Origin of the sequence: Enterobacter cloacae complex sp. ECC445, assembly GCF_021892025.1 — a bacterium.
Taxonomy (GTDB): domain Bacteria; phylum Pseudomonadota; class Gammaproteobacteria; order Enterobacterales; family Enterobacteriaceae; genus Enterobacter; species Enterobacter chengduensis.
The window spans coordinates 1-113,641 of sequence record NZ_JAKLRZ010000020.1 but is presented as its reverse complement, the minus strand read 5'-3'; the positions used below and the strand labels follow the sequence as shown (position 1 = coordinate 113,641).

The 113,641-nt window shown below is 57.9% G+C and carries 106 protein-coding genes (1 of these 106 cut by a window edge); 69 read left to right on the top strand and 37 right to left on the bottom strand.

All coding sequences use genetic code 11. The features are described from left to right. Window positions 1-1,307: the 5' portion of an inorganic phosphate transporter PitA gene (gene pitA / locus L6R44_RS15870; protein WP_008503116.1), read on the bottom strand. 193 nt of this gene lie to the left of the window's left edge; only the first 1,307 of its 1,500 coding nucleotides appear in the window; its start codon is at window positions 1,305-1,307; its stop codon lies beyond the left edge, outside the window. 228 nt (window positions 1,308-1,535) lie between these two features. Here pitA and L6R44_RS15865 point away from each other — a divergent pair, with 228 nt between their 5' ends. From L6R44_RS15865 to L6R44_RS15855, 3 genes are all read left to right on the top strand, one after another. Beyond that, window positions 1,536-2,729 (top strand): NAD(P)/FAD-dependent oxidoreductase, encoded by a 1,194-nt coding sequence (locus L6R44_RS15865; RefSeq protein WP_237424736.1) that lies wholly within the window; start codon window positions 1,536-1,538, stop codon window positions 2,727-2,729. A 108-nt stretch (window positions 2,730-2,837) separates the two neighbouring features. After that, entirely contained in the window at window positions 2,838-3,236 is a 399-nt protein-coding gene (locus tag L6R44_RS15860; RefSeq protein WP_032644611.1) for a potassium channel family protein, read from the top strand. Window positions 3,237-3,402: 166 nt separating this feature from the next. Beyond that, the gene (locus L6R44_RS15855) at window positions 3,403-4,428 is read left to right on the top strand and encodes a TerC/Alx family metal homeostasis membrane protein (RefSeq protein WP_008503109.1); all 1,026 of its coding nucleotides are present in this window, start codon (window positions 3,403-3,405) and stop codon (window positions 4,426-4,428) included. Window positions 4,429-4,488: 60 nt separating this feature from the next. On the opposite strand, the gene L6R44_RS15850 is transcribed toward L6R44_RS15855, so the two are convergent. Beyond that, window positions 4,489-5,151, bottom strand: a complete 663-nt coding sequence (locus tag L6R44_RS15850) for an HAD family hydrolase (protein ID WP_237424735.1) — start codon at window positions 5,149-5,151, stop codon at window positions 4,489-4,491. 296 nt (window positions 5,152-5,447) lie between these two features. Here L6R44_RS15850 and L6R44_RS15845 point away from each other — a divergent pair, with 296 nt between their 5' ends. Next, complete coding sequence (locus L6R44_RS15845) at window positions 5,448-5,918, top strand: NlpC/P60 family protein (RefSeq protein WP_229267861.1); 471 nt, start codon at window positions 5,448-5,450, stop codon at window positions 5,916-5,918. Window positions 5,919-5,923: 5 nt separating this feature from the next. Here L6R44_RS15845 and L6R44_RS15840 read toward each other — a convergent pair whose 3' ends face one another. Together L6R44_RS15840 and L6R44_RS15835 are read right to left on the bottom strand one after the other, a co-directional pair. Then, on the bottom strand, window positions 5,924-6,718 hold the full coding sequence (locus L6R44_RS15840) for an SDR family NAD(P)-dependent oxidoreductase (protein WP_032644609.1): 795 nt from the start codon (window positions 6,716-6,718) through the stop codon (window positions 5,924-5,926). A 32-nt stretch (window positions 6,719-6,750) separates the two neighbouring features. Then, the gene (locus L6R44_RS15835) at window positions 6,751-7,632 is read right to left on the bottom strand and encodes a LysR family transcriptional regulator (RefSeq protein ID WP_237424734.1); all 882 of its coding nucleotides are present in this window, start codon (window positions 7,630-7,632) and stop codon (window positions 6,751-6,753) included. 99 nt (window positions 7,633-7,731) lie between these two features. Here L6R44_RS15835 and L6R44_RS15830 point away from each other — a divergent pair, with 99 nt between their 5' ends. The 8 genes from L6R44_RS15830 (at window position 7,732) to arnF (ending at window position 15,952) form a co-directional block, all read left to right on the top strand. Beyond that, complete coding sequence (locus tag L6R44_RS15830) at window positions 7,732-8,235, top strand: phenolic acid decarboxylase (protein ID WP_032644607.1); 504 nt, start codon at window positions 7,732-7,734, stop codon at window positions 8,233-8,235. 326 nt (window positions 8,236-8,561) lie between these two features. Further along, the gene (arnB, locus tag L6R44_RS15825) at window positions 8,562-9,701 is read left to right on the top strand and encodes a UDP-4-amino-4-deoxy-L-arabinose aminotransferase (RefSeq protein WP_237424733.1); all 1,140 of its coding nucleotides are present in this window, start codon (window positions 8,562-8,564) and stop codon (window positions 9,699-9,701) included. Window position 9,702: 1 nt separating this feature from the next. Beyond that, window positions 9,703-10,686 carry an undecaprenyl-phosphate 4-deoxy-4-formamido-L-arabinose transferase gene (gene arnC, locus L6R44_RS15820; protein ID WP_237424756.1) on the top strand — a complete coding sequence of 328 codons (984 nt, stop codon included), beginning with the start codon at window positions 9,703-9,705 and terminating at the stop codon, window positions 10,684-10,686. Continuing rightward, the gene (gene arnA / locus L6R44_RS15815) at window positions 10,683-12,665 is read left to right on the top strand and encodes a bifunctional UDP-4-amino-4-deoxy-L-arabinose formyltransferase/UDP-glucuronic acid oxidase ArnA (RefSeq protein ID WP_237424732.1); all 1,983 of its coding nucleotides are present in this window, start codon (window positions 10,683-10,685) and stop codon (window positions 12,663-12,665) included. Before arnC ends, arnA begins: the two co-directional genes overlap by 4 nt. Then, window positions 12,662-13,564 carry a 4-deoxy-4-formamido-L-arabinose-phosphoundecaprenol deformylase gene (gene arnD, locus L6R44_RS15810; protein WP_237424731.1) on the top strand — a complete coding sequence of 301 codons (903 nt, stop codon included), beginning with the start codon at window positions 12,662-12,664 and terminating at the stop codon, window positions 13,562-13,564. Before arnA ends, arnD begins: the two co-directional genes overlap by 4 nt. Continuing rightward, window positions 13,561-15,216 carry a lipid IV(A) 4-amino-4-deoxy-L-arabinosyltransferase gene (gene arnT / locus L6R44_RS15805; protein WP_237424730.1) on the top strand — a complete coding sequence of 552 codons (1,656 nt, stop codon included), beginning with the start codon at window positions 13,561-13,563 and terminating at the stop codon, window positions 15,214-15,216. Before arnD ends, arnT begins: the two co-directional genes overlap by 4 nt. Next, entirely contained in the window at window positions 15,213-15,551 is a 339-nt protein-coding gene (arnE, locus tag L6R44_RS15800; RefSeq protein ID WP_077064399.1) for a 4-amino-4-deoxy-L-arabinose-phosphoundecaprenol flippase subunit ArnE, read from the top strand. The genes arnT and arnE overlap by 4 nt, the downstream gene beginning before the upstream one ends. Beyond that, window positions 15,548-15,952, top strand: a complete 405-nt coding sequence (gene arnF / locus L6R44_RS15795) for a 4-amino-4-deoxy-L-arabinose-phosphoundecaprenol flippase subunit ArnF (RefSeq protein ID WP_237424729.1) — start codon at window positions 15,548-15,550, stop codon at window positions 15,950-15,952. The genes arnE and arnF overlap by 4 nt, the downstream gene beginning before the upstream one ends. Here the strand turns inward: arnF and acpT are convergent. Both acpT and L6R44_RS15785 read right to left on the bottom strand, forming a co-directional pair. Beyond that, complete coding sequence (gene acpT, locus L6R44_RS15790) at window positions 15,885-16,505, bottom strand: 4'-phosphopantetheinyl transferase AcpT (RefSeq protein ID WP_032644599.1); 621 nt, start codon at window positions 16,503-16,505, stop codon at window positions 15,885-15,887. The genes arnF and acpT overlap by 68 nt on opposite strands. Before the next feature lie 102 nt (window positions 16,506-16,607). Continuing rightward, complete coding sequence (locus tag L6R44_RS15785) at window positions 16,608-17,657, bottom strand: AI-2E family transporter (RefSeq protein WP_032644598.1); 1,050 nt, start codon at window positions 17,655-17,657, stop codon at window positions 16,608-16,610. Window positions 17,658-17,802: 145 nt separating this feature from the next. Here L6R44_RS15785 and L6R44_RS15780 point away from each other — a divergent pair, with 145 nt between their 5' ends. Beyond that, a complete protein-coding gene (locus L6R44_RS15780) occupies window positions 17,803-19,020 on the top strand; it encodes an MFS transporter (protein WP_237424728.1) in 1,218 nt (405 codons plus the stop codon). 3 nt (window positions 19,021-19,023) lie between these two features. Here the strand turns inward: L6R44_RS15780 and L6R44_RS15775 are convergent, their stop codons facing one another. Beyond that, window positions 19,024-19,581, bottom strand: a complete 558-nt coding sequence (locus tag L6R44_RS15775; protein ID WP_237424727.1) for a DcrB family lipoprotein — start codon at window positions 19,579-19,581, stop codon at window positions 19,024-19,026. 72 nt (window positions 19,582-19,653) lie between these two features. Further along, complete coding sequence (locus tag L6R44_RS15770; protein WP_237424726.1) at window positions 19,654-20,319, bottom strand: 7-cyano-7-deazaguanine/7-aminomethyl-7-deazaguanine transporter; 666 nt, start codon at window positions 20,317-20,319, stop codon at window positions 19,654-19,656. Window positions 20,320-20,486: 167 nt separating this feature from the next. Between L6R44_RS15770 and tusA the strand changes: the two genes are divergently transcribed. Continuing rightward, window positions 20,487-20,729 carry a sulfurtransferase TusA gene (tusA, locus tag L6R44_RS15765; RefSeq protein ID WP_023615786.1) on the top strand — a complete coding sequence of 81 codons (243 nt, stop codon included), beginning with the start codon at window positions 20,487-20,489 and terminating at the stop codon, window positions 20,727-20,729. Window positions 20,730-20,829: 100 nt separating this feature from the next. Here the strand turns inward: tusA and yhgN are convergent, their stop codons facing one another. Next, on the bottom strand, window positions 20,830-21,423 hold the full coding sequence (gene yhgN / locus L6R44_RS15760; protein ID WP_003861574.1) for an NAAT family transporter YhgN: 594 nt from the start codon (window positions 21,421-21,423) through the stop codon (window positions 20,830-20,832). Window positions 21,424-21,600: 177 nt separating this feature from the next. Here yhgN and asd point away from each other — a divergent pair, with 177 nt between their 5' ends. The 6 genes from asd to glgP all read left to right on the top strand — a co-directional run bounded on the left by asd (window position 21,601) and on the right by glgP (window position 32,322). Beyond that, window positions 21,601-22,704: an aspartate-semialdehyde dehydrogenase gene (gene asd / locus L6R44_RS15755; protein WP_237424725.1), complete on the top strand. Its 1,104-nt coding sequence runs from the start codon at window positions 21,601-21,603 to the stop codon at window positions 22,702-22,704. A gap of 249 nt (window positions 22,705-22,953) precedes the next feature. Further along, the gene (gene glgB / locus L6R44_RS15750) at window positions 22,954-25,140 is read left to right on the top strand and encodes a 1,4-alpha-glucan branching enzyme (RefSeq protein ID WP_237424724.1); all 2,187 of its coding nucleotides are present in this window, start codon (window positions 22,954-22,956) and stop codon (window positions 25,138-25,140) included. Then, window positions 25,137-27,110 (top strand): glycogen debranching protein GlgX, encoded by a 1,974-nt coding sequence (gene glgX, locus L6R44_RS15745; protein WP_237424723.1) that lies wholly within the window; start codon window positions 25,137-25,139, stop codon window positions 27,108-27,110. Before glgB ends, glgX begins: the two co-directional genes overlap by 4 nt. A 17-nt stretch (window positions 27,111-27,127) precedes the next feature. Continuing rightward, the gene (glgC, locus tag L6R44_RS15740; RefSeq protein ID WP_032644590.1) at window positions 27,128-28,423 is read left to right on the top strand and encodes a glucose-1-phosphate adenylyltransferase; all 1,296 of its coding nucleotides are present in this window, start codon (window positions 27,128-27,130) and stop codon (window positions 28,421-28,423) included. Further along, window positions 28,423-29,856 (top strand): glycogen synthase GlgA, encoded by a 1,434-nt coding sequence (glgA, locus tag L6R44_RS15735; protein WP_032644589.1) that lies wholly within the window; start codon window positions 28,423-28,425, stop codon window positions 29,854-29,856. The genes glgC and glgA overlap by 1 nt, the downstream gene beginning before the upstream one ends. An 18-nt stretch (window positions 29,857-29,874) precedes the next feature. After that, window positions 29,875-32,322: a glycogen phosphorylase gene (gene glgP, locus L6R44_RS15730; protein WP_237424722.1), complete on the top strand. Its 2,448-nt coding sequence runs from the start codon at window positions 29,875-29,877 to the stop codon at window positions 32,320-32,322. An 86-nt stretch (window positions 32,323-32,408) separates the two neighbouring features. Here the strand turns inward: glgP and glpD are convergent, their stop codons facing one another. After that, window positions 32,409-33,917: a glycerol-3-phosphate dehydrogenase gene (gene glpD, locus L6R44_RS15725; RefSeq protein ID WP_237424721.1), complete on the bottom strand. Its 1,509-nt coding sequence runs from the start codon at window positions 33,915-33,917 to the stop codon at window positions 32,409-32,411. A gap of 302 nt (window positions 33,918-34,219) precedes the next feature. On the opposite strand from glpD, the gene glpE reads away from it, so the two are divergent. From glpE to L6R44_RS15710, 3 genes are read left to right on the top strand one after another with little or no spacing between them, the layout of a single operon-like run. Next, on the top strand, window positions 34,220-34,552 hold the full coding sequence (gene glpE / locus L6R44_RS15720) for a thiosulfate sulfurtransferase GlpE (RefSeq protein ID WP_008503062.1): 333 nt from the start codon (window positions 34,220-34,222) through the stop codon (window positions 34,550-34,552). Window positions 34,553-34,599: 47 nt separating this feature from the next. After that, the gene (gene glpG, locus L6R44_RS15715; RefSeq protein WP_032644586.1) at window positions 34,600-35,430 is read left to right on the top strand and encodes a rhomboid family intramembrane serine protease GlpG; all 831 of its coding nucleotides are present in this window, start codon (window positions 34,600-34,602) and stop codon (window positions 35,428-35,430) included. A 16-nt stretch (window positions 35,431-35,446) separates the two neighbouring features. Further along, window positions 35,447-36,205 carry a DeoR/GlpR family transcriptional regulator gene (locus L6R44_RS15710; protein ID WP_008503060.1) on the top strand — a complete coding sequence of 253 codons (759 nt, stop codon included), beginning with the start codon at window positions 35,447-35,449 and terminating at the stop codon, window positions 36,203-36,205. 81 nt (window positions 36,206-36,286) lie between these two features. Here the strand turns inward: L6R44_RS15710 and malT are convergent, their stop codons facing one another. Continuing rightward, window positions 36,287-38,992 carry an HTH-type transcriptional regulator MalT gene (gene malT / locus L6R44_RS15705; RefSeq protein ID WP_032644585.1) on the bottom strand — a complete coding sequence of 902 codons (2,706 nt, stop codon included), beginning with the start codon at window positions 38,990-38,992 and terminating at the stop codon, window positions 36,287-36,289. Window positions 38,993-39,577: 585 nt separating this feature from the next. On the opposite strand from malT, the gene malP reads away from it, so the two are divergent. Beyond that, complete coding sequence (gene malP / locus L6R44_RS15700) at window positions 39,578-41,971, top strand: maltodextrin phosphorylase (RefSeq protein ID WP_237424720.1); 2,394 nt, start codon at window positions 39,578-39,580, stop codon at window positions 41,969-41,971. Window positions 41,972-41,980: 9 nt separating this feature from the next. Beyond that, window positions 41,981-44,062 carry a 4-alpha-glucanotransferase gene (malQ, locus tag L6R44_RS15695; RefSeq protein ID WP_237424719.1) on the top strand — a complete coding sequence of 694 codons (2,082 nt, stop codon included), beginning with the start codon at window positions 41,981-41,983 and terminating at the stop codon, window positions 44,060-44,062. A 93-nt stretch (window positions 44,063-44,155) separates the two neighbouring features. Here the strand turns inward: malQ and gntT are convergent, their stop codons facing one another. The 3 genes from gntT to gntX form a co-directional block, all read right to left on the bottom strand. Then, window positions 44,156-45,472, bottom strand: a complete 1,317-nt coding sequence (gene gntT / locus L6R44_RS15690) for a gluconate transporter (RefSeq protein WP_013099097.1) — start codon at window positions 45,470-45,472, stop codon at window positions 44,156-44,158. Window positions 45,473-45,857: 385 nt separating this feature from the next. Then, window positions 45,858-46,433: a Fe-S biogenesis protein NfuA gene (nfuA, locus tag L6R44_RS15685; protein ID WP_003861601.1), complete on the bottom strand. Its 576-nt coding sequence runs from the start codon at window positions 46,431-46,433 to the stop codon at window positions 45,858-45,860. 61 nt (window positions 46,434-46,494) lie between these two features. Continuing rightward, window positions 46,495-47,178, bottom strand: coding sequence for a DNA utilization protein GntX (gene gntX / locus L6R44_RS15680; RefSeq protein WP_237424718.1), 684 nt, complete (start codon window positions 47,176-47,178; stop codon window positions 46,495-46,497). Between the two features lie 36 nt (window positions 47,179-47,214). Between gntX and bioH the strand changes: the two genes are divergently transcribed. Both bioH and L6R44_RS15670 read left to right on the top strand, forming a co-directional pair. Beyond that, window positions 47,215-47,988 carry a pimeloyl-ACP methyl ester esterase BioH gene (gene bioH, locus L6R44_RS15675; RefSeq protein WP_237424717.1) on the top strand — a complete coding sequence of 258 codons (774 nt, stop codon included), beginning with the start codon at window positions 47,215-47,217 and terminating at the stop codon, window positions 47,986-47,988. A 111-nt stretch (window positions 47,989-48,099) separates the two neighbouring features. Continuing rightward, the gene (locus L6R44_RS15670; protein WP_023309499.1) at window positions 48,100-48,369 is read left to right on the top strand and encodes a YdgH/BhsA/McbA-like domain containing protein; all 270 of its coding nucleotides are present in this window, start codon (window positions 48,100-48,102) and stop codon (window positions 48,367-48,369) included. Window positions 48,370-48,402: 33 nt separating this feature from the next. On the opposite strand, the gene feoC is transcribed toward L6R44_RS15670, so the two are convergent. From feoC to greB, 5 genes are all read right to left on the bottom strand, one after another. After that, window positions 48,403-48,639: a [Fe-S]-dependent transcriptional repressor FeoC gene (gene feoC, locus L6R44_RS15665; RefSeq protein ID WP_136195946.1), complete on the bottom strand. Its 237-nt coding sequence runs from the start codon at window positions 48,637-48,639 to the stop codon at window positions 48,403-48,405. Between the two features lie 12 nt (window positions 48,640-48,651). Beyond that, entirely contained in the window at window positions 48,652-50,970 is a 2,319-nt protein-coding gene (gene feoB, locus L6R44_RS15660) for a Fe(2+) transporter permease subunit FeoB (RefSeq protein WP_237424716.1), read from the bottom strand. 30 nt (window positions 50,971-51,000) lie between these two features. Continuing rightward, window positions 51,001-51,228, bottom strand: coding sequence for a ferrous iron transporter A (gene feoA, locus L6R44_RS15655; protein WP_237424715.1), 228 nt, complete (start codon window positions 51,226-51,228; stop codon window positions 51,001-51,003). A gap of 292 nt (window positions 51,229-51,520) precedes the next feature. Further along, window positions 51,521-53,851, bottom strand: coding sequence for a Tex family protein (locus L6R44_RS15650; RefSeq protein ID WP_237424714.1), 2,331 nt, complete (start codon window positions 53,849-53,851; stop codon window positions 51,521-51,523). An 88-nt stretch (window positions 53,852-53,939) separates the two neighbouring features. Further along, entirely contained in the window at window positions 53,940-54,413 is a 474-nt protein-coding gene (gene greB, locus L6R44_RS15645; RefSeq protein WP_014885539.1) for a transcription elongation factor GreB, read from the bottom strand. 228 nt (window positions 54,414-54,641) lie between these two features. Between greB and ompR the strand changes: the two genes are divergently transcribed. Further along, window positions 54,642-55,361, top strand: a complete 720-nt coding sequence (ompR, locus tag L6R44_RS15640) for an osmolarity response regulator transcription factor OmpR (RefSeq protein WP_001157751.1) — start codon at window positions 54,642-54,644, stop codon at window positions 55,359-55,361. Next, on the top strand, window positions 55,358-56,704 hold the full coding sequence (envZ, locus tag L6R44_RS15635; RefSeq protein WP_120159446.1) for a two-component system sensor histidine kinase EnvZ: 1,347 nt from the start codon (window positions 55,358-55,360) through the stop codon (window positions 56,702-56,704). Before ompR ends, envZ begins: the two co-directional genes overlap by 4 nt. 66 nt (window positions 56,705-56,770) lie before the next feature. Here envZ and pckA read toward each other — a convergent pair whose 3' ends face one another. From pckA to L6R44_RS15610, 5 genes are all read right to left on the bottom strand, one after another. Continuing rightward, entirely contained in the window at window positions 56,771-58,390 is a 1,620-nt protein-coding gene (gene pckA, locus L6R44_RS15630; RefSeq protein ID WP_025758106.1) for a phosphoenolpyruvate carboxykinase (ATP), read from the bottom strand. Between the two features lie 389 nt (window positions 58,391-58,779). After that, entirely contained in the window at window positions 58,780-59,664 is an 885-nt protein-coding gene (gene hslO, locus L6R44_RS15625) for an Hsp33 family molecular chaperone HslO (RefSeq protein WP_167513856.1), read from the bottom strand. A 17-nt stretch (window positions 59,665-59,681) separates the two neighbouring features. Then, window positions 59,682-60,083: a ribosome-associated heat shock protein Hsp15 gene (hslR, locus tag L6R44_RS15620; protein WP_023333710.1), complete on the bottom strand. Its 402-nt coding sequence runs from the start codon at window positions 60,081-60,083 to the stop codon at window positions 59,682-59,684. After that, window positions 60,080-60,763: a GMP/IMP nucleotidase gene (yrfG, locus tag L6R44_RS15615; protein WP_032644576.1), complete on the bottom strand. Its 684-nt coding sequence runs from the start codon at window positions 60,761-60,763 to the stop codon at window positions 60,080-60,082. Before yrfG ends, hslR begins: the two co-directional genes overlap by 4 nt. Before the next feature lie 66 nt (window positions 60,764-60,829). Further along, complete coding sequence (locus L6R44_RS15610) at window positions 60,830-62,965, bottom strand: intracellular growth attenuator family protein (protein WP_237424713.1); 2,136 nt, start codon at window positions 62,963-62,965, stop codon at window positions 60,830-60,832. A 324-nt stretch (window positions 62,966-63,289) separates the two neighbouring features. Between L6R44_RS15610 and nudE the strand changes: the two genes are divergently transcribed. Further along, the gene (gene nudE / locus L6R44_RS15605) at window positions 63,290-63,850 is read left to right on the top strand and encodes an ADP compounds hydrolase NudE (RefSeq protein WP_237424712.1); all 561 of its coding nucleotides are present in this window, start codon (window positions 63,290-63,292) and stop codon (window positions 63,848-63,850) included. 79 nt (window positions 63,851-63,929) lie between these two features. Here the strand turns inward: nudE and mrcA are convergent, their stop codons facing one another. Continuing rightward, the gene (mrcA, locus tag L6R44_RS15600; protein ID WP_237424711.1) at window positions 63,930-66,482 is read right to left on the bottom strand and encodes a peptidoglycan glycosyltransferase/peptidoglycan DD-transpeptidase MrcA; all 2,553 of its coding nucleotides are present in this window, start codon (window positions 66,480-66,482) and stop codon (window positions 63,930-63,932) included. A 120-nt stretch (window positions 66,483-66,602) separates the two neighbouring features. On the opposite strand from mrcA, the gene pilM reads away from it, so the two are divergent. The 12 genes from pilM (at window position 66,603) to trpS (ending at window position 76,577) form a co-directional block, all read left to right on the top strand. After that, window positions 66,603-67,379, top strand: a complete 777-nt coding sequence (pilM, locus tag L6R44_RS15595) for a pilus assembly protein PilM (protein WP_237424710.1) — start codon at window positions 66,603-66,605, stop codon at window positions 67,377-67,379. Continuing rightward, on the top strand, window positions 67,376-67,870 hold the full coding sequence (locus tag L6R44_RS15590) for a PilN domain-containing protein (protein WP_237424709.1): 495 nt from the start codon (window positions 67,376-67,378) through the stop codon (window positions 67,868-67,870). The genes pilM and L6R44_RS15590 overlap by 4 nt, the downstream gene beginning before the upstream one ends. 3 nt (window positions 67,871-67,873) lie before the next feature. Further along, complete coding sequence (locus L6R44_RS15585; protein ID WP_237424708.1) at window positions 67,874-68,329, top strand: HofO family protein; 456 nt, start codon at window positions 67,874-67,876, stop codon at window positions 68,327-68,329. After that, complete coding sequence (locus tag L6R44_RS15580) at window positions 68,319-68,723, top strand: HofP DNA utilization family protein (RefSeq protein WP_032644569.1); 405 nt, start codon at window positions 68,319-68,321, stop codon at window positions 68,721-68,723. The genes L6R44_RS15585 and L6R44_RS15580 overlap by 11 nt, the downstream gene beginning before the upstream one ends. Beyond that, window positions 68,650-69,873 (top strand): DNA uptake porin HofQ, encoded by a 1,224-nt coding sequence (gene hofQ, locus L6R44_RS15575; protein ID WP_237424755.1) that lies wholly within the window; start codon window positions 68,650-68,652, stop codon window positions 69,871-69,873. The genes L6R44_RS15580 and hofQ overlap by 74 nt, the downstream gene beginning before the upstream one ends. A 286-nt stretch (window positions 69,874-70,159) precedes the next feature. Next, window positions 70,160-70,681 (top strand): shikimate kinase AroK, encoded by a 522-nt coding sequence (gene aroK / locus L6R44_RS15570; protein WP_003861630.1) that lies wholly within the window; start codon window positions 70,160-70,162, stop codon window positions 70,679-70,681. A gap of 57 nt (window positions 70,682-70,738) precedes the next feature. Beyond that, window positions 70,739-71,827, top strand: coding sequence for a 3-dehydroquinate synthase (gene aroB / locus L6R44_RS15565; protein WP_237424707.1), 1,089 nt, complete (start codon window positions 70,739-70,741; stop codon window positions 71,825-71,827). 92 nt (window positions 71,828-71,919) lie between these two features. Beyond that, window positions 71,920-73,227: a cell division protein DamX gene (gene damX, locus L6R44_RS15560; RefSeq protein WP_237424706.1), complete on the top strand. Its 1,308-nt coding sequence runs from the start codon at window positions 71,920-71,922 to the stop codon at window positions 73,225-73,227. 67 nt (window positions 73,228-73,294) lie between these two features. Further along, the gene (gene dam / locus L6R44_RS15555) at window positions 73,295-74,107 is read left to right on the top strand and encodes an adenine-specific DNA-methyltransferase (protein WP_237424705.1); all 813 of its coding nucleotides are present in this window, start codon (window positions 73,295-73,297) and stop codon (window positions 74,105-74,107) included. Window positions 74,108-74,148: 41 nt separating this feature from the next. Continuing rightward, window positions 74,149-74,826, top strand: a complete 678-nt coding sequence (rpe, locus tag L6R44_RS15550; RefSeq protein WP_032644564.1) for a ribulose-phosphate 3-epimerase — start codon at window positions 74,149-74,151, stop codon at window positions 74,824-74,826. Continuing rightward, a complete protein-coding gene (gph, locus tag L6R44_RS15545; protein ID WP_237424704.1) occupies window positions 74,819-75,580 on the top strand; it encodes a phosphoglycolate phosphatase in 762 nt (253 codons plus the stop codon). Before rpe ends, gph begins: the two co-directional genes overlap by 8 nt. Continuing rightward, the gene (gene trpS, locus L6R44_RS15540) at window positions 75,573-76,577 is read left to right on the top strand and encodes a tryptophan--tRNA ligase (RefSeq protein WP_237424703.1); all 1,005 of its coding nucleotides are present in this window, start codon (window positions 75,573-75,575) and stop codon (window positions 76,575-76,577) included. The genes gph and trpS overlap by 8 nt, the downstream gene beginning before the upstream one ends. Window positions 76,578-76,685: 108 nt before the next feature. Here the strand turns inward: trpS and cysG are convergent, their stop codons facing one another. From cysG to nirB, 3 genes are all read right to left on the bottom strand, one after another. Beyond that, the gene (gene cysG, locus L6R44_RS15535) at window positions 76,686-78,059 is read right to left on the bottom strand and encodes a siroheme synthase CysG (protein WP_237424702.1); all 1,374 of its coding nucleotides are present in this window, start codon (window positions 78,057-78,059) and stop codon (window positions 76,686-76,688) included. Between the two features lie 135 nt (window positions 78,060-78,194). Further along, window positions 78,195-78,521 (bottom strand): nitrite reductase small subunit NirD, encoded by a 327-nt coding sequence (gene nirD / locus L6R44_RS15530; protein ID WP_237424701.1) that lies wholly within the window; start codon window positions 78,519-78,521, stop codon window positions 78,195-78,197. Further along, window positions 78,518-81,061 carry a nitrite reductase large subunit NirB gene (gene nirB, locus L6R44_RS15525; protein WP_237424700.1) on the bottom strand — a complete coding sequence of 848 codons (2,544 nt, stop codon included), beginning with the start codon at window positions 81,059-81,061 and terminating at the stop codon, window positions 78,518-78,520. Before nirB ends, nirD begins: the two co-directional genes overlap by 4 nt. Before the next feature lie 236 nt (window positions 81,062-81,297). On the opposite strand from nirB, the gene L6R44_RS15520 reads away from it, so the two are divergent. Continuing rightward, a complete protein-coding gene (locus L6R44_RS15520) occupies window positions 81,298-82,614 on the top strand; it encodes a cytosine deaminase (protein ID WP_237424699.1) in 1,317 nt (438 codons plus the stop codon). A gap of 3 nt (window positions 82,615-82,617) precedes the next feature. On the opposite strand, the gene tsgA is transcribed toward L6R44_RS15520, so the two are convergent. Then, window positions 82,618-83,802, bottom strand: a complete 1,185-nt coding sequence (gene tsgA / locus L6R44_RS15515; protein ID WP_237424698.1) for an MFS transporter TsgA — start codon at window positions 83,800-83,802, stop codon at window positions 82,618-82,620. 278 nt (window positions 83,803-84,080) lie between these two features. Between tsgA and ppiA the strand changes: the two genes are divergently transcribed. From ppiA to argD, 4 genes are all read left to right on the top strand, one after another. Next, window positions 84,081-84,653 (top strand): peptidylprolyl isomerase A, encoded by a 573-nt coding sequence (gene ppiA / locus L6R44_RS15510; RefSeq protein ID WP_032644556.1) that lies wholly within the window; start codon window positions 84,081-84,083, stop codon window positions 84,651-84,653. Window positions 84,654-84,757: 104 nt separating this feature from the next. Beyond that, a complete protein-coding gene (locus tag L6R44_RS15505; protein WP_237424697.1) occupies window positions 84,758-85,342 on the top strand; it encodes a putative adenosine monophosphate-protein transferase Fic in 585 nt (194 codons plus the stop codon). Window positions 85,343-85,372: 30 nt separating this feature from the next. After that, window positions 85,373-85,936, top strand: a complete 564-nt coding sequence (gene pabA, locus L6R44_RS15500) for an aminodeoxychorismate synthase component 2 (RefSeq protein ID WP_237424696.1) — start codon at window positions 85,373-85,375, stop codon at window positions 85,934-85,936. Window positions 85,937-86,022: 86 nt separating this feature from the next. After that, the gene (gene argD, locus L6R44_RS15495) at window positions 86,023-87,243 is read left to right on the top strand and encodes a bifunctional acetylornithine/succinyldiaminopimelate transaminase (protein ID WP_237424695.1); all 1,221 of its coding nucleotides are present in this window, start codon (window positions 86,023-86,025) and stop codon (window positions 87,241-87,243) included. On the opposite strand, the gene L6R44_RS15490 is transcribed toward argD, so the two are convergent. Then, a complete protein-coding gene (locus tag L6R44_RS15490) occupies window positions 87,240-89,327 on the bottom strand; it encodes a YccS/YhfK family putative transporter (protein WP_237424754.1) in 2,088 nt (695 codons plus the stop codon). The two genes, argD and L6R44_RS15490, sit on opposite strands and share 4 nt — an antisense overlap. Before the next feature lie 57 nt (window positions 89,328-89,384). Next, on the bottom strand, window positions 89,385-90,017 hold the full coding sequence (crp, locus tag L6R44_RS15485) for a cAMP-activated global transcriptional regulator CRP (protein ID WP_000242758.1): 633 nt from the start codon (window positions 90,015-90,017) through the stop codon (window positions 89,385-89,387). Between the two features lie 311 nt (window positions 90,018-90,328). On the opposite strand from crp, the gene L6R44_RS15480 reads away from it, so the two are divergent. After that, entirely contained in the window at window positions 90,329-90,733 is a 405-nt protein-coding gene (locus tag L6R44_RS15480) for an OsmC family protein (protein ID WP_014885509.1), read from the top strand. Between the two features lie 87 nt (window positions 90,734-90,820). On the opposite strand, the gene L6R44_RS15475 is transcribed toward L6R44_RS15480, so the two are convergent. Genes L6R44_RS15475 through L6R44_RS15465 form a run of 3 tightly spaced genes read right to left on the bottom strand, consistent with a single transcriptional unit; the run spans window position 90,821 to window position 92,957 of the window. Continuing rightward, entirely contained in the window at window positions 90,821-91,690 is an 870-nt protein-coding gene (locus L6R44_RS15475) for a phosphoribulokinase (protein WP_032644550.1), read from the bottom strand. A gap of 29 nt (window positions 91,691-91,719) precedes the next feature. Next, window positions 91,720-91,938, bottom strand: coding sequence for a YheU family protein (locus L6R44_RS15470; protein ID WP_008503016.1), 219 nt, complete (start codon window positions 91,936-91,938; stop codon window positions 91,720-91,722). Beyond that, entirely contained in the window at window positions 91,935-92,957 is a 1,023-nt protein-coding gene (locus L6R44_RS15465) for a hydrolase (protein WP_237424694.1), read from the bottom strand. The genes L6R44_RS15470 and L6R44_RS15465 overlap by 4 nt, the downstream gene beginning before the upstream one ends. Before the next feature lie 228 nt (window positions 92,958-93,185). Between L6R44_RS15465 and mdcA the strand changes: the two genes are divergently transcribed. The 8 genes from mdcA (at window position 93,186) to mdcH (ending at window position 100,235) form a co-directional block, all read left to right on the top strand. Further along, window positions 93,186-94,841 (top strand): malonate decarboxylase subunit alpha, encoded by a 1,656-nt coding sequence (gene mdcA / locus L6R44_RS15460; RefSeq protein WP_237424693.1) that lies wholly within the window; start codon window positions 93,186-93,188, stop codon window positions 94,839-94,841. Further along, window positions 94,841-95,698, top strand: a complete 858-nt coding sequence (locus tag L6R44_RS15455; RefSeq protein WP_237424692.1) for a triphosphoribosyl-dephospho-CoA synthase — start codon at window positions 94,841-94,843, stop codon at window positions 95,696-95,698. Before mdcA ends, L6R44_RS15455 begins: the two co-directional genes overlap by 1 nt. A gap of 9 nt (window positions 95,699-95,707) precedes the next feature. Then, on the top strand, window positions 95,708-96,007 hold the full coding sequence (gene mdcC / locus L6R44_RS15450) for a malonate decarboxylase acyl carrier protein (protein ID WP_237424691.1): 300 nt from the start codon (window positions 95,708-95,710) through the stop codon (window positions 96,005-96,007). Beyond that, complete coding sequence (locus tag L6R44_RS15445; protein ID WP_237424690.1) at window positions 96,000-96,833, top strand: biotin-independent malonate decarboxylase subunit beta; 834 nt, start codon at window positions 96,000-96,002, stop codon at window positions 96,831-96,833. The genes mdcC and L6R44_RS15445 overlap by 8 nt, the downstream gene beginning before the upstream one ends. Further along, window positions 96,833-97,633, top strand: a complete 801-nt coding sequence (mdcE, locus tag L6R44_RS15440; RefSeq protein WP_237424753.1) for a biotin-independent malonate decarboxylase subunit gamma — start codon at window positions 96,833-96,835, stop codon at window positions 97,631-97,633. Before L6R44_RS15445 ends, mdcE begins: the two co-directional genes overlap by 1 nt. A 126-nt stretch (window positions 97,634-97,759) precedes the next feature. Next, window positions 97,760-98,719, top strand: coding sequence for an AEC family transporter (locus tag L6R44_RS15435; protein WP_237424689.1), 960 nt, complete (start codon window positions 97,760-97,762; stop codon window positions 98,717-98,719). Window positions 98,720-98,721: 2 nt separating this feature from the next. After that, window positions 98,722-99,339, top strand: a complete 618-nt coding sequence (locus L6R44_RS15430) for a malonate decarboxylase holo-ACP synthase (protein WP_237424688.1) — start codon at window positions 98,722-98,724, stop codon at window positions 99,337-99,339. Next, the gene (mdcH, locus tag L6R44_RS15425) at window positions 99,339-100,235 is read left to right on the top strand and encodes a malonate decarboxylase subunit epsilon (RefSeq protein WP_237424687.1); all 897 of its coding nucleotides are present in this window, start codon (window positions 99,339-99,341) and stop codon (window positions 100,233-100,235) included. Before L6R44_RS15430 ends, mdcH begins: the two co-directional genes overlap by 1 nt. A gap of 92 nt (window positions 100,236-100,327) precedes the next feature. Here the strand turns inward: mdcH and L6R44_RS15420 are convergent, their stop codons facing one another. Then, complete coding sequence (locus L6R44_RS15420) at window positions 100,328-101,260, bottom strand: LysR substrate-binding domain-containing protein (protein WP_237424686.1); 933 nt, start codon at window positions 101,258-101,260, stop codon at window positions 100,328-100,330. A 15-nt stretch (window positions 101,261-101,275) separates the two neighbouring features. After that, entirely contained in the window at window positions 101,276-103,180 is a 1,905-nt protein-coding gene (locus L6R44_RS15415; protein WP_237424685.1) for an ABC transporter ATP-binding protein, read from the bottom strand. Window positions 103,181-103,318: 138 nt separating this feature from the next. Here L6R44_RS15415 and kefG point away from each other — a divergent pair, with 138 nt between their 5' ends. The 4 genes from kefG (at window position 103,319) to slyD (ending at window position 106,568) form a co-directional block, all read left to right on the top strand. Then, window positions 103,319-103,870, top strand: coding sequence for a glutathione-regulated potassium-efflux system ancillary protein KefG (gene kefG / locus L6R44_RS15410; RefSeq protein WP_014885493.1), 552 nt, complete (start codon window positions 103,319-103,321; stop codon window positions 103,868-103,870). Further along, complete coding sequence (gene kefB, locus L6R44_RS15405; protein WP_237424684.1) at window positions 103,870-105,675, top strand: glutathione-regulated potassium-efflux system protein KefB; 1,806 nt, start codon at window positions 103,870-103,872, stop codon at window positions 105,673-105,675. Before kefG ends, kefB begins: the two co-directional genes overlap by 1 nt. Window positions 105,676-105,688: 13 nt before the next feature. Continuing rightward, complete coding sequence (locus L6R44_RS15400; protein ID WP_013099038.1) at window positions 105,689-105,889, top strand: YheV family putative zinc ribbon protein; 201 nt, start codon at window positions 105,689-105,691, stop codon at window positions 105,887-105,889. A gap of 94 nt (window positions 105,890-105,983) precedes the next feature. After that, window positions 105,984-106,568 (top strand): peptidylprolyl isomerase, encoded by a 585-nt coding sequence (gene slyD / locus L6R44_RS15395; RefSeq protein ID WP_023331458.1) that lies wholly within the window; start codon window positions 105,984-105,986, stop codon window positions 106,566-106,568. An 83-nt stretch (window positions 106,569-106,651) separates the two neighbouring features. On the opposite strand, the gene L6R44_RS15390 is transcribed toward slyD, so the two are convergent. After that, window positions 106,652-106,870, bottom strand: coding sequence for a protein SlyX (locus L6R44_RS15390; RefSeq protein WP_032644537.1), 219 nt, complete (start codon window positions 106,868-106,870; stop codon window positions 106,652-106,654). Between the two features lie 237 nt (window positions 106,871-107,107). Between L6R44_RS15390 and fkpA the strand changes: the two genes are divergently transcribed. The 9 genes from fkpA to L6R44_RS15345 form a co-directional block, all read left to right on the top strand. Further along, window positions 107,108-107,926, top strand: a complete 819-nt coding sequence (gene fkpA / locus L6R44_RS15385) for an FKBP-type peptidyl-prolyl cis-trans isomerase (RefSeq protein WP_032644536.1) — start codon at window positions 107,108-107,110, stop codon at window positions 107,924-107,926. A gap of 166 nt (window positions 107,927-108,092) precedes the next feature. After that, complete coding sequence (locus tag L6R44_RS15380) at window positions 108,093-108,815, top strand: helix-turn-helix transcriptional regulator (protein WP_003861697.1); 723 nt, start codon at window positions 108,093-108,095, stop codon at window positions 108,813-108,815. Beyond that, a complete protein-coding gene (tusD, locus tag L6R44_RS15375) occupies window positions 108,815-109,201 on the top strand; it encodes a sulfurtransferase complex subunit TusD (RefSeq protein ID WP_032644535.1) in 387 nt (128 codons plus the stop codon). The genes L6R44_RS15380 and tusD overlap by 1 nt, the downstream gene beginning before the upstream one ends. Beyond that, entirely contained in the window at window positions 109,201-109,560 is a 360-nt protein-coding gene (gene tusC / locus L6R44_RS15370) for a sulfurtransferase complex subunit TusC (protein WP_237424683.1), read from the top strand. Before tusD ends, tusC begins: the two co-directional genes overlap by 1 nt. 7 nt (window positions 109,561-109,567) lie before the next feature. Continuing rightward, on the top strand, window positions 109,568-109,855 hold the full coding sequence (gene tusB, locus L6R44_RS15365) for a sulfurtransferase complex subunit TusB (protein ID WP_032644533.1): 288 nt from the start codon (window positions 109,568-109,570) through the stop codon (window positions 109,853-109,855). 124 nt (window positions 109,856-109,979) lie between these two features. Continuing rightward, window positions 109,980-110,354, top strand: a complete 375-nt coding sequence (gene rpsL, locus L6R44_RS15360) for a 30S ribosomal protein S12 (RefSeq protein ID WP_000246815.1) — start codon at window positions 109,980-109,982, stop codon at window positions 110,352-110,354. A gap of 96 nt (window positions 110,355-110,450) precedes the next feature. Continuing rightward, window positions 110,451-110,921 carry a 30S ribosomal protein S7 gene (gene rpsG, locus L6R44_RS15355; RefSeq protein WP_004106370.1) on the top strand — a complete coding sequence of 157 codons (471 nt, stop codon included), beginning with the start codon at window positions 110,451-110,453 and terminating at the stop codon, window positions 110,919-110,921. A gap of 96 nt (window positions 110,922-111,017) precedes the next feature. Continuing rightward, window positions 111,018-113,132 carry an elongation factor G gene (gene fusA, locus L6R44_RS15350; protein ID WP_008503004.1) on the top strand — a complete coding sequence of 705 codons (2,115 nt, stop codon included), beginning with the start codon at window positions 111,018-111,020 and terminating at the stop codon, window positions 113,130-113,132. Between the two features lie 69 nt (window positions 113,133-113,201). Then, window positions 113,202-113,641 (top strand): GTP-binding protein (locus tag L6R44_RS15345; RefSeq protein WP_237424682.1); only part of this gene is annotated, 440 nt, incomplete at its 3' end.

Sequence of the window (113,641 nt, the reverse complement as noted above, 5' to 3'; positions counted from 1 at the left end):
AGACCGATAGAAACCGCCGCCGTCATCTGCGCGGACATTCCCTGCGCATAGGTCATGCCTTTCTTACCGATCTTCTCGCCGATGGTGGTGGCCACGCGGCGCCAGCCAATCATCGTACCGATACCGAGCGCCAGCGCGACCGCCATGATGATCCAGATTGGCGCGTACTCAATGGTGTTGAGCATATCGCCTTTCAGTTTCTTCAGGAGACGCTGGTCGTCAGCATTCACGTCAGGCAGCTTCGCCACTTTATCCGTTACATCAGAGATGCACAGCATAATGCGACGCAGCTGACCACGCTGCTCAACGGTCAGTTTGTCATAGCTTTCGATATTGCCCAGCATGCCTTTCGCACGTTCCAGCGCGTTGATCGCGTTTGCCGGATGGCAGTGGAATTCGCCCGGCGCGGTGGTAGCACCGGCTTCCGGAGACGGGATCAGCTGGTCAACGCCGGTCGCTTTTTTCAGCAGCTCAGGGTGCTGCTGGAAATAGGTTTCAACGTTGTTGACCGCATCGCGGGTACGGGTGATTTCGTAGCCGGAGGCGTTCATGTTAACCACGAAGCCTGCCGGAGCAACGCCGATCAGTACCAGCATCACCAGACCAATGCCTTTCTGGCCATCGTTTGCGCCGTGTGAGAACGCCACGCCGATAGCGGAAATGATCAGGGCAATACGTGTCCAGAATGGCGGCTTTTTCTTGCCGTCTTTCTTTTCACGCTCTGCTGGCGTCAGGTGAATACGGGAGCGTTTTTTGGTATTGCTCCAGTAACGACGCAGGATGAAGATCAGCCCGCCGGCCACCACCAGACCCACGATAGGGGAGACGATGAGAGAGGCAAAGATCCCCAGTACTTTCGGGATGTTTAACGCATCAACAACCGATGTACCGGTCATCAGGGCGTTGGTTAACCCGATACCGATAATCGCGCCGATGAGGGTGTGAGAACTGGATGCAGGCAGGCCGAAATACCAGGTACCGAGGTTCCAGATAATTGCAGCAAGCAGCATTGAGAACACCATAGCGAGGCCATGGCCAGAACTAACGTTAAGCAGCAGATCCGTTGGCAGCATATGCACAATGGCATACGCAACGCTCAGTCCGCCCAGGAGGACACCAAAAAAGTTAAATACCGCCGCCATAACAACCGCAAGCTGCGATCGCATTGCGCGAGTGTAGATAACCGTCGCTACTGCGTTTGCAGTGTCGTGGAAGCCGTTGATCGCTTCGTAAAACAGTACAAAAACCAGAGCAAGCAATAATAAAAGCCCGGTATGTAAATCCAGGCCGGCAAACAAATGTAGCATAGGACGTTACGCCATTTTGAGGACATGAACGCGGCGCATTATCCAGGACAAATGCACGGCGGGCAAAGTGAAATATAGACTTTTTTTGACATACCACCTGCTTTGGGAAAAGTGCCCGAAAGGATATTCTCTAAATTTCAATGAAATGGCTTTGTAATATCTTTTTACGCTGGTGTGACCACAGAGGAAACTTTACAATCCGCGGCAGTGAACAAAGAGGGTTTTGACGTGGAAAGGTTTGATGCCGTAGTAATTGGCGCCGGTGCGGCGGGTATGTTTTGTGCGGCGATGGCCGGACAGGCGGGTCGTCGCGTGTTGCTGCTGGATAACGGTAAAAAGCCAGGCCGTAAGATCCTGATGTCCGGCGGCGGGCGCTGCAACTTTACTAATCTGTATGTTGAGCCCGCGGCCTATTTGAGCCAGAACCGTCATTTTTGTAAATCTGCGCTGGCGCGTTACACCCAGTGGGACTTTATCGATCTGGTGGGCAAGCACGGCATCGCGTGGCATGAAAAGACGCTGGGACAGCTGTTCTGCGACGACTCCGCGCAGCAGATTGTCGACATGCTGGTGGCCGAGTGCGAGAAGGGCGGGGTAGTGATGCGCCTGCGCACGGAGGTGCTGGAGGTCGCCCGCGACGAACAGGGCTACACGCTGCAGCTGAATGGTGAAACCGTCAGCGCCGATAGCCTGGTGATCGCCAGCGGCGGCCTCTCTATGCCGGGTCTGGGCGCTTCTCCGCTCGGCTACAAGATTGCCGAGCAGTTTGGCCTGAAAGTCTTGCCTACGCGCGCGGGCCTGGTGCCGTTCACGCTGCATAAACCGCTTCTGGAACAGCTTCAGACGCTGTCTGGCGTCTCCGTTCCCTCCGTCATTACCGCCGAAGACGGCACGGTGTTTCGCGAAAACCTGCTCTTTACCCACCGCGGCCTCTCCGGCCCGGCGGTACTGCAAATTTCCAGCTACTGGCAGCCCGGGGAGTTTGTCACGGTCAACCTGCTTCCCGATTGCGATCTGGATGCTTTCCTCAACGAGCAGCGCGCGGCGCACCCGAATCAGAGCCTGAAAAACACGCTGGCGATGCAGCTGCCGAAGCGTCTGGTGGAGTGTTTGCAGGGGCTGGGGCAGATCCCGGACGTGTCGCTTAAGCAGCTTAACAGCCGCGAGCAGGAGACGTTAGTGGATACGCTAACGAACTGGCGCGTTCAGCCAAACGGTACCGAGGGGTATCGCACGGCGGAAGTGACGCTGGGCGGTGTCGACACGAATGAGCTCTCCTCTCGCACGATGGAAGCGCGCAACGTACCGGGGCTCTACTTTATTGGCGAAGTGATGGATGTGACCGGCTGGCTTGGCGGGTACAACTTCCAGTGGGCGTGGGCGAGCGCCTGGGCGTGCGCGCAGGCGCTGGCAGAGAAATAATCACGCAGCGCAATTATTGCACCAACTTTTCCTCTCCGTTCAACTAAGCTTCGACCTGGTGCCCCGCCGCGTTTGCGGGGCCTTATTCCTTTTGGTCGAGCACGCGCCATGCAGCTACTCAGTATTATTATTTTGCTTACCCTCACCGTGGTGATCCATTCGCTGTGGATGTTTGGCGTTTTAAAATTCATTAAATTAGAAGTCGATTCTGCGGTACGCATTGTTCTACGCAATGTCGGTATCGTGATCTCGATGATTTTCGCCCATATCCTTGAAGCCGGACTGTTTGCTGCGTTTTATTTTGTCATCGACGCGTTTAATGACTGGAACACCAGCTTCTACTTTTCACTGGTGAGCTATGCCACGGTAGGGTACGGCGACGTCACGTTACCCCACGACTGGCGGCTCATCGGCGGAGTGGAAGGGCTGGTGGGCGCGTTGATGGTGGGCTGGTCCGTGGCGGTTCTGGTGGCGGTGCTGCAGCGTTTGCGCGGTATGAGCGCCTAAACGGCAGATGCACGATCCCCTTCTGGTAAGGTAAAGTACCCCTCGTTGCGCGGCCAGAGGGCTGCGATTTTGAGGGCGAAGAGGCTGATTAACGGCCCGCCCTTTTCTGTTTCTGGTTTTCGCCAGTTTGCATGGTGTTGTGTTTAGTCTGCCAAAAGGGTTTTGTATGTCTGCTGCTCATCTCGGTTTCCCGACGGAAACCGTTGTTGTCTTTGTGGTGATGGCCGTTGGGGCGATGTTTATCGACCTCTTTATGCACCGTCACGACAAGCCCATCTCGCTGAAAAGCGCCGCCATGTGGTCCCTGTTCTGGGTCATGATGGCGATGGCGTTCGCCGGGTTCCTGTATGTTCACCACGGTGCCGAGATGGCGAGCCTGTTCCTCACCGGCTATGCGCTGGAAGAGGTGCTCTCCGTCGATAACCTGTTTGTGATGATGGCGATCTTCGCCTGGTTCGGCGTGCCGGATAAGTACCGCCACCGCGTGCTCTACTGGGGCGTGCTGGGGGCGATTGTCTTCCGCGGCATCTTTGTGGCTATCGGCACCAGCCTGTTAAGCCTGGGGCCGTACGTTGAGGTAATTTTCGCGTTGGTCGTTGGCTGGACGGCGGTGATGATGCTCAGGCGCAATGAAGAGAGCGACGAAGTGGAAGATTACTCCGGTCATCTCGCCTATCGCCTGGTGAAGCGCTTCTATCCGGTCTGGCCGAAAATCAGCAGCAACGCCTTTATTCTGACGCAGAAAGAGGTGGATGCGGAGCTTGAGAAGCCTGAAAACCAGGACGTGATGGTTGGCCGCGTGAAGAAGGCGAAGCGCTATGCGACGCCGCTGCTGCTTTGCGTGGCCGTAGTCGAGCTCTCTGACGTGATGTTCGCGTTTGACTCCGTGCCGGCCATAATTGCCGTGAGCCGCGAGCCGCTGATTATCTACAGCGCCATGATGTTCGCCATTCTCGGCCTGCGTACGCTCTACTTCGTGCTGGAAGCGCTGAAGCAGTATCTGGTCCACCTCGAGAAAGCCGTGGTGCTGCTGCTGTTCTTCGTGGCATTCAAGCTGGGGCTAAATGCGACCGATCACTTTTGGCATCACGGTTACAGCATTGGCGCGACGGCCAGCCTGTTTGTGGTGTTGGGCGTGCTGGCGCTGGGGATTATTGCGAGCGTGATGTTCCCTGGGAAACGTGAGGCCTGATGCTTTGCCTTTCTCCCTCTCCCTGTGGGAGAGGGCTGGGGTGAGGGCACCGGACCGCACCTAACGCTTAATCGGTGAATTCCGGCGCTTGCGCGGGTGATGGAAGTGCCGCCAGTGCGGATCCTGCGCCGCCGCCAGCAGCTCGTGGTCGCCGCGGGTATCCCCCCAGGCGCGCAGGTGATAGGCGTTCAGGTCGCCATACACTTTTTCCAGCCTTGCCACCTTCTGGGCGCAGCGGCAGTTATTGCCCGTGATGCGCCCCGTCAGCTTGCCGTCTTTCACTTCCAGCTGCGTGCCAATCAGCTTAATGCCCAGTTTGTCCGCCCACGGCTGGAGCACCAGCGCCGGGGAGGCGGAACAGATGGTCACCTCCGCACCAGAATTCACCTCAGCCGCCACCGCCAGAACCCCTTCAGGGCGCATCAGCTTGTTCCAGTATTTTTCGCAAAAGGCTTCCGCCTGCTGGCGCAGCCAGTGCTCGTCCACGCCCGTCAGGAACGTTTTGATCAGCACTTCCTTCAACTCGTCGCGCGTCAGCTTGCGACGCACGCAGTGGAGCGTGGGCAGCGCCATACGCAACAGGCGGCCCGCGAAGTAACGTTTCCCGAAGGCAAAGCGCAGGAAAGGGATAAAGCTGTCGTGGTGCGTTAACGTCCCATCAAAGTCAAAGACAGAGAGCACGCTGGATTTTGCCACCGTCTCGTCGGCAATCATATTGGTCATAAATACGTCTTAGCTGAAATACACATTCTGCGGATCAGTTTACCTGCTTTAACTGGACAGTCCTTATAACACCACCATTTTTTTCTCGATCTTGCGATCTCAAAGTGAGTCCAATTTTGGTCTCGATAAAAATTGGTGAAAAAACGAACTGTCTATATTATCGCCACATCGCACGATATTTAGGGGAACCATTGGGCCCCACAGGTAAGGAAAAACTCACTCACTACTTCTTTCTTGATATGACTCTTAGATCGCTTTTTTCAATCCTCACGTTAAGTTTTGCATCGTTTTCTGCAATGAGTTTTCAACTTCCAGCGTCGATGTTATCGATGAACAGCGAGCTGGCAGTATCGCCGGCGAAATCAGCGCTGGTGCATCAGGAATCCGGCCCGCTGCGCTCGCGTATCCTCGATCAATACCAGAAGTGGAAAGGCACCCAGTACCAGTGGGGCGGAACCACGCATCGCGGGGTCGATTGCTCCGCGCTCATGCAGCACCTGTTCACCGATGCGGCGCACCTTAATTTGCCGCGCACGACGAGTGAACAGATCCATCGCGGCGTGCAGGTGGCGCAGTACCGTCTGAAGGCCGGCGATCTGGTCTTCTTCCAGACGGGCCCAAACCGCAAGCACGTCGGCGTTTATATAGGCAATAGCCAGTTTATTCACGCCTCAAGCAGCCAGGGAGTCACGGTCTCAACCCTGACTGATGATTACTGGCAAGCGCATTACATTACCGCCCGTCGGGTCGCGGGCAGCGCGGCCTGACAGCATCAGATGATGTCATCCACTACGCCACCGTCGACGCGCAGCGCTGCGCCCGAGGTGGCGGAGGCCTGCGGCGAACAGACATAAATCACCATATTGGCGACCTCTTCCACCGTGGCCGCGCGCTGGATAACCGAGCTGGGGCGGTTGGCCATCACAAACTCTTTCGCCAGCTGCTCCAGCGATTTGCCGGTTTTTTCGACTTCATCTTTCATCATCTCTGCGAAACCGTCAGACATCGTCGGGCCCGGCAATACGCTGTTGACCGTTACGCCGCTGCCGGCCACGAATTTCGCCAGGCCGCGCGCCAGCGAGAGCTGCGCTGTTTTGGTCACGCCGTAGTGGATCATGTCCGCCGGAATATTGCAGGCCGACTCGGAGGAGATAAACACCACGCGCCCCCAGCCTTTCTGCACCATGCCCGGCAGCAGGGCGCGGGAAAGACGCACGCCGGACATCACGTTGGTCTGCCAGTATCGTTCCCAGGTCTCATCGTCGGTGGCATAAAAATCCTGAGGACCGTAAATCCCGGCATTGTTAACCAGGATATCGACGTTATTCGCGACCTTCAGAAGCGACTCAACCCCTTCAGGGGTGCTGAGATCGGCAATCGCGGCCCGCACCTGCACGCCCGGCACCACCTGCTGTAGCTGCTGGATCCCTTTATTCACCGATTCCGTGCTGCGGCCATTGACGATCACTTCCGCACCGCTTTCTGCCAGCCCTCTGGCAATGGCGAACCCGATCCCGCCGGTTGAGGCGGTGACCAGCGCCACTTTCCCCGCAAAGTCGATTTTCATCATCTGCTCCTTATCGTTTTAACGTTCGAACCTTAAAGCGTAGCAGGTGAAGATGGCGGCTCCTGGCTAAAAAGGCGCAGCAGCGTCTCAACCTGCTCATCAAGCGGGGCGAGGGTACGCTTCACAATCAGATGGAGCGGCGTTGCCCTGCGTGCGCCGTGGCTCAGCGGCAGGCGTTTCAGTACGCCCTGATCCAGCAGCGTCTGGATGCGTTCCTCTGGCAGCCAGCCGTAGCCGACCTGAGAGACAACGGCCTCGATGGCGGCGTCGATGGTGGAGAAGGTCCACGACTCGCCGGCCGCAGGCGCGGCGGGCTGGCTGTCCGCAATCTGGATGAGCGGCCACGGGCTAAGCATCTCATCATTTAGCGGCGCGTCGAGATGAAAAAGGGGATGCTGGTGATGGGCCACGGCAACAAAGTCGATATTCATCAGCCATTCGCCAAGCCCGGTCATGTCCTGGCGGCGGGTTAGTATCATCACGTCCGCTTCGACGTTCAGGGTGTCCACGCGGCTATTTTCCAGCACCTCGGTGAGATGCACCTGGGTTTGCGGATACCGCTGCTGGAATTGTCTTAAAATCGCAAACAGCCTGCGGCGGGGAAAAATACTGTCTACGATCAGATCGATTCGGGTTCGCATGCCGCTGCGCAGCGTCGCGGCGCGCGTCTCAACGTAAGAGAACGCCTTAAGCAGCGGTTTCACCTGATTCAGCAAGAATTCTCCTGCGGGCGTGAGGACGGCCCGTCTCCCTTCCACCACCAGCAGCGCAACGCCCAGGCGCTCCTGCAGCAAAGAGAGGTTGTAACTGACGGAAGACTGGCTGCGGTGTGTCTGTTCTGCCGCTTTGGCAAAACTGCCGGCTTCGACCACTTTTTCCAGGAGTGACCACTGTTCAAGGGTTGTTTTGTGCATAACCTATCTAATTTTTGAATTAATTTGATTCAAACATAGCGTTATTAATTCATTTTTTGAAGGGGTACGATACGTTCATCAAAACAAAGGAGACATATTATGAGCAACTTCGACAAACATGACTTAAGCGGCTTCGTCGGCAAACATCTGGTATATACCTACGATAACGGCTGGAACTACGAAATTTACGTCAAAAATGAAAACACCCTCGACTACCGTATTCACAGCGGCCTGGTCGGAAACCGTTGGGTGAAAGATCAGCAGGCATACATCGTTCGCGTTGGGGAGAGCATCTATAAAATCTCCTGGACCGAGCCAACCGGTACCGACGTGAGCCTGATTGTGAACCTGGGCGACAAACTGTTCCACGGCACCATCTTCTTCCCGCGCTGGGTCATGAACAATCCGGAGAAAACCGTCTGCTTCCAGAACGATCATATTCCGCTGATGAACAGCTATCGCGATGCAGGCCCGGCGTATCCAACGGAAGTGATTGATGAATTTGCCACCATCACCTTTGTACGCGACTGCGGTGCAAATGACGAAAGCGTAATCGCCTGCGCGGCCAGTGAATTACCGAAAAACTTTCCAGATAACCTGTAATAAGCGCGACAATTAACTAAAAACAAAAGTTCCCGGCTATTTCATATTATTTTGAAATAGCCGGGATTTTTTTTGTTTGTTGAGGGTTGGTTTAAATGAATTCATTTCAAAATGTTGCTGAAGATCACACTAAAAATATTTAATATTAATTTAACTTGTTGTTTTTAAACTATCTGCTAGTTGTCTTATAACGTTGCAAACGTTGTCTTAATTTTTCCCTAAGGAAAGAGAGCTACTTTGATATGAGTTTATGGTTCGTTGAAATAATCGAACTGTCATTTGGTTAATATCAAAAACGTGCCATTTTTATTGCAAGGAAATTAATAATGAGTGATTTTCTGCCTTTTTCGCGGCCGTCGATGGGCGCTGAGGAAATTGCGGCGCTTCAGGACGTTTTGATGTCGGGCTGGATCACCACTGGGCCTAAGAATCAGGAACTCGAAGAGGCATTCTGTCAGCTTACCGGGAATCAGCATGCGATTGCCGTCTGTTCCGCCACCGCAGGCATGCACGTCACGCTGATGGCGCTGGATATTGGCCCGGGCGATGAAGTCATTACGCCTTCCCAGACCTGGGTCTCCACCCTGAATATGATCGTGTTGCTGGGCGCCACGCCGGTCATGATTGATGTGGACAAAGACACGTTGATGGTGACCCCAGAAGCCGTTGAAGCCGCCATTACCCCGCGTACCAAAGCCATTATCCCCGTACATTATGCCGGCGCGCCGTGTGACATCGACGCTATTCATGCCATTGGTGAACGTCACGGTATTCCGGTGATTGAAGATGCGGCCCACGCCGCGGGAACGTACTACAAGAACCGCCATGTGGGCTGGAAAGGGACGGCGATTTTCTCCTTCCACGCCATTAAAAATATGACCTGCGCGGAAGGCGGCCTGGTGGTCACCGATAACGCCCGGCTGGCGCAGCGGATCCGCAGTCTGAAATTCCATGGCCTGGGGGTAGACGCCTATGACCGCCAGACGCACGGGCGTGCGCCGCAGGCGGAAGTCATTACTCCCGGTTATAAATACAACCTGGCAGATATCAACGCCGCGCTGGCGCTGGTGCAGTTAGGCAAACTGAAAGAGGCCAACAGGCGCCGTGAGGAAATAGCACAACGCTATTTGCGTGAGCTTGCCGATACGCCGTTCCAGCCGCTGACCATTCCGTCATGGCCGCACGTGCACGCCTGGCACCTGTTTATTATTCGCGTTGACGAAGCGCGCTGCGGGATCTCACGCGACAACCTGATGGCGGCGCTGAAGGAGAAAGGCATCGGTACCGGTCTCCACTTCCGCGCGGCCCACACCCAAAAATACTACCGCGAGCGTTTTCCTGATGTATCGCTCCCGAATTCTGAATGGAATAGCGCGCGTATTTGTTCTCTCCCTCTTTTCCCGGACATGACTCATGACGACACAACCCGCGTCATTACCGCACTCCATCAGCTTGCAGGACATTGATATGTTCAGTGCACCGCCTGTACAAAAAGTATCCGTGGTCATCCCGGTTTATAACGAGCAGGAGAGCCTGCCCGAACTGATCCGCCGCACAACGGCCGCCTGCGACACGATGGGCAAGGCTTACGAAATTCTGCTGGTGGACGATGGCAGTAGCGATAATTCCGCGCTGATGCTGACCGAGGCCGCGCAGACCGAAGGCAGCCACATTGTTGCCGTGCTGCTCAACCGCAACTACGGCCAGCACTCGGCAATCATGGCGGGGTTCAGCCACGTCACGGGCGATCTCATCATCACCCTGGACGCTGACCTGCAAAACCCGCCGGAAGAGATCCCGCGCCTGGTGGCCAAAGCCGACGAAGGCTACGACGTGGTCGGCACGGTCCGTCAGAACCGTCAGGACAGCCTGTTCCGCAAGCTGGCCTCGCGTACCATCAACCGTCTTATCCAGCGCACGACCGGTAAAGCGATGGGCGACTACGGCTGCATGCTGCGCGCCTACCGCCGCCATATTGTCGACGCCATGCTCCATTGCCACGAGCGCAGCACCTTCATTCCGATTCTGGCGAATACCTTTGCCCGTAAGGCAACGGAAATTCCGGTTCTGCACGCCGAGCGCGAGCACGGGGAATCGAAGTACAGCTTTATGCGTCTCATCAACCTGATGTATGACCTCATCACCTGCCTGACCACCACGCCGCTGCGTCTGCTGAGCGTTTTCGGCAGCATCATTGCGCTGGCGGGCTTTGCGATTTCTGTCCTGCTGGTGGTACTGCGCCTGGTCTTTGGCCCGCAGTGGGCGGCGGAAGGGGTCTTCATGCTCTTTGCCGTGCTGTTTATGTTCATCGGCGCCCAGTTTGTCGGGATGGGCCTTCTCGGTGAATACATTGGCCGTATCTATAACGACGTTCGCGCGCGTCCGCGCTACTTTATTCAACGTGTTGTCCGTCAGGAACACAAAGCATCTCAAGAGGAAATTCACCCATGAAAGCTGTTGTATTTGCGTATCACGATATGGGGTGCACGGGCACGCTGGCCCTGCTGGAAGCGGGCTATGACATTGCGGCAATCTTTACCCATCCGGACACGGCTGGAGAGAATAACTTTTTCGGCTCCGTGGCGCGTATCGCCGCCGAGCGCGGGATCCCGGTCTATGCGCCGGACGACGTTAACCACCCGCTGTGGGTAGATCGCATTCGCGCCCTCGCGCCTGACGTGATTTTCTCGTTCTACTATCGCAACCTGCTTTCCGATGAGATCTTAGGTCTGGCCGCAAAAGGCGCCTTTAATCTCCATGGCTCTCTGCTGCCAGCCTACCGTGGCCGCGCCCCGCTGAACTGGGTGCTGGTGAACGGTGAAACGGAAACCGGCGTGACGCTGCACCGCATGGTGCATCGTGCGGATGCGGGCGCTATCGTGGCACAGCAGAAGGTCGCTATTGATGCGGACGAGACCGCGCTGCAGCTGCATCAGAAGCTGAACGCGACGGCACAGACGCTGCTGCGTGATGCCCTTCCCGCCATCCTCAGCGGCACCTTCAGCGAGACCGCGCAGGACGAGAGCAAGGCAAGCAGCTTTGGTCGCCGCACGCCGGAAGATGGTCGTCTGGACTGGAACAAACCGGCTCGCCAGCTGCACAACCTGGTGCGCGCCGTGACCGACCCGTGGCCGGGCGCGTATAGCTTTGCGGGCGTAAGCAAATTTATCGTCTGGAAATCCCGCGTGCGTGACGACATTCCTGCCGCGAAGCCGGGCACCGTCGTCTCCGTCTCCCCGCTGGTAGTGAGCTGCGGCGAGCAGGCGCTGGAGATCGTTACCGGACAAACCGACAACGGTCTGTACGTTCAGGGCACACAGCTGGCGCAGTCTCTGGGCCTGGTGGCCGGGGCGCTGATCACCAGCGCACCGGTGGTTGCCATCAAACGCCGCACCCGCGTGCTGATCCTCGGCGTGAACGGCTTTATCGGTAACCACCTGACCGAACGTCTGCTTAAGGACGATAACTACGAGATTTACGGTCTGGATATCGGCTCCGATGCCATCAGCCGCTTCCTCGACAACCCGCGCTTCCACTTCGTGGAAGGGGACATCAGCATCCATTCCGAGTGGATTGAATACCACATTAAGAAATGCGACGTGGTGCTGCCGCTGGTCGCCATTGCCACGCCAATCGAGTACACCCGTAACCCGCTGCGCGTGTTCGAGCTGGACTTCGAAGAGAACCTGAAGATCATCCGCGACTGCGTGAAATACGACAAGCGCATCATCTTCCCGTCCACCTCTGAAGTGTACGGCATGTGTACCGATAAGAACTTCGATGAAGACACCTCCAACCTGGTGGTCGGGCCGATCAACAAACAGCGCTGGATTTACTCCGTTTCCAAACAGCTGCTGGACCGCGTGATTTGGGCCTACGGTGAGAAAGAGGGCCTGCGCTTTACCCTGTTCCGTCCGTTCAACTGGATGGGCCCGCGTCTGGATAACCTGAACGCGGCGCGTATCGGCAGCTCCCGTGCGATCACCCAGCTGATCCTGAACCTGGTCGAAGGCTCGCCGATTAAGCTTATCGAAGGCGGCAAGCAGAAGCGCTGCTTCACCGATATCAGCGACGGTATCGAAGCGCTGTTCCGCATCATCGAAAACAAGGATAACCGCTGCAACGGTCAAATCATCAACATCGGCAACCCGGACAATGAAGCGAGCATTCGCGAGCTGGCCGAGATGCTGCTGGCCAGCTTTGAGCGCCATCCGCTGCGCGATAAGTTCCCGCCGTTTGCCGGTTTCCGCGAAGTGGAAAGCAGCAGCTACTACGGTAAAGGCTATCAGGACGTTGAGCACCGTAAGCCAAGCATTCGCAACGCGAAGCGCTGCCTGAACTGGACGCCGACGGTGAAGATGGAGCTGACCATTGATGAGACGCTCGATTTCTTCCTGCGCACCGTGGAGCTGTCGGAACAGGCCTCATGAAAAAAGTCGGTTTACGCATTGATGTCGATACCTTCAGGGGAACGCGTGACGGCGTACCCAAACTGCTGGAACTGCTGAACAAGCACGGCGTGCGTTCAAGCATTTTCTTCAGCGTGGGGCCTGACAACATGGGACGCCATTTATGGCGTCTGGTTAAACCGGCATTTCTGTTCAAAATGCTGCGCTCGCGCGCAGCATCCCTCTACGGCTGGGATATTCTGCTGGCCGGCACCGCCTGGCCCGGCAGACGCATCGGCGCGGGTAATGAAGCCGTTATCCGTGAGGCGGCGCAGCATCATGAGGTGGGTCTGCACGCCTGGGATCACCATGCCTGGCAGGCCTGGGCGGGCGTCTGGGATATCCCGCGCCTGTCCCGCGAGGTTGAGCGTGGGATGCTGGAGCTGGAGGCCATTATCGGCCAGCCCGTGCGCTGTTCCGCCGTGGCGGGATGGCGCGCGGATCAGCGCGTCGTGAAGGCCAAAGAGGCCTTCGCGTTTCGCTACAACAGCGATTGCCGCGGAACCGAACCCTTTTTGCCGCTGTTAGGCGAAAATCGCTACGGTACGGTGCAAATTCCGGTCACGCTTCCCACCTGGGATGAAGTGGTCGGGCGCGAGGTGAAGGCTGATGAGTTCAATCGCTTCATTCTGGACCGCATTCATCGTGACGCCGGTACGCCGGTGTATACGATCCATGCCGAAGTGGAGGGGATTGCGTATCAGCATGATTTCGACGAGCTGCTGACGATAGCCGCTCAGGAGGGCATTGAATTCTGCCCGTTGAGCGAGCTGCTGCCAAACGACCTCAGCACTCTGCCCGTGGGCAAAGTTGTGCGTAATGAAATGGCTGGCCGGGAAGGCTGGCTTGGCTATCAACAAACCGTGAGTCCGGTCCCATGAAAACAGCCCGTTATGGCTTAGCGCTTCTCGCACTGTTTATCGTTTACTACCTCATTCCTGTCGATGTCCGCCTGCTTTGGCAGCCTGATGAAACCCGCTATGCGGAAATCAGCCGCGAAATGCTGGCCTCCGGAGACTGGATTGTCCCGCATTTTCTGGGGCTGCGTTACTTTGAAAAACCGATAGCCGGCTACTGGATCAACAGCATCGGGCAGATGCTGTTCGGGCACACGAATCTTGCCGTGCGCGCCGGGTCCATTTTCTCCACCGGGGTCGCGGCGCTGCTGGTGATCTGGATGGCCTGGCGTCTCTGGCGGGATAAGCGGGTAGCCATTTTCTCCGGTCTTATCTTCCTGACGCTGTTCCTGGTGTATGGCATCGGCACGTATGCGGTGCTGGATCCTATCATCACCCTGTGGCTGGTGGCGGCGATGTGCAGCTTCTGGCTGGCCTCACAGGCGCAAACCGTGGCCGGAAAAGCGGGTGGCTATGTGCTGCTCGGGCTGGCCTGCGGAATGGGGGTGATGACCAAAGGCTTCCTGGCGCTGGCGGTACCGGTAATTGGCGTGCTGCCGTGGGTCATCGCCCAGAAGCGCTGGAAAGAGGTGCTGATTTTTGGCTGGCTCGCGATCCTGAGCTGCGTGCTGATTGTTCTGCCGTGGGGGCTGGCCATTGCGCAGCGTGAGCCTGACTTCTGGCGCTACTTCTTCTGGGTTGAGCATATTCAGCGTTTCGCCCAGAGCGACGCGCAGCACAAGGCCCCGTTCTGGTACTACGTGCCGTTCCTGATTGCGGGCAGCCTGCCGTGGCTGGCGCTGCTGCCCGGCGCGATTCGTCTGGGCTGGAATGACAGACAAAGCGCGGGGGGCGGGTTCTATCTGCTGGGATGGGTGGTGATGCCGCTGCTGTTCTTCAGCATCGCTAAGGGCAAGCTGCCGACCTATATCCTGCCGTGCTTTGCCCCGCTGGCTATCCTGATGGCGCGCTATGCCTGCCTCGCGGCGGAAAAAGGCGCCAGAGCGTTACGCATTAACGGCGGGATTAACCTGGCGTTTGGCGCTATCGGCGTGGTGGCGGCGCTGGTGGTCTCGCCGTGGGGATTGTCTAAGCATCCCGTCTGGACCTCGGTGGAACTGTATAAAGTGTTCTGCGCGGTGGTCGCGTTCCTCGTCTGGGCGGCGGTAGGCTGGTTTACGCTCAGGCAGAGCCATCAGCGCTGGTGGCTGGCGGCGCTGTGTCCTGCGGGCCTGGCGTTGCTGATTGGTTTTGCCATTCCTAACCTGGTGGTGGATTCCAAACAGCCGCAGTCGCTGGTCGACACCGTGCGCGAGCCGCTGCAGGACAGCCGGTTTGTGCTGGCCAATAACGTGGGCGTGGCCGCAGGCCTGGCGTGGGAGCTGAAGCGCAATGACATCATGATGTTCGATCAGAGCGGCGAACTGCGCTACGGGCTGGATTATCCCGATGCGAAAGATCGTTATGTTGATAAAGATGACTTCGCGCAGTGGCTGGCGGCGCATCGCCAGCAGGGGCGCATATCGCTGGTGATTCTATTGTCAAAACACGACGATATCGCGCGCGAAAATCTGCCAGAGCCGGACAGCGTCTATATCCAGGGTCGTCTGGCCTACCTGCAGTATCTGCCGAAGTGATGACCTGGATCTGGCTGGTACTCGCAAGCCTGCTCACCTGCGCGGGGCAGCTGTGCCAGAAGCAGGCTACCCGTCCGGCGAAAGCCGGGCGGCGCGGCGTGCATATCGCGCTGTGGCTTGGCCTGGCGCTGCTGGCGCTGGGCTGCGGCATGCTGGTCTGGCTGGTGGTGCTGCAACGCCTGCCCGTCGGCATTGCTTACCCCATGCTGAGCCTGAATTTTGTCTGGGTGACGCTGGCGGCGAAGGTATTCTGGCGTGAAAACGTCGCGTCGCATCACTGGCTGGGGGTCGGGTTGATCATCATTGGGATTGTTGTTCTGGGAGGGAGCCTGTGAAAGGGGTATTCTGGGCGTTATGCAGCGTGCTGTTAGTCAGCGCGGCGCAGCTGTTGCTGCGCTATGCCATGCAGGCACTGCCGCCCGTCAGCGATGTTCTGGCGCTTATTTCCGCGCTGTGGCACTTCTCATCCGGCACCGGCGCGCTGCTGCTGGGGTTGATGGGGTATGTGGCCTCCATGGGCTGCTGGTATCTGGCGCTGCACCGCATGGCGCTCAGCAAAGCGTATGCCTTGCTGAGCCTCAGCTACATCCTGGTGTGGGGTGCCGCGATCCTGCTGCCGGGCTGGGAGGAGCGCTTCTCATGGCACGGGCTGGTGGGGGTCGGATTTATTATTCTGGGCGTGTTGACGATTTTTCGACCAGCACGTCGTCAGCAGAGTGGATCAGCCCGGCGCTGAGCTCGAAGGGCGTCGCGGTACAGACCGCCAGACTCAGCGAGTCTATTCGGCAGTGGCTGACCGAGTGAAACGCGCTGGCGGTACTGTCAATGCTCACCATTTGCCAGGCGTGGCCGCCGCACTGCTTAACGATCGCTTCCTTCCGCGTCCAGATGCGCCAGAATGCCGTAAGCTGGCGCTCTGGCGTTTCCTTTTCCAGCTCTTCATGCTCGCCGCCGCTGAAGACGGCATTGGCGAGCGTGTGCCAGTTATCCTGCGGGCGAATACGCTCCAGGGAACAGCCCACGTTACCTTCGTCACTGATAATTAACGCAATGTCATCATCCGAGTGGCTAAGGCTAAACCACAGCGGATAGTCGCCGGCAAAAAGGGGCTTCCCCTGTTCGTTGTGGATAATCTCCGGGAGCGACGCCGGGGCCAGCAGACGCGAAAGCAACCCGCGTCCCGCCAGCCAGCGCGCGCGCTGATTGCCTTCCGGCGCGTGTCGGGAAAGCGCTTCAGCCCAGCGGCTGGCGCTCAGCGAGGAGATTTTTCCCAGAAAAACCTGGTACATATAACGTCTGGCCCTTCAGTCAAAACAGCGCGTCGCAAAGTTGCGCAGCGAAACCATTACTATAATCTATTGTCCCCGGTAATGGCTAACCCGACCAGCGGCTTAGCCCGGTAACCGGCTTTTTGGCCGCCCCGGCCCGAGCAGGATCGCCAGCTTGCTGCCGCCTTTGGTGGTCTCCATCCAGATCTTACACACGCTGGTCAGGGGGACAGACAGCAGCATCCCGACCGGGCCGAGCAGCCATCCCCAAACCAGTAAGGATAAAAACACCACCAGCGTCGACATGCCGAGCCGGTGTCCCATCATGCGCGGCTCAAGAATATTCCCCAGCACCATATGCACGACGAGGAACAGCGCGCCGACCAGCATGCATTCGTAAAAACCGTTAAACAGAAACGCCTGAATCATCGGCGGCACGGCGGAAAGCACCGCGCCAATATTGGGCACGTAGTTAAGCAGAAACGCCAGTACGCCCCACATCAGCGCGAACTGCACGTCCATCAGCATCAGCCCCAGCCAGACAATCACCCCCGTCCAGACGCTCAGGAGGGTTTTCAGCGCCAGATATTTAGAGACGCCCTTCAGCGCCCGGTGCAGGCCGGCAATGTGGATCTGCGGATTATTTAACGCAAAGCGCAGCTTATAGGGGACGTGGCGGACTTCGAACAGCATAAACACTACCGTCATGACCAGCAGCAGAATGCTGGCCATCGCGCCGGACAGCCCCGTCATCAGGGTGGTTGCGTAGGTCATGACCTTCTCGGAATCCATCCTGCGCAGCATCCGTTCGGGTGAGATATGCAGATTAAGAAAGGGCACCATCTCCTGCAGCGCCACAATTTTACGGGTCAGCTCTTTGTTGTACTGCGGCAGCATGGTGGAGAATTCACTCAGCGAGGCCGCCAGCACGCCGAAGAGCGCCGTCAGGGCAATCAGCATCACGATGACGACGATGGTGATGGCAACCGGACGGCTCACCCCACGGCGTAAAAACCAGGTGACCAGCGGATTAAGCACGATGGCAAAAAAGAGCGCCAGCAGGAGCTGAACAATAATGTCGGCGGCAGCATGGATACCCGCAAGGATAACCACCAGGCAGGCGAGCTTTAATAAGATGTGGAGTCCTGCTTTGTCGGACGGGTTAGCGATCATGCGTGTTCCTTAATATGATGACCCGGTAAGTGTAGTGCCCGGGCCTCGCTTCGTCTGGCACCGTTAATCTGAAAGTCGGGGCTGATTTTCTTATTGCGCCGTGGTAATAGTGAAACACTGTTGTAAAAAATCCAGGTAGAACCCCATGCCCGAACCCGCCGCTGAACCGGCACTGAGCGGACTGCGCCTCAATCTGCGCATCGTTTCCGTTGTGATTTTTAACTTTGCCAGCTATCTCACCATCGGCCTGCCGCTGGCGGTCCTGCCGGGCTATGTCCATGACGTCATGGGCTTCAGCGCCTTCTGGGCGGGGCTGGTAATTAGCCTGCAGTATTTCGCTACGCTTCTCAGCCGCCCGCATGCCGGGCGCTACGCGGACGCGTTCGGACCAAAAAGCATCGTAGTCGTGGGGCTGTGCGGCTGTTTCCTCAGCGGCCTGAGCTACCTGCTGGCGGCCACCACCAGCCACTGGCCGCTGGTCAGCCTGGCGCTGCTCTGCCTGGGGCGCGTTATCCTCGGTATTGGGCAAAGCCTGGCGGGAACCGGCTCGACGCTGTGGGGCGTGGGGGTGGTTGGCGCGCCGCACATTGGCCGGGTGATCTCCTGGAACGGGATTGTCACCTACGGCGCGATGGCGCTTGGGGCGCCGCTCGGCGTGGCCTGCTATGCGCTTGGCGGGCTGTATGGGCTGGCCGTCACCATAATGGCGGTCGCGCTGCTGGCGATCCTCTTTGCGCTGCCGCGCCCGAAGGTGAAGGCCAGCAAGGGCAAGCCGCTGCCGTTTCGGGCTGTGCTGGGACGCGTCTGGCCGTACGGCATGGCCCTGGCCCTGGCGACCACCGGTTTCGGCGTCATTGCGACCTTCATTACCCTGTTCTACGACGCCAAAGGCTGGGACGGCGCGGCCTTTGCGTTAACCCTGTTCAGCTGTGCGTTCGTTGGCGCGCGCCTGCTTTTTCCTAACGGCATCAACCGCCTGGGCGGGCTGAACGTGGCGATGATCTGCTTTGCGATAGAGATTGTCGGGCTGCTGCTGACCGGAATAGCGATGGTGCCCTGGGTCGCGAAGGTGGGCGTGTTCCTCGCGGGGGCAGGCTTTTCCCTGGTCTTCCCGGCGCTGGGCGTGGTGGCGGTAAAAGCCGTGCCGCAGCAGAATCAGGGCGCGGCGCTGGCGACCTATACGGTGTTTATGGATATGTCGTTAGGCATTACCGGCCCGCTGGCGGGGCTGGTGATGGCCTGGGCAGGCGTGCCGGTGATTTATCTTGCCGCGGCGGGTCTGGTGGTCATTGCGCTGCTGCTGACGTGGCGGCTAAAAAAAGGGCCCCCGGTGCAGGCACCGGAGGCCACGTCATCATCGTGAAGGTTACTGGATCGCGATGGTGTTAATGATGTTTTCAGCCGCCGTCTGCGCTTTCTGCTGATCTTCCGCTGGCAGGGTGATCTGCAGGGTCAGCAGTTTGTTATCGACCTTGCCCAGCACGACAGAAGAGTACGCGGTCTGGCCTTTGGCGGAGATGATGCTGTCGAGCTGTTGCAGCGTGTGGCCTTTCAGCTCGATGGATTTATTGGTCACCACCTGCAGCTGCGGGTCGCGGCCGCGCTGCTGATCTTCCAGACGTTTGGACAGCACGGCCAGGTCTTCGCTGGTGTCGTCGCCCACAATCACAATGACCGCTTTCTGCCCGGTTGCGTCGGAGTAAACGTGCATGTTGTTCGCCTGGGTGCCCAGCTTGCCGCTCTGGTCAGTCATATCGGCTGGCAGAGAGAAAGTGAGTTTGCCATCCATCAGATTCACCGGCTGACCGGTCGCGTTGCTCTCTGCGGATGCGCCCTGAGCAGGCGTTTTCGTGTCGCTGTTATCACAGGCTGCAAGACCCACAACCAGCAGGCCAATCCCGACATATTTAACCAGATTGCGCATTGACTTCTTCCTTTCGATAAACGGCCATAACGGCTCATTCGCCCATCTTATCACAACTGATAAAGCGAACCCTTAACCAGCCTGCAATGCCGTGATTTCAGATTTATCTGCCAGCCTTTTCAGCAGCATATTGAGCAGTACGCCGTACATCGGCAGGAAGAAAACAATGCTGATGAGGACCTTGAAGCAGTAGTCCACCAGCGCGATTTCCATCCAGTGCTCGGCCATGAACGCGTCCGGGCTGCGCCAGAAGGCGATGAAGAAGAAGGCCAGCGTATCGCTCACGTTACCGAACAGCGTGGAGGCAGTAGGCGCCATCCACCAGCGATGGTTCCGACGCAGGCGGTTAAACACGTGCACGTCAAGGATCTGCCCCAGCGCGTAGGCCATAAAGCTTGCCGCAGCGATACGGGCAACAAACAGGTTGAAGTGGGTTAACGCCTCAATGCCCTGCCAGCTTCCCATATAAAACAGAGACGACACTACGTACGAGATGAACAGCGCCGGAAGCATGACCGCAAAAATAATGCGGCGAGCCAGCGGGGCGCCAAAGATACGCACGGTTAAATCCGTGGCGAGGAAAATAAACGGAAAGCTGAATGCGCCCCAGGTCGTATGGAAACCAAAGATGGAGATCGGGAGCTGCACCAGATAGTTACTGGAGGTGATCACCAGCAAATGGAAAAGCGAAAGCCAGAACAACGCTTTTACGCGCTGTGATTCAGAAAACTGCGTCATATTGTGACCTTTTTATACGTTGGGGTGAGGGAACCCAATAAAAACCGCAGCATGATACTGCTTTAGCCGGACATTGCAATGGTTAGTTTTTACGCAATCGTTAACCTGGTTTGCATTGCGCGCAACCGGGCGTAAACTACAGCCGTTTTTACCAGACCGAGAAGACCATGACCGACCTGTTTTCCAGCCCAGACCACACCCTTGATGCCCAGGGCCTTCGCTGCCCGGAACCGGTAATGATGGTGCGTAAAACCGTGCGCAATATGCAGACCGGTGAAACGCTGCTGATCGTTGCCGACGACCCGGCCACGACCCGCGATATTCCCGGTTTTTGTACCTTTATGGAGCATGAGCTGGTGGCACAGCAGACAGAAGCGCTGCCGTATCGATATTTGATTCGTAAGGGCTAAGTTTTGTAGGCCGGGTAAGGCGAAGCCGCCACCCGGCAAAAATACGTCCTCTGCGGCCTGATGCCCACCCCGGCCCTCTCCCACGGGGAGAGGGAGAAAGTCAGCCTTTCATCCACGCGCGGATCCCGTCCAGGAACATCTGCGTCGCCATCATCACCAGAATCAGCCCCATCAGGCGTTCCAGCGCGTTCACCCCTTTCTCGCCCAGCAGGCGCAGGAATAGCGAAGACTGCAGCAGGATAATAAACGTCCCGCCCCAGGCGATCAGTAGGGCAATTACCAGGTGGCTCATCTGGTTCGGATACTGATGCGAAAGCAGCATCAGCGTGGCCAGAATGGTCGGCCCGGCGACGAGGGGAATCGCCAGCGGCACGATAAACGGCTCTTCACCCGCAGGCAGGCCGCTGCTGCTGCCTTCCGCGCTCGGGAAAATCATCTTAATGGCAATCAGGAACAGAATAATCCCGCCGGAAATCGACACGGTTTCAGCGCGCAGGTTCAGGAACGCGAGAATTTTTTCACCTGCAAACAGGAAGATAAACATCACCAGCAGGGCGATGAGCAGCTCGCGGATCATGATCGCCCGGCGGCGCTTCGGCTCGGTGTGCTTTAGCACCGACATGAAGATAGGCAGGTTACCCAGGGGATCCATAATCAGGATCAATAAAACCGCGGCGGAAATGATTTCACTCATGTAAATTATCCCTGAACATCTCTAAGGTTATTATGATAATTAGCTGTATTTCTGATTGCCGGGCAATCATCGATTAATTTCGCTTGCGACTTTGGCAGCATTTTGTAATGTGAAGCATATCCCAGTTCAATACTGGCTTGCACAATCAGCACACACCCTCAGCAGGAAAAAAATGCTATGAAAAACGTTGGTTTTATCGGCTGGCGCGGTATGGTCGGCTCTGTACTCATGCAACGCATGGTTGAAGAGCGCGACTTCGACGCTATCCGCCCGGTCTTCTTCTCCACTTCTCAGCTTGGCCAGGCTGCTCCGTCCTTTGGTGGTACCACAGGCACGTTGCAGGATGCTTACGATCTGGAAGCGCTGAAGGCACTCGACATTGTTGTGACGTGCCAGGGCGGCGATTATACCAACGAAATCTATCCAAAGCTGCGTGAAAGCGGCTGGCAGGGCTACTGGATTGACGCAGCCTCATCGCTGCGCATGAAGGACGATGCCATTATTATTCTCGACCCGGTGAACCAGGGGGTTATCACCGACGCCCTGAACAGCGGCGTGAAAACCTTTGTCGGCGGTAACTGCACCGTCAGCCTGATGCTGATGTCCCTCGGCGGCCTGTTCGCGCAGGATCTGGTGGAGTGGGTCTCCGTGGCGACCTACCAGGCCGCATCCGGCGGCGGCGCGCGCCACATGCGCGAGCTGCTTACCCAGATGGGCCAGCTGCATAACAGCGTCGCGACCGAGCTGGCAAACCCGGCCTCCGCAATCCTGGATATCGAGCGTAAAGTCACCGATCTGACCCGCAGCGGCGCGCTGCCGGTGGATAACTTTGGCGTACCGCTGGCCGGCGGCCTGATCCCGTGGATCGACAAACAGCTGGATAACGGCCAGACCCGCGAAGAGTGGAAGGGCCAGGCTGAGACCAACAAAATCCTCAATACCGCGAACACCATTCCGGTTGACGGTCTGTGCGTACGTATCGGTGCGCTGCGCTGCCACAGCCAGGCCTTCACCATTAAACTGAAAAAAGATGTGTCTATTCCGACCGTGGAAGAGCTGCTGGCCGCGCACAATCCGTGGGCGAAAGTGGTACCAAACGATCGCGACATCACCATGCGCGAGCTGACCCCGGCTGCCGTGACCGGCACGCTGACCACGCCGGTTGGCCGCCTGCGCAAGCTGAACATGGGGCCGGAGTACCTCTCCGCGTTCACCGTTGGCGACCAGCTCCTGTGGGGCGCCGCCGAGCCGCTGCGCCGCATGCTGCGCCAGCTGGCGTAATAATTTGTTAACGACCGGGGGTGATTTTCACCCCCTTTTTTTGCGTACTACATGGAGTAACACGCGTATGCCTTATTTTTTATCAGGAGTCATCTAGAGCGTTGGCTATGCTTTAAGGAAGAGTCATTTCTTACCTGAGGTTCGAACGGAACAGAATGGATGCACATTTTTGTGCTGTCCCGTTCAGGTCACATTAAAAGTCGTCCCGGAGCGCTTAAAAAGGACGACATAAAAAACAGGATGAATACCATGTCCGATCGTGTGGATAGAGACGTGATTAATGCGCTTATTGCGGGTCATTTTGCCGACCCCTTTTCCGTGCTGGGGATGCACCGTACAGAGGCGGGTCTGGAAGTTCGGGCGCTGTTACCGGATGCCACCGAAGTCTGGGTGATTGAGCCCAAAACCGGCCGCAAGGTCGGTAATCTTGAATGCCTCGATTCTCGTGGCTTCTTCTCGGGCGTGATGCCCCGCCGTAAAAACCCTTTTCGCTATCAGCTTGCCGTTCTCTGGCACGGCCAGCAAAACCTGATTGACGATCCTTACAGCTTTGGCCCTCTGCTGAAGGAGATGGATGCCTGGCTGCTCTCCGAAGGAACGCATCTTCGCCCTTATGAAACGCTGGGTGCCCATGCCGATACCATGGACGGCATTACCGGCACGCGGTTCTCCGTGTGGGCGCCTAACGCCCAGCGCGTCTCCGTGGTCGGCCAGTTCAACTACTGGGACGGTCGCCGCCACCCGATGCGCCTGCGTCGGGAAACCGGCATTTGGGAGCTGTTTATCCCCGGGGCGCACTACGGGCAGCTGTATAAATTCGAGATGATCGACGCCCACGGCAAGCTGCGCATTAAAGCCGACCCGTATGCCTTCGAGGCGCAGATGCGCCCGGACACGGCGTCGCTGATTTGCGGCCTGCCGGAGAAGGTGGTCCAGACGGAAGAGCGTAAACAGGCCAACCGCTTTGATGCCCCCATCTCCGTCTATGAAGTGCATCTTGGCTCCTGGCGTCGCCACACCGATAACAACTTCTGGCTCAGCTACCGGGAGCTTGCCGACCAGCTGGTGCCGTACGCCAAATGGATGGGCTTTACCCACCTTGAGCTGCTGCCGGTCAATGAGCACCCGTTCGACGGCAGCTGGGGCTACCAGCCCACCGGTCTTTATGCGCCGACCCGCCGCTTCGGCACGCGCGATGACTTCCGCTATTTTATTGATGCCGCGCACGCCGCCGGGCTGAGCGTCATCCTCGACTGGGTGCCGGGCCATTTCCCGGCGGATGATTTCGCGCTGGCAGAGTTTGACGGCACGAAGCTGTACGAGCACAGCGACCCGCGCGAAGGCTATCACCAGGACTGGAACACGCTGATCTACAACTACGGTCGGCGTGAGGTTGCAAACTACCTGGTCGGGAACGCCCTGTACTGGATCGAGCGCTTCGGCATTGATGCCCTGCGCGTGGATGCGGTGGCGTCGATGATCTACCGCGACTACAGCCGCAAAGAGGGCGAGTGGATCCCGAACGAGTATGGCGGCCGCGAAAACCTGGAAGCCATTGAATTCCTGCGCAATACCAACCGCATTATCGGCGAGCAGGTGGACGGTGCCGTGACCATGGCGGAGGAGTCGACCGACTTTGCGGGCGTCTCGCGACCGCCATCCTCAGGCGGTCTGGGGTTCTGGTATAAGTGGAACCTGGGCTGGATGCACGACACGCTCGACTACATGAAGCTGGATCCGGTTCACCGCAAGTATCATCACGATAAGCTGACGTTCGGGATACTCTACAACTACACCGAAAACTTCATGCTGCCGCTGTCGCACGATGAAGTGGTGCACGGCAAAAAGTCGATTCTCGACCGCATGCCGGGCGACGCGTGGCAGAAGTTTGCCAACCTGCGCGCCTACTACGGCTGGCTGTTTGCCTTCCCGGGTAAAAAGCTGCTGTTTATGGGCAACGAGTTCGCGCAGGGGCGCGAGTGGAACCACGATACCAGCCTCGACTGGCACCTGCTGGAAGGCGGCGACAACTGGCACCACGGCGTGCAGCGCCTGGTGCGCGACCTGAACCTGACCTATCGCCACCACAAGGCGCTGCACGAGCTCGATTTCGATCCTTACGGCTTTGAGTGGCTGGTGGTGGACGACCACGAGCGTTCGGTGTTTGTCTTCGTGCGGCGTGACAAGGCGGGTAACGAGATCATCGTCGCCAGCAACTTTACGCCGGTGCCGCGCGAACACTACCGCTTCGGCATCAACCAGCCGGGCAAATGGCGCGAAATCCTCAATACCGATTCGATGCACTACCACGGCAGCAACGCCGGTAACGGCGGGCTGGTGCAGAGCGACGTCATCGAAAGCCACGGGCGGCCAAACTCCCTGTGCCTGACGCTGCCGCCGCTTGCCACCATCTGGCTGATGCGGGAGGGCGAATGACGCAGCTTACGGCAGGTCATCCCGAACCGCACGGCGCGCGTTTTGACGGTAAGGGCGTGAACTTCACGCTTTTTTCCGCTCACGCTGAGCGGGTAGAGCTTTGCGTGTTTGATGGGGAAGGTAACGAGCACCGTTACGATCTCCCCGCGCGCACGGGGGATACCTGGCACGGCTATCTGGCCGGAGGACGGCCAGGCATGCACTATGGCTTTCGCGTACACGGCCCGTGGGAACCGGCGCAGGGTCACTGGTTTAACCCGGCGAAGCTGCTGATTGACCCGTGCGCGCACCGCGTCGATGGCGAGTTTAAAGACAACCCGCTCTTCCACGTGGGCTACGGCGAGCCCGACCATCGCGACAGCGCGCCCTTCGTGCCCAAAAGCGTGGTGGTGAACGATCTGTACGACTGGGAAGACGATGCTCCGCCGCGCACGCCGTGGGGCAATACCGTCATTTATGAAGCCCACGTCAAAGGGCTGACCTGGCTGCACCCGTCTATCCCTAAGGAGATGCGCGGCACCTATAAGGCGCTCGGGCATCCCACCATGATCGCCTACCTGAAACACCTCGGCATCACCGCCCTTGAACTGCTCCCCGTCGCCCATTTTGCCAGCGAACCGCGCCTGCAGCGGCTCGGGCTGAGCAACTACTGGGGCTACAACCCGCTGGCGATGTTTGCGCTCGAACCGCGCTATGCCGTCCATCCGGAAAAAGCGCGGGAGGAGTTCCGCGATGCGGTGAAGTCGCTCCACGCGGCGGGCATTGAGGTCATTCTGGACGTGGTGCTGAACCACAGCGCAGAAAGCGATCTCGACGGCCCGACGCTCTCCATGCGCGGAATTGATAACCGTAGCTATTATTGGATCAGGCAGGATGGTGATTATGAGAACTGGACCGGCTGCGGCAACACGCTCAACCTCAGCCATCCGGCGGTCACGCATTTTGCTTATGAATGCCTGAAATACTGGGTAGAGACGTTCCACGTCGACGGTTTTCGTTTCGACCTGGCGCCGGTGATGGGGCGCACGCCAGCGTTCAGCCAGCAGGCGCCGCTGTTTGAGGCGATAAAAAACTGTCCGGTGCTCTCGCAGGTGAAGCTCATCGCGGAGCCGTGGGACATTGGAGAAGGTGGATATCAGGTCGGGAATTTCCCGCCGCTGTTTGCCGAGTGGAACGACCACTATCGCGATGCCGCGCGCCGCTTCTGGCTGGAGCGGAATCTGCCGCTGGGGGAATTTGCCGGGCGCTTTGCCGCGTCCAGCGATCTCTTTAAGCGCGACGGCAAACGCCCGTCGGCCACCGTTAATCTGGTGACGGCGCACGACGGTTTTACGCTCAGGGACTGCGTTTGTTTCAATCAGAAACACAATGAGGCAAACGGCGAAGAGAATCGCGATGGGACTAACAATAACCATAGCTTTAACCATGGTATAGAAGGGTTAGGCGGAAGTCTGGATGTGATAGAGCGGCGACGCGCCAGCGTCCATGCGCTGCTGACCACGCTTTTATTGTCGCAGGGCACGCCGATGCTGCTGGCGGGCGATGAGCACGGTCACAGCCAGCACGGCAACAACAACGCCTATTGCCAGGATAACACCCTGACCTGGCTTGACTGGGGGGAGGCCAACAGCGGGTTGATCCATTTCACCGCCGCGCTGATCCACCTCCGCCAGCAGATCCCCGCCCTTACCGCCGATCGCTGGTGGGAAGAGGGTGACGGCAACGTTCGCTGGCTGAATAAAGACGCGCAACCGTTAAGCGCGCAAGAGTGGCAACACGGCGTCCCACGCCTGCAAATCCTGCTGTCGGATAAATGGCTGGTCACGCTGAACGCGACGGATGACGTCGCAGAGATTGTTTTACCTGACGGGGAGTGGCGCGCCGTTCCCCCCTTTGCCGGAGCGGATAATCCGGTAGTAATGGCTGTCTGGCACGGGCCTGCGCACGGAGTGTGCGTATTCCAAAGATGATAAAAAAGGAGTTAGTCATGGTTAGATTAGAGAAGAACGATCCCTTAATGTTGGCACGCCAGCTACCCTTAAAAACGGTTGCCCTGATACTTGCGGGCGGGCGTGGTACCCGCCTGAAAGATTTGACCATCAAGCGCGCCAAGCCTGCCGTTCACTTCGGTGGTAAGTTCCGCATCATCGATTTTGCCCTCTCCAACTGCCTGAACTCGGGCATTCGCCGCATTGGCGTCATTACGCAGTATCAGTCGCACACCCTGGTGCAGCATATTCAGCGCGGCTGGTCATTCTTCAGCGAGGAGATGAACGAGTTTGTCGATCTCCTGCCTGCTCAGCAGCGCGTTCACGGCGAGAACTGGTATCGCGGGACGGCGGATGCGGTGACCCAGAACCTCGACATCATTCGTCGCTATAGCGCGGAATACATTGTCATCCTCGCCGGGGACCACATCTACAAGCAAGATTACTCCCACATGCTGATCGACCACGTCGAAAAAGGGGCGCGCTGCACCGTGGCGTGTCTGCCGGTGCCCGTTGCCGAGGCGACGGCGTTTGGCGTGATGCACGTGGATGCCGACGATAAAATCATCGACTTCGTTGAAAAACCGGCGAACCCGCCAACCATGCCGGGCGATGACACCAAATCGCTCGCCAGCATGGGGATCTATGTCTTTGATGCAGATTATCTTTATGAGCTGCTGGAAGAAGACGACAAAGACGAAAACTCCAGCCACGACTTTGGCAAAGATATCATCCCGAAAATCACCCAGGCTGGCATGGCATATGCACATCCTTTCCCGCTGTCCTGCGTGCAGTCCGATCCGAACGCGGAGCCTTACTGGCGCGACGTGGGCACGCTGGAAGCGTACTGGAAAGCGAACCTCGACCTGGCGTCGGTCACGCCTGAGCTGGATATGTACGATCAGAACTGGCCGATTCGAACCCATATGGAATCCCTGCCGCCGGCCAAGTTCGTGCAGGACCGCTCCGGCAGCCACGGCATGACGCTGAACTCGCTGGTGTCCGGCGGGTGCATTATCTCCGGTTCGGTGGTGGTGCAGTCGGTGCTGTTCCCGCGCGTGCGGATAAATTCATTCTGTAATATCGATTCGGCAGTCTTATTGCCGGATGTCTGGGTAGGGCGCTCGTGTCGTCTGCGTCGTTGCGTGATCGACCGCGCCTGCGTCATCCCTGAGGGGATGGTCATCGGTGAAAACGCGGAAGAAGACGCGCGTCGTTTCTACCGTTCGGAAGAGGGGATCGTGTTAGTTACACGGGAAATGTTGCGGAAGCTGCAGATCAAACAGGAGCGATGATGCAGGTTTTACACGTATGTTCTGAGATGTTCCCGTTGTTAAAAACGGGCGGTCTGGCAGATGTTCTGGGTGCATTACCGGCAGCGCAAATCGCCGGAGGCGTGGATACCCGAGTCCTGCTGCCCGCCTTTCCGGATATCCGGCGCGGCATTCCTGATGCAAAGGTTGTGACCCGCCGTGAAACGTTTGCCGGACGCATTACCCTGCTGTTTGGACATTACAATGGCGTAGGGATTTACCTGATCGACGCGCCGCACCTGTACGACCGACCGGGCAGTCCGTATCACGATACGAACCTGTTCGCCTACACCGATAACGTGCTGCGCTTTGCGCTGCTCGGCTGGGTCGGCGCTGAAATGGCGACGGGGCTGGATCCGTTCTGGCGCCCGAACGTGGTGCACGCGCATGACTGGCACGCCGGGCTTGCCCCGGCGTATCTCGCCGCGCGCGGCCACCCGGCGAAATCGGTCTTCACCGTGCATAACCTGGCGTACCAGGGGATGTACTACGCGCACCATATGAATGACATCGATCTGCCATGGTCGTTCTATAACATGCACGGGCTAGAGTTCAACGGGCAGATCTCGTTCCTGAAAGCCGGGCTGTACTACGCCGATCACATCACGGCGGTCAGCCCAACCTATGCGCGAGAAATCACCCAGCCGGCGTTTGGCTACGGCATGGAAGGGTTGCTGCAGCAGCGCCATCGGGAAGGCCGCCTGTCGGGCATTCTGAACGGCGTGGATGAACAGATCTGGAGCCCGGAAACCGATCTCCTGCTGGCGGCGCGCTATGGCCGCGATTCCGTGGAAGACAAAGCGGAAAACAAACGCCAGCTGCAGATTGCGATGGGCCTGAAGGTTAACGACAAAGTGCCGCTGTTTGCGGTGGTCAGCCGCCTGACCAGCCAGAAAGGGCTGGATCTGGTGCTGGAGGCGCTGCCCGGTTTGCTTGAGCAGGGGGGACAGCTAGCGCTGCTTGGCGCGGGCGACCCGGTGCTGCAGGAAGGTTTCCTTGCCGCCGCCGCGGAACACCCGGGGCAGGTGGGCGTGCAGATTGGCTACCACGAGGCGTTCTCGCACCGCATCATGGGCGGCGCGGACGTCATCCTGGTGCCCAGCCGCTTCGAACCCTGCGGCCTGACGCAGCTTTACGGCCTGAAATACGGCACGCTGCCGCTGGTGCGCCGCACGGGCGGGCTGGCGGATACCGTATCCGACAGCTCTCTGGAAAACCTGGCGGACGGTATCGCCAGCGGGTTTGTCTTTGAGGACAGTAATGCCTGGTCGCTGCTTCGGGCGATTCGGCGTGCTTTCGTCTTGTGGTCCCGCCCATCGCTCTGGCGTTACGTTCAGCGTCAGGCGATGTCCATGGACTTTAGCTGGCACGTCGCGGCGCAGTCGTACCGCGATCTCTATCAACGCTTGATGTAACGAGGCGAAGTTACTGATATGAACGCTCCATTTAGCTACTCTTCACCCACGCTCAGCGTTGAGGCGTTAAAGCACTCTATCGCCTACAAGCTGATGTTCACCATCGGGAAAGATCCGGTTATTGCCAACAAGCACGAGTGGCTGAACGCCACCCTGTTTGCGGTGCGCGACCGTTTAGTTGAACGCTGGCTGCGCTCAAACCGCGCCCAGCTCTCGCAGGAAACGCGTCAGGTTTACTACCTGTCGATGGAATTTTTGATTGGCCGCACGCTGTCCAACGCGCTGCTGTCGCTCGGCATTTACGACGACGTCAAAACCGCCCTGGAAGAGATGGGGCTGGATTTAGAAGAGCTGATTGACGAAGAGAACGACCCGGGCCTCGGCAACGGCGGCCTGGGGCGTCTTGCCGCCTGCTTCCTCGACTCGCTGGCGACGCTGGCGCTGCCGGGCCGCGGCTACGGCATTCGCTACGACTACGGCATGTTCAAGCAGAACATCGTCGACGGGCGGCAGAAAGAGTCCCCGGACTACTGGCTGGAGTACGGCAACCCGTGGGAGTTCAAGCGCCACAACACGCGCTACAAGGTGCGCTTTGGCGGGCGTATTCAGCAGGAAGGAAAAAAATCCCGCTGGGTGGAAACGGAAGAGATCCTGGCCGTGGCCTACGACCAGATCATCCCCGGCTACGACACCGACGCCACCAACACGCTGCGCCTGTGGAGCGCCCAGGCGAGCAGCGAAATTAACCTCGGTAAATTTAACCAGGGTGACTACTTTGCGGCGGTGGAAGATAAAAACCACTCCGAGAACGTTTCCCGCGTGCTGTATCCGGACGACTCGACCTACTCGGGCCGCGAGCTGCGCCTGCGTCAGGAGTATTTCCTCGTCTCCTCGACCATTCAGGACATCCTCAGCCGCCACCACCAGCTGCACAAAACCTACGCCAACCTGGCGGAGAAAACCGCGATCCACCTTAACGACACCCATCCGGTGCTCTCTATTCCGGAGCTGATGCGCCTGCTGATCGACGAGCATAAGTTCAGCTGGGATGACGCCTTTGAGGTGACCTGCCAGGTGTTCTCGTACACCAACCACACGCTGATGAGCGAGGCGCTGGAGACGTGGCCGGTGGATATGCTCGGCAAAATCCTGCCGCGCCATCTGCAGATTATCTTTGAGATTAACGACTACTTCCTTAAGACCCTGCAGGAGCAGTATCCGAACGATACCGGGCTGCTGAGCCGCGCGTCCATCATTGATGAATCGAACGGACGCCGCGTGCGCATGGCCTGGCTGGCGGTCGTCATCAGCCACAAGGTCAACGGCGTGTCCGGGCTTCACTCGAACCTGATGGTGCAGTCGCTGTTTGCGGACTTCGCGAAGATCTTCCCGACGCGGTTCTGCAACGTGACCAACGGCGTCACCCCGCGCCGCTGGCTGGCGCTGGCCAACCAGCCGCTCTCGGAGGTGCTGGACGAGAACATTGGCCGCACCTGGCGTACCGACCTGAGCCAGCTGAGCGAGCTGGAACAGCATATTGATTTCCCGACGGTGAACAAGGCCGTGCGCGAAGCCAAGCTGCTGAACAAAAAGCGTCTGGCGGTCTGGCTGGCGATGCACCTCAACGTGGTGGCAAACCCGAAGGCGCTGTTCGACGTGCAGATCAAACGCATCCACGAGTACAAGCGTCAGCTGATGAACGTGCTGCACGTGATCACCCATTACAACCGCATCAAGGCCGATCCGACGGCCGAATGGGTGCCGCGCGTGAAGATCTTCGCCGGCAAGGCGGCGTCGGCCTACTACATGGCGAAGCACATCATTCATCTCATCAACGACGTGGCGAAGGTGGTCAACCAGGATCCGGACATTGGCGACAAGCTGAAGGTGGTCTTCATTCCGAACTACAGCGTCAGCCTGGCGCAGCTGATCATCCCGGCGGCGGATCTCTCTGAGCAGATTTCCACGGCGGGGACGGAAGCGTCCGGCACCAGTAACATGAAGTTTGCCCTTAACGGCGCGCTGACCATCGGCACGCTTGACGGGGCGAACGTCGAGATGCTGGAGCACGTGGGCGAAGAAAATATCTTTATCTTCGGTAATACGACGGAAGAGGTGGAGGCGCTGCGCAGGAAAGGCTACTCGCCGCGTCAATATTACGAAGAGGATGAAGAGTTGCGCCAGGTGCTGACGCAGATCGCGACCGGCGTGTTTAGCCCTGATGAACCGAGCCGCTATCGCGATCTGGTCGATTCGCTGATTAACTTTGGCGATCACTACCAGGTGCTGGCGGATTACCGCAGCTACGTGGACTGTCAGGACAAGGTGGACGAGCTGTATCGCCAGCCGGAGAAGTGGACCAGCGCCGCGATGTACAACATCGCCAATATGGGCTATTTCTCGTCTGACAGGACCATCAAGGAGTATGCCGATACGATCTGGCATATTGATCCGGTGAGGCTGTAAAAACAAAGCCCGGTGGCGCTGCGCTTACCGGGCCTACGGGATCGAGTAGGCCGGGTAAGGCGGAGCCGCCACCCGGCTTTTTTCAATTACGACGCTAACGACAGCTCACGCTTTCCCGCATTTTGCAGCAGCCACTGCGCCACGCGAGACTGCTGCTCGGCATTCAGCCACATCCCTTCTTTGGTGCGGCGCCAGATGGCGTCGTCCAGACGACGCACCCACTCGTGCTCCACCAGATAGCGCAGCTCGGCTTCGTACAGCTCGTGGCCGAAATGCTCGCCCAGATCCGCAATGTCCTTCGCCTCACCCAGCAACAGCTCGGTATTGCTGCCGTAGGTGCGGGCGTAGTGGCGCGCCATGCCTTCGGTGATGAACGGGAAGCGACGGCGCAGCTTCGCGGCGTAATCATCGCGGTTATCGCCGATATCACCGCCGGGCAGTACCGCGCCCTTGGTCCATGCCGGGCCAATGCCTTTATAGTACGGCGCCAGTTTTTCCAGCGCGTGCTCGGCCAGCTTGCGGTAGGTGGTAAGCTTGCCGCCAAATACCGACAGCAGCGGCGCCTGGCCGTCAACGTCGTGAATATCCAGCGTATAGTCACGGGTAATCGCCTGCGGAGAGTCAGACTCGTCATCGCACAGCGGGCGCACGCCGGAGTAGGTCCAGACCACGTCGTCGCGCGACAGCTGTTTCTTAAAGTGCGCGTTATACACTTTGAGCAGGTAGTTCACTTCGCTCTCGTCGATCTCCACGCTTTTCGGGTCGCCTTTGTACTCCACGTCGGTGGTGCCAACGATCGAGAATTCGTCCATCCACGGGATCACAAACACGATGCGCTTGTCTTCGTTCTGCAGAATGTAGGCCTGCTTCTGGGTATGCACGCGCGGTACCACGATGTGGCTGCCCTTGATCAGGCGGATGCCGTACGGTGAAGGCAGATGCATGCCGTCATCGAAGAACTGCTTCACCCACGGACCGGTGGCGTTCACCAGGCCGCGCGCTTTCCAGCTGAATTTCTCGCCGGTATCGATATCTTCCGCTTCCACAATCCACAGGCCGTTTTCACGACGGGCAGCGGTCGCGCGGGTGCGGGTTTTCACCTCGCCGCCTTTCTTCTCGACCATCTGCGCATTCGCCAGTACCAGACGCGCATCGTCCACCCAGCAGTCGGAATATTCGAATCCGCGCACGATTTCAGGCTTAAGGACCGATTCTGAGCCAAAACGCAACCCTTTCGAACCCGGGAGGCTGGTGCGTTTACCCAGATGATCGTACATAAACAGACCAATTCGGATCATCCACGCCGGACGCAGGTGCGGGCGATGGGGCAGGCGGAAGCGCATCGGAATCGCCAGATGCGGGGCCATTTTGAGCAGCACTTCACGTTCGGCCAGCGCTTCGCTAACCAGGCGGAATTCGTAGTGTTCCAGGTAGCGCAGGCCACCGTGAATCAGCTTGGAGCTGGCGGACGACGTCGCGCAGGCGAGATCGTTAGCTTCCAGCATCAGTACGGATAAACCGCGTCCTGCGGCATCGACCGCAATACCGGCACCGTTGATGCCACCGCCTATCACAATCAGATCTTTGGTTTCCATAACACCCTCATGCACTTTCGTTAAAGCTCAGAAATGTTCGATATCGCTCATGATAGCAAAGGAACGCGCTTTTGGTAACATCAAAAAAACAATTTAGAGTGATATGGATAACATAATGGCGTTTACCCGCCGCCAGGACGTACACTACGGGGTAAAATAGTGCGGTCTGATGCCCTTTCCCCTCACCCTAACCCTCTCCCCAGAGGGGCGAGGGAATGGTTTGCTCCCTCTCCCTTATAAGGAGAGGGCTGGGGTGAGGGTCAGCAAGCCGCATAAAATCTGAATAATCGAAAGAGAACACCATGGATCAGTTTGAATGTATTAACGTAGAAGAAGCCCACCAGAAGATGCACCAGGGAAAAGCGGTGCTGGTGGACATCCGCGATCCGCAGAGTTTTGCGATGGGCCATACCCCGGGCGCGTTTCATCTCACCAACGACACGCTGGGCGCGTTTATGCGCGATAACGACTTCGACACGCCGGTCATGGTCATGTGCTACCACGGCAACAGCAGCAAAGGCGCGGCGCAGTATCTGCTCCAGCAGGGTTATGACGCGGTTTATAGCGTCGACGGCGGCTTCGATGCCTGGCATCGTCATTTCCCGGCGGAAGTGGAATACGCGTTTGAGCGCTAATCCCGCTATACTGTCCCCTTTTGTGTGGAAATAAGCGACCGCTGCCCATGTTGATGATCACCTCTTTTACCAACCCGCGCGTCGCCCAGGCGTTTGTCGACTATATGGCGACGCAGGGCGTTATTCTGACTATTCAGCAACATACGCAGACCGACGTCTGGCTGGCCGATGAGAGCCAGGCCGGGCGGGTAAACGAGGAGCTGGCGCGTTTTCTTGAGAACCCGGGTGACCCTCGCTATCTGGCGGCAAGCTGGCAATCCGGCCAGACGGGCAGCGGACTGCACTACAGCCGCTTTCCCTTCCTTGCCACTATTCGCGAACGCGCGGGCCCGTTTACGCTGCTGCTGATGGCGGCCTGCATTATCGTCTTCATTATTATGAACGTGGTGGGCGACCAGAGCGTGATGATTGCCCTGGCCTGGCCCTATGACCCGTCTCTTGAGTTTGACGTCTGGCGCTACTTTACCCACGCGCTGATGCACTTCTCGGTGATGCATATCCTCTTTAACCTGCTGTGGTGGTGGTATCTCGGCGGCGCCGTTGAAAAGCGCCTGGGCAGCGGCAAGCTGATCGTTATCACCATTATCAGCGCCCTGCTGAGCGGCTACGTACAGCACAAGTTTAGCGGGCCGTGGTTCGGCGGGCTGTCGGGCGTCGTGTATGCCCTGATGGGCTACGTCTGGCTTCGCGGGGAGCGCGATCCGGAAAGCGGCATCTATCTGCAGCGCGGATTAATAACCTTTGCGTTAATATGGCTAATTGCCGGATGGTTTGATCTGTTTGGTATGTCTATCGCCAACGGTGCGCACGTCGCCGGGCTGGCCGTGGGGCTGGCGATGGCCTTTGCCGACACGCTCCATGCGCGAAAACGAACATAATTCTCAGGGATAATTGATGAAACAAACACAACGTCATGACGCCATTATCGAGCTGGTTAAAAAACAGGGATACGTCAGCACCGAAGAGCTGGTCGAGCAGTTTGCCGTCAGCCCGCAAACCATCCGTCGTGACCTGAACGACCTGGCCGATCAGAACCGTATTCTTCGCCACCACGGCGGGGCGGCGCTGCCGTCCAGTTCGGTCAACACCTCCTGGCACGACCGTAAAGCCACGCAGACGGCGGAGAAAGAACGCATTGCCCGTAAAGTGGCAAGCCAGATCCCCAACGGGGCGACGCTGTTTATTGATATCGGCACCACGCCGGAAGCGGTCGCCCATGCCCTGCTGGATCACGAGAACCTGCGCGTGGTGACCAACAACCTGAACGTCGCCAACACCCTGATGCAGAAAGACGATTTCCGCATCATCCTCGCGGGCGGCGAGCTGCGCAGCCGCGACGGCGGGATTATCGGCGAAGCGACCCTCGATTTTATCTCTCAGTTCCGCCTCGACTTCGGCATTCTGGGGATCAGCGGCATCGACAGCGACGGCTCGCTGCTGGAGTTTGATTACCACGAGGTGCGCACCAAGCGCGCGATCATTGAAAACTCACGCCACGTGATGCTGGTGGTGGACCATTCCAAGTTTGGCCGTAACGCGATGGTGAACATGGGCAGCATCAGCATGGTGGATGCGGTCTATACCGACGTGATGCCGCCGGCGGGCGTCATGCAGGTAATTAAAGATAATAATTTGCAGTTGGAATTGTGCTAACGGTTGTGTAGGGTGGCGCTGCGCTTACCCGACCTACAACACCCGTAGGCCCGTGCAAGCGTAGCGCCGCCGGGCAATGAATTACACTCCGTAGCCCATCATCTTCAATAATTGCTGCGCATGCTGCACCGCGTCCTGACGATGCGCCACGCCCAGCTTCTGGTATAGGTTGCGGATGTGCGTTTTGATGGTGGTCGCCGCCACCGCCAGCTCGCCGGCAATCTGCTCGTTGCTGTAGCCGGAATAGATCAGCCCCAGCACCTGCCATTCTCGCTGGGTGAGCGGGCTGGTGCGGATAAGCTCCGGCACTTCCGGATGGTTCAGCAGACGTTCAACAAAGTTCTCATCAAAATGCGCGAACTTGTGCCGATGGTGCTGGTTAATCTCGCGCAAAATACGCTGGGCGCGATGCTGATCCAGCTCCGGCAGCGTGTTGAGCTGAATAAGCTGGCGCAGCTGCTGCGCCATCACTTCACCCTCAATCACAAAGTGGCTGATAAACCCGGTGCGGTTCGCCAGCTGCAGCGCTTCCAGCAGCACGCGCTGGGCGTCGTTTTTACGACCCGCCTGCCAGTAAAGCTGGTTAAGCAGCAGCAGGTTGCGGTTCAGGTCGCTCATCAGGCGCAGGCTGCGCGCGTTCTCGTTCAGCTCTTCCAGCACGATCTCCGCGGGCTCTAGTTCGCCGAGCAGGATCTGCGCGCGGGCAATGTTGCGCCACTGGCTCTGCAGGAAGTGGTTGTTCGCAAATTCCGGTTTTGGCGTCTGACGCAGCCAGTTGGCGGCGGATTTTTTATCGCCGGTCATCTGCCAGTAAATCACCCGGACCTTATCGGCGTTTGACACCCAGTCGCTGTGATACTGACCATTGCCGAGCAGGTTTTCCAGGCGGTTAAGATGGTTTCGGGCGTTATCGAGATCGCCCCGCGCCAGCGAGCACTGCACCAGCAGCGCCAGACACTGCAGCTGCTGCTGAGGCTGGAAGCTCGACAGCACGTCCACACCCTGGCGGGCGCAGCTTTCTGCTTCATCCAGACGCGACCACGCCCACAGCAGCTGAGCGCGAATACGCAACAGGAACTCGTGCATCGGCAGCTGTTCCAGATGCTGCTCACGAATCAGCTGGAACGCTTTCTCCTGGTTTTCCCAGGCGGCCTGCAGGAACCCCTGCGCGAATAAAATCTCGCTCTGCTGGATCAGGCTCCACAGCGCGTAGTGCCAGACGTCATGACGACGCGCCATCTGTTCGGTTTGCTGCATGAGTGAAAGCGAACGCGTGAGGTCGCCTTTGCAGTGCAGCACTTCACCATGCACCGAGGTCGCCACGATGCGGCTGTAGAAGTTAGCCAGCGGCAGTTCAGCCAGTGCGACCATCGCCAGCCGTTCCGCTTCTTCCGGATCGCCATCGTTAATGGCCACCTGAGCACGCAGGGCGTTGAACTCGCCGTGCAGGGTGGTATCCATTTCGCTTTCCATCTCCTGCTCGGCGCGCGCCAGCAGGGTATTCACTTCGCTGTAGCGATGCTGGCTTTGCATCAGCCAGGCCTGCAGCAGCACAAGACGCGGGTTCTCCAGCAGGCTTTCCCACGGCAGGGCTTTGAGGGACTCTTCCAGCAGCGTCAGTTCGCTGTGGTTAAACAGGCCCCAGGCATGATTGAGGAGGATATCGCGCAGCATGCTGGCATCACCGGCGGCCAGCGCGTGGTGGATGGCCTCGCTCGGGAAGCCTTGTGCCATCCAGCTTTCGGCGGCGGCGCGGTGGATCTCCGGAAGTTCAACCGCCAGCTCCCACTGACAGCGCTGGCGCAGGAAGCTGCCAAACAGCGGGTGATAGCTAAACCACTCGCCCGGATCGTCCATGCGCGTCAGGAACAGGCCCTGACGTTCAATCTCTTCCAGCTGCAGCTGGCCGTTTTCACAGCCCGTCACCCGCACGATCAGCGCGTCGTTCATGGAGCGCAGCAGGGAGCTTTTCAGCAGGAAATTACGCGTCGAAGGATCGACGCTGTCGAGCACCTCGTCCACCAGGTAGTCAGAAAGGTGGCTGGCGTTGATGCCTGCCAGACGGCGCGCCGACTGATGCGCCGGACTGTTGTTTTGCCGGGCAGAGAGGGCGATGAGCTGCAGCGCGGTGGCCCAGCCGGCAACGTCGTCACACAGACGGCTGCTTTCGGCGGCCTCGATCGGCGAGGTCAGGCGGCAGTCGAAGAACTGTTTCGCTTCCTGATGGGTAAAGGCCAGCTGCTGGCTGCCGATTTCCAGAAGCTGATCGCGCACGCGCAGGTTGGCAATACCCAGCTGCGGCAGGTTGCGTGACAGCACCACCAGCGTCAGGTTTTCCGGCTGATGGCGCAGGAAGAAACGCATCGATTCATGGATCACCGGGTTCGTAATGAGATGGTAATCATCAATCACCACGTAAAGCGGGCGATGCCATTCGGCCAGTTCGATGAACAGCTGAGAGAAAAGGGAGGACAGGCTGGCGTACTGGCGCTTTTGCACCATCACCTCACTGGCGACGCAGTGTCCATGGGTGGCTTGCTGTATTGCGGCAATCAGATAGCTGGCAAAACGTTCTTGCTGATTATCTCCCTCATCAAGAGAGTACCAGCCAAGATCGCTCTTGCCTGCGGCCCATTGCGAAATGAGCGTTGTTTTTCCATAACCTGCAGGACTCGTAACCAGCGCCAGTCGGAAATTATGCGCGCCGGAAAGTTTAGCCAGCAGACGCTCGCGGACCACTGTATGGTCAAGACGAACCGGGCGACTTAATTTAGACGGAATCAACATAGGTTTCACTTCACTGTGGGGAACGAGAGATTTTATTTTTTTTGCGCTTCGTAATTAATGGGTATAAGTTCGGCCAATAAGTTAACTATTGCAAGTTATGTCTGGATTTGGTGGCTGTGAATTTGCACTCTGTCACAAAACATTCAGGCTGAGAATGGAACTTTCTGGAAAGGTGTTTGATGCCCCGTCAATGCTGGCTTGTATGGCTGCGTTGCGGCTGCGCTGAAACTGGTTTCAGGAAGGGATAGTGACGTCGAATTTAATATACTTCTGGTAAAGTTAAGGGAGATTAATAATCTCCTTAGCGATTTCCCGATTGCCGAAATATTATTCTACGTAAGTAATTATTTCGGCGGGGTTTAATTTCACCCGAAACCGCATTTCATTTCTTTGACATTCTCCTCGGTTACTTTTTTATCTTCCGGGCACACTCGAACTATGCTCTGAGAGTGGCCTTGATCACACTTTCCTGCTCATCCCCGCTACTCCTCCCTGTCTAATCCCCCTCGGGAGGAGGAAGAGGGGAAATGAGCCAGGCACACTAGCGCCAACTTGTGTTTTCTTTCTAAAGGATGCCGATCCCCTATGTCACAGCCTACCTTCAACAAAGCTCAATTCCAGGCTGCCCTGACGCGTCAGTGGCAGCGTTTTGGCCTTCATGCTGCAAACGAGATGACGCCTCACCAGTGGTGGCAGGCAGTGAGCGGTGCGCTCGCAGAACAGCTGGATGCTCAGCCTTTGGCAAAGCCGGTGAAGAACCAGCGTCATGTAAACTACATTTCAATGGAGTTCCTGATTGGCCGTCTGACGGGCAACAACCTGTTGAACCTCGGCTGGTATCAGGAGGTTGGCGACGTTCTTAAAGAACACGACATTAACCTGACCGATCTGCTCGAAGAAGAGATTGACCCGGCGCTGGGCAACGGCGGTCTGGGACGTCTGGCGGCCTGCTTCCTGGACTCCATGGCGACCGTCGGCCAGTCGGCTATCGGTTACGGTCTGAACTACCAGTACGGCCTGTTCCGCCAGTCATTCGCTGACGGCCATCAGATGGAAGCGCCGGACGACTGGCATCGCAATACCTATCCGTGGTTCCGCCACAACGCGCAGCTTGACGTGCAGGTGGGCATTGGCGGGAAAGTGACGAAACAAGGTCTCTGGGAACCGGCGTTCACCCTTACCGGCGAAGCCTGGGATCTGCCGGTGCTTGGCTACCGTAACGGCGTGGCGCAGCCGCTGCGTCTGTGGCAGGCGAAACACGCCCACCCGTTTAACCTGACCAAATTCAACGACGGCGATTTCCTGCGGGCCGAGCAGCAGGGCATCGACGCCGAGAAGCTGACCAAAGTCCTCTACCCGAACGACAACCACTTGGCCGGTAAAAAGCTGCGCCTGATGCAGCAGTACTTCCAGTGCGCCTGCTCCGTGGCGGACATCCTGCGTCGCCATCACCTGGCGGGCCGCAAGCTGGCGCAGCTGCCGGACTTCGAGGTGATTCAGCTCAACGACACGCACCCGACCATTGCCATCCCGGAACTGCTGCGCGTGCTGATCGACGAGCATCAGCTGAGCTGGGACGACGCCTGGGCCATTACCAGCCGTACCTTTGCCTACACCAACCACACGCTGATGCCAGAAGCGCTGGAGTGCTGGGATGAGAAGCTGGTGAAAACGCTGCTGCCGCGCCACATGCAGATCATCAACAAGATTAACGACCAGTTTAAAACCCTGGTGGACAAGACCTGGCCGGGCAACAAGGCGGTCTGGGCGAAGCTGGCGGTGGTTCACGATAAGCAGGTACGCATGGCGAACATGTGCGTGGTGAGCGGCTTTGCGGTGAACGGCGTGGCGGCGCTACACTCGGATCTGGTCGTCAAAGATCTGTTCCCGGAATATCACCAGCTGTGGCCGACCAAATTCCACAACGTGACCAACGGCATCACGCCGCGTCGCTGGATCAAGCAGTGCAACCCGCTGCTGGCCGGCCTGCTGGATAAGACCCTGAAGAAAGAGTGGGCCAACGATCTGGACCAGCTCATCAACCTGGAAAAATACGCTGACGACGCGAATTTCCGCGAGCAGTACCGCGCGATCAAGCTGGAGAACAAGGTTCGCCTGGCGGAGTTTGTGAAAGTGCGTACCGGGATTGATATCAGCCCGAATGCGATTTTCGATATTCAGATCAAGCGTCTGCACGAGTACAAACGCCAGCACCTGAACCTGCTGCACATTCTGGCGCTGTACAAAGAGATCCGCGAGAACCCGCAGGCCGACCGCGTGCCGCGCGTGTTCCTGTTCGGTGCGAAAGCGGCGCCGGGCTACTACCTGGCGAAAAACATCATCCTCGCCATTAATAAAGTGGCGGCAGCGATTAACAGCGATCCGAAAGTGGGCGACAAGCTGAAGGTGGTGTTCCTGCCGGATTACTGCGTCTCGGCGGCGGAAATGCTGATCCCGGCGGCGGATATCTCCGAGCAGATCTCGACGGCCGGAAAAGAAGCGTCCGGCACCGGCAACATGAAGCTGGCGCTTAACGGCGCGCTGACCGTCGGCACGCTCGACGGGGCCAACGTCGAAATCGCCGAGAAGGTCGGTGAAGAGAATATCTTTATCTTCGGCCATACCGTGGAAGAGGTGAAGGCCATCAAGGCCAAAGGCTACGACCCGGTGAAATGGCGTAAGAAAGACAAGGTGCTGGATGCGGTGCTGAAAGAGCTGGAAAGCGGTAAATACAGCGACGGCGACAAGCACGCGTTTGACCAGATGCTGCACAGCATGGACAAGCACGGCGGTGACCCGTATCTGGTGATGGCGGACTTCACGGCCTACGTGGAAGCGCAAAAGCAGGTCGACGTGCTGTATCGCGACCAGGAAGCGTGGACCCGGGCGTGCATCCTGAACACCGCCCGCTGCGGTATGTTCAGCTCTGACCGCTCAATCCGTGATTATCAGGCTCGTATCTGGCAGGCAAAACGCTAAGGAAGCGCGATGGAGAGTAAACGTCTGGACAGTGCCGCGCAGGCGGCGGGGATCAGCCTCAGTTACATTAATGCTCACGGCAAACCACAGTCTATTGGCGCCGACACCAAAAGACGTTTGCTGGATGCTATGCACAAAACCGACGCGAAAGCGTCGGCTGCACCGGTGCCGAACGTGAAGGTATTCACCGCAGGCAAAAAGATGGCGCTCGCGGTGGAGGGGCGCGGCGAGTTTAGCTGGCTGCTCACCACCGAAGAGGGGCATCAGCACAAAGGTCACGCCACCGGCGGCAAAACGTTTACCCTTCCGGCGAAGCTGCCGGAGGGCTATCACAGCCTGACGCTCACCCAGGGCGAAGAGCGTTTTCACTGCCGGATTATCGTCGCGCCAAAACGCTGCTACGAGCCGCAGGCGCTGCTGGAAGGCAAAAAGCTGTGGGGCGCCTGCGTGCAGCTCTACACGCTGCGCTCCGACAGCAACTGGGGCATCGGCGACTTTGGCGATCTGAAGAACATGCTGGCCTCCGTGGGCGAGCGCGGCGGCGCGTTCATCGGCCTCAACCCGATCCACGCCCTCTATCCGGCGAACCCGGAGAGCGCCAGCCCGTACAGCCCGTCGTCCCGCCGCTGGCTGAACGTGATTTATATCGACGTTAACGCCTTAGATGACTTCAAAAACAGCCAGGAGGCGCAGGCCTGGTGGAAACTCAGCACCACGCAGCAGGCGCTGAAGCAGGCGCGCGAAGCCGACTGGGTGGATTACTCCACCGTCATGGCGCTGAAAATGGCCGCGCTGCGCCTGGCGTGGAAAGGCTTTTCGCAGCGTGACGACGAGCAGATGTCGGCCTTCCGCGAATTTGTGATGCAGGAGGGGGAAAGCCTCTACTGGCAGGCGGCGTTCGATGCGCTGCACGCGTATCAGGTGAAAGAGGATGAAATGCGCTGGGGCTGGCCGGTCTGGCCTGAAGCGTATCAATCCGTCGACACGCCTGAAGTGAAGGCGTTTTGTGAAAAACATGCCGATGAAGTGGACTTCTACCTGTGGCTGCAGTGGCTGGCGTACAGCCAGTTTGCCGCCTGCTGGCAGGTGAGCCAGGGCTATAAGATGCCGATCGGCCTGTATCGCGATCTGGCCGTGGGCGTGGCGGAGGGCGGTGCGGAAACCTGGTGCGACCGTGAGCTGTACTGCCTGAAGGCCTCCGTGGGGGCGCCGCCGGACATCCTGGGCCCGCTGGGCCAGAACTGGGGATTACCGCCGATGGATCCGCACGTCATGGCGGCGCGCGCCTACGAGCCGTTCATCGACCTGCTGCGCGCGAACATGCAGAATTGCGGGGCGCTGCGTATTGACCACGTGATGTCCGTGCTGCGCCTGTGGTGGATCCCGTACGGTGAAACGGCGGATCGCGGGGCGTACGTGCAGTATCCGGTTGACGATCTGCTGTCGATCCTTGCCCTGGAAAGCAAGCGCCATCGGTGCATGGTGATCGGTGAAGATCTCGGGACCGTGCCGGTGGAAATCGTCAGCAAGCTCCGCGACAGCGGCGTCTACTCCTATAAAGTGCTCTATTTTGAAAACGACCATGAGAAAACCTTCCGCGCGCCGCAAGCGTACCCTGAACAGTCAATGGCAGTCGCGACGACGCATGACCTTCCTACGCTTCGTGGCTATTGGGAAAGCGGCGATCTGACGCTCGGCAAAACGCTGGGCCTCTATCCTGATGAAGAGGTGCTGCGCGGCCTGTATCAGGACCGCGAGCTCTCCAAACAGGGGCTGCTGGATGCGCTGCACAAGCAGGGCTGTCTGCCGAAACGTGCCGGGCATAAGGCGTCATTGATGTCGATGACCGCCACCCTCAATCGGGGCCTGCAGCGCTATATTGCCGACAGCAACAGCGCCCTGCTGGGCCTGCAGCCGGAAGACTGGATTGATATGGCGGAGCCGGTGAACATTCCGGGCACCAGCTATCAGTACAAGAACTGGCGTCGCAAATTGTCCACCACGCTTGAGAAGATGTTTGCCGATGACGGGGTGAACAGGCTGATTAAGGATTTAGATAAGCGCAGAAGGGCGGTGGGTAAGGAGCGATAAATCACACCCCTCACCCCAACCCCTCTCCCCATAGGGGCGAGGGGCTCGATCGGTTCCCTCTCCCCTATGGGGAGAGGGCTAGGGTGAGGGGCATCAAACCACCATATTCAACAGCAGCACCCCGACCAGACCACACACCGAAATAATGGTTTCCAGCGCGGACCAGGACTTGATGGTTTCACCGATCGTCAGGTTGAAGTACTCCTTGAACAGCCAGAAGCCCGGGTCGTTAACGTGAGAGAAAATCACGCTACCGGAACCGACGGCGATAACCATCAGCTCAGGGCTCACGCCCGTGGTGGCAATCAGCGGGGCAACGATACCGCCTGCGGTGATCGCCGCAACGGTTGCAGAACCCAGCGCAATACGCAGAACCGCGGCGATAGACCAGGCCATCAGGAGCGGCGACACGTTGGTTTCATGCATCATGGCAGCGATGTATTTATCCACGCCGCTGTCAACCAGCACCTGCTTGAACGCGCCGCCACCGCCGATGATCAGGAGCATCATGGCAATGATTTTGATGGAAGAGGTCAGCGTGTCGTTGATCTGATCCATTGAACGCCCACGGTTAAGGCCGAAGGTGAACATCGCGATCAGCACCGCAATCAGCGTTGCCATCACCGGGTCACCCAGGAATTCCGCGACGGACAGGAACGCATGGCCTTTCGGCAGAACCATCTCTGCTACGGCGCGCATCGCCATCAGGATCACCGGTACCAGAGAGGTCCAGACGCTGACGCCAAAGCCAGGCATCTCTTCTTCGGTGAAGGTTTTGGCGCTGTACAGACCTTCCGGAATCGGCTTATCGATGCCTTTCAGGAAGCGGGCATACACCGGGCCTGCCAGAATCACCGTCGGGATCGCCAGAATGGTACCGAACAGCAGGGTTTTACCCATATCGGCATGGAAGATGGTCGCGATAGCGGTTGGGCCCGGGTGCGGCGGCAGGAAGCCGTGGGTCACGGAGAGCGCCGCAGCCATTGGCACGCCGACATACAGCAGCGGGATGCTCGCCGCGGCCGCGATGGTGAACACCAGCGGCAGCATCAGCACGAAGCCCACTTCATAGAACAGCGCGAAGCCGACGGTAAAGCCGGTTAACACCACTGCCCACTGAATGTTCTTTTTGCCAAATTTGTCGATAAGCGTGGTGGCAATACGCTGGGCGCCACCGCAGTCCGCCAGCATTTTGCCGAGCATGGCGCCGAAGCCCATGATCAGCGCCAGGCTGCCGAGCGTGCCGCCGACGCCGGCTTTAATGGAGCTGATAACTTTTACCAGCGGCATGCCCTGCATCAGACCGACTGCAAGTGCCACCAGAACCAGAGCGATAAACCCGTTCATTTTGAAACGGATCATCAAGAGCAGTAATAACACAACACCGATAGCAACGATGACTAATGGCATGATTTACCTGGCCTTTGAATTGTTATGGGTAACGTCATTGTTTCAACGACACGTTCCGATTGTCCCAACTGGGAACAGAGAAGTAACGGCACTAATACTGATGCCTTGGAAACCATTAAGTTTAGTCGGCTGTTATGAGTGTGTTTAGTGCCCACGAGAATGATACGGGTAACATGGCGTGATTGAGAATCACCCTGGCAGGCAAAATGTGAATTATGAGACGCAGCTCAACATATAGAGGGAGGTAAACGCAAAACGGCAACGCACGTTGCCGTTTTTAGTGTTTGTTCCCTCTCCCTGTGGGAGAGGGCCAGGGTGAGGGCATCAAACCGCACTGTCTCTGTAGGCCCGGTAAGCGCAGCGCCACCGGGCAAAGACAGACGGCTTAGTAGTAAGAGTGCTCGCCGCGCTGGTGTTCGGTCAGGTCACGCACGCCCTTCAGTTCCGGGAACTCGTTCAGCAGCTGCTTCTCGATCCCTTCTTTCAGGGTCACATCCACCATTGAACAGCCGTTACAGCCGCCGCCAAACTGCAGGATCGCCAGGCCGTCTTCCGTGATTTCCATCAGGGAAACGCGGCCGCCGTGGCCCGCCAGCTGAGGGTTGATCTGGGATTGCAGCAGATACTCGACGCGCTCCATCAGCGGGGCATCGTCAGACACTTTACGCATCTTCGCGTTCGGCGCTTTCAGGGTCAGCTGAGAGCCCAGCTGATCGGTGACGAAGTCGATCTCCGCATCTTCAAGATACGGTGCGCTCAGCTCATCAACGTAGGCGGTGAGCTGTTCAAACTTAAGGGCAGTGTCGGTGGCTTCCACGGCGTCCGGAGGACAATAAGAAACACCACATTCTGCATTCGGCGTGCCTGGATTGATCACAAACACGCGGATCTGCGTCCCTTCTTCCTGATTTGCCAGCAGTTTGGCAAAGTGCGCTTGTGCAGAATCGGAAATACGGATCATAGCTTTGGCCTAATAGTTGACTAAATTACCTGGGTATAATCATACGCCCATTGAAGAAGGGCTACAAGGTACGGCACAGACACCATACCTGAACCGACGCGGCGCCGCTTCGCAAAAGCAGTCGGGAAAGTTCAGCAACGGTACTGCCCGTGGTGACGACATCATCCACAATCGCGATATGGAGACCGTTGACCGGCAATTCAAGCCGAAAGGCATTCTTGAGGTTTCTTTTGCGCAGCCGGGCGCTGAGCTGATGCTGGATGGCGGTGGCATGTACGCGTGTTAGCGCACCGGCCTCGTACCGGCAGCCGAGCCACCGGGCGAGGGGGCGGCAGATTAGGTCACTCTGGTTATAGCCGCGACGCCAGTGCCGACGTCGGTATAAGGGGACATTCACCACCATGTCGACTTTCGCCAGCGCCCGGTGACGTCGTGCCTGCAAAACCGCCAGCAACAGCAGGCGGGCGAGTGGCCGTGCCAGCGCGCTCTGCCCGGAAAACTTCAGCGTGTGAATTAGCCCGCTCAGCGGCGGAACATAATCATCCACCGCCACCAGCGCGCGCCACGGCGGGGACTTTTTCAGGCAACGGCCGCAGGGCAGCGAGGTATTTGTGGCCGGTAAACCACATTGCGGGCAGGTTCCGATTCGCCATTGCAGCGAGCCCGTGCAGACGGAGCAGATGCCCCAGGCGCTGAGGGCAAGCGGCATTTTGCATAGCCAGCACAAGCCGGGCACTGTTAGCATGTTCAACCTCCATGTCAAAAAAGAGAACAGTAACGGATGAAGACGCTGTGGTGGCAGACCGTTGGGACAGGAAATTGCCATCTTGTGCTGCTGCACGGATGGGGCCTGAATGCGGAAGTATGGCATTGCATAAACGAGGAACTTGCCTCGCAATTTACATTGCATCTGGTTGATCTACCGGGGTATGGCCGCAGCCACGGCTACGGTGCGATGACGCTCGAAGAGATGGCGCAGGTGGTGGTTGACGCGGCGCCGCAACATGCCATCTGGCTGGGCTGGAGCCTTGGCGGGCTGGTGGCGAGCCAGATTGCGCTTTCCTGGCCCGAACGCGTAATGGCGCTGGTGACCGTTGCATCTTCGCCCTGCTTCAGCGCGCAGGAGGCGTGGCCCGGCATAAAGCCTGACGTGCTGGCGGGCTTCCAGCAGCAGCTGAGCGACGATTTTCAGCGGACCGTAGAGCGGTTCCTCGCGCTGCAGACGATGGGGACGGAAACCGCGCGACAGGATGCCAGAGCGCTGAAGCAGGTGGTGCTCTCTTTGCCGATGCCGGACGTTGGAGTGCTCAACGGCGGTCTTGAAATCCTGAAAACGGTCGACCTGCGCGAGCCGCTGGCCGCGCTGGCGATGCCGCATCTGCGTATCTATGGCTATCTTGACGGCCTGGTCCCGCGCAAAGTGGTTCCGCTTCTGGATGCGCTCTGGCCGGACAGCGAATCGCAGGTCATTGCCAAAGCCGCGCATGCCCCGTTTATCTCTCATCCGACGGAGTTTTGTTCAGCGCTCGTTGCGTTAAGTCAACGTTTAGACTGATTATTTTCTATCCAGCCTGGAAAAAGTAACACACCGCAACCATACTCGAGATGTCGTTGCGGTTGTTCTGCCTACGATAATCAAAACAACAATCCTATGGAGAGTCAGGCTATGAAACTTGTTACAGGTATTGTCACTTCTCTGGTTATTGGGTCACTGTCCTTTGGCGTCTTTGCGGCAAAAGAGCTGGAAAAAGATAAAGTTGCCGGAATGAATCTGACGAAAATTGGTGAAATTTCTACGTCTGACACCACCGCGCCGATGGACGCGAGAAAAGAGCTGTCGAAGAAAGCGGATGAGCTGGGCGGAACGTACTACGTTGTCACCAGCGCCGAAAAACAGACCAAAAACGTGCGCGCAACGGCGGACGTCTACAAGTAATACGATAAAGCCAGGCAGCGATGCCTGGCTTTGTTAACGCAGCGTCCACCACTCCCTGAGGCAGGCCTTGCCTTCCGGACAGCTTTTACAGCTGCCGGAGAGACAGCCGTCCGCGTCTTCCTGAATCCGCACGGCTTTCCCCATGGCCTCCAGTCTTTCCAGCATGGCATCGATCATCGGCTGCGGCGTATGCAGGCTGAGGCTCAGCTGTTTCGCCTCCATCCGCCCCTGCAGCGCCAGCAGGTCACGAACCTGAATCAACGATGCCATGTGGTGTGCTCCTTAGTGACAGACGCCAGCCGGGCTGCTGCAGCAGGTCGCGGCGGTTTTACGGTTTGCCAGCAGGTCGATGTCGACGCGGCTGCGTGCCCGGCGCAGCAGGCCGAGCACGATCGCGTTAAACAGCACGACCGCGAGAATGCAGATCAGGCTGTAGCGCGGGTGCTGGCTGAAGTTAACGGTCTGATAAAACAGCGTCGCCAGCGAGTAGGCGATATTCAGCCCCCACAGGATGGAGAAGCCCATCCAGCCGCGGCTGGATTCGCGGGCAATTGCCCCCATCACCGAGATGCACGGAATGTAGAGCAGAACGAAGATGAGATAGCTGTAGGCCGCGGACGCGCTGCCAAATTTCTCGCCCATCACGCCCATGGCACCGGTCGCCATTTCGCCGTCGCCTTTGCTGGCCTCAATCGGGTTCGCCAGCACGCTCAGGCTGAAGGTGTCCTTCAGGCTCTGCCAGGTCTCCTCTACGGCACCCAGCAGTTCGTCACCGAGGTGAAACGCGGCCGGATCAAATTCCTGTTCCTGAATGTTCTCCGCGGTGTAAAGCGTGTTCAGGGTGCCGACAACCACCTCTTTCGCCATCGCGCCGGTGAACAGCCCGACGGTCGCCTGCCAGTTATCCTCATGTACGCCAATCGGTTTGAAGACCGGGGTGATGACGCGGCTGACGGAGGCGAGAGCAGAGTCGTTGATGTTATCTGCCGCCTGCCCGCTGAGGGTGAAGCTGTTCAGCGCGCTCAGGAAAATGCTGACGATGACAATCACCTTACCGGCGCGCAGGACAAAGCCTTTCAGGCGCTGCCAGGTCTGGATGACCAGGCTTTTCAGATGCGGCACGTGATATACCGGCAGCTCCATCACGAACGGCGAGGCTTCACCGCGCATAATGGTGTGTTTCAGCATCAGACCCGTGAGAATGGCCATCACGATGCCCAGCACGTACAGCGAGAAGACCGCCAGCGCGCCCTGCTGCCCAAAGAAGGCGGCGGCAAAGACGGCGAAGATGGCCAGACGGGCACCGCAGGACATAAACGGCGCCATCATGATGGTCATCAGACGCTCGCGCGGTGCATCCAGGGTGCGCGCGCCCATCACCGACGGCACGTTGCAGCCGAAGCCGACAATCAGCGGAACGAAGGATTTGCCGGGCAGACCCAGGGCCTGCATCAGGCGGTCCATCACGAACGCGGCGCGCGCCATGTAGCCGGAATCTTCCAGGAACGAGAGGAACAGATACATCATGCCAATCTGCGGCACCAGCGGCAGAACGGTATTGATACCGCCGCCGATCCCCTGCGCGAGGAAGATGGTTAACCATTCCGGGAAGTGCAGGGTGTAGCCCACCCACTGAATCCCGTGTACGAAGATCGCGACGGAACCGGCGTCAAAAATCGGCTGGAGCGCGCCGCCGATGTTGATGGCGAGCAGGAACATCACGTACATCACCAGCAGGAAGATGGGCAAACCGAGGAAGCGGTTAAGCACCACCTTATCCACCGCCGCCGTGAAGCGGCTGGGTTCTGCCGTGAGTGCGTTACTGACCACGTCGCAAATCGAGGCGATGGCCTGGTAACGCGCATCGGCGATGTGCAGCGCCGGGTCGTCCAGCTCGTCGCTGAGACGGGCCACCGTCGCGTCCAGCTTATCTGCCGCATGCCCGGCGTAGGCGCGGCTGTAAATATCCCCTTCCAGCATCTGCAGGCCAAGCCACAGGCGCTGTTTCGCAGGCATGCTTTTGTCCATCTCCTGCGCCAGCAGATCGGCTTCACGCAGCAGCGGCTGCGCGTAATGCACCAGCTCAACGTCGCGATTGCCCGCGTGGCGATCGATCGCCAGCTTCAGGGCATCAATACCGCGAGCGCGCGTCGAGACCAGCGGGACCACCGGGCAGCCCAGGCGCGCGGAGAGCGCATCGACGTCGATGCGCAGCTTTTGTTTCTCCGCAATGTCGAGCATGTTGAGCGCCACAATGCAGGGAATACCCAGCTCCAGCAGCTGCAGCGTCAGGTAGAGGTTGCGCTCGAGGTTGGAGGCGTCGACCACGTTGATCAGCAGGTCAGCGTCACCGCTCAGAATGTAGTGGCAGGCAATTTGCTCATCGAGCGAGGTTTGCGACGAAATGGTGGTAAGGGAGTAGGTGCCGGGAAGATCAACCAGGGTGACCTGGTTGTCCGTTGTCGTGAACTGGCCTTCTTTACGCTCAACCGTCACGCCCGCCCAGTTGCCCACGCGCTGGCGCGCACCGGTCAGCTGGTTAAAAAGCGTTGTCTTGCCGGAATTAGGATTGCCAATTAAGCCAATCGTTAACTTTTTCATTTTTTTAGACTCACTGAAACCGCTGGCTTGTTATCGGGGTAACGCTTCGACTTCTATTAACGCGAGGTCTTTCTTACGCAGGACCAGATTCACGCGCCGGGTTTCGATGTGAACCGGGTCACCTAACGGCGCCACGCGCACGACCTGAAATGACGAGCCGGGCAGCATGCCCAGCGACAGCAGCTTTTGCCGATAGGCCGGGCTAATTTCGCGGGTAAAACCGGTAATTTTCCACGCACTGTCTGGAGTGAATTGCATAACGCCTGATTCCACGAAAGGTTAAATTATCTACTATGGGATGATAATGAGAATAGTTTTTATCAGCAATATTAAAACTGTGACGGAATGTTGTTTACGGTATTAATTTGCGGGCCGTTTGACCTTGCTCAATATTTGCTGAATTGCCTGGAAAACGAAAAGGGGGTATTTGTTAACGGGGTGATAATTGGTGGTTTAAATATGGCTATGCAATCGGTTTCATATATTTCGATATGATTTTATTCCCCTCTCCCCTTTGGGGAGAGGGTTAGGGTGAGGGGCATTGACAACCTTAGCGCTTCTTGCCCATCGCGGCCGCCAGCGCATCCATCATCGCGCTGTTGCCCGCAGGCTGTGCCTCACGTCCGCGCGGTTTTGCCGCCTTCGCTGCCGGGCGCTGCTGCTCGCGGCCGCCGCCATTGCCGCCACGGCGCGCGTTGGTGTCACCCGGCTGCTCGTCCAGACGCATGGTCAGGGCGATACGCTTGCGCTGCAGGTCCACTTCCAGCACTTTGACCTTCACGATGTCGCCCGCTTTGACCACGGTGTGCGGATCTTCAACGAACTTGTCGGCCAGGGATGAGATATGGACCAGACCGTCCTGATGTACGCCGATATCCACAAACGCGCCGAAGTTGGTAACGTTGGTCACCGCGCCTTCCAGCACCATGCCGGGCAGCAGGTCGTTCATGGTTTCCACACCGTCGGCAAAGGTCGCCGTTTTAAACTCGGGACGCGGATCGCGGCCCGGCTTTTCCAGCTCTTTAATGATATCGGTGACGGTAGGCACACCAAATTTGTCGTCGGTAAAGTCCACGGCCTTCAGGTTACGCAGGGCGCTGCTGTCGCCCATCAGATCCTTCAGGGCCTGCTCGGTGGCGGCCAGAATACGTTCCACCACCGGGTAGGCTTCCGGGTGAACGGTGGAAGCGTCCAGCGGGTTATCGCCGTGGTTGATGCGCAGGAAGCCCGCGCACTGCTCAAAGGCTTTTGGCCCCAGACGGCTCACCTTCAGCAACTGCTGGCGGTTCTGAAACTGGCCGTTCTCGTCGCGCCAGGCGACGATGTTCTGCGCCATCATGCGGGTTAAGCCCGCCACGCGGGTCAGCAGGGGAACGGAGGCGGTGTTCAGGTCCACGCCGACGGCGTTTACGCAGTCTTCCACCACCGCATCCAGCTTGCGCGCCAGCTGAGTCTGGCTCACGTCGTGCTGGTACTGGCCAACGCCGATGGATTTCGGGTCGATCTTCACCAGCTCCGCCAGCGGATCCTGCAGACGGCGAGCGATTGAGACCGCGCCGCGCAGGGAAACGTCCAGATCCGGGAACTCCTGCGCCGCCAGCTCGGACGCGGAATAGACCGAGGCCCCCGCTTCGCTGACGATCACCTTCTGTGCCGTCACTTTCGGGAACTGCTTCTGCACGTCGAGGTAGAAACGCTCGGTTTCGCGGGACGCCGTGCCGTTGCCGATGGCGACCAGCTCGACGTTGTATTTTTCACACAGAGCGGCAACCACAACGGCCGCTTTCGCTGCCTGGCCGGTGTGCGGGTAGATGGTGTCGGTGGCGACCAGCTTGCCGGTGCCGTCAACCACAGCGACCTTCACGCCGGTACGCAGGCCCGGATCGAGACCCATGGTCGCGCGCAGGCCGGCAGGGGCGGCCATCAGCAGGTCGTGCAGGTTACGGGCGAAGACGTTGATGGCTTCATCTTCGGCGCGCTCGCGCACGGTGCCCATCAGCTCGGTTTCGAGGTGCATCAGCACCTTGATGCGCCAGGTCCAGCTCACCACGCCTTTACGCCAGGCGTCTGCCGGGGCGTTGTTCAGGCGCAGGCCGAGGTGATCGATAATGATCTGCTCGCAGTGGCTCTCTTTCGGCGGCTCGTCAAACTGCGGGTCGGCATTCAGGGAGAGCTGCAGCACGCCTTCGTTGCGGCCGCGGAACATCGCCAGCGCGCGGTGTGAAGGGGTCGTAGAGATCGGTTCGTGGTGATCGAAGTAGTCGCGGAATTTCGCGCCTTCTTCCTCTTTCCCCGCCACGACGGTAGAGACGATGTGCGCGTTCTTCCACAGGTAATCACGCACTTTGGCCAGCAGCGCGGCGTCTTCGGCGAAGCGCTCCATCAGAATGTAGCGTGCGCCGTCGAGGGCGGCTTTGGTGTCCGCGACGCCTTTGTCGGCGTCGATGAATTTCGCCGCTTCGGTATCCGGATCGTGGGAAGGTTCGTTCCACAGCAGGTCGGCCAGCGGCTCAAGGCCCGCTTCGATGGCAATTTGCCCGCGCGTGCGGCGCTTCGGCTTGTACGGCAGATAGAGGTCTTCGAGTTCGGTTTTGCTCAGGGTGCCGTTAATGGCGCTTTCCAGTTCGCTGGTCAGCTTGCCCTGTTCGCCGATGGACTTGAGGATCGCCTGACGACGTTCTTCCAGCTCGCGCAGATAGCCCAGACGGGTCTCCAGGTTACGCAGCTGCGTGTCGTCCAGACCGCCGGTGACTTCCTTACGATAGCGTGCAATAAACGGCACGGTGTTCCCTTCATCAAGCAGGCGAACGGCAGCTTCTACCTGTTCGGCTCTGGCCTGAATATCACCCGCAATAATGCGGCAGAGCGAATCTTTCATCATGGCTTTATCATCTGTTGAGTCGAAAAAATCAGGGGATAGTTATACGGGCTGACACGGCAAAATGCCAGCCGGGGAGGGCGCTCTCGGACTATTTTACGTAGACGATCTCATTAACATACCAGCTGGCTTCACCGGCTGGGGTCTGCACGACGGCCAGATCGCCCACTTCCTTTTTCAGCAGCGCGCGGGCCATCGGGGAGTCGATGGAGATGTAATCCTTACGACCAAAAATTTCATCGTAGCCGACGATGCGAAAACGCAGGGTGTCACCGTCGTCGTTTTCAATCTCCACCCACGCGCCGAAGAACACTTTGCCCTCCTGCTGCGGGGAATAATCGACGATTTTGAGGTTCTCCAGGCACTTCGTCAGATAGCGAACCCGGCGGTCAATCTCGCGTAGCCGCTTTTTATTGTACTGATAGTCAGCGTTTTCGCTGCGATCGCCCAGGCTTGCCGCCCAGGTCACTTTCTTGGTCACTTCCGGACGCTCTTCGCGCCAGAGATAATCCATCTCTTTTTTGAGTTTTTCATACCCTTCGCGGGTGATCAGGGGCGTTTTCATGGTAAAGCCTTTGCTGCCGTTTTTCTGTCTTGCGCACAATACGTACCACACAGTGTAACAGACAGGATTAATAATGATTTATGTGATGAAATGAGCAGATAAGCTGCTGTTAAATATGCTTTGTAACAATTTCGACTAGAATTTATACCAGAATTAACTGGTCGAATACGTGCACTTTTTTAGAATACGCTGTTACAAAGACTATCCGAACCTTTGGGAGTACACACAATGCAAGAGAACTACAAAATTCTGGTCGTGGATGACGACATGCGCCTGCGTGCGCTGCTGGAACGTTATCTGACCGAGCAGGGCTTCCAGGTTCGTAGCGTCGCGAACGCTGAGCAGATGGACCGTCTGCTGACCCGTGAATCTTTCCACCTGATGGTGCTCGATCTGATGCTGCCGGGTGAAGACGGGCTTTCTATCTGCCGCCGTCTGCGCAGCCAGAGCAACCCGATGCCGATCATCATGGTGACGGCGAAGGGCGAGGAAGTTGACCGTATCGTGGGCCTCGAAATCGGCGCGGACGACTACATTCCAAAACCGTTTAACCCGCGCGAGCTGCTGGCGCGTATTCGCGCCGTGCTGCGCCGTCAGGCGAACGAACTGCCGGGCGCGCCTTCGCAGGAAGAAGCCGTCATTGCGTTCGGCAAGTTCAAGCTGAACCTCGGCACGCGCGAGATGTTCCGTGAAGACGAGCCTATGCCGCTCACCAGCGGCGAGTTTGCGGTGCTGAAAGCGCTGGTTAGCCACCCGCGTGAGCCGCTTTCCCGTGACAAGCTGATGAACCTGGCGCGCGGTCGCGAATACTCCGCAATGGAACGCTCTATCGACGTGCAGATCTCCCGCCTGCGCCGCATGGTGGAAGAAGATCCTGCGCACCCTCGTTATATTCAGACCGTATGGGGTCTGGGCTACGTGTTTGTCCCGGACGGCTCTAAAGCATGAGGCGAATGCGCTTCTCGCCGCGAAGCTCGTTTGCCCGCACCCTGTTACTGATCGTCACCCTGCTGTTCGTCAGCCTGGTGACGACCTACCTGGTGGTGCTGAACTTTGCGATTCTGCCGAGCCTCCAGCAGTTTAATAAGGTCCTGGCTTACGAAGTCCGTATGCTAATGACAGACAAACTGCAGCTGGAGGACGGCACGCAGCTGGTGGTCCCCCCCGCGTTTCGCCGTGAAATCTACCGTGAGCTGGGCATTTCGCTCTACTCAAATGAGGCGGCAGAAGACGCGGGCCTGCGCTGGGCGCAGCACTACGAATTCCTCAGCCAGCAGATGGCGCAGCAGCTGGGGGGGCCGACGGAAGTGCGCGTTGAGGTCAACAAAAGCTCGCCCGTCGTCTGGCTGAAAACCTGGCTGTCGCCCAATATCTGGGTGCGCGTCCCGCTGACGGAAATCCATCAGGGCGACTTCTCGCCGCTGTTCCGCTACACCCTGGCGATTATGCTGCTGGCGATAGGCGGCGCCTGGCTGTTTATCCGCATACAGAACCGACCGCTGGTCGACCTGGAGCACGCTGCGCTGCAGGTCGGTAAAGGGATTATTCCCCCTCCGCTGCGCGAGTATGGCGCCTCGGAAGTCCGTTCGGTGACGCGCGCGTTTAACCATATGGCGGCTGGGGTGAAGCAGCTGGCGGATGACCGTACGCTGCTGATGGCGGGCGTGAGTCATGACCTGCGCACGCCGCTGACGCGCATCCGCCTGGCGACGGAGATGATGGGCGAGCAGGACGGTTATCTCGCCGAGTCCATCAACAAGGACATCGAAGAGTGTAACGCCATCATTGAGCAGTTCATCGACTACCTGCGCACCGGTCAGGAGATGCCGATGGAGATGGCGGATCTCAACGCGGTTCTGGGCGAAGTGGTGGCGGCGGAAAGCGGCTACGAGCGGGAGATTGATACCGACCTTCAGGCGGGCGAGATTCAGGTGCGCATGCACCCGCTCTCTATAAAGCGTGCGGTTGCCAACATGGTGGTCAACGCGGCGCGCTACGGCAACGGCTGGATTAAGGTCAGCAGCGGCTCTGAGCTCAACCGCGCCTGGTTCCAGGTGGAAGACGACGGTCCGGGCATCAAGCCCGAGCAGCGTAAGCATCTTTTCCAGCCGTTTGTGCGCGGCGACAGCGCGCGCAGCACCAGCGGTACGGGCTTAGGCCTGGCGATTGTTCAGCGGATTATCGATAACCATAACGGGCTGCTGGAGATTGGCACCAGCGAGCGGGGTGGGTTGAGCATTCGCGCCTGGCTGCCGGTGCCGGTGACGCGAGGGCAGGTGAAAGAGAGTTAAAAAAAGGGTGGCACGAGCCACCCTTTTTCGTAGGTCGGGTAAGGCGAAGCCGCCACCCGACATGGACTACAGTTTTGGACCCGCGCTCACCAGCGCAGCACCCGCCGGGGTATCGGTGTACTTCTCGAAGTTCTCAATAAACAGCTTCGCCAGCGATTCCGCCTTCTCGCGCCACTGTTCCGGCGAACCGTACGTGTTGCGCGGGTCGAGGATATGCGTATCCACACCCGGCAGCGACGTTGGGATCGCCAGGTCAAACATCGGCAGCGTGAAGGTTTCGGCGTCGTCCAGAGAACCGTCCAGAATGGCGTCGATAATGGCGCGGGTATCTTTGATGGAGATACGTTTGCCGGTGCCGTTCCAGCCGGTGTTCACCAGGTATGCCTGCGCGCCGGATGCCTGCATGCGTTTCACCAGCACTTCAGCGTACTGCGTCGGGTGCAGCGACAGGAAGGCCGCGCCGAAGCAGGCGGAGAAGGTTGGGGTTGGCTCCGTCACGCCGCGCTCGGTACCCGCCAGTTTGGCCGTAAAGCCAGAGAGGAAGTGGTACTGCGTCTGGCTGGCCGTCAGGCGAGATACCGGAGGCAGCACGCCGAACGCATCCGCCGTCAGGAAAATGACCTTCGTGGCATGGCCCGCTTTTGACACCGGCTTCACGATGTTGTCGATGTGGTAGATCGGGTATGAGACGCGGGTATTTTCGGTTTTCGAGGCGTCGTCAAAGTCGATAGAGCCGTCGGCACGCACGGTGACGTTTTCCAGCAGCGCATCGCGACGGATCGCGTGGAAGATATCCGGCTCCGCCTCTTCAGACAGGCGAATGGTCTTCGCGTAGCAGCCGCCTTCAAAGTTAAACACGCCGTCATCGTCCCAGCCGTGTTCGTCATCGCCAATCAGACGACGTTTCGGATCGGTGGACAGGGTGGTTTTCCCGGTGCCGGACAGGCCGAAGAAGACCGCCACGTCGCCTTTCTCGCCGACGTTCGCCGAGCAGTGCATGGAGGCGATGCCGCGCAGCGGCAGCAGGTAGTTCATGACCGAGAACATCCCTTTCTTCATCTCGCCGCCGTACCAGGTACCGCCGATCAGCTGGATACGCTCGGTCAGGTTGAAGGCCACAAAGTTTTCGGAGTTCAGGCCCTGCTCTTTCCACTGTGGGTTGGTGCATTTCGCGCCGTTCATTACGATGAAGTCAGGCGTGAAGTCCTGCAGCTCTTCGTCGGTTGGACGAATAAACATGTTCTTCACGAAATGCGCCTGCCAGGCCACTTCGGTAATGAAACGCACGGAGAGACGGGTGTCGGCGTTAGCGCCGCAGAAAGCGTCGACAATGAAAAGACGCTTGCCGGAAAGTTGATGGGTGACGAGCCCTTTCAGGTGCTGCCAGGTTTCCGGGGAGAGCGGTTTGTTGTCGTTCTTCCCTTTGCCCTTGTCAGCCCACCACAGCGTATCGCGGGTGGTGTCGTCTCGGACGATATACTTATCTTTCGGCGAACGACCGGTAAAAATACCGGTATCGACGGCGATAGCACCAAGATTCGTCAACACACCACGCTCGTATCCTTCCAGTGCTGGATTGAGCTCTTCCTGATACAGCGTATCGTAGTCGGGGTTGTAGACGATTTCCTGGACGTCGTGAATACCATAAGCCTTGAGATCTTGCGGGGTTAAACCAGTAACACGCATATCACTGCTCCTTAGCCAATATGTACTGCCTGAAATTGTAGGGTTTTTCTGAGGTTGTTTACCGCGACGGGGCTCATAGATTCATGCATCTGGACAAAACCCTTACTAACGGAAAACGCTGCGACTCCAGTCACAGCGCAGGCGGATTATCGCAGGAATCGCTTTTTGGGTGGGGAAAATGTTCCTAAAAGGTTAAACGCTGGTGATTTTATCGGAAGGAATGTGAATGTAATCGCATACACGTAAGAAAATTACGTAAGAGTTACATTGGGAAAACGATTCAGCTTGAGGGGGGTTACCCCTCACCCTAACCCTCTCCCCAAAGGGGAGAAGTCACTCATACACCCTCTCCCCTTTGGGGAGAGGGCAGGGTGAGGGGGAAAAGAGGCTTAGTGAACCTGCGGATCCGCCGGGGAGGCGTTGTTGCGGATCTCAGCGATATCCATCGAATTGAACACATAGTGCGTACCGCAGTAGTCACAGTGCATATCAATTTCGCCGTCTTCCGCCATGATGCTGTCGATCTCTTCATCCGGCAGGGTTTTCAGCGCGCCAGCGCAGCGCTCGCGGGAACAGGTGCACTTAAATTCCACGGACTGCGGGTCGTAGACGGTTACTTCTTCTTCGTGGTACAGACGCCACAGCACGTCGGTCGCAGACAGGGTGAACAGCTCTTCCGCTTTAATGGTTTCGGTCAGCGTCGCCAGGTGCTCAAAGTCATTGGTCTGCGCATCCTGCGCAGGCAGAACCTGCAGCAGCATACCGCCCGCAGCGGGCTGGCCGTCCACTTCGCCGGTGCGGATGAACAGGCGCGTCGGCAGCTGTTCAGAACGCATGAAGTAATCTTCCAGGCAGGCAGCGAGGGTGTCGCCTTCCAGACCCACCACGCCCTGATAGCGTTCACCTTCCTCAGGGGAGATGGTGATCACCAGGTAGCCATTACCCACCAGCGTTTTGAGGTCCGCGTTTTCAGGCACGTCGCCCTGAACGCGCGCCACGCCGCGCATCTGCTGCTGGTTATTGCCGTTGATCACCGCCAGCGTCATCGGACCATCGCCCTGCAGCTGCACGGTGATATCACCGGCAAATTTCAGCGTTGCGGTCAGCAGGCTGGTGGCAACCAGCAGTTCGCCCAACAGGGTCTTCACCGGCAGCGGGTAGTTGTGGTTTTCCAGAATCTGTTTCCAGGTTTCGGATACGGTGACCAGCTCGCCGCGCACGGCGAATTGTTCAAACAGATAGCGGTGTAATTGGTCGTGTTGGGCCATTTTCATCTCTCGTGCGGGTGAGGTTACTCGGTCTCACCGTGTTTAAATTTCATCAGATCGCGGCGCTCTTTTTTATCCGGACGCCGGTCCGGGTGGGGCATGGTCAGCGCATTCATTTTGCGCGCCAGCGCGGTCTTCTCGCGCTTTTCTATGCTCTCTGCCGTCTCTTCATAAAGCAGTACGGCTTCCGTTGCGGGCCGCCGCTGTTCGGTAATGGCTTTAATCACCACCGTACGTTCATCGTTGCCCTGACGCAGCGTTAAGGTGGCATTCAGCTCAACCAGCTTGCTCGGCTTGCTGCGCTGGCCGTTGTAATGCACTTTACCGCCGTCAACCATCTCGCGGGCAAGGGCGCGCGTTTTATAAAAACGGGCTGCCCACAGCCATTTATCCAGTCTTACCCCGTCTGAGGGTTTTTCTTTCATGGCGTCTCCTTCACGGTCAGCGAGGGGATCATCTGGCGATAGTCGTTCAGTCCCGGGTGGCGCAGATAGCTTTTTTCAGCCAGGCCAGAGTCAGGATTGGTGACGCCCAGACAGTAGCGAATGCCAAACCTTGCCGCGGAATCCAGAATGGGCTCGCTGTCATCAATGAACAGCGTGCGTTCCGGCTGCAAACCCGTCTCTTCCTTCACCGCATGCCACAAACGCTGATCCTCTTTCGGATAACCAAATGTGTGGGTGGAAAGTAATAAATCAAGGTGCGATGCCAGACCCGTGTGCTCCAGCTTCACCGCCAGGTTATGCGGATGCGCGTTGGTCAGCAAAATACGGCGCTTGCCGCTGGCTTTCAGCGCGTCCAGAAAGGGCACGGTATCCTCGCGCAGAACGGCGCGTGGGCCCTGGGCGGTGGTCATGGCACAAATATCCAGACCGAGGCGCTCGCTCCAGTAGTCAAGACAGTACCAGTTTAGCGTATGTTGGACCGCACTATATTGCGAACGAATGAATGCCTGCGCTTCCGCCGGGGTGATCCCCTGCTGCTGGCCATAGGTTTCAGGAACCAGCGTTTGCCAGAAATAGTTATCAAAGGCGAGATCGAGCAGCGTGCCGTCCATATCCAGCAGAACGGTATCAACCTCCTGCCAGGCGATATCAAGATGCATTAGGGGAACTCCAGCCAGAAGAAACGTGCGCGACAGGGTAGCACATCTTGTCGCGCAACGACGTTATCAGATCAGGCTCTCAGACGAGGGGATCAGCTTAGGGTTGAGGCAGTTTTCGTAATATTGCTGGATGTCGGCAAGCCGCGTACGCGAGCGCTGGTAGCGGCGCAGGGCCATAAAGCCGTTCCAGAAAATGGCGATCAGCATGGCGGTCATCAGCAGGGAGGTGCCGATGTAACGCCACAAACCTGCGCTGTCCGGCATCCGGTGCAGGCCGATGTGGCGCGTGCCGTTGGCATCGGTGTAAATGCTTGTGACAATCCCTTCGGCGCTGAACGGCGTTTGCATCAGCATCTGCGCCAGGCGCTGGAATTGACTCCACTGTTCCTGCGCCGGGTAGTCATACAGCGCAACCTGCGGGTAAGGCTGATCGACCAGGTCGCTGCCCTCATCGCTGACAATGACAAACCCGCCCGGTGCCGGACTGTTCAGCGCCTGAGCCGCACGGGTGGTCTCGCGCATCATGAACGGCGATGTGGAGGTGGCGACCAGGTTATCCAGCGATTCAGCGCTCACCGGACGCAGCAGCACGTTGACGCCGTCCAGCCGTCCCGCTTCGGCGCGTTTCACCAGCGAGTCCCAGTCTTTACTGTTACCCAGGTTAACCAGGGCGTTTTTAAGACGTATGCACTCATCCTGAGAGGAGCATAGGTCCTGCGTTTTCAGGACGATGTCGCCAAAATCATCCAGCAGGACCATGCCTGACTTCTGAATGGCCGAGCGCAGCGCCGGACTGACGCGCGAGTCATCGTCCGGTTTCGGGTGCAGCTGGCGGTTTACCGTCTGGCTAAGGGCCGTGGCTTTATTCACCACTTCGGATTCCGGCAGCGGCAGCGGCGGCGCGTCGTTCCAGACAATTTGCGAGCAATCGAACGGCATGAACGGTGAGCTCTGGCGCGTGTTCCACGCCCCCGGGGCGTGGATATTACACATCCCGGTACCCTTCAGGCGCAGCGTGTCCCCCACGCGTACGCCGGCTTCATCCAGCTTGTTGACGCTGGTCGCTTCAATGGTTTGCGCCCCTTTGATCCACGAGAGGGTGAATTTGATGGGCATATCCAGCGGGACGAAAAGCAGCAGCATCACTAAGACCAGCGCCGCGCCACCGGCGATGACCGCGCTGCGCAGCCAGTGCTGAAGCGGGAAATTTTTCACTTCATCATGCAGGGACAAGAAGCGTCCCTGGCGCACAACGTGGCGGTCAAGGTAGATATCAATATCGGTTTTCTGCCCTAAGTCCTGCGCAATCCACGGCTGCCAGTGGCGCGGGTAGATCAGGTCGATAATGCCGAGCGAAATATTGTTGAGATGTTCCTGATCGTTCTCACCGAACAGGCCCCAGCGCTTTGGCGTACCGCGCAGGCAGTGGATCTCGCGTAGCGAGGTTTTGGCCGGTGGGGCAAAGAGGCCCCAAAGCCCGCCCGCCAGCAGCAGCACCGCGCCTCCCGCCAGCCAGGGAACAAACACATCCGGCGTGAGCAGGCAGAAAAAAAAGAGCAGGAAGGCAGCGACGATCAGAATGGCTTCACGGATGCCGTCCGGGCGGCTCAGCGCGTACTCTTCATGCGTCTCCTGGCGAATGTTCAGCAGTTCGATCTGCTCCGTCTCTTCGCCACGAATGGAGGCCTGCTTCGAGCTCGCCCGCTCCAGCGCAAAGCGCGGGGCTTCCTGAAGGTATTCATTCAGGGTATGGCCGTTAAGCGAGATAACCAGAGGCAACGAGTCGGTGTGGATCAGCTCAACGCTGTTTTCGTCATTAATGTACTGCTCCCAGGACGGGGGCAGATGCACTTCGACGGAATCAAGGTAATAGCGCCATTTATTGGGGTCATCAGTGGTGATGCCGTAGCGCGTGATGGAGCGCGTCACGCAGAGCACGGTATCGCTTTGCGCATTCAGCTTTAGCGCGACGGGCGCAGCGGTGGCCCCCGTTGGCCCAGGCGTTAACTGAGAACGGTTCAGAATTTCGAGATAGTTTTCAACCGCGTCGCGCTCGTCTTGCGTGAGTTTACGCGTGCTTGCTCCCGCGAATGCATTTAAAAAGGGCAGACGGTAACGGCGCTGTGTACGACGCCTGTACAACCATCCTGCAACCAATGCGCTGGCCAGCATAGCAGCGAGAACAATCAAAATGGTGCTCATGCTTTCCCCATCTTACTTATCTTCTTACAGGTGTAGTCATTAGCACCTTTACATTGAACGAGAATCTGAGGTTGGCTATCGGCAAGTATGGCGTCGAACTTGAGCATTCTGAAGCGTATCCCAGTGATCGGTGATGATAGCAAAGCCTGTTATGGCGCGATATCAGCAAATTCCTGGAAACATTTCAACCTCTTGACATTTGTTTTGAATTGAGGATTGATCCCAGTTACGTTGCATAAATGTAAATAAAGAACGATTGACATTGCCGAAACCGTGCGGCGTATCGCACAATAACGCCAGTTCTCACTGCTAAGACCCATCACCATGAGCAAACCATTACAAAAACCCACCATTCTGAATGTTGAAACTGTCGCCAAATCGCGCCTGTTTAATGTCGAAAGTGTGGACCTGGAGTTCAGCAACGGTGTGCGTCGCGTTTATGAACGTATGCGCCCCTCTTCGCGCGAAGCGGTGATGATTGTTCCCATTATCGACGATCACCTGATTTTGATCCGCGAATACGCTGTGGGAACGGAATCTTACGAGCTTGGGTTCTCGAAAGGGCTTATCGACCCGGGTGAAACCGTCTTTGAAGCGGCAAATCGCGAGCTGAAAGAAGAGGTGGGTTTTGGCGCGCATGAGCTTTCATTCCTGAAAAAACTGAGCATGGCGCCGTCCTATTTTTCCAGCAAAATGAATATCGTGGTGGCGGAAGATCTCTATCCTGAATCGCTGGAAGGGGATGAGCCGGAGCCGCTGCCTCAGGTTCGCTGGCCGTTAGCGCACCTGATGGATCTGCTGGAAGACCCTGACTTTAATGAGGCTCGCAACGTGAGCGCGCTGTTCCTGGTACGGGAGTGGCTGAAGGGGCAGGGGCGACTGTAGGCCATAAAAAAGCCGGGTGGCGGCTTCGCCTTACCCGGCATACGATGCTGTGCCCGGTTTTTACCGGGCATTTTTATGCTTAGAACAGCTCGTGCGTCTCGCCGTTATCGATAATCTCTGTACCCACCTCATGCACCGCCTGCGTGGTTGGCTGGGTGCCCTCGATGAAATACTCTTCGCGACTGTTACCGCCGTTGGCGAGCTGGCCCGTGCTGCGGTCGATATTAACCGTCACCACGCCCGGCGGCGGCGTCAGCGGCTGCTCCGGCACGCCTTCAAGAACGGATTTCATGTACGCATCCCACGCCGGCTGTGCGCTTTTCGCGCCGCCTTCGTAGCCGGAAATCTGATCTTTAATCGCGCCGGAGGCCGTCGTACGACCTAAGTCGCGGCGGTGATCGTCGAAACCGATCCAGACCGAGGTCACCACGCCCGGCCCGTAGCCGGAGAACCACGCATCTTTCGAACTGTTGGTTGTCCCCGTTTTACCGCCGATATCATGGCGCTGCAAATCACGCCCTGCGCGCCAGCCGGTGCCCTGCCAGCCCGGTTCACCGAAGATGTTGGTGTTAAGCGCGCTTTTGATCAGGAACGACAGCGGCGTGTTGATCACATGCGGGGCATATTCCGGCGCGCCGGTCTGCGCGACCAGCGACTGGTTAGCCTGCTCCAGCTGCGGCTGCGGCACGACGATGTTTGGCTGCTCCTGAGACACGGCTGGATCTTCCATGTCCTTGTTTTCAAGCACCTCGGATTTCGGCGTATTGCCGTAAATCACCGGAATATCGCAGTCAGGACAGGCAATCTTCGGCTTCGCCTCGAACAGCACGCCGCCCTGATCGTTTTCGATCTTGCTGATGAAGTACGGGTCAACCAGGAAGCCGCCGTTGGCCATTACCGAGTAGCCACGTGCAACCTGAAGCGGCGTAAAGGAGGCGGAGCCTAACGCCAGCGATTCGGTGCGAACGATGTTCTGGGCCGGGAAACCGAAACGCTGCAGATACTCTGCGGCATAGTCGACGCCCATCGCGCGCATGGCGCGCACCATCACCACGTTTTTCGACTGCCCCAGGCCCTGACGGAGGCGAATAGGACCGGCATACTCCGCAGGGGAGTTCTTCGGCTGCCAGTCGGAACCGGCACCGGCATCCCAGCGGGAGATTGGCACGTCGTTAAGGATGCTGGCCAGGGTCAAGCCCTTATCCATCGCGGCCGTGTAGAGGAACGGTTTGATATTGGAACCAACCTGACGCAGCGCCTGGGTGGCGCGGTTAAATTTGCTCTGGTTGAAATCAAACCCGCCGACCAGGGCCAGAATTGCGCCGTTCTGCGGGTTGATAGAGACGAGGGCCGAGTTGACGTCCGGCACCTGCGCCAGCCACCAGGATTCCCCCACCTTGCGCACCCAGATTTGCTGCCCGGCCTGTACGGCATCGGTCACTTTACGCGGCGTGGCGCCCTGAAGGGTGTCCGAACGGTACGGACGCGCCCAGCGAATACCGTCCATGCGCAGGGAGACGGAGGTACCGTCCGCGAGCGTCGCCACGGCTTCCTGAGGATCGGCCTGCGTCACCACGGCTGGAAGGAGCGGGCCGTAGGTGGGCAGCGCCTTCAGCGTACTGGTGATTTTTTTGCTGTCCCACGCGCTTTCGCCCACCTTCCAGAGCACGTTTGACGGGCCGCGATAGCCGTGACGCATATCGTAGTCCATCACGTTGTTCCGTACCGCTTCCTGCGCCGCCTGCTGGACTTTGCGGGTGACGGTGGTGTACACGCGATAGCCATCTTCATAGGCCTTGTCGCCGTAGCGATTCACCATCTCCTGGCGAACCATCTCGGTCAGGTAAGGAGACGCAAAGGCAATTTCCGGGGCATGGTAGTTAGCGTCAATGACATCGTTACGCGCCTGGTCGTACTCGCTCTGGCTGATATAGCCTTCGCTCAGCATACGTGACAGGACGACGTTACGACGCGCGGTGGCGCGATCGAGCGAGTAGAGCGGGTTAAACGTGGACGGCGCTTTTGGCAGACCGGCGATGGTCGCCATTTCGCTTAAGGTGAGTTGCTCAACAGGCTTACCGAAGTACACCTGTGCGGCAGCCCCCACCCCGTAGGCGCGGTAGCCCAGGTAGATTTTGTTGAGGTACAGCTCAAGGATTTCGTCTTTGCTCAGCAGTTGCTCAATGCGGATCGCAAGAAACACCTCTTTAATCTTACGTATCAGCGTCTTTTCAGGGCTGAGGAAGAAGTTACGCGCCAGCTGCTGCGTAATGGTACTCGCCCCCTGGGAGGCGTGACCCGAGAACAGCGCAATGCTTGCGGCACGGAAAATCCCCACCGGATCGACGCCGTGGTGCTCGTAGAAACGGCTGTCCTCCGTGGCGATAAAGGCTTTCACCATTACGGGTGGAATTTGGTTTAAGGTCAGCGGGATACGACGCTTCTCGCCATACTGCGCCATCAGCTCGCCATCGGCGCTATAGACCTGCATCGGGATCTGGAGGCGCACATCGCGAAGCGTGGCGACATCAGGTAGCTGTGGCTCAATATATTTGTACAAACCGTAAATCGAGCCTGCTCCCAGCAGAATGCAACAGACTGCAAGGATGAATAAATACTTTACGAACTTCACCGGAGATTTCCCATTTGGTTTCACTTGGGCAGTTTCTAAACAATCGCGCAGTAGTATAAAGGCAAGCCTGATTCATTGATATAGCCGTCAAGGAGACGGACGATAAGGAGATCGTGAAGCATGGCTTTCAAAACATGGCAAACGGGCGTTCATATTCAACAGGATAGGGTGCGGATCGTCGCGTTGGCCCGCGAGAAGTCCGGCTGGTGCTTGCGCCGCTGGTGGGCGATTCCTCTGGGCGAAGGCATCATTCGTGACGGCAAAATTTGTCAGCCAGAACAGCTGGTTGATGCGTTGCGCGACTGGCGGAAAACGCTGCCGCACTATCACCGGGTGTTCCTCTCATTCCCGGCGTCACGGACCCTGCAACGCTCGCTTCCCCGTCCGACCGTTGCGCTGCGCGACAGCGAGCAGCTCTCATGGCTTGGCGCCGCGCTCGCGCGCGACCTGGAGATGTCGGCCGATACGCTCTGCTTCGATTACGCGCAGGATACGTTCAGCAATACCTTTCACGTGACGGCCGCACAAAACAAAGAGGTCGATACCCTTCTGGCGTTAGCGAAAGCGCTGCGTTTGCGGCTGGTGACCATTACGCCGGATGCCAGCACGCTGGCGAATCTTCTGCCCGCGCTGGCACCGGCGCAGTGTGTCGCCTGGCGGGACGATCGCCAGTGGCTGTGGGCGATGCGCCACCAGTGGGGGCGGCGCTTGACTACCGAAGCAGAAAACGTGGCCGATCTGGCGGCACTGCTGGCTCTGCGGGCGGATGACGTTGCGCTTTTTGATAGCCAACGTGAGCCGTGGGACATTCTGGTACGCTGCCATGCTCCACTTCCGGAATGCGGGGCGGATTATACCGTTGCGCTGGCGTTAGCCATGAGCGAGGTGCCTGGATGAGCATCATGAACTTTATGCCCTGGCGACAGCAGCGGCGCGCCCGGTGCCTGCGTTTCTGGGGCGTACTCTGGGTCGGCACCGTGCTGTTGACGCTCGCGGCCATTTTCTGTCTGCGGATGAATCCTCTCGTGAGGATCCAGGCGCTGCAAGCGGATCTGAGGGGAGCGCAGTCCGTGCAGCATGTGCTCCTCTCCCGGCAGAGACTCGCCGCACAAGGGCCGATGCCAGAGCAGGAACGTCAAGAACGCGCGTGGCAGCCCGTGCTGACCTCTCTCTCCGCCGCCATTCCTTCTCAGGTCTGGCTGACAGAGCTGCGCTTTCAGCCTCCCACTCTGATATTGACCGGGTATGCCATCACCCTGCCGGCACTGACTGCGCTGCGCGATGCGCTTGGCCAAATAGCGGGTTTTACCCCCGGAACGGAGGGGGAGCTTCGGCAGGACGGTCAGGGGCGCTGGACGTTCATCCTCCATCTTAAAAGCGAGGGGTAGCGCGTGGACGCTCTGTTAGAACGCTGGTGCGAAAGCCGCCCCTGGGGGCGGGTGCTCTTCTGGTGTCTGGGAAGCCTGCTGGCAGGACTGGCCGCGTGTGGCACCTTGCTCCGACCGGTAGACAGGCAGTGTGCTGAACTAGAACGCCAGCTGATGGAGAACGTCAGGGCTAACGCAGCGTTATGGCCTGCTGTCAGACAGATGCCGTTTCGTTCAGAAACGGCAGTAGCACGGGCGAAAATGCCGTTTTCCCCGCTCGATTTTCAGGGCGATGACGCGGCGCTGGTGCACTGGAAGCCCCTGCAGAACGGAGGGGAACTGATGCTGGATCTGGAGTGGAAAGCACTCCCGGCGCTTTTTTCCCGGCTGGCGCAGCGGGATGTGCAGATCGTCGCCTTTACGATTGCGCCACAAGGTACGGCGTTGCGCCTGCGCCTGGAGCTGGAACATGCGAAATAGCACACGATATCTGCTGGTTTGCTCAGCGCTGCTATTAACCGGCATGCGCGACCCGTTTCGCCCGCCGGACGATCCCTGCGCCCTCGGCGAGCTGGCCCAGTGGCACTATCGCGGCATGGTGAGAGGGCAGCAGGCCACCGGCATTTTACAGGATGGACAGAAGCGCTGGTACCGGCTGAAAACGCATGAGCGCTTCCCGGCAGGCTGGACGATAACAGACATCAATGAAACGGAACTGGTTGTTGACGTGGGTGAGGCATGTAAACCAGGAATATGGACGTGGCAACGAGAAGGAACGAAGAAGAATGAATCTACGGATAATGCTGTGGCTACTGGCGTTCAGCCATCCGCTGTGGGCCGCCGCGCCAAAACCGATCACGCTGGTGGTGGATGACGTTCCCGTCGTCCAGGTGCTGCAAAGCCTGGTTGCACAGGAGAAACGTAATCTGGTGGTATCGCCTGACGTCAGCGGCACGCTTTCGCTTAACCTGACGCGCGTTCCCTGGCGTCAGGCGCTGCAGACGGTGGTGAGCAGCGCAGGCCTCGTTTTGCGGGAAGAGGGCGGGATTTTTTACGTGCACACCGCAGCCTGGCAGCGTGAACAGCAGGAACGCGCAGAACAGGAGCGGGCGCGACGACAGCTTGATGCACCGCTGGTGTCTCACGGCATCCCTTTTTCCTATGCCGATGCCGGAGAGCTGCAAAAAGCCGCGGAAAAGCTCCTGAGCCCAAAGGGGAGCTTATCCGTCGACAAACGCACCAACCGGCTGCTGATTCGGGATAACCAGACGGTAGTGGATACGTTGCAGCGCTGGGCCGCCCAGATGGATATTCCGGTCGAACAGGTCGAGCTGGCGGCGCATATTGTGACCATTAATGAAAAAAGCCTGCGCGAGCTGGGGGTGAAGTGGAGTCTCGCCGACGCGACCGACGCGGGCAAGGTTGGACAACTCACGACGCTGGGCAGCGATCTCTCCGTCGCCAGCGCCACCAGCCACGTGGGCTTTAACATCGGGCGGATCAATGGTCGACTGCTGGATCTGGAGCTCTCTGCGCTGGAGCAGAAACAGCAGGTCGATATCATCGCCAGCCCGCGGCTGCTGGCCTCGCATATGCAGCCGGCCAGCATCAAGCAGGGAAGTGAAATTCCGTATCAGGTGTCAAGCGGTGAGAGCGGGGCAACTTCCGTTGAGTTTAAAGAGGCGGTTTTGGGGATGGAGGTCACACCGGTGGTCCTGCCCGGTGGACGCGTGCGCCTGAAATTACACATCAGCGAAAATATGCCGGGACAGGTCCTGCAGCAGGCGGACGGCGAAACGCTGGCGATCGACAAACAGGAGATAGAAACCCAGGTGGAGGTAAAAAGTGGAGAAACGCTGGCGTTGGGTGGAATTTTTTCGCAGAAGAACAAAACCGGCAGCGACAGCGTGCCGGGGCTTGGAAAAATCCCCTGGCTTGGGCAGCTTTTTCGCCACGACGGGAAGGACAATGAACGGCGCGAGTTAGTGGTATTTATTACGCCACGCCTGGTGGGTATTCGCTGACGGGTGACAATCCCCGCAATGATTTTGCATTCAGATTGTTGCAGATGTTTGACGTGGGGCATGAATTAGCATACAAGGAGTACCGATTTGAGTTGGACTGACGTCTTATTACCTTATGCGTCCGGCGCGGTGATTTAATCAGTTGCCAAACAAGCCGGAGTATTGAGATAATTTTTAGTCTGACTCTCGCTCTATTGCATATGAGGTTTCAGTTCATGTCCTGCTACGCTGGGTGTCTGCGAAGCGGGGATTACCATTAACGAATAGTCTTAGTAGTACCGATAAAATGGCAGAGAAACGCAATATCTTTCTGGTTGGGCCTATGGGTGCCGGCAAAAGCACTATTGGGCGTCAGTTAGCTCAACAACTCAATATGGAATTTTACGATTCTGATCAAGAGATTGAGAAACGAACCGGAGCTGATGTGGGCTGGGTTTTCGACGTAGAAGGCGAAGAAGGTTTCCGTGACCGAGAAGAAAAAGTGATCAACGAACTCACGGAAAAACAGGGCATCGTTCTGGCAACAGGCGGCGGCTCTGTGAAATCTCGCGAAACCCGCAACCGTCTCTCCGCCCGTGGCGTAGTGGTCTATCTTGAGACGACCATCGAGAAACAGCTGGCACGTACGCAGCGCGATAAAAAGCGCCCGCTGCTGCAGGTTGAAACGCCACCACGCGAAGTTCTGGAAGCGTTGGCCGATGAACGCAATCCGCTGTATGAAGAGATTGCCGATGTGACCATTCGTACTGACGACCAGAGCGCTAAAGTGGTTGCAAACCAGATTATTCATATGCTGGAAAGCAACTGATTCTGGCTTTATATACACTCGCCTGCGGGTAAAAGCATTAAAGGTGGATGTCGCGTCATGGAGAGGATTACAGTTACTCTCGGGGAACGTAGTTACCCTATCACCATCGCGGCTGGTTTGTTTAACGACCCAGCTTCCTTTTTACCACTGAAAGCGGGTGATCGGGCGATGCTGGTCACCAATGAGACGCTGGCTCCGCTTTATCTCGACCGCGTACGCCACCTGCTTGAGCAGGCGGGCGTAAAAGTCGACAGTGTGATTCTTCCCGATGGCGAGCAGTATAAAAGCCTGACGGTACTGGATACCGTCTTTACCGCATTGCTGCAAAAACCGCACGGTCGCGATACAACACTGCTTGCCCTGGGCGGCGGTGTTGTGGGCGATCTGACCGGCTTTGCGGCCGCAAGCTATCAGCGTGGCGTTCGTTTTATTCAAATCCCGACCACGCTGCTGTCCCAGGTCGACTCCTCTGTCGGCGGCAAAACGGCAGTCAACCACCCGCTCGGCAAAAATATGATTGGCGCGTTCTACCAGCCCGCATCGGTGGTGGTGGATCTCGACTGTCTGAAAACCCTGCCGAAGCGCGAGCTGGCTTCCGGTCTGGCAGAAGTGATCAAATACGGCATTATTCTGGATGGCGAGTTCTTTAGCTGGCTTGAAGAGAATATGGATGCGTTGTTGCGCCTGGATGAGGCTAAGCTGGCATACTGCATTCGCCGTTGTTGCGAACTGAAAGCAGAAGTTGTCGCCGCAGACGAGCGTGAAACGGGCTTACGTGCTTTACTGAATCTTGGGCATACGTTTGGTCACGCCATTGAAGCCGAAATGGGTTACGGCAACTGGCTGCACGGCGAAGCCGTCGCGGCTGGCATGGTGATGGCTGCCCGCACCTCTGAACGTCTGGGCCAGTTTAAGCCGGAAGAGACGGCACGCATCATTGCGCTGCTTGAGCGTGCAGGCTTGCCGGTGACCGGGCCGCAGGAGATGTCGGCGCAAGCGTATTTACCCCACATGATGCGCGATAAAAAAGTATTGGCAGGTGAGATGCGTCTTGTACTCCCGCTTGCAATAGGGAAGAGTGAAGTGCGCGGCGGAGTGCCGCACGATGTCGTTCTTGGCGCTATCGCTGATTGTCAGCTGGCGTAAAAACTAGAAAGGTCAGGCCACTGTCGCAGGTGGTCGTTTAGCTTCAGGTGAAATGCAAAGTCGTTGGCATAAGCCTTTGAGTGGGGTGTTAAATGGATGAATTCAAACCAGAAGACGAGCTGAAACCCGATCCCAGCGATCGTCGTACTGGTCGTTCTCGTCAATCTTCAGAACGTGATAGCGAGCCGCAGATCAACTTTGACGATGTTGATTTGGATGCAGACGATCGTCGTCCTTCGCGCAGCCGCAACGTGCACGAAGAGCGAGCAGAAGAGGATTATGAGTCCGAAGAAGATTCAATGGACGAACAGCCTGTAGAGCGTCGCCCGCGTAAACGTAAAAAAGCCGCTGCGCCAAAACCGGCTTCCCGCCAGTATATTATGATGGGCCTCGGCGTTCTGGTGCTTGTGCTGCTGATTGTCGGCATTGGCTCCGCGCTGAAAGCACCGTCAACGAATTCAACCGAGCAAACCGCCTCCGCCGAGAAGAGCATCAACCTGTCCGGTAACGATGCGTCCAACCAGGCGAATGGCGCACAGCCTGCACCGGGTGCCACTTCTGCAGAGCAGACCGCGGGTAACACCACGGCGCCGCAGGATGTTTCTCTGCCACCTGTCTCTTCCACCCCTGCTCAGGGTCAGGCACCTGCAGCGCCTGAAGGCCAGCAGCGCGTAGAAGTTCAGGGAGATCTGAACAATGCGCTGACGCAGCCGCAGAACCAGCAGCAGGTTGATAACGTTGCGGTGAACTCCACGCTGCCAACTGAGCCGGCAACCGTTGCACCGATTCGCGGCGGTAACGCTCAGCCGCAAACGGCTACCGCTGCAACCGAAACCAAACCGCGCCAGACGCAAACTGCGACGCGTCCTGAACGTAAGCAGGCGGTGATTGAGCCTAAGCGTGAAGCCAAACCTCAGGCCGTAGTCAAAGCGCCTGAAGTGAAAGCCGCTCCGGCACAGCCGAAACACACTGAAACGGCAGCGGTGAGCGAGCCTGCTAAAGCGCCTGTCACCCAGACTGCGCCAAAAGCCACGGCGACCACCACGGCACCGGCTGCCACCGCGGCGCCTGCAGCGACGGCAACCGCCTCCAGCAGCGCGGCAGGCAAAACGGCCGGTAACGTCGGATCGCTGAAATCTGCGCCATCCAGCAACTACACGCTGCAGCTGAGCAGTTCGTCTAACTATGACAACCTCAACAGCTGGGCGAAGAAATCAAATCTGAAAAACTACGTTGTTTATCAGACGACCCGTAACGGTCAACCGTGGTATGTGCTGGTAAGCGGTGTTTATTCGTCTAAAGATGAAGCAAAACGTGCCGTTGCGGCGCTGCCAGCTGATGTTCAGGCGAAAAACCCGTGGGCGAAACCGATTCATCAGGTTCAGGCCGATCTGAAGTAATGTTTAAAGCGCAGGATGCTGTCGGAGCTTTCTCCACAGCCGGAGAAGGTGTAATCAGTTAGTCAGCATGAAAAAAAATCGCGCTTTTCTGAAATGGGCAGGGGGGAAATACCCCCTGCTCGATGATATTAAAAAGCACCTGCCAAAAGGCGAGTGTCTTATCGAACCTTTCGTGGGTGCGGGATCGGTGTTCCTCAACACCGATTTTTCTCGTTATATCCTGGCGGATATCAACAGCGACCTTATCAGCCTCTATAACATCGTTAAGCTGCGTACCGATGAGTACGTCGCAGAGGCGCGCAAACTGTTCACGCCCGAGACCAATAGCCCGGACGTTTATTATCAGTTCCGCACGGAGTTTAACCAGAGCCAGGATCCGTTCCGCCGCGCACTGCTGTTCCTCTATCTCAATCGGCATGGTTACAACGGCCTGTGCCGGTATAATCTGCGTGGGGAATTTAACGTGCCTTTTGGCCGCTATAAGCGCCCGTATTTCCCACAGGACGAGTTGTACCACTTTGCCGAAAAAGCACAGAACGCAGAGTTTCATTGCCTCTCCTACGAAGAGTGTATGGAGCTGGCAGGCGTAAACTCGGTGGTTTACTGCGACCCGCCATACGCGCCGCTGTCTGCAACGGCGAACTTCACCGCTTATCACACCAACAGCTTCAGCCCTGCCGAACAGGCGCGTCTGGCGGAGATGGCGGAAAAGCTGGTCAGCAAAAGAATTCCGGTGTTAATTTCGAATCACGACACGCCTGATACGCGCGAATGGTACAAAGCCGCGAAGCATTTTCAGGTCAAGGTGCGGCGCAGCATTAGCAGCAACGGCGGCACACGTAAAAAGGTGGACGAACTCCTGGCTCTTTATCGCCCCTGAGCCGTTTTGCCCGCCGGTAAACACATTTCAAGGAGAAGCGGATGAAACAGTTTTTGATTGCTCCCTCAATTCTGTCGGCCGATTTTGCCCGCCTGGGTGAAGATACGGCTAACGCACTGGCGGCTGGCGCGGATGTCGTCCATTTCGACGTGATGGATAACCACTACGTTCCTAACCTGACCATCGGTCCGATGGTGCTCAAGGCGTTGCGTAACTACGGCATTACCGCGCCGATCGACGTACATCTGATGGTAAAGCCGGTTGATCGCATCGTGCCTGACTTCGCCGCGGCGGGTGCCAGCATCATCACTTTCCATCCGGAAGCCTCTGAACACGTGGACCGCACGCTGCAGCTGATCAAAGAGAACGGCTGTAAGGCGGGCCTGGTGTTTAACCCGGCCACGCCGCTGAGCTACCTCGACCATGTTATGGACAAGCTGGACGTGATCCTGCTGATGTCCGTCAACCCGGGTTTCGGCGGTCAGTCGTTCATTCCTCACACGCTGGACAAGCTGCGCGAAGTGCGCCGTCGTATTGATGAGTCAGGCTACGATATTCGCCTGGAAGTGGACGGCGGTGTGAAAGTGAATAACATTGGTGAAATTGCGGCGGCAGGCGCGGATATGTTCGTTGCCGGTTCAGCCATTTTCGACCAGCCGGATTACAAAAAAGTCATTGATGAAATGCGCCGCGAGCTGGCGAAGGTAAGTCATGGATAAATTGCAGACAATTCGGGGTGTGGCGTTTGACCTCGACGGCACGCTGGTCGACAGCGCGCCGGGCTTAACGAGCGCCGTGGACCAGGCGCTGTATGCCCTTGAGCTTCCCGTTGCGGGTGAAGAGCGCGTGGTAACATGGATTGGTAACGGCGCCGACGTTCTGATGGAGCGCGCGTTAACGTGGGCGCGTCAGGAGCGCGCGTCGCAGCGCTCTGCCCAGGGTAAACCGAGCGTCGATCACGCCGACATCCCGCAGGATGAGCAGCTGCGTATTCTGCGCAAGCTGTTCGATCGTTTCTACGAAGAGACCGTCGAGGAGGGCAGCTTCCTGTTCCCGGACGTTCAGGAAACGCTGAGCGCGCTGCATGCCGAAGGCATCCCGCTGGGTCTGGTGACCAACAAGCCCACGCCGTTCGTTGCGCCTCTTCTTGAAGCGCTCGATATCGCGAAGTATTTTTCCGTAATCGTGGGCGGCGATGACGTGCAGAACAAAAAGCCGCATCCGGAACCGCTGCTGCTGGTGGCAGGAAAATTATCCTTAATGCCTGCGGAGCTGCTCTTTGTCGGCGATTCCCGCAATGATATTCTGGCTGCCCGCGCGGCAGGGTGTCCTTCCGTCGGATTAACCTATGGCTATAACTATGGTGAGTCCATCACGCTTAGTGAGCCGGATGTGGTCTTCGACCACTTCAAAGATTTGTTGCCCGCTCTCGGGCTTTCGCACAGTGAACATCAGGAATTGAATCATGACTAAGCCCATCGTTTTTAGTGGCGCGCAGCCTTCAGGTGAATTGACCATTGGTAACTACATGGGTGCGTTACGTCAGTGGGTCAGCATGCAGGATGACTACCATTGCATTTACTGCATCGTCGATCTCCACGCGATAACCGCGCGTCAGGATCCTGAGAAGCTGCGCAAAGCCACCCTCGACACGCTGGCCCTGTATCTGGCCTGCGGCATCGATCCTGAGAAGAGCACCATCTTCGTTCAGTCTCACGTGCCGGAGCACGCGCAGCTGGGCTGGGCGCTGAACTGCTACACCTATTTCGGCGAGCTGAGCCGCATGACCCAGTTCAAGGATAAATCCGCGCGCTATTCTGAAAACATCAACGCGGGTCTGTTTGACTATCCGGTGCTGATGGCGGCTGACATTCTGCTGTACCAGACCAACCAGGTTCCTGTCGGTGAAGACCAGAAACAGCATCTGGAGCTGAGCCGCGATATCGCCCAGCGCTTTAACGCGCTTTATGGCGAGGTGTTTAAAGTGCCTGAGCCGTTTATTCCGAAATCGGGCGCACGCGTCATGTCGCTGCTGGAGCCGACCAAGAAGATGTCCAAGTCTGACGATAACCGCAACAACGTTATCGGCCTGCTGGAAGATCCGAAATCGGTGGTGAAAAAGCTCAAGCGCGCGGTCACCGACTCCGACGAGCCGCCGGTGGTGCGCTACGACGTGCAGAATAAAGCGGGCGTTTCCAACCTGCTGGATATCCTCTCCGGCGTGACTGGCCAGAGCATTCCTGAGCTGGAACAGCACTTCGAAGGCAAGATGTACGGCCACCTGAAAGGTGAAGTGGCAGACGCCGTTTCCGGCATGCTGACCGAGCTTCAGGAGCGTTATCATCGCTTCCGTAACGACGAAGCTTTCCTGCAGAAGGTGATGAGAGACGGCGCGGAAAAAGCCAGCGCGCGCGCGTCCGAAACCCTGAAAGCGGTATACGAAGCGATTGGGTTTGTCGCGAAACCTTGAGTCTGCTTGCCGGGTGGCGCTAACGCTTACCCGGCCTACGGGATCGTGTAGGTCGGGTAAGGCGAAGCCGCCACCCGACTAAAAGCCGCAATGCCAACGTGCTATACGTTAATGATGAGAGAACCAGTTCAGCTTCTCGCGCAGTTCAACCACGCGGCCTACCACGATCAGCGCCGGGCTTTCAACCTGCTGCGCCAGCTCGCCTAACTGGGTCAGCACGCCATCCACCACGCGCTGCGTTATGGTGGTACCGTTTTCCACCAGCGCGACGGGCATATCCGCCTCCATGCCGTGCTCCAGCAGCTTCGCCTGAATGGTAGCGGCCTGATTCAGCCCCATATAGAACACCAGCGTCTGCTTTTCGGCGGCCAGGTTATGCCAGTCCAGCTCGCAGCCAGTTTTGAGGTGGCCCGTCACCAGACGCACGCTCTGGGCGTAATCCCGGTGGGTCAGCGGAATACCTGAGTAGGCTGAGCAACCGGATGCCGCCGTAATGCCCGGCACCACGGAGAACGGAATACCTGCGCTGCACAGGGTTTCCAGCTCCTCGCCGCCGCGCCCAAAGATCAACGGGTCGCCGCCCTTAAGGCGCACCACGCGCTTGCCTTTCTGCGCCTCGCGAAGCAGGATCTGGTTAATCTCCTCCTGCGGCACGCAGTGGTAGCCCGCGCGTTTGCCCACGAAGACGCGGTCGGCGTCGCGACGCACCAGGTTCATAATGTCGTCAGAGACCAGACGGTCATAAACCACGATATCCGCCTGCTGGATCTGCTGCAGGCCTTTCAGCGTCAGCAGGCCCGCATCGCCCGGGCCCGCGCCAACCAGCACCACTTCACCGCGGTGATCCAGCGGCTCGCTCAGCAGCCGTTCGGTCGTCTCTTCAACGGCTTTAGTGTCCTGGTTCGCCAGCGACTGCGCCAGCCTGTCGTTCACAAAGAATTTTTCCCAGAAGCGGCGGCGCTCGCCCACGGTCGCGAAGGTTTGCTTCACGCGGGCGCGGAGCTGCCCGGCGTAGTGGGCAATCTGACCGAGGTGCTGGGGCAGCATGGCCTCCAGTTTTTCCCGCAGCAGCCGGGCGAGAACCGGCGAGCGTCCGCCGGACGACACCGCAATCATTAGCGGCGAGCGGTCGATAATCGACGGCATAATAAAGCTGGCCTCTTTCGGCGCATCCACCACGTTGCAGAAAATGCGGCGCGCTTCGCAGGCATCGCTGACGCGCTGGTTCACGTCATCATTATCCGTTGCGGCTATAGTCAGCCAGCAGGTATCCAGCAGGGATTCGTCAAACTCTCCCTGAACCAGCGTGAGCATCCCTTCCCGGGCCCAGACCTCAAACTGCGGGGCGAAGGCGAGGGCGTTGACGGTCAGTTGGGCCCCCGCTTCCAGCAGCAGGCGCGCTTTGCGCTCGGCCACATCGCCGCCGCCCACAAGCAGGCAGTCGCGATGGCGTAATTGACAAAAAATCGGCAGGTGATCCACGACATTACCTCACAGCATTCATGGAGGGACAGGAATTGACGTCAGGATAACAGCAGGAATCGCCGAAAATATACGGTTTTTCCTGCCGTTACCCATAAGGGGTCATAAGCTTTTCATATTGAAAAGGCGAGGGAATTAGCCCTGTAGCTGCACCTTGCCGTCCTTCACGCGAACGTCGTAGTGCTTCACCGAGTAGTTTTCATCTTCCATGCACAGTCCGTCACGTAAACGGAAGCGCTGCTTTTTCAGCGGGCTGGCGACCCACAGTTCGCCCTGATGCTCCGCAATCAACCCACGGGAGAGCACGCTGGCCTCGAAGAACGGGTCGATGTTGCTGATGGCAAAGAGCTGTTCATCGTGGCGAGGGCGGAAAATCGCAACCTGCTCGTTGCCCAGCAGCGCGCAGACGCCGGTTGCGGGGATAATGTCGTTAATATCGCAGATGGTTATCCACTGGCTCATGCGTTTTCCTCCACCAGCGTGACCGGGATACGTTCATACGGTGTCGCCGGACGATGCTGTTCACGCTCTGGCACAACCTGTACATTCGGGTCGCGCTGAGTGCTGTTGATAAAGTGTTTGAAGCGCGTCTGCGCCGCCGGGGTATTCACGGTTTCGGTCCACTCACAGATCACCGCTTCGCGCAGGCGAGCCATCTCTGCTTCCAGATGTTCGTTCAGGCCCAGCTTGTCGTCGATGATCACCGCTTTCAGGTAGTCGATGCCGCCTTCCAGGTTATCGAGCCAGGAGGCGGTACGGGTCAGCTTATCGGCGGTACGGATGTAGAACATCATGAAGCGGTCGAGATACTGAATCAGCGTGTCGTGATCGAGATCCGCGGCCAGCAGGTCCGCGTGGCGTGGTTTCATCCCGCCGTTACCGCAGACATACAGGTTCCAGCCTTTTTCGGTGGCGATAATCCCCACGTCTTTACCCTGGGCTTCCGCACATTCACGGGTACATCCCGAGACGCCGAACTTCATTTTGTGCGGGGTGCGGATGCCTTTATAGCGGTTTTCCAGCTCCACGCCGAAGCCGACGCTGTCGCCCACGCCATAGCGGCACCAGGTGCTGCCCACGCAGGTTTTCGCCATACGCAGCGCCTTGGCGTACGCGTGGCCGGTTTCGAAGCCTGCTTCAATCAGCTGGCGCCAGATTTCCGGCAGGTCGTCCTTCTGCGCGCCAAACAGGCCGATGCGCTGGGAACCGGTGATTTTGGTGTACAGGTTAAATTCGCGGGCGATGCGGCCCACGGCCACCAGCCCTTCCGGCGTGATTTCGCCCCCGGCCGAGCGAGGGATGACGGAGTAGGTGCCGTCTTTCTGAATGTTCGCGAGGAAGTTGTCGTTGGTGTCCTGCAGCGGCGTGTGCTCGGGTTTGAGCACGTACTCGTTCCAGCAGGAGGCCAGCAGGGAGCCGACGGTCGGTTTACACACTTCACAGCCGTAACCCTGGCCGTGTTTCGCCAGCAGTTCGTCGAAGGACTTGATGCCTTCCACGCGGATCAGGTGATACAGCTCCTGGCGAGAGTAAGCAAAGTGCTCGCACAGGTTGTTGTTCACTTCGATGCCCTGTTTCGCCAGCTCGGCGTTCAGCACCTGGGTGACCAGCGGAATACAGCCGCCGCAGCCGGTACCGGCTTTGGTTTCCGCTTTCAGCGCCGCAACGGTGTGACACCCTTTGTTGATCGCGGAGATCAGCATGCCTTTGGTGACGTCGAAGCAGGAGCAAATCTGGGCGCTGTCCGGCAGTTTATCCACGCCGATGGACGGTTTGCCGCTGGAGGCGTGCGCCGGGAGGATCAGCGCGTCCGGGTTTTCCGGCAGCTCGATGGCGTTCAGCACCAGCTGGAGCAGGTTACCGAAGTCGCTGGTATCGCCGACCAGCACCGCGCCGAGCAGGGTTTTATTGTCCTGGCTGACGATGAGGCGTTTGTAGACCTCTTTGCTTTCGTCGAGATAGACGTAGCTGCGAGCGCCAGGCGTGCGGCCATGCGCATCGCCAATGCCGCCCACGTCCACGCCCAGCAGCTTCAGCTTGGCGCTCATGTCTGCGCCGGTGAAGGCGTTTTCGCTGCCGAGGATATGGTCCACGGCGACCTGCGCCATTTTATAGCCCGGCGCCACCAGGCCGTACACGCGGTTGTTCCAGCTGGCGCATTCGCCGATGGCGTAAATATCCGGGTCGGAGGTCTGGCAGGTGTCGTTAATCATGATCCCGCCGCGCTGCGCCACGGCCAGACCGCACTGGATCGCCAGCTTGTCGCGTGGGCGAATCCCGGTGGAGAAGACGATGAAGTCCACTTCCAGCTCGCTGCCGTCGGCAAAGCGCATGGTTTTGCGGGCTTCGGTGCCTTCCTGCACGATCTCTTTGGTGTTCTTGCTGGTGTGAACCTTCACGCCCATGCTTTCGATTTTACGACGCAGCTGGTCGCCACCCATGTGGTCCAGCTGTTCGGCCATCAGCATCGGGGCAAATTCGATGACGTGGGTTTCAACGCCGAGGTTTTTCAGCGCGCCCGCGGCTTCCAGACCCAGCAGGCCGCCGCCGACCACCGCGCCGCGCTTGCTGCGGCGGGCGCAGGATTCGATGGCGTTGAGATCTTCAATCGTACGGTAAACGAAGCAATCCTGAGTTTCAGAACCTTTAATCGGCGGGATCCAAGGGTACGAGCCCGTCGCCATGATCAGCTTGTCGTAAAAAACCGTACGTCCGGCGCTGGAGTGGATCACTTTTTCCTGACGGTTAATGGTGATGGCGCGTTCGCCCACCAGCACGTTTACGCCATGCTTCTCGTAGAAACCTTCGCGCACCAGAGAGAGCTCTTCGGCGGTATGATGGGAGAAGTAGGAAGAGAGGTGCACGCGATCGTACGCCTTGCGGGGTTCTTCACAGAACACGGTAATATCGAACCGCTCAGCATCGGCCTTATCGAGGAGATCCTCAATAAAGCGGTGGCCGACCATGCCGTTACCGATGATAGCGAGTCTGACTTTGCTCATTTTTGCCTCGATTTCTTTTCTATTATTGCCTACCTTAACGATTCAGCAGTGGCGCTTATTGATGCAAATCAAATACGTCTTCGCCTACCCCTTAGGGGGTATATGTCTGATTTGTCAGGATTTTTATAAGTAGCGGAAATCGCAGGCTTTTCGTGCTCGCTGAATTTGTGTACAAATCAGGGGCGGTTTTACAAAAATCGAGATGCCGGATTATCGGCGGCGTTTTAGGAGAAGGTATGTCTACATCACCGTTATGGCTTGTGCAGAATGTTCGTTTACCGGGTCGGGAAGGACTGTGGCAACTCGCCATTGAGAACGGGCGATTTGGTGACATCACCCCGATGGACGACACCCGCGCCGAAAGTTATGAAGTATTGAACGCGCGCGGCGGGCTTGCTCTCCCGCCGTTCATCGAGCCGCATATCCATCTTGATACCACCCAGACGGCGGGCGAGCCGAACTGGAATCAGTCCGGCACGCTGTTTGAAGGCATTGAGCGCTGGGCGGAACGCAAGGCGCTGCTCAGTCACGAGGATGTCAAAGCGCGCGCCTGGAAAACGCTGAAGTGGCAAATTGCCAACGGCATCCAGTTTGTTCGCACCCACGTGGATGTCTCCGACCCGTCGCTCACCGCCCTGAAGGCGATGCTGGAGGTGAAGCAGGAGGTCGCCCCGTGGGTGACGCTGCAAATCGTCGCGTTCCCGCAGGAGGGGATCCTCTCTTACCCGAACGGCGCGGCGCTGCTGGAAGAGGCAATAAAGCTGGGGGCCGACGTGGTGGGGGCGATCCCGCACTTCGAGTTCACCCGCGAGTATGGCGTGCAGTCGCTGCATATCGCCTTCGAGCTGGCGAAGAAGTATGACCGTCCGCTGGATATTCACTGCGATGAAATCGACGACGAGCAGTCGCGGTTTGTCGAGACGGTTGCCACGCTGGCGTACGAGGCAGGGATCGGCCCGCGCGTGACGGCCAGCCATACCACCGCCATGCACTCCTACAACGGGGCATATACCTCGCGGCTTTTCCGTCTGCTGAAGATGTCGGGGATTAACTTCGTCGCTAACCCGCTGGTCAATATCCACCTCCAGGGACGCTTTGACGACTATCCGAAGCGCCGCGGCATCACCCGGGTGAAAGAGCTGCAGGAAGCGGGCATCAACGTCTGCTTTGGCCACGATGACGTCTTCGACCCGTGGTACCCGCTCGGCACCGGCAACATGCTGCAGGTGCTGCACATGGGGCTACACGTTTGCCAGATGATGGGCTATCCGCAAATCCACAGCGGCCTGAATCTGATAACCCACAACAGCGCCCGAACCTTTGGCCTGAGCGATTACGGTATTGCCACGGGCAATCCGGCGAATCTGGTGATTTTGCCTGCGGAGAGCGGGTTTGAAGCGGTGCGCTGTCAGGTGCCGGTGCGCTGGTCGATTCGTCAGGGGCGGGTGATCGCCACGACGCAGCTGGCGCAGACGTGGATCCAGATGGATATCGGGGGAGAGGAGGTTAGCTTTGCCAGAAACAGCCCCTCTGCCGAGCGCAAAGGGGCATAGGGTTTAGTGAGACGCTGCTGCCGCGTTGTGCTGGCGGTGGCGGGTCACGAAGCCCAGAACGAAGCACATGATGAACACCACGGCATACAGACCGTTAGCGGTGTGCAGCGCCGCCAGCGGGCCGCTGTGGGCCACGATCGGGCCAGTGACCACGAAGGTGAGCATGGTGCCGATGGTGCCGCAGGTCAGCACGAAGTTAACCAGCTTCGGCGAGGCCACTTTGGTCTGCAGGGAGCCCAGCGTGATGATCGAGGTGTAAATCGCGCTGGAGAAGAAGCCCAGGGTCATAATGAACCACGGCATATTGTCCGGGGAACCGTTGATGAACAGATACATCAGCACGGTGGCCAGGCCCGCCAGCACGGTCAGAATGCGCTGCAGATCGAAGAAGCGCAGGATGAAGCTAAACGCCCACATGCCGAACATGTAAGACATCCAGAAATCGCTTACCAGCTTGCCCGCGTCGTTCAGGCTCATGCCCAGGCCTTTGGCGTATTCCGGCACCCAGGAGATAAAGCCCAGCTGGCCCAGGATGTAGCACAGGGCGGCGATGGAGAGGAACAGCACGCCGATGCCCCATTTCTCTTTCGCAACGGGCTCTGCGGTGGTTTGCGCTTGTTTGCCCAGCACCGGGAATTCACAGCCGAAGGTCAGGATAAAGATCGCGACGTAGACCAGACCAATGCAGGCGTAGACCCAGTACCACTCGATGCTGCGCGCCAGCAGAACGGCGGCAACCATCGGGAAAATCATCCCGGCCATGCTGAAGAAGGAGTCGGTAAACAGCAGGCGCGCGCCGCGCTGGCGGCCTTCATACATGTGGGTAATGAGGAACGTACCGATCGACATGGTGATCCCGCTGACCAGGCCGAGCACGAACATCGCGGCGGAGAACAGGGCGATGCTGTGGCTCAGCATCAGGCCCGCCACGGCGGCGACCATCAGCACAAAGCCAAAACGCAGCTGGGTTTTCAGCGGCACGATTTCCATCAGCCAGGCGTTCAGGAAGATAGAGATCAGGATCCCTGCATTGAGGAAGGTGAAGGTGTTACTCATGCTGGATACGGGCAGCTGGAAGTAGTCTGCGATATTCCCCATCACCATCCCGGTGACGATCACCAACGCGCCGGTCAGGGCGTAGGAGAAGAAGCTGATCCATGTGAGCTTGATGCGATTGCTGTTAGTCATGTCTGGCCTGTTCAAAAAAACAAACGCGCCCGGCGGGCGCTGAGAGCGGGCAGATTTTAGACATTAAAGTGATCTATTCATATCTTTTAAGAGAAATTTGAACTTCATTGCAGGTTTTTATGTGATCCGGATCACATAAAAAGGCGCTCTAACCAATCGTTTGCGTGGTTACAACTGTTTCAATTTCGTAAAATTAGGTAAAAGGCTGGTCTCCGTTCATACTGCTCTTTAGAATCAAGCCATTCGCTTTTTATACTGCGCTTTGTTAAGGAATTCTCATGCTCAAATCAACGCTGGCGGCTGTCGCAGCTGTGTTTGCTCTTTCTGCCGTTTCCCCTGCTGCGCTGGCAGCCAAAGGGGACCCTCACGTTCTGCTGACTACCTCTGCCGGGAACATTGAGCTGGAACTGAATAGCCAGAAAGCTCCGGTTTCTGTGAAAAACTTCCTCGACTATGTGAACAGCGGTTTCTATAACAACACCACCTTCCACCGCGTGATCCCGGGCTTTATGATTCAGGGCGGCGGTTTTAACGAGCAGATGCAGCAGAAACAGCCGAACCCACCTATTAAAAACGAAGCGGACAACGGCCTGCTGAACAAGCGCGGTACCATCTCCATGGCGCGTACGGCAGACAAAGACAGCGCGACCAGCCAGTTCTTCCTCAACGTCGCGGATAACGCCTTCCTCGACCACGGCCAGCGCGATTTTGGCTATGCCGTCTTCGGTAAAATCGTGAAGGGGATGGACGTGGCGGACAAGATTTCACAGGTACAAACGCACGACGTCGGGCCGTACCAGAATGTGCCGTCAAAACCTGTCGTCATCCTCTCTGCAAAAGTTCTGCCGTAACCTTCTTCGACACGGGCGATGCTCGCCCGTGTTGTGACCCTCCCTGCGAAAGCGCGTTTTGCTGCTTATACTTGTGGCAAACGGACTATTCAGGGAGGCGTTTAGTGAAAAAACTCACCGACAAGCAAAAATCCCGTCTCTGGGAGCAGCAGCGTAGCGTCAACTTTCAGGCCAGTTGTCTCCTTGAAAAAGGTCATGGTCCCTCAGAACCTCATATTGAAACGCTGGCGCTGGGGCCTTCCGCGCCCGGGTTGCCCCATCTGTGCCTTATTCACCGCCATCTCTACCGCAGAGAGATGAAGCAGGCCGGCGAATTCCGTACCGACGATATTTTTAAGGATGACATTCCCTTCTGCCACTTTGAGTACATCGAAAAGATGGGTAACGAGCTGATGGCGGCGCTGGAAAGCGAAAAGTATCTTGCGGGGCTTGAGCGCGCGACGTTTGTTGACAGAGCTAGCCACTATTACTGCGAAATCAATATGCTGCACCCGTTTGTGCGCGGTAACGGCATTGCCCAGCGCGTATTCTTTGAGCAGCTGGCCATCCACGCGGGTTACGCGCTGGACTGGCGCGATATCGATCCCGAGCAGTGGGTGGCGGCTAACCGCAGCGGCGCAACGGGCGACTTGACGGCGCTAAACGCGATCTTTGCCAAAGTAGTGAGCGAAGCGCGGGAATCTGAGTAGAATAGGGCGGCATTTTTTTCGGGAGCCGCCATGATTCTGCTGATTGATAACTACGATTCCTTCACCTGGAACCTTTACCAGTACTTTTGCGAACTGGGTGCAGAGGTGGTTGTTCGTCGCAACGACGAGATCGATCTCGCCGAGATTGCGACGCTGGCGCCGCAGAAAATCGTGATTTCACCCGGCCCCTGCACGCCGTCAGAATCCGGCGTGTCTCTGGAGGTTATCCGCCACTATGCCGGCAAGCTGCCCATTCTGGGCGTCTGCCTGGGCCATCAGGCGATTGCCCAGGCGTTTGGCGCCACCATCGTGCGTGCCGCGAAAGTGATGCACGGAAAAACCTCGCCGGTCACGCATACCGGCACCGGGGTATTCACGGGGCTCAATAATCCGTTAACCGTGACGCGCTACCACTCCCTGGTCATTGACCCGCCGACGCTGCCCGCCTGCTTTGAGGTGACGGCCTGGAGCGATACCCAGGAGATCATGGGGATTCGCCACCGCGAGTGGGACCTCGAGGGCGTGCAGTTCCACCCGGAAAGCATCCTCAGCGAGCAGGGGCATGACCTGCTGGCTAATTTCCTCCATCGCTGAATATCTGTTGCCTTACTGTGATTTTTTATGCATATTTTGTGGTTATATTTTCACAAGCACTGTGACGTAAAATGGATGGGCATGACATGGCAACTGAACAACCAGCAATTACCCGCGCAACATTCGATGAAGTGATCCTGCCGATTTATGCACCGGCTGAGTTTATCCCGGTGAAGGGGAAAGGCAGCCGCGTCTGGGATCAACAGGGTAAAGAGTATGTGGATTTCGCGGGCGGTATTGCGGTCACGGCGCTGGGTCATTGTCATCCCGCGCTGGTTGAGGCGCTGAAAACCCAGGGCGAAACCCTGTGGCACACCAGCAACGTGTTCACCAACGAGCCGGCGCTGCGTCTGGGCCGCAAGATCATTGATGCGACCTTTGCCGAGCGCGTGCTGTTTATGAACTCCGGCACCGAAGCCAACGAAACCGCCTTTAAGCTGGCGCGCTACTACGCCACAACCCGCCACAGCCCGTACAAAACCAAAATCATCGCCTTCCACAACGCCTTCCACGGACGCTCCTTCTTTACCGTCTCCGTTGGCGGCCAGCCGAAGTATTCCGACGGCTTTGGTCCGAAACCGGCCGACATCGTTCACGTGCCGTTTAACGATCTGCACGCGGTGAAAGCGGTGATGGACGACCACACCTGCGCGGTAGTCGTTGAGCCGATCCAGGGTGAGGGCGGCGTGACGGCGGCCACCCCGGAATTCCTGCAGGGGCTGCGCGCGCTGTGCGATGAGCATCAGGCGCTGCTGGTCTTTGATGAAGTGCAGTGCGGGATGGGGCGTACCGGCTCCCTGTTCGCCTATATGCACTACGGCGTGACGCCGGACATCCTGACCAGCGCCAAAGCTCTCGGCGGCGGTTTCCCGGTGAGCGCGGTCCTGACGACCCAGGAGATCGCCTCCGCGTTCCACGTTGGCTCCCACGGCTCCACCTACGGCGGTAACCCACTGGCGAGCGCCGTGGCGGGTGCCGCGTTCGACATTATCAACACCCCAGAGGTGCTGAACGGCGTTAGCGCGAAGCGCGAGCTGTTTGTGAAACACCTGCAGAAGATTGACGAGCAGTACGACGTGTTCAGCGAAATTCGTGGCATGGGTCTGCTGATCGGTGCTGAGCTCAAGCCGCAGTACAAGGGCCGCGCCCGCGATTTTCTGCATGCTGCAGCCCACGAAGGGGTAATGGTGCTGAATGCGGGGCCGGACGTGATGCGCTTCGCGCCGTCGCTGGTGGTGGAAGATAAGGATATTGAAGACGGGCTCACCCGCTTTGCCGCGGCGGTCGGGAAGATCGTTAAAGGCTAATACTCGGTTCGTTTTAACCGTCGCGTTAACCAAATGCCGTGATGCGGGCGCTGACGCCATGCCACCGACGAAATGGTGTGCATGGTGTTCAGATGCCCCAGCACGCGCTGCAAGTGCTGCTCCAGCGTGCTCATCGGCCCGTGGGTCAGCGTCTCCGGCGCTTCCAGAATGTTCGAATCCCCCGACTCACCCGGCGCGTCATACTCCAGACGCTGCTGACACCGCTGCAGGGCAATTTCACACGACTGCAAATAGCGCTGCGCCAGGTCCGGCGTCAGCATCGTGTGCTCGCGCGCCAGCGTGGTCATGGCGTTAATGTGCTCAACGATAAACTGGCTGTGCGTGACCCAAAGCTTCATGTCCGCCAGATAGTGCGCGTTAAAGCCCGGCTCCTGCATCGCCTGGCTGAGCGAGTTAAACAGGGCGTTGTGCGCCTGATTAACTTTCATCCGCTGATACGCCAGAGGGGAGGGCTGCGGGTCGTCGCTCAGGATCAGACGAATGGCCTGCTGGTCGGCCTCCAGCGCGTCGTGGGCGTTCTGGCGCAGCAATCCGCTTTGCCACTGCGGCCAGAGCCAGACCATACCGCCGAAGGCAATCAGACACCCAATCAGCGTATCGATCAGGCGGGCAACGATAAACTGTTCGCCGTTGAGCGTAAGCAGCTGAAGGGTATATACCGCCGTTACCGTAAAGCCCACCATCGCCCAGCCGTAGTTTTTGCGGATAATCAGGTAGCTTACCAGGGTGACCGCCAGCATCCCCGCCAGGGTATAGCCTTCCGGCACGTGAAAGTGCAGCGTTACGCCCGCAATAATCAGCCCTGCCATGGTGCCGCCAGCCCGGTGCAGAATACGCACCCGCGTGGCGCCGTAGCCGTTCTGGGTGACAAACAGCACGGTCATTAAGATCCAGTAGGGTTTCGGCAGATGCAGCGCCATGCCCATCAGGCTGGCGATGCTCAGCATGACGCTAATCCGTGCGGCGTTACGCAGAGCGGACGACTTAAGGGACAGGTAGCTTTTGAGCGCGGGCAATAGCGGCAGCCGCTTCTGCGTATCCGCCATCAGGTCGCGGGGATACAGCGGGCGCTGGGTGCGCAGCACGCGGGCGATGCGGCTGAAGTGCCAGGCGGCAAACTGGCCGACCGGGTTATCCGGATGCTGACGGGCAATTTTCTCCAGCGCGCCGAGCTGTTTTTCCATGTTAAAGCGCGTGGGGTAGCGGTGATAGAGAATATCGTCCGCCAGCACCCGCAGGCGCGCGGAAACGGTCTGCGCGTTCCAGCGGATGACCGCTTCGGCGTGGCTGCGCTCGACCAGCTTTTGCACCTCCTGCGGATGGTGCAGGCTCACCGATATATGCTCCTGCAGATCCAGCCCCACCTGGAAGGTGCGCAGCAGCCGTTTATATTCGTGGTTCTTGTTGGCGGCGAGCATATGCAGCTGCTGATAGCACTGGCTTATCAGATCCACCACCTTCTGCTGGCGCGCCAGCAGCGGCGGTAAGGATTTTTCCGGATCGGTATGCTGGGTCAGCAGGGTGTATTTGGCTTCGCAGTACTCCGCCAGCTGCACGTAGAGCAGGCTCAGCGATTCGCGCAGCGGCTGTTCCCGCCACAGCCAGAACCAGAACCAGTTAAATACCCCGTACCACAGCGTGCCGAGGGCGTAGATCAGCAGCGGCTCCCACACCGGCATATTCCCGGCGAGGCTCAGGGTGAAGATGGCCGCAATCAGCGACGCGGGAAGCAGGCGCGCGTGCAGCGAACTGATTTCTGCCGTGACGCCCAGCGTCATCGCCAGGACGGTCAGGATCAGCGGCAGCGGGATATCCCGGGCAAGCAGAAGCTGCACCGCAAGGCTACAGCCCGCAAACAGGCCGCCACCGATAATCAAGCGTTTGAAAAAGCGCTTATGCGGCGTGTCCAGACCGGCGATGTTGCAGCAGGCGGGCACGAGGGAAAACAGCAGGCCCTGCTGAAGATGTCCAAGGATCAGGCCTATGGCCACGGGAAGACACAACACCAGCGTTTGCCGCAGTGCGTAGTTAACTTCCGGGTGATAGATCAGCCTGCGCCACATGGGGAGTAGAGACAAAAACGGCGTGACACCTTGCGATGGCACGCCGCTTAAGCGGAATTAACGCGTTCCGTAGACCACGATGGTTTTACCGTGGGCGGAGATCAGGTTCTGATCTTCGAGCATTTTCAGAATACGACCCACTGTTTCACGGGAGCAACCGACGATCTGACCAATTTCCTGACGGGTAATTTTAATTTGCATGCCGTCCGGGTGGGTCATGGCGTCTGGCTGTTTCGCCAGGTTCAACAGGGTTTGAGCGATACGACCCGTCACGTCCAGGAAGGCGAGGTTACCCACTTTCTCTGAGGTGACCTGCAGACGGCGCGCCATCTGGGAAGAAAGACGCATCAGGATGTCCGGGTTTACCTGGATCAGCTGACGGAACTTCTTGTAAGAAATTTCAGCCACTTCACATGCTGTCTTTGCACGAACCCAGGCGCTACGTTCCTGGCCCTCTTCAAACAGGCCCAGTTCACCGATGAAATCGCCCTGGTTCAGATAAGAAAGGATCATCTCTTTCCCTTCTTCATCTTTGATCAGCACTGCCACCGAGCCTTTAACGATGTAATACAACGTTTCCGCTTTTTCACCCTGGTGAATCAGCGTGCTCTTTGATGGGTACTTATGAATGTGGCAATGAGACAAGAACCATTCGAGAGTCGGGTCTGTTTGCGGTTTGCCAAGCACCATGCGCTGTTATCCTCTGTTATAAGCTGTCACCAGAGTCATCAGATGCATCCGGACTCTGGGGTTGCAATCGAATTCTTACCCATACCCTGGGAAGTCGGCTACCGTAACGTTTCGCAGCCAGTAAAGTTTGATGTCCTCTGCATACATGTGTAACGTCAATGTATTACTGTAGCATCCAGAGTGTTTTAGCATAGCTTTCGCCGCGTGTCTCCTGGTGTCTCGCTTCAGCATGATGCAGGTCGCCTTCCATTGCGAGAAATGTAACGCACGCGTAATCTGTCACCAAAAATGCAACGTTGGAGTTTAAGAATATGCAAGCGCGCGTGAAATGGGTTGAAGGTTTAACGTTCCTGGGCGAGTCCGCGTCGGGGCACCAGATTTTGATGGACGGTAACTCCGGCGATAAAGCGCCAAGCCCGATGGAAATGGTGCTGATGGCGGCAGGGGGATGCAGCGCGATTGACGTGGTGTCGATTCTGCAAAAAGGCCGTCATGACGTAACGGATTGTGAGGTCAAACTCACGTCAGAACGTCGCGAAGAGGCGCCACGCCTGTTCACCCACATTAACCTGCACTTTGTGGTGACCGGTAAAGCACTGAAGGACGCGGCGGTTTCCCGTGCGGTGGATCTGTCTGCGGAGAAGTACTGCTCTGTGGCGTTAATGCTGGAGAAAGCGGTAAAAATCACCCATTCGTATGAAGTGATCGAGGCTTAAAAACAAAGCCCGGTGGCGCTGCGCTTACCGGGCCTACAACTGCACGAACGTAGGCCGGATAAGCGAAGCGCCATCCGGCAACAGACGTCACGCAATCTGCTTTCCCTCCATCAACCGCTCCACCAGCGGCGTCATGATGAGCTCCATCGCCAGCCCCATTTTTCCGCCCGGCACCACCAACGTATTCATGTGAGAAATAAATGAGCCCTGCAGCATCGCCAGCAGCCAGGGGTAATCAATGCCTTCGAGATTGCGGAAGTGGATCACCACAAAGCTCTCGTCCAGCGAGGGGATGCTTTTGGCCGCGAACGGGTTGGAAGTGTCCACCGTCGGCACGCGCTGGAAGTTGATGTGGGTGCGGGAGAACTGCGGCGTAAGGTAGTTGATGTAATCTTCCATGGAGCGCACCACCGAGTCCATCACCGCCTCTCGCGAATGGCCGCGCTCGCTCATGTCGCGCGTCAGCTTCTGGATCCACTCCAGGTTTACGATAGGCACCACGCCAACCAGCAGGTCCACGTGGCGCGCCACGTCGTGCTGAGGGGTGACCACGCCGCCGTGCAACCCTTCATAAAACAGCACGTCGGTGGGTTCCGGCAGCGGCTGCCAGGGAGTAAAGGTGCCCGGTACCTGATTCCAGGGAACGGCTTCATCATAGGTATGCAGATACTTGCGTGACTGCCCTTTGCCGCTCTGACCGTACTCAATGAAGGTTTGTTCCAGCAGGCCGAAGTCATTGGCTTCCGGGCCGAAGTAGCTGATGTGTTTACCCAGATCGCGCGCCTTCCGGATGGCCATGTCCATCTCCGGACGCGTGTAGCGGTGAAAGCTGTCGCCTTCGACCTCCGCCGCACGGAGATTCAGCTGGGCGAAAATCTTGCGAAAGGCGAGGCTGGTGGTGGTGGTTCCCGCACCGCTCGACCCCGTAACGGCAATAACCGGATGTCTGGCAGACATAGCAACTCCCTGACTGAAAAAGTGGAAGATCAGCCGTGAAACGCGTTGCGGGGCATGATATTCACCGTCTCATGCAGTTCTGACCACACCAGCACCACGTCGCCGCTTTTCAGCTGGCGCTTAACATCGTTGACCTTTTGCTCAAGCGAGCGTTCCTGTTCACCATAATCGGTGCCTTCGCGTAATACAAAGCTTTCAATCAGATTATCGAGCGTTTCGGGAGCCAGATCCTGCCAGGGAATAATCATTTTGCACCGTCCAGATAAGGGGTTAGCCAGTCAGGAATACGCGTCTCAAGCCACATTTTCGGGCGGCGCAGCGTCCCGCCGATAAACCCGACGTGGCCGCCGTGCTCGGTCAGCTGATACTGAACGTTGTCGGGCAGGAATTCCTGAGCGGGGATCGAGTGATGATCCATAAACGGGTCGTCTTTGGCGTGAATGATCAGCGTCGGCTGGGCGATCTTGCTGAGCAGCGGCATGGCGCTGCACTGGCGATAATAATCAATCGCATCGGCGAAGCCGTGGATTTTCGCGGTGATCAGATCGTCGAACTCGCGAATGCGGCGCACCTTTTTCAGCTGGTGCAGGCTGACCGGCAGGGTATCCGGGTAGGCCTTCAGCTTACGCGCCGCGTTGGCCTTCAGCAGGTTGAGCAGGTAGCGCTGATAGACGCGGGAAAACCCTTTTTCCATATGGTAGCTGCACTGCTCCAGCATAAACGGCGCGGAGACAATAACGGCGGCATCCAGCGGGACGCTTTCGCCCTCTTTGGCCAGCAGACAGGCCAGCATATTGCCGCCCAGCGAATAGCCCACGGCCGCCGTTGGCACCGTGCCGTAATTTTCCCGCAGCCAGTGCAAAAACCAGGTTCCGTCTTCGGTTTCGCCCGAGTGATAGATACGCTTCTGACGATTTGGCTCGCCGCTGCAGCCGCGAAAATGCATCACCACGCCGAGCCAGCCGCGCGCTTTTGCCGCTTCAACTAAGCCGTGCGCATACGGGCTGTGCAGGCTGCCTTCCAGACCGTGAAAGACCACCAGCCGCGGCTTATGGCGCGCCTGCTCCGGTGATTCGCTCCAGGCGAGATCCAGAAAATCACCGTCCGGCAGGTCAAGCCGCTGCCAGTGCGGCGTGAACTGAACCTTGCGGCGGATCAGCCGCGGCAGCATGGTCTGCAAATGGCAGTTGGCCACGCCGCGCATGGGCACGAACTCGGTGCTGTCTTCGGCTGCAATGTCGAAGCCTGATGGAATGATTTGGGTCATAAGGGCGATGCTGATTCTTGTCAGATATTAACGATACTTTCCGAATTGTACCCCGTTTAGCCTGGTTTTCCGAAACATGAACTGATCCCGATCACAAATCTTTACCTTGATTATTACTCTCAGGCTAATGATTCCGCTCTACGCTTAATTGATGCCTTTCTCACCAGAGCGCACACTTTACTCAACGTTAAGCAAATCAAAATGATTAGCTGAATCAGGAGGTTAATAATGTTATCTGGGCAAACACCCACCCGGCAATGGAACACGCGACGCAGCGAAAAAGCGCGTCGCCTGGCGTCCGTACCGGTGCAGGGCAAGGTACTGCCAACCGGCGATCTCGTCGCCATGCTGGAAAAACTGATCGCGCCTGGCGACAAGGTCGTTCTGGAAGGTAACAACCAGAAGCAGGCGGATTTCCTTTCCCGCTCGCTGGCCGAAGTGAACCCGCAAGTTGTCCACGACCTGCATATGATCATGCCGAGCGTCGGGCGCAGCGAGCATCTGGATATCTTCGAGAAAGGCATCGCCCGCAAGCTGGACTTCTCCTTCTCCGGCACCCAGAGCCTGCGAATCTCCCAGCTGCTGGAAGATGGTCAGCTCGAAATCGGCGCTATTCACACCTACATCGAACTTTACTCACGCCTCTACGTCGACCTCTCGCCCAACGTGGCGCTGATTGCCGGCTTTAAGGCAGACCGCAAGGGCAACCTCTACACCGGGGCGAGCACCGAAGATACCCCGGCGCTGGTGGAAGCCGCCGCCTTCCACGACGGCATCGTCATCGCGCAGGTGAACGAGCTGGTGGACGACGAATGCGATCTGCCGCGCGTGGATATTCCGGGCTCCTGGATTGACTATGTTGTCGTTGCCGACAGGCCGTTCTTTATCGAACCGCTGTTTACCCGCGACCCGCGCCTGATTAAACAGGAGCACATCCTGATGGCGATGATGGCGATCAAAGGCATCTACGCGGAACATCAGGTGCAGTCCCTGAACCACGGGATCGGCTTTAATACCGCGGCGATTGAGCTGCTGCTGCCGACCTACGGCGAACAGCTTGGCCTCAAGGGCAAAATCTGTAAGCACTGGACGCTGAACCCGCATCCGACGCTGATCCCCGCCATCGAAAGCGGGTGGGTCGAAAGCGTGCACTGCTTCGGCGGCGAGCTGGGGATGGAAGAGTACATCCGCGCCCGTCCGGACGTGTTCTTTACCGGTGCCGACGGCTCGATGCGCTCCAACCGCGCGTTCTGCCAGCTGGCCGGTCAGTACGCGGTCGATATGTTTATCGGCTCAACCCTGCAGGTTGATGGTTACGCCAACTCCTCAACGGTGACCCGCGGCCGTCTCTCCGGCTTCGGCGGTGCGCCAAACATGGGGCACGACCCGCACGGTCGTCGCCACGCCACACCGGCCTGGCTGAACATGATCACTGAACCAGACCCGATGCAGCGCGGTAAAAAACTCGTCGTGCAGATGGTCGAAACCTTCCAGGCGGGCGTGAAGCCGACCTTCGTGGAAAAACTCGATGCCGTTGACGTGGCGAAAGCCTCCGGCATGCCGCTGGCGCCCGTGATGATCTACGGCGATGACGTGACGCACGTGCTGACGGAAGAGGGGATTGCCTACCTCTATCGCGCCAAAGATCTTGAGGAGCGTCGGGCGATGGTTGCCGCCGTGGCGGGGATCACCGATATCGGCCTGGGCGTGGACGCTAAACGCGTGGCGGAACTGCGCCAGAGCGGCAAGGTTGTGTATCCGGAAGATATGGGCATTCGCCGCACCGACGCCACCCGCTCTCTGCTGGCGGCAGGCAGCGTGTCGGACCTCGTTGAATGGTCCGGCGGCTTGTACAACCCGCCTGCGAAATTCCGGAGCTGGTAATGAAACTTCTGCCCCAGATTCAGGTTGAAGGCGGTGCCGAATGGCTGGCGCGAACCGCCACGCAGTGTCTGATTGACGAAGCACGTTTAAGCCCGAAACCCGGTCTGGTGGACAGTCGGGGGAACGGCGCGCACCACGATTTATCCCTTGCGCTAATGGAGCGCTCCGCGCACAGCCTGACCCCGACGTTTCAGGCGCTGGCGCAGCAAAGCTGGCAGCGTCCGGCAGATATTGCGCTTCGGCAAACCGTTGGCCGTCTTGGCCGTGAAGGCGAGCAGCAGATGATGGCTGCAACCGGCGGCGTAAACACCCATCGCGGCGCGATTTGGGCGCTGGGGCTGCTGGTTAGCGCGGTGGCGATGCTGGGCGGGAATGAAGGGGCGCACGACGTCGCCCGCACCGCCGCGCAGCTGGCAACGCTGCCGGACGACGCGGCTCCGAAGGTGTTCAGCAAAGGCCTGCGCGCCACGCACCGCTACCGCGTGCCGGGCGCGCGCGAAGAGGCTCAGCGGGCGTTTCCGCACGTTATGCAGCGCGCGCTGCCGCAGCTTCGCCTGAGCCGCCTCAGCGGCAGCAGCGAAGCGCACGCCAGGATCGACGCGCTGATGGCGATCATGACCTCGCTCACCGACACCTGCGTGCTGTCGCGCGCGGGAATGGAGGGGCTGGACGCCATGCAGGACGGCGCCCGTGCGGTGCTGAATGCCGGAGGCTCTGCAACGGCTGCGGGCCAGCAGGCGCTGGCGAGCTTAGACCGTCAGATGCTGGCGCTTAACGCTTCGCCGGGCGGCGCAGCCGACCTGCTTGCCGCCACGCTGTTTCTCGATCGCATCGAAACGCCTTATTCAAAGCATTAAGAGGATGTTGTGGAAAAAATCACATTGACCGTGCCAGCCAGCCGCGCGTTAAGCGGCAGGTCGCTGGCAGGCGTCGTCGGCTCCGGGGATATGGAGGTGCTCTTCACCGCCGAACCGGGACAGACGTTAACCATTGATATCACCACCTCCGTCGACAACAGCCGGGGGCGCTGGGAGGCGCTGTTCAACCGCCTGCAAACCGTCAGCAGCCTGCCGGCGGGAAAACTGACCATTCATGATTTCGGCGCGACGCCGGGCGTGGCCCGCATTCGTATCGAACAGGTTTTTGAGGGGGTGAGCCATGCGTGATGACAGCAGCTTTATCGAACTGAAAGCGCGGCAGCGCGCGCAGGCCCTGCTCGACGCAGGCAGCTACCGCGAACTGCTGGACCCGTTTGAAGGCATTATCTCGCCGTGGCTTGGGCCGCAGGGGATTGTGCCGCAGGCGGACGACGGGATGGTGGTAGCAAAAGGCACCATCAACGGTCAGCCAGCCGTTGTCGTGGCGATTGAAGGCGCGTTCCAGGGCGGCAGCATGGGCGAAGTGTCCGGTGCCAAAATGGCGGCGGCGCTGGAGCTGGCGGCGGAGGATAACCGCAACGGCATTCCGACTCAGGCAGTGCTGTGTCTTGAAACCGGCGGCGTGCGCCTGCAGGAAGCAAACCTCGGCCTGGCGGCGATTGCCGATATCCACGCGGCGATTGTGGACCTGCGTCGCTACACGCCCGTCATCGGGATTGTGGCCGGAACCGTGGGCTGCTTCGGCGGGATGTCCATTGCGGCAGCGCTGTGCAGCTACCTGATTGTCACCCGCGAAGCGCGCCTCGGCCTCAACGGCCCGCAGGTTATCGAGCAGGAGGCGGGCATTGAGGAGTACGACTCCCGCGACCGTCCGTTTATCTGGAGCATGACCGGGGGCGAAGTGCGCTATCAAAGCGGGCTGGTGGATGCCCTGGTGGGTGACGGCGTGCACGCGGTGAAAGCGGCGATGAACGATGCGATTGCCAAAGGCGTCCCCGCGAAACACCGCACCGATAACTACGACGATTACCTGACCCGTCTGACGAATTTCGACACCCGCAAGCAGGCCGATGCCGAACAGATTAACGCGCTTTTTGCCCGGGAGGTGAAATGATGAGTAATTCAAAAAGCCGTGGCGAACGCTGGCTGGAAACCCTCGCCCCAAACGCCAAACGTGTGGCAGGACTGTGCCCGTCCGTGCAGGCGGCAGACGGCGAGCTGAACGGCGAAGCGGTGCGCTTTGTCGCCGTGGTGCCGGACGCCAACAACCACTTCCCGCGCGCGGCGAAAGGGGAAGTCGGTCTGCTGGAAGGCTGGACCCTGGCGAAAGTGGTGAGCGAAACCGTGGCCGAGGATGCCAGTAAGTCCGTGAAGCGCCCGATTGTGGCGGTGATCGACGTCCCCAGCCAGGCCTATGGCCGACGCGAAGAGGCGTTTGGTATTCATCAGGCGCTGGCCGGTGCGGCAGCTGCGTATGCGAATGCACGCCTGGCCGGTCACCCGGTGATTGGGCTTATCGTCGGCAAGGCGATGTCCGGCGCGTTTCTGGCGCACGGCTACCAGGCCAACCGCCTGATTGCCTTCAACGACAAAGGCGTGCTGATCCACGCGATGGGCAAAGAGTCTGCGGCGCGCATTACGCTGCGTACCGTCGACGCGCTGGAAAAACTGGCGGCCACCATTCCGCCTATGGCGTATGACATCAGCAACTACGCCACCCTGGGGCTGCTTTCAAACCTGCTGGACATCAGCAACCCGGATGCTCCATCCGATAACGATCTGGCGCAGGTGAAAACCACCCTGCAACAGGCCATCAGTGACGCTCGTCAGGACACCACGTTGAACAATCGTCTGGGTGCTGACAACCGCCGCAGCTCGGCGCTCGTACGCGAACGCATGCGGGCCAGCTGGTAAGTAAAAAAGAGACCTGCCAGATGCATAACCCCGTGGGCGCGTTCGCCGCGCCCGCGCGGGGGCCTGCATCCTGAAAAATAATAATCATCGCGCCAGTGCTAAAACTTTTTTTACTACAGGTGATTTATGACTTACGTAATTGTTCATGCTCTTGCACCGATTTTCGTCATCATGCTGCTGGGTTTCTGGGCCGGTAAGGCAAAGATGGTCGATAACAAAAACGTTTCCCTGCTGAATATCTTCGTGATGGATTTCGCTCTGCCCGCCGCGCTGTTCAGCGCCACCGTGCAAACGCCGTGGACCGGCATCGTGGCCCAGTCGCCGCTGATTCTGGTGCTGACCCTGGCGATGTGGATCACCTATGCGGTCATCTACTTCCTCGCGACCAATGTCTTTAAAAAATCCCCGCAGGATGCGGCCGTGCTGACGCTGACCGTCGCCCTGCCAAACTATGCGGCGCTTGGCCTGCCGATTCTGGGCAGCGTGCTGGGTGAAGGTTCATCGACATCACTGTCGGTTGCGGTCTCCATCGCCTGCGGTTCGGTGCTGATGACCCCGTTCTGCCTGCTCATTCTTGAACGTGAAAAAGCGCGTGGCGAAGGGAATAGCTCTGGCTCTACGCTCTCCATGCTGCCGGTGCTGATGTGGCGTTCGATTAAAAAACCGATCGTGATGGGCCCGCTGCTGGGTGTGATTCTGTCCGCCATCGGGATCAAAATGCCGGAACTGGTTCTTGCGGCGATTAAACCGCTGGGGCTGTCCGCCACCGCTGCCGCGCTGTTCCTGACCGGGGTGATCCTCTCTGCCCGTAAGCTGCAGATCAACACCATGATGATTACGTCAACCATCGCCAAGCTGCTGATTCAGCCAGCGATTGCCTGGGGCATTGTGCTGATCTTCGGCCTGCATGGCTCCGTGGCGATCACCGCTATCCTGATGATTGCACTTTCTGCGGGCTTCTTCGGCGTGGTGTTCGGTAACCGCTTTGGCGTGCAGTCGCCGGATGCTGAAGCCGTGCTGCTGTTAAGCTCCGTACTGTGTATCCTGTCGCTGCCGCTGTTTATCTCGCTGACTTCAGGAATGTAATCATGACCACAACATTACGCCCGCACGACCTCATCTGGCTTACCGCGCGCGATACGCTGGAAGGCATCACCGAATCCTGGGTGGAGGCGGCCTGGCATACCGGCCTGCCGGTGGTGGTGCGGCGTGATGTTGACAGTGAAGGCCGTATTCCCGTTGGCGTGCGCGGACTGCGTCGCGACCAGCGTGCGGCCGGATGGGTGAAGCCGGAAAACGTGCTGCGCGTGGTGTCACCCGAATCACTGAGCGTAACGGCGGACCTGCTGCGTTCGCCGTTTGTTACCCAGCCACCGGTTCAGGTGGCGCTTCAGCTTTCTCAGCAGGCGTGGCCGTGGGCGTGGGGCATTACCGGCAGCACCGGCTACGCGCTGGCGACCGGCATTCCGGTCATTCACGCCGACAGCGATCTCGACCTGCTGATCCGCGCCCCGCGGCCGATTTCCCCTGACGCATTTACCGCATGGCAGTCGCAGCTTGGCCGCGCATTGTGCCGGGCGGATACCCAGGTGGATACCCCTGAAGGGGGATTTGCGCTGGCGGAGTGGCTGCGCGACGGCAAAACGCTGCTGAAAACGAGCCGCGGACCGCGCCTGGTGGCCGATCCGTGGCGCAGGGAGGAGTGATGAAAATACTGTTTACCTTTCCGGGGCAGGGCACGCAGCACGAAGGCATGCTGCAAAACCTGCCGGGAACGACGCTGGCAGAGGCGCGAGAGGTGCTGGGCAGCGAAGTCGATACGCTGGATAGTGCGGCCTCACTCGCTCACACCCGCGCGGTTCAGCTGTGTCTGCTGATTTCTGGCGTAGCCTGGGCGCGCGAGCTCGAACGGCGCGGCGTGACGCCGGACATTGTGAGCGGGCTTTCAATCGGCGCTTATCCTGCGGCGGTCATCGCGGGCGCGCTGGACTTTACCGACGCGCTGAAGCTGGTTGCGTTGCGCGGCGATCTCATGGAGCAGGCGTATCCGCACGGCTATGGCCTGACGGCGATTATGGGCCTGACGTTGCCGCAGGTGGAAACGCTCATCGACGGCACGGGAACGTACATTGCCAACCTGAATGCCGAAACGCAGATCGTGATTGCGGGAAGCGATGACGGGATGGCGCAGGTGGCGGCACGCGCGCTGGCAAAAGGGGCGAGCAAGGCCAGGCGGCTGGCGGTCAGCGTACCGTCCCACTGCGCACTGCTGGCGGATCCGGCGCAGAGGCTGGCGTCGGCGTTTGAATCGGTCACGCTTTCACGCCCGCGCTGCGCGTATCTGAGCGGCAGCACCGGACGGGTGCTCTGGCAGCCGGAAAAAATTGCCGACGATCTGGCGATGAATATGGCGCGAACGGTGCGCTGGCAGGAGGCGATGATTTCAGCGAACGAACGTGAGGCCCGGCTGGCGATCGAAATGCCGCCCGGCGGCGTGCTGACCTGCCTGACGCGACAGGCGGCGTGGGAAGGGGAGACGATTTCACTGGAGCGCAGCGGCGTGGATGTGGCGGTGCATCTGGCGCGTCGGCTTCGTGCGTGAGTTTTTTGCCGGGTGGCGGCTTCGCCTTACCCGGCCTACTCCCGAATTGTAGTTTTGTAGGCCGGGTAAGCGCAGCGCCACCCGGCAAGGCATCACGCACTATCCTGCAAGCTGCGCGCATACATCCGCCCTTCGGCGGCGAGCGCGCGCAGGCTTGGATCCTGCTCGCGATTGCGGGCGAAGACAATCGCAATCAGCTGCTGCATCTGGTACGGCTCCGCCAGCTTCAACAGCTGCACCGAATTTTCATACACCTTCTTCATCCTGCCCGGCATCAGCGTAAAGCCAACGCCCGCCTGCACCAGGCTCAGCATCGAGAAAATGTCGTTCACGCGCGTGACGATCTCCGGCTCGAACCCGGCGATATGAAACGCGTCCTGAAAGCCCGCGTAAGTTGCAAACCCTTCCGCCAGCGAGACAAACTTCTGATCCTTGTAGTCCCGCAGATCCGCAGGCCCGCTGGTGTTCAGCGTGGCGGAAGCCGGGGCGGCAAGGAAAATGTCGTCGTGGAAAAGGGGGAGAACCTCAAGGGTGTTGCGGTCGATATCGCTTTCGGAGATGGAGATCAATATGGCGTCCAGCGACCCGTCATCCAGCATGTGGAGTAACGTTTCGTTAGAACCCATCGTCAGATCCATTTCCAGATCCGGGCGACGCAGCTTCATGCCCATAATCAGGCGCGGGACGGTTTCCAGGGTGAGCGAGTAGAGCGTACCGACGCGCAGTCGCCCCTGGCCGATGCCGGCAATTTTGCGCGCTTCATCAAGCCCGCGCTCCATTACCTGCATCACCTCCTGGCAATACTCCAGCAGGGTCCAGGCGGAAGGCAGGGCAATCAGGTTTCGCCCCTTGTGGGTAAAGAGCGGACAGCGCACGTTCTCTTCCAGGGTGTGCAGCGCGCGGTGCACGCTGACGCCGCTCAGGCCCAGCGTTTCGGCGGTACGCGCGATATTCCCCTTCTCCATAAACGTCATGAAGATGCTGAGCTTGCGGAACGTAATCTCGCTCGTGATATCGAAACTCATAGCTCTCCCGGCGTGTTAGTCGGCCTGCAGCATCGCTTCCAGCTGTTCCTGCGCGTCGAGCCATGACATCTCACACTCTTCAAGGCTCGATTTGGTCTTCGCCTGGGTTTGCAGGCAGTCCGTCAGTTCCGCTTTACGGCTCTGGTCATACAGACCGCTGTCGCCGAGCTTCTCTTCTACGGCCGCAAGCGTGGCGTTAAGCTTTTCCATCTCTTTTTCGAGACGGGCAATCTCCTTACGCAGCGGCTGCGTCTGGGTGCGCAGCTCCGCTTCCCGGCGCTTCTGGTCCTTACGCGCCTGCGCGCTGTTGGCGTTATCTTTTGCCGACTCCTCCGGCTGGTTCTCCTGCTTCTGCACGTCCGTCAGCCACTGCTGGTAGTCTTCCAGATCGCCGTCGAACGGTTCGACTTTGCCGTCGTGTACCAGGTAGAGATCGTCCGTGGTGGAGCGGATCAGGTGACGATCGTGCGACACCACCACCAGCGCGCCTTCGAACTCGATCAGCGCTTCGGTCAGCGCCTGACGCATGTCGAGATCCAGGTGGTTGGTCGGTTCATCGAGCAGCAGCAGGTTCGGGCGCTGCCAGACGATCAGCGCCAGCACCAGGCGGGCTTTTTCGCCGCCGGAGAAACGCTCGGTGTTTTCGGTGACCTTATCGCCCTGGAAGCCGAAGCCGCCGAGATAGTCGCGCAGCTTCTGCTCCATCTCCTGCGGCGCCAGGCGCGCGAGGTGCTGAATCGGGGATTCATCCGCGCGTAAAAATTCCAGCTGATGCTGGGCGAAGTAGCCCAGCTTGATGCCCTTCGCCAGGCCGATTTCACCCTTGACCGGGTTAAGCTCGCCCGCCAGCAGCTTGATCAGCGTCGATTTACCGGCACCGTTGCGCCCCAGCAGGCCAATACGTGAACCCGGCACCAGGTTGAGCTTGATGGAGTCGAGAATGATGCGGTCGTTATAACCCGCGCTCACCTTCTCCATTTTCAGCAGCGGGTTCGGCAGGCTTTCCGGCGCGCGGAAGCTGAAGTGGAACGGGTTGTCGACGTGCGCCGGGGCGATCATCTCCATGCGCTCCAGCATCTTGATGCGGCTCTGGGCCTGCTTGGCTTTTGACGCCTTAGCCTTGAAGCGATCCACAAAGCTCTGCAGGTGCGCCACGCGCTGCTGCTGGCTTTCGTACATGGACTGCTGCTGGGCAAGACGCGTCGCGCGCTGGCGCTCGAAGGAGCTGTAGTTGCCGGTGTACTCGAACATCGTTTGCTGTTCGATATGAATGATTTTATCCACCACCGGGTCGAGGAAGTCCCGGTCGTGGGAGATCAGAATCAGAGTGCCCTGATAGCTCTTAAGCCACTTCTCCAGCCAAATAACCGCATCGAGATCGAGGTGGTTAGTCGGTTCATCGAGCAGCAGCAGGTCAGAGCGGCAGATCAGCGCCTGCGCCAGGTTGAGGCGCATACGCCAGCCGCCGGAGAAGTCGCTGACCGGGCGTTCCAGCTGTTCATTGCTGAAGCCCAGGCCGTGCAGCAGGCTGGAGGCGCGGGAGCGAATGGTCCACGCGTCGATGGCGTCCAGCTTGCCGTGAACGGTGGCGATGGCGTGACCGTCGTTGCGCTCGTTAGCGGCGTTGAGTTCCGCCTCAAGCTTACGGTACTCGCGGTCGCCGTCGATAACATAGTCGAGAGCCGGTTCGCTCAGGGCTGGCGTCTCCTGGTTCACCCAGGCGAGCTGCCAGTTCCCGGGGAAGGTGAAGTTACCGCCATCCGCGCTAATCTCGTTTTTCAGCAGCGCCAGCAGCGTGGATTTACCGCAGCCGTTTTTGCCGACCAGACCCACCTTTTGGCCCGGGTTGATGGTAGCAGTGGCGTTATCCAGCAGGACGCGCACGCCGCGACGAATTTGTAACGAGGAGAAAACAATCATAGAAGCGCCGTATGTTCCGACTATGTTAATTTGTCATTATGATAATGTAAGGTGTGGGCCATTTTCCGCACCGGGCCGCCATGGTAGCCCAAAACAGCGACGATACACAAAAACAGAAACAAGACCGGGAGGGGAATGATGTCTCAGACAGCAAAAGTGCTGCTGCTGTATGCCCATCCGGAATCTCAGGACTCGGTGGCAAACCGGGTGCTGCTTAAGCCGGCCACACAGCTCAGTAACGTCACGGTGCACGATCTCTACGCGCACTATCCTGATTTCTTTATTGATATCCCTTACGAGCAGGAGCTGCTGCGTCAGCATGACGTGATTGTTTTCCAGCATCCGCTTTATACCTACAGCTGTCCGGCGCTGCTTAAAGAGTGGCTGGACCGCGTGCTGAGCCGGGGCTTCTCCAGCGGGGTGGGGGGCAACCAGCTGGCGGGAAAGTACTGGCGTAGCGTGATTACGACCGGTGAACCCGAAAGCGCTTACCGTCACGACGGGCTGAACCGTTATCCGATGAGCGACATTCTGCGGCCTTTCGAGCTGACGGCGGCGATGTGCCGCATGCACTGGATGAGCCCGATTATCGTCTACTGGGCCCGACGCCAGGATCCAAAAGAGCTGGCAAGCCACGCCAGAGCCTACGGTGAATGGCTGGCGTCACCCATTCCGGCAGGAGGTCGTTAATGGAAGGATCGAATTTGCTCCTCGCCGGGGTGCTGTTTTTATTTGCGGCCGTCGTCGCGGTACCGCTCGCTGCCCGCATTGGCATCGGGGCGGTGCTGGGGTATCTGCTGGCGGGGATCGCCATTGGCCCCTGGGGACTGGGATTCATCAGCGATGTGGATGAGATCCTCCATTTCTCCGAGCTGGGCGTGGTGTTCCTGATGTTCATCATCGGCCTGGAGCTGAACCCCTCTAAATTGTGGCAGCTCCGACGCTCTATCTTTGGCGTGGGCGCCGCCCAGGTGGTGTTCAGCGCCGCGATCCTGGGCGGCCTGTTAATGCTGACCCACTTTTCATGGCAGGCGGCGGTAATTGGCGGGATAGGCCTGGCGATGTCGTCAACGGCAATGGCCTTGCAGCTCATGCGCGACAAGGGGATGAACCGCAACGAGGCCGGTCAGCTGGGCTTTTCGGTGCTGCTGTTCCAGGATTTGGCGGTGATCCCGGCGCTGGCGCTGGTGCCGCTGCTGGCGGGCTCCGGCGACGACCACTTCGACTGGGCGAAAATCGCCATGAAGGTGCTGGCCTTTGCGGGCATGCTGATTGGCGGACGTTTCCTGTTACGTCCGGTGTTTCGCTTTATTGCCGCATCGGGCGTACGCGAGGTGTTTACCGCCGCGACGCTGCTGCTGGTGCTGGGATCGGCACTGTTTATGGATGCGCTGGGGCTGTCGATGGCGCTCGGGACCTTTATCGCCGGGGTGCTGCTGGCGGAGAGTGAGTATCGGCACGAGCTGGAAATTGCCATCGATCCCTTCAAGGGGCTGCTGTTAGGCCTGTTCTTTATTTCGGTGGGAATGGCGCTTAACCTTGGCGTGCTCTATACCCATCTGCTGTGGGTGGTGGTGAGCGTCGCCATCCTGGTGGCGGTGAAAATGCTGGTGCTTTACGTTATGGCGCGCATTTACGGCTTGCGCAGTTCGGAACGCATGCAGTTTGCCAGCGTGTTAAGCCAGGGGGGCGAGTTCGCGTTTGTGCTGTTCTCTACCGCCTCCTCCCAGAAGCTGTTTAAAGACGATCAGATGGCGCTTTTGCTGGTGACGGTCACGCTGTCGATGATGACCACGCCGCTGCTGATGAAGCTGGTGGACAAGCTGCTTTCACGGCGCCTGAATCCGACGGACGATGAAGATGAAGCTCCGTGGGTGGAAGACGATAAGCCGCAGGTGATTGTAGTGGGCTTTGGCCGTTTCGGGCAGGTGATTGGTCGCCTGCTGATGGCCAACAAAATGCGCATTACGGTGCTGGAAAGGGACATTAGCGCTGTAAACCTGATGCGTAAATATGGCTATAAAGTGTATTACGGCGATGCCACTCAGCTTGAGCTGCTTCGCTCGGCGGGGGCTGAAGCGGCCGACTCCATCGTGATTACCTGTAACGATCCGGAAGACACGATGAAGCTGGTGGATCTGTGCCAGCAGCATTTCCCGCATCTGCATATTCTGGCGCGTGCCCGGGGACGTGTTGAAGCTCACGAATTGCTGCAGGCGGGTGTGAAACACTTCTCCCGCGAGACGTTCTCCAGTGCCCTGGAGCTGGGGCGTAAAGCGCTGATCTCGCTGGGCATGCATCCGCATCAGGCGCAGCGCGCACAGATGCACTTCCGTCGGCTGGATATGCGCATGCTGCGCGAGCTGATGCCGGTCCATTCCGATACGGCGCAGATCTCCCGCGTGCGGGAAGCGCGTCGCGAGCTGGAGGAGATCTTCCAGCGCGAGATGCAACAGGAACGACGCCAGCTTGACGGCTGGGATGAATTTGAATAAAGGGTAACGAAAGATGGCTGTACGTAAACGCTTTATCGCGGGTGCAAAGTGCCCGTCCTGCCAGGCGCAAGATACGCTGGCGATGTGGCGGGAAAATAATATTGATGTTGTTGAGTGTGTTAAGTGCGGTCACCAGATGCGTGAGGCCGACAAAGAGGCTCGCGATCACGTTCGCAAAGAAGAGCAAGTGATCGGCATTTTTCATCCGGACTAGCGATATGCCCTGAGTTTTTTTAAGCTAAAGGGTACACGGGTGCAGATTTCCGCTACAATCTGCGCCAGCAATTTTCCCACGCTCAGGAGATATCATGAAAGTAGCAAAAGACCTGGTGGTCAGCCTGGCCTATCAGGTACGTACAGAAGACGGTGTGTTGGTTGATGAGTCTCCGGTGAGTGCGCCGCTTGACTACCTGCATGGTCACGGCTCCCTGATTTCCGGCCTGGAAACTGCGCTGGAAGGTCATGAAGTTGGCGACAAATTTGACGTTGCTGTGGGCGCGAACGACGCTTACGGTCAATATGACGACAACCTGGTTCAGCGCGTTCCTAAAGACGTGTTCATGGGCGTTGACGAACTGCAGGTTGGCATGCGCTTCCTGGCTGAAACTGACCAGGGCCCGGTTCCTGTTGAGATCACCGAAGTGGAAGACGACCACGTTGTGGTTGACGGCAACCACATGCTGGCCGGTCAGAACCTGAAGTTCAACGTAGAAGTTGTTGCGATCCGTGAAGCGACCGAAGAAGAGCTGGCTCATGGCCACGTTCACGGTGCGCACGGTCACGACCATGACCACGATCACGGTCATGACGGCTGCTGCGGTGGTCACGGCCACGACCATGGTCACGACCACGGTAAAGGCGGTTGCGGTAACGGCGGCTGCGGCTGTCACTAATACCTGCCATGGGTAGGTAGGCCCGGTAAGCTTCGCGCCACCGGGCACAAAAAAAAGCGGGGAACTCCCGCTTTTTTTACGCCTCAATAATGAGGGGGGGGCGTCTCTTCTGACTGAGAGGCAATGTTTGACGGCTGTGTAGCTTTCAGCTTTTCCGTCAGCAGGCGCATATGGTCCCGCAATTTTGCCATTTCGAGCTCATGGGCGGTCACGGTCTGGTTTAGCTCTTCGATGGTGATGTCCTGAAAAGCCAGGCGGCTTTCCAGTTCAGCCAGTCTCGCTTCTATTGCTGTATCCTTCATCATTCACCTCGTTTATTTCAGATTCGCCAAAATGGCCCAGCGGCGGCGCAGTTTAACCGAGTTTATCCCTAAGTACAGTTCGCATCCCCTGACAAGAAACTTATTTAAACAAAAATAGTCTGAAAAGTGGCGAGAATTGGACGTGTCTGTCTGTAGATTTCTTCTGCAACGTTTTATAGTACGTCACTCATTTACGTTTAACGCTGGGGTGAGAGTCCCCAGGCCCTGGAGATATGGATGAAATCACTGTTTAAAGTAACGCTGCTGGCGACGACGATGGCTGTTGCGCTGAACGCGCCGCTGTCATTCGCTGCTGATACTGCTGCGAAGCCTGCTGCCACTGCAGACAGCAAAGCGGCGTTCAAAAATGACGACCAGAAATCCGCCTACGCACTGGGCGCATCTCTGGGCCGTTACATGGAAAACTCTCTGAAAGAACAAGAGAAGCTGGGCATCAAACTGGATAAAGCTCAGCTGATCGCCGGCGTTCAGGACGCATTTGCAGATAAGAGCAAGCTGTCTGACCAGGAAATTGAACAGACTCTGCAGGCGTTCGAAGCGCGCGTGAAGGGTGCCGCGCAGACCAAGATGGACGCGGACGCGAAAGACAACGAAGCGAAGGGCAAAGCCTTCCGCGATACCTTTGCTAAAGAGAAGGGTGTGAAAACCTCTTCTACTGGCCTGGTGTACAAAGTTGAGAAAGAAGGCACCGGCGATGCGCCTAAAGACAGCGACACCGTTGTGGTGAACTACAAGGGTACGCTGATCGACGGTAAAGAGTTCGACAACTCTTACACCCGCGGTGAGCCGCTCTCCTTCCGTCTTGACGGTGTGATCCCAGGCTGGACCGAAGGCCTGAAAAACATCAAGAAAGGCGGCAAGATCAAGATGGTTATCCCACCGGATCTGGCCTATGGCAAAACCGGCGTTCCGGGGATCCCTGCTAACTCTACGCTGGTCTTCGACGTAGAGCTGCTGGACATCAAACCGGCACCGAAAGCGGATGCCAAAGCAGACGCACCGGCTGACGATAAAGCCGCTGCTGCTAAGAAGTAATGCTGAAAAAAAACCGCCGCCTTTAAGGCGGCGGTTTTTTATTGTGGGGCAGATATAATTAACACTGGAAAGCGTTAGGCACGCTGTATTAATTTAGTTGTCCGTGTAGATAATGAGCCTGCCCTGAAAACCTAACGACAGGCTCCTGAAAAGGAGTGTTTTTTTCATGTCCAGGTCGCTTTTAACCAACGAAACCAGTGAACTTGATTTGCTGGATCAACGTCCTTTCGATCAGACCGACTTCGATATTCTGAAATCCTACGAAGCGGTAGTGGACGGGTTAGCGATGCTCATTGGCTCCCACTGCGAAATCGTATTGCACTCCCTGCAAGATCTGAAGTGCTCCGCCATCCGTATTGCGAATGGTGAGCATACTGGCCGTAAAATTGGTTCGCCTATTACCGACCTTGCATTGCGTATGTTGCATGACATGACCGGCGCGGACAGCAGCGTCTCCAAATGCTATTTCACCCGCGCCAAAAGCGGCGTGCTGATGAAGTCAGAAACCATTGCGATTCGAAACCGCGAGCATCGTGTGATTGGGCTGCTGTGCATCAATATGAATCTTGATGTGCCATTCTCGCAAATCATGAGCACCTTTATTCCTCCAGAAACGCCGGATGTGGGCTCCTCCGTTAACTTTGCCTCCTCCGTTGAAGATCTGGTGACGCAGACGCTTGAGTTTACGATTGAAGAGGTGAATGCCGATCGCAACGTCTCGAACAACGCCAAGAATCGCCAGATCGTGCTCAATCTCTATGAAAAAGGGATTTTTGATATTAAAGACGCCATCAACCAGGTGGCCGATCGTCTGAACATCTCCAAGCACACGGTCTACCTCTACATTCGCCAGTTCAAAAGCGGTGATTTCCTGGGGCAAGACAAGTAATGCGTTTTGCGTTAATGGTGACGGGCCCGGCGTACGGGACTCAGCAGGCCAGCAGCGCGCTGCAGTTTGCGCATGCGCTAGTGGCGGCCGGGCATGAGCTGGCAAGCGTCTTCTTCTATCGGGAAGGGGTGTATAACGCGAATCAGTTTACGTCCCCGGCGAGCGACGAGTTTGATCTGGTGCGCGCCTGGCAGGCATTAAACGAAAAACAGGGCGTAGAACTGCACATCTGCGTTGCGGCAGCACTGCGCCGCGGTGTGACCGATGCTACCGAAGCCGAGCGCCTTGGTTTATCGGGTTCTAACCTGCAGCCTGGTTTTTCGTTGAGTGGTCTGGGGGCACTGGCGCAGGCGGCATTAACCTGCGACAGAGTGGTGCAATTCTGATGAAGCGCGTGGCATTTGTATTTACCTCTGCGCCGCACGGCAGCGCTTCAGGCCGAGAGGGGCTGGATGCGTTACTCGCGACGTCCGCGCTGACCGAAGATATCGGCGTCTTCTTTTTGGGCGACGGGGTGTTTCAGCTTCTTGCGGGCCAGCAGCCGCAGGCCATCCTGGCACGTGATTACATCGCGACGTTCAAGGTCTTACCGCTTTACGATATCGACACGTTCTATCTCTGCGCCGACTCCCTGGCCGCTCGCGGTCTGAATGAGAAGACGCCTTTCGTGCTGGATGCGACGGTCCTGTCTTCTGCTGCATTGCGCGAACAGCTTTCCCACTACGATACCGTTCTGACTTTCTGAGGCTGCCATGCTCCACACTCTGAGCCATTCACCGTGGCAATGTGATACCGACACGCTGCTGAGCATGCTGCGCGAAGGTGACCATGTGCTGCTTATTCAGGACGGTGTGCTTGCCGCGCTGGAAGGCAGCCGTTTCGTTGAAATTCTCACGAATGCCCCCATAACAGTCTCTGCGCTGAAAGACGATCTGGATGCGCGGGGTCTTTCTGGTCAAATTTCAGCCAAAGTTGACGTGGTTGGCTATACTGATTTCGTCAATCTTACTGTGACGCATGCCAGTCAAATGAACTGGTGATTTGAGATCGCTGTATATTTCTTGACACCTTTTCGACGTAGCCCTAAAATTTCGCGTCCTCATATTGTATGAGGTCGTTTTATTACGTGTTTACGAAGCAAAAGCTAAAACCAGGAGCTATTTAATGGCAACAGTTAACCAGCTGGTACGCAAACCACGTGCACGCAAAGTTGCGAAAAGCAACGTGCCTGCGCTGGAAGCCTGCCCGCAGAAACGTGGCGTATGTACTCGTGTATATACCACCACTCCTAAAAAACCAAACTCCGCACTGCGTAAAGTATGCCGTGTGCGTTTGACTAACGGTTTCGAAGTGACTTCCTACATCGGTGGTGAAGGTCACAACCTGCAGGAGCACTCCGTGATCCTGATCCGTGGCGGTCGTGTTAAAGACCTTCCGGGTGTTCGTTACCACACCGTTCGTGGTGCGCTCGACTGCTCAGGTGTTAAAGACCGTAAGCAGGCTCGCTCCAAGTACGGCGTGAAGCGTCCTAAGGCTTAATGGTTCTCCGTTAAGTAAGGCCAAACTGATTTATCTTAATGTCACACTAAACTCTTTGAGTTTTGGACAATCCTGAATTAACAACGGAGTATTCCCATGCCACGTCGTCGCGTCATTGGTCAGCGTAAAATCCTTCCAGATCCGAAATTCGGATCAGAACTGCTGGCAAAATTTGTAAATATCCTGATGGTAGATGGTAAAAAATCTACTGCAGAAGCAATCGTATACAGCGCGCTTGAGACCCTGGCTCAGCGTTCTGGTAAAAATGAACTGGAAGCTTTCGAAGTCGCTCTCGACAACGTTCGCCCAACCGTAGAAGTTAAGTCCCGCCGCGTTGGTGGTTCTACTTATCAGGTTCCAGTTGAAGTTCGTCCGGTTCGTCGTAATGCTCTGGCAATGCGTTGGATCGTTGAAGCTGCTCGTAAACGCGGTGATAAATCCATGGCTCTGCGTCTGGCGAACGAACTTTCTGATGCTGCAGACAACAAAGGTACTGCAGTTAAGAAACGTGAAGACGTTCACCGTATGGCAGAAGCCAACAAGGCGTTCGCACACTACCGTTGGTAATCCCTTCGGAGTCTTAGTCACCAGGCGGGCGCTTCAGAGAAGCCGCCCGCTCTGGGTAACTTAACTGAACGCCTAAAGATATAAACGAGGAATCAAATGGCTCGTACAACACCCATCGCACGCTACCGTAACATCGGTATCAGTGCGCACATCGACGCCGGTAAAACCACTACTACCGAACGTATTCTGTTCTACACCGGTGTAAACCACAAAATCGGTGAAGTTCATGACGGCGCAGCCACCATGGACTGGATGGAACAGGAGCAGGAGCGTGGTATCACTATCACCTCCGCAGCGACTACTGCATTCTGGTCAGGTATGGCTAAGCAGTACGAACCGCATCGCGTAAACATCATCGACACCCCAGGGCACGTTGACTTCACCATCGAAGTAGAACGTTCCATGCGTGTTCTTGACGGCGCGGTAATGGTTTATTGCGCAGTTGGTGGTGTTCAGCCACAGTCTGAAACCGTATGGCGTCAGGCGAACAAATATAAAGTTCCACGCATCGCGTTCGTTAACAAAATGGACCGTATGGGTGCTAACTTCCTGAAAGTTGTTGGTCAGATCAAAACCCGTCTGGGCGCGAACCCTGTTCCGCTGCAGCTGGCAATTGGTGCTGAAGAAGGCTTCACCGGCGTTATCGACCTGGTGAAAATGAAAGCCATCAACTGGAACGATGCAGACCAGGGCGTTACCTTCGAATACGAAGATATCCCAGCTGCAATGCAGGACCTGGCTGACGAATGGCACCAGAACCTGATCGAATCCGCTGCTGAAGCTTCTGAAGAGCTGATGGAGAAATACCTGGGTGGTGAAGAACTGACTGAAGAAGAGATCAAAAAAGCTCTGCGTCAGCGCGTTCTGAACAACGAAATCATCCTGGTAACCTGTGGTTCTGCGTTCAAGAACAAAGGTGTTCAGGCGATGCTGGATGCGGTAGTTGACTACCTGCCATCCCCGGTTGACGTTCCTGCGATCAACGGCATCCTGGACGACGGTAAAGATACCCCGGCTGAGCGTCACGCAAGCGACGAAGAGCCATTCTCTGCACTGGCGTTCAAAATTGCTACCGACCCATTCGTGGGTAACCTGACCTTCTTCCGCGTTTACTCTGGTGTGGTTAACTCCGGTGACACCATCCTGAACTCCGTGAAAGCGGCGCGTGAGCGTTTTGGCCGTATCGTACAGATGCACGCTAACAAACGTGAAGAGATCAAAGAAGTTCGTGCGGGCGACATCGCTGCAGCTATCGGTCTGAAAGACGTGACCACGGGTGACACCCTGTGTGACCCGGATCACCCGATCATTCTGGAGCGTATGGAATTCCCAGAGCCGGTAATCTCCATCGCGGTTGAACCAAAAACCAAAGCTGACCAGGAAAAAATGGGTCTGGCTCTGGGCCGTCTGGCGAAAGAAGACCCATCATTCCGCGTGTGGACTGATGAAGAATCTAACCAGACCATCATCGCTGGTATGGGTGAACTGCACCTGGACATCATCGTTGACCGTATGAAGCGTGAATTCAACGTTGAAGCTAACGTGGGTAAACCTCAGGTTGCTTACCGCGAAGCGATTCGCGCGAAAGTTACCGACATTGAAGGTAAACACGCTAAGCAGTCTGGTGGTCGCGGTCAGTACGGTCACGTTGTGATCGACATGTACCCACTGGAGCCGGGCTCTAACCCGAAAGGTTACGAGTTCATCAACGACATCAAAGGTGGTGTAATTCCTGGCGAATACATCCCAGCCGTTGATAAAGGCATCCAGGAACAGCTGAAAGCGGGCCCTCTGGCTGGCTATCCAGTTGTTGATATGGGTGTTCGTCTGCACTTCGGTTCTTACCACGACGTTGACTCCTCTGAACTGGCGTTTAAACTGGCTGCGTCTATTGCCTTTAAAGAAGGCTTTAAGAAAGCAAAACCAGTTCTGCTTGAGCCAATCATGAAGGTTGAAGTAGAAACTCCTGAAGAGAACACCGGTGACGTTATCGGTGACTTGAGCCGTCGTCGCGGTATGCTGCGTGGTCAGGAATCCGAAGTAACTGGCGTTAAGATCCACGCTGAAGTTCCGCTGTCTGAAATGTTCGGATATGCAACTCAGCTGCGTTCTCTGACCAAAGGTCGTGCATCATACACCATGGAATTCCTGAAGTATGATGATGCGCCTAACAACGTTGCTCAGGCCGTTATTGAAGCCCGTGGTAAGTAATCCACAGGATTAAAACCTAAGTCCCGTGCTCTCTCCAAAGGGGAGAGCACTATAGTAAGGAATATAGCCGTGTCTAAAGAAAAATTTGAACGTACAAAACCGCACGTCAACGTTGGTACTATCGGCCACGTTGACCATGGTAAAACTACCCTGACTGCTGCAATCACTACCGTTCTGGCTAAAACCTACGGTGGTTCTGCTCGTGCATTCGACCAGATCGATAACGCACCAGAAGAAAAAGCTCGTGGTATCACCATCAACACTTCCCACGTTGAATACGACACCCCGACTCGCCACTACGCACACGTAGACTGCCCAGGCCACGCCGACTATGTTAAAAACATGATCACCGGTGCTGCGCAGATGGACGGCGCGATCCTGGTTGTTGCTGCGACTGACGGCCCAATGCCTCAGACTCGTGAGCACATCCTGCTGGGTCGTCAGGTAGGCGTTCCTTTCATCATCGTGTTCCTGAACAAATGCGACATGGTTGATGACGAAGAGCTGCT

Excerpts from the sequence above, each read along its gene's own strand:
- aroB (WP_237424707.1), top strand. The coding sequence starts at position 70,739 with ATGGAGAGGATTACAGTTACTCTCGGGGAACGTAGTTACCCTATCACC.
- gph (WP_237424704.1), top strand. The coding sequence starts at position 74,819 with ATGGATAAATTGCAGACAATTCGGGGTGTGGCGTTTGACCTCGACGGC.
- L6R44_RS15415 (WP_237424685.1), bottom strand. The coding sequence starts at position 103,180 with ATGATTGTTTTCTCCTCGTTACAAATTCGTCGCGGCGTGCGCGTCCTG.
- ppiA (WP_032644556.1), top strand. The coding sequence starts at position 84,081 with ATGCTCAAATCAACGCTGGCGGCTGTCGCAGCTGTGTTTGCTCTTTCT.
- hofQ (WP_237424755.1), top strand. The coding sequence starts at position 68,650 with ATGCTGTGGCTACTGGCGTTCAGCCATCCGCTGTGGGCCGCCGCGCCA.
- fusA (WP_008503004.1), top strand. The coding sequence starts at position 111,018 with ATGGCTCGTACAACACCCATCGCACGCTACCGTAACATCGGTATCAGT.
- mdcE (WP_237424753.1), top strand. The coding sequence starts at position 96,833 with ATGAGTAATTCAAAAAGCCGTGGCGAACGCTGGCTGGAAACCCTCGCC.
- L6R44_RS15430 (WP_237424688.1), top strand. The coding sequence starts at position 98,722 with ATGACCACAACATTACGCCCGCACGACCTCATCTGGCTTACCGCGCGC.
- gntX (WP_237424718.1), bottom strand. The coding sequence starts at position 47,178 with ATGCTAACAGTGCCCGGCTTGTGCTGGCTATGCAAAATGCCGCTTGCC.
- tusC (WP_237424683.1), top strand. The coding sequence starts at position 109,201 with ATGAAGCGCGTGGCATTTGTATTTACCTCTGCGCCGCACGGCAGCGCT.
- crp (WP_000242758.1), bottom strand. The coding sequence starts at position 90,017 with ATGGTGCTTGGCAAACCGCAAACAGACCCGACTCTCGAATGGTTCTTG.
- feoC (WP_136195946.1), bottom strand. The coding sequence starts at position 48,639 with ATGGCATCGTTGATTCAGGTTCGTGACCTGCTGGCGCTGCAGGGGCGG.
- glgB (WP_237424724.1), top strand. The coding sequence starts at position 22,954 with ATGTCCGATCGTGTGGATAGAGACGTGATTAATGCGCTTATTGCGGGT.
- L6R44_RS15855 (WP_008503109.1), top strand. The coding sequence starts at position 3,403 with ATGTCTGCTGCTCATCTCGGTTTCCCGACGGAAACCGTTGTTGTCTTT.
- rpe (WP_032644564.1), top strand. The coding sequence starts at position 74,149 with ATGAAACAGTTTTTGATTGCTCCCTCAATTCTGTCGGCCGATTTTGCC.
- asd (WP_237424725.1), top strand. The coding sequence starts at position 21,601 with ATGAAAAACGTTGGTTTTATCGGCTGGCGCGGTATGGTCGGCTCTGTA.
- slyD (WP_023331458.1), top strand. The coding sequence starts at position 105,984 with ATGAAAGTAGCAAAAGACCTGGTGGTCAGCCTGGCCTATCAGGTACGT.
- feoA (WP_237424715.1), bottom strand. The coding sequence starts at position 51,228 with ATGCAATTCACTCCAGACAGTGCGTGGAAAATTACCGGTTTTACCCGC.
- arnB (WP_237424733.1), top strand. The coding sequence starts at position 8,562 with ATGAGTGATTTTCTGCCTTTTTCGCGGCCGTCGATGGGCGCTGAGGAA.
- pilM (WP_237424710.1), top strand. The coding sequence starts at position 66,603 with ATGGCTTTCAAAACATGGCAAACGGGCGTTCATATTCAACAGGATAGG.
- glpG (WP_032644586.1), top strand. The coding sequence starts at position 34,600 with ATGTTGATGATCACCTCTTTTACCAACCCGCGCGTCGCCCAGGCGTTT.
- feoB (WP_237424716.1), bottom strand. The coding sequence starts at position 50,970 with ATGAAAAAGTTAACGATTGGCTTAATTGGCAATCCTAATTCCGGCAAG.
- glgA (WP_032644589.1), top strand. The coding sequence starts at position 28,423 with ATGCAGGTTTTACACGTATGTTCTGAGATGTTCCCGTTGTTAAAAACG.
- acpT (WP_032644599.1), bottom strand. The coding sequence starts at position 16,505 with ATGTACCAGGTTTTTCTGGGAAAAATCTCCTCGCTGAGCGCCAGCCGC.
- glgX (WP_237424723.1), top strand. The coding sequence starts at position 25,137 with ATGACGCAGCTTACGGCAGGTCATCCCGAACCGCACGGCGCGCGTTTT.
- malP (WP_237424720.1), top strand. The coding sequence starts at position 39,578 with ATGTCACAGCCTACCTTCAACAAAGCTCAATTCCAGGCTGCCCTGACG.
- L6R44_RS15380 (WP_003861697.1), top strand. The coding sequence starts at position 108,093 with ATGTCCAGGTCGCTTTTAACCAACGAAACCAGTGAACTTGATTTGCTG.
- tusD (WP_032644535.1), top strand. The coding sequence starts at position 108,815 with ATGCGTTTTGCGTTAATGGTGACGGGCCCGGCGTACGGGACTCAGCAG.
- L6R44_RS15580 (WP_032644569.1), top strand. The coding sequence starts at position 68,319 with ATGCGAAATAGCACACGATATCTGCTGGTTTGCTCAGCGCTGCTATTA.
- L6R44_RS15860 (WP_032644611.1), top strand. The coding sequence starts at position 2,838 with ATGCAGCTACTCAGTATTATTATTTTGCTTACCCTCACCGTGGTGATC.
- L6R44_RS15590 (WP_237424709.1), top strand. The coding sequence starts at position 67,376 with ATGAGCATCATGAACTTTATGCCCTGGCGACAGCAGCGGCGCGCCCGG.
- greB (WP_014885539.1), bottom strand. The coding sequence starts at position 54,413 with ATGAAAACGCCCCTGATCACCCGCGAAGGGTATGAAAAACTCAAAAAA.
- yrfG (WP_032644576.1), bottom strand. The coding sequence starts at position 60,763 with ATGCATCTTGATATCGCCTGGCAGGAGGTTGATACCGTTCTGCTGGAT.
- nirB (WP_237424700.1), bottom strand. The coding sequence starts at position 81,061 with ATGAGCAAAGTCAGACTCGCTATCATCGGTAACGGCATGGTCGGCCAC.
- hslR (WP_023333710.1), bottom strand. The coding sequence starts at position 60,083 with ATGAAAGAAAAACCCTCAGACGGGGTAAGACTGGATAAATGGCTGTGG.
- envZ (WP_120159446.1), top strand. The coding sequence starts at position 55,358 with ATGAGGCGAATGCGCTTCTCGCCGCGAAGCTCGTTTGCCCGCACCCTG.
- L6R44_RS15770 (WP_237424726.1), bottom strand. The coding sequence starts at position 20,319 with ATGACGCAGTTTTCTGAATCACAGCGCGTAAAAGCGTTGTTCTGGCTT.
- damX (WP_237424706.1), top strand. The coding sequence starts at position 71,920 with ATGGATGAATTCAAACCAGAAGACGAGCTGAAACCCGATCCCAGCGAT.
- aroK (WP_003861630.1), top strand. The coding sequence starts at position 70,160 with ATGGCAGAGAAACGCAATATCTTTCTGGTTGGGCCTATGGGTGCCGGC.
- L6R44_RS15420 (WP_237424686.1), bottom strand. The coding sequence starts at position 101,260 with ATGAGTTTCGATATCACGAGCGAGATTACGTTCCGCAAGCTCAGCATC.
- dam (WP_237424705.1), top strand. The coding sequence starts at position 73,295 with ATGAAAAAAAATCGCGCTTTTCTGAAATGGGCAGGGGGGAAATACCCC.
- L6R44_RS15845 (WP_229267861.1), top strand. The coding sequence starts at position 5,448 with ATGAGTTTTCAACTTCCAGCGTCGATGTTATCGATGAACAGCGAGCTG.
- L6R44_RS15610 (WP_237424713.1), bottom strand. The coding sequence starts at position 62,965 with ATGAGCACCATTTTGATTGTTCTCGCTGCTATGCTGGCCAGCGCATTG.
- L6R44_RS15470 (WP_008503016.1), bottom strand. The coding sequence starts at position 91,938 with ATGATTATTCCCTGGCAGGATCTGGCTCCCGAAACGCTCGATAATCTG.
- L6R44_RS15490 (WP_237424754.1), bottom strand. The coding sequence starts at position 89,327 with ATGTGGCGCAGGCTGATCTATCACCCGGAAGTTAACTACGCACTGCGG.
- arnT (WP_237424730.1), top strand. The coding sequence starts at position 13,561 with ATGAAAACAGCCCGTTATGGCTTAGCGCTTCTCGCACTGTTTATCGTT.
- nudE (WP_237424712.1), top strand. The coding sequence starts at position 63,290 with ATGAGCAAACCATTACAAAAACCCACCATTCTGAATGTTGAAACTGTC.
- yhgN (WP_003861574.1), bottom strand. The coding sequence starts at position 21,423 with ATGAGTGAAATCATTTCCGCCGCGGTTTTATTGATCCTGATTATGGAT.
- L6R44_RS15670 (WP_023309499.1), top strand. The coding sequence starts at position 48,100 with ATGAAACTTGTTACAGGTATTGTCACTTCTCTGGTTATTGGGTCACTG.
- L6R44_RS15650 (WP_237424714.1), bottom strand. The coding sequence starts at position 53,851 with ATGATGAAAGATTCGCTCTGCCGCATTATTGCGGGTGATATTCAGGCC.
- argD (WP_237424695.1), top strand. The coding sequence starts at position 86,023 with ATGGCAACTGAACAACCAGCAATTACCCGCGCAACATTCGATGAAGTG.
- rpsL (WP_000246815.1), top strand. The coding sequence starts at position 109,980 with ATGGCAACAGTTAACCAGCTGGTACGCAAACCACGTGCACGCAAAGTT.
- malT (WP_032644585.1), bottom strand. The coding sequence starts at position 38,992 with ATGTTGATTCCGTCTAAATTAAGTCGCCCGGTTCGTCTTGACCATACA.
- tsgA (WP_237424698.1), bottom strand. The coding sequence starts at position 83,802 with ATGACTAACAGCAATCGCATCAAGCTCACATGGATCAGCTTCTTCTCC.
- L6R44_RS15830 (WP_032644607.1), top strand. The coding sequence starts at position 7,732 with ATGAGCAACTTCGACAAACATGACTTAAGCGGCTTCGTCGGCAAACAT.
- arnA (WP_237424732.1), top strand. The coding sequence starts at position 10,683 with ATGAAAGCTGTTGTATTTGCGTATCACGATATGGGGTGCACGGGCACG.
- L6R44_RS15400 (WP_013099038.1), top strand. The coding sequence starts at position 105,689 with ATGGCTGTACGTAAACGCTTTATCGCGGGTGCAAAGTGCCCGTCCTGC.
- L6R44_RS15435 (WP_237424689.1), top strand. The coding sequence starts at position 97,760 with ATGACTTACGTAATTGTTCATGCTCTTGCACCGATTTTCGTCATCATG.
- L6R44_RS15445 (WP_237424690.1), top strand. The coding sequence starts at position 96,000 with ATGCGTGATGACAGCAGCTTTATCGAACTGAAAGCGCGGCAGCGCGCG.
- L6R44_RS15455 (WP_237424692.1), top strand. The coding sequence starts at position 94,841 with ATGAAACTTCTGCCCCAGATTCAGGTTGAAGGCGGTGCCGAATGGCTG.
- L6R44_RS15465 (WP_237424694.1), bottom strand. The coding sequence starts at position 92,957 with ATGACCCAAATCATTCCATCAGGCTTCGACATTGCAGCCGAAGACAGC.
- trpS (WP_237424703.1), top strand. The coding sequence starts at position 75,573 with ATGACTAAGCCCATCGTTTTTAGTGGCGCGCAGCCTTCAGGTGAATTG.
- L6R44_RS15840 (WP_032644609.1), bottom strand. The coding sequence starts at position 6,718 with ATGAAAATCGACTTTGCGGGGAAAGTGGCGCTGGTCACCGCCTCAACC.
- malQ (WP_237424719.1), top strand. The coding sequence starts at position 41,981 with ATGGAGAGTAAACGTCTGGACAGTGCCGCGCAGGCGGCGGGGATCAGC.
- ompR (WP_001157751.1), top strand. The coding sequence starts at position 54,642 with ATGCAAGAGAACTACAAAATTCTGGTCGTGGATGACGACATGCGCCTG.
- nirD (WP_237424701.1), bottom strand. The coding sequence starts at position 78,521 with ATGAGCCAGTGGATAACCATCTGCGATATTAACGACATTATCCCCGCA.
- arnC (WP_237424756.1), top strand. The coding sequence starts at position 9,703 with ATGTTCAGTGCACCGCCTGTACAAAAAGTATCCGTGGTCATCCCGGTT.
- arnD (WP_237424731.1), top strand. The coding sequence starts at position 12,662 with ATGAAAAAAGTCGGTTTACGCATTGATGTCGATACCTTCAGGGGAACG.
- glgC (WP_032644590.1), top strand. The coding sequence starts at position 27,128 with ATGGTTAGATTAGAGAAGAACGATCCCTTAATGTTGGCACGCCAGCTA.
- fkpA (WP_032644536.1), top strand. The coding sequence starts at position 107,108 with ATGAAATCACTGTTTAAAGTAACGCTGCTGGCGACGACGATGGCTGTT.
- L6R44_RS15780 (WP_237424728.1), top strand. The coding sequence starts at position 17,803 with ATGCCCGAACCCGCCGCTGAACCGGCACTGAGCGGACTGCGCCTCAAT.
- mdcH (WP_237424687.1), top strand. The coding sequence starts at position 99,339 with ATGAAAATACTGTTTACCTTTCCGGGGCAGGGCACGCAGCACGAAGGC.
- glpD (WP_237424721.1), bottom strand. The coding sequence starts at position 33,917 with ATGGAAACCAAAGATCTGATTGTGATAGGCGGTGGCATCAACGGTGCC.
- L6R44_RS15835 (WP_237424734.1), bottom strand. The coding sequence starts at position 7,632 with ATGCACAAAACAACCCTTGAACAGTGGTCACTCCTGGAAAAAGTGGTC.
- pckA (WP_025758106.1), bottom strand. The coding sequence starts at position 58,390 with ATGCGTGTTACTGGTTTAACCCCGCAAGATCTCAAGGCTTATGGTATT.
- rpsG (WP_004106370.1), top strand. The coding sequence starts at position 110,451 with ATGCCACGTCGTCGCGTCATTGGTCAGCGTAAAATCCTTCCAGATCCG.
- L6R44_RS15710 (WP_008503060.1), top strand. The coding sequence starts at position 35,447 with ATGAAACAAACACAACGTCATGACGCCATTATCGAGCTGGTTAAAAAA.
- mdcA (WP_237424693.1), top strand. The coding sequence starts at position 93,186 with ATGTTATCTGGGCAAACACCCACCCGGCAATGGAACACGCGACGCAGC.
- L6R44_RS15520 (WP_237424699.1), top strand. The coding sequence starts at position 81,298 with ATGTCTACATCACCGTTATGGCTTGTGCAGAATGTTCGTTTACCGGGT.
- L6R44_RS15480 (WP_014885509.1), top strand. The coding sequence starts at position 90,329 with ATGCAAGCGCGCGTGAAATGGGTTGAAGGTTTAACGTTCCTGGGCGAG.
- glpE (WP_008503062.1), top strand. The coding sequence starts at position 34,220 with ATGGATCAGTTTGAATGTATTAACGTAGAAGAAGCCCACCAGAAGATG.
- L6R44_RS15775 (WP_237424727.1), bottom strand. The coding sequence starts at position 19,581 with ATGCGCAATCTGGTTAAATATGTCGGGATTGGCCTGCTGGTTGTGGGT.
- L6R44_RS15850 (WP_237424735.1), bottom strand. The coding sequence starts at position 5,151 with ATGACCAATATGATTGCCGACGAGACGGTGGCAAAATCCAGCGTGCTC.
- kefB (WP_237424684.1), top strand. The coding sequence starts at position 103,870 with ATGGAAGGATCGAATTTGCTCCTCGCCGGGGTGCTGTTTTTATTTGCG.
- kefG (WP_014885493.1), top strand. The coding sequence starts at position 103,319 with ATGTCTCAGACAGCAAAAGTGCTGCTGCTGTATGCCCATCCGGAATCT.
- tusB (WP_032644533.1), top strand. The coding sequence starts at position 109,568 with ATGCTCCACACTCTGAGCCATTCACCGTGGCAATGTGATACCGACACG.
- bioH (WP_237424717.1), top strand. The coding sequence starts at position 47,215 with ATGAAGACGCTGTGGTGGCAGACCGTTGGGACAGGAAATTGCCATCTT.
- gntT (WP_013099097.1), bottom strand. The coding sequence starts at position 45,472 with ATGCCATTAGTCATCGTTGCTATCGGTGTTGTGTTATTACTGCTCTTG.
- L6R44_RS15390 (WP_032644537.1), bottom strand. The coding sequence starts at position 106,870 with ATGAAGGATACAGCAATAGAAGCGAGACTGGCTGAACTGGAAAGCCGC.
- tusA (WP_023615786.1), top strand. The coding sequence starts at position 20,487 with ATGACCGACCTGTTTTCCAGCCCAGACCACACCCTTGATGCCCAGGGC.
- glgP (WP_237424722.1), top strand. The coding sequence starts at position 29,875 with ATGAACGCTCCATTTAGCTACTCTTCACCCACGCTCAGCGTTGAGGCG.
- nfuA (WP_003861601.1), bottom strand. The coding sequence starts at position 46,433 with ATGATCCGTATTTCCGATTCTGCACAAGCGCACTTTGCCAAACTGCTG.
- pabA (WP_237424696.1), top strand. The coding sequence starts at position 85,373 with ATGATTCTGCTGATTGATAACTACGATTCCTTCACCTGGAACCTTTAC.
- hslO (WP_167513856.1), bottom strand. The coding sequence starts at position 59,664 with ATGAAAATGGCCCAACACGACCAATTACACCGCTATCTGTTTGAACAA.
- L6R44_RS15475 (WP_032644550.1), bottom strand. The coding sequence starts at position 91,690 with ATGTCTGCCAGACATCCGGTTATTGCCGTTACGGGGTCGAGCGGTGCG.
- L6R44_RS15785 (WP_032644598.1), bottom strand. The coding sequence starts at position 17,657 with ATGATCGCTAACCCGTCCGACAAAGCAGGACTCCACATCTTATTAAAG.